This is a genomic window from Avibacterium paragallinarum, from assembly GCF_900450705.1.
Lineage (GTDB): Bacteria > Pseudomonadota > Gammaproteobacteria > Enterobacterales > Pasteurellaceae > Avibacterium > Avibacterium paragallinarum.
This window is the reverse complement of the sequence record NZ_UGHK01000002.1, coordinates 793,795-907,937: the sequence shown is the minus strand read 5'-3', so window position 1 is coordinate 907,937 and position 114,143 is coordinate 793,795. Positions and strand designations below refer to the sequence as shown.

At 40.7% G+C, this 114,143-nt stretch carries 112 protein-coding genes, 7 pseudogenes and 2 riboswitches (2 of these 121 only partly in view); of the genes and pseudogenes, 79 read left to right on the top strand and 40 right to left on the bottom strand.

The features are described from left to right. On the top strand, positions 1-896 hold the 3' portion of the coding sequence (gene pgi / locus DXZ23_RS09195; protein WP_017805759.1) for a glucose-6-phosphate isomerase. 751 nt of this gene lie to the left of the window's left edge; 896 of the gene's 1,647 nt are visible here — the last part of the coding sequence; its start codon lies beyond the left edge, outside the window; it ends in the stop codon at positions 894-896. Between the two features lie 180 nt (positions 897-1,076). Here pgi and DXZ23_RS09190 read toward each other — a convergent pair whose 3' ends face one another. Then, on the bottom strand, positions 1,077-1,331 hold the full coding sequence (locus DXZ23_RS09190) for a DinI-like family protein (protein ID WP_017805758.1): 255 nt from the start codon (positions 1,329-1,331) through the stop codon (positions 1,077-1,079). Positions 1,332-1,477: 146 nt separating this feature from the next. After that, positions 1,478-1,912, bottom strand: a complete 435-nt coding sequence (locus DXZ23_RS09185) for a LexA family protein (protein WP_017805757.1) — start codon at positions 1,910-1,912, stop codon at positions 1,478-1,480. A gap of 326 nt (positions 1,913-2,238) precedes the next feature. Between DXZ23_RS09185 and sstT the strand changes: the two genes are divergently transcribed. Then, positions 2,239-3,483 (top strand): serine/threonine transporter SstT, encoded by a 1,245-nt coding sequence (sstT, locus tag DXZ23_RS09180; RefSeq protein WP_017805756.1) that lies wholly within the window; start codon positions 2,239-2,241, stop codon positions 3,481-3,483. Positions 3,484-3,890: 407 nt separating this feature from the next. Here sstT and tnpA read toward each other — a convergent pair whose 3' ends face one another. Beyond that, the gene (tnpA, locus tag DXZ23_RS09175) at positions 3,891-4,307 is read right to left on the bottom strand and encodes an IS200/IS605 family transposase (protein ID WP_017805755.1); all 417 of its coding nucleotides are present in this window, start codon (positions 4,305-4,307) and stop codon (positions 3,891-3,893) included. 45 nt (positions 4,308-4,352) lie between these two features. Between tnpA and DXZ23_RS09170 the strand changes: the two genes are divergently transcribed. The 3 genes from DXZ23_RS09170 (at position 4,353) to DXZ23_RS09160 (ending at position 8,291) form a co-directional block, all read left to right on the top strand. Beyond that, positions 4,353-5,489: an RNA-guided endonuclease InsQ/TnpB family protein gene (locus DXZ23_RS09170; protein ID WP_114995492.1), complete on the top strand. Its 1,137-nt coding sequence runs from the start codon at positions 4,353-4,355 to the stop codon at positions 5,487-5,489. Between the two features lie 274 nt (positions 5,490-5,763). Further along, positions 5,764-6,954 carry a porin gene (locus DXZ23_RS09165; RefSeq protein WP_021724426.1) on the top strand — a complete coding sequence of 397 codons (1,191 nt, stop codon included), beginning with the start codon at positions 5,764-5,766 and terminating at the stop codon, positions 6,952-6,954. A gap of 272 nt (positions 6,955-7,226) precedes the next feature. Next, positions 7,227-8,291, top strand: coding sequence for a porin (locus tag DXZ23_RS09160; RefSeq protein ID WP_017805752.1), 1,065 nt, complete (start codon positions 7,227-7,229; stop codon positions 8,289-8,291). Positions 8,292-8,411: 120 nt separating this feature from the next. Here DXZ23_RS09160 and cmoA read toward each other — a convergent pair whose 3' ends face one another. After that, on the bottom strand, positions 8,412-9,137 hold the full coding sequence (gene cmoA / locus DXZ23_RS09155; RefSeq protein ID WP_017805751.1) for a carboxy-S-adenosyl-L-methionine synthase CmoA: 726 nt from the start codon (positions 9,135-9,137) through the stop codon (positions 8,412-8,414). Positions 9,138-9,329: 192 nt separating this feature from the next. On the opposite strand from cmoA, the gene DXZ23_RS09150 reads away from it, so the two are divergent. The 3 genes from DXZ23_RS09150 (at position 9,330) to aspS (ending at position 11,774) form a co-directional block, all read left to right on the top strand. Then, complete coding sequence (locus DXZ23_RS09150; protein ID WP_026138487.1) at positions 9,330-9,599, top strand: type II toxin-antitoxin system RelB/DinJ family antitoxin; 270 nt, start codon at positions 9,330-9,332, stop codon at positions 9,597-9,599. A gap of 21 nt (positions 9,600-9,620) precedes the next feature. After that, the gene (locus DXZ23_RS09145; RefSeq protein ID WP_017805749.1) at positions 9,621-9,917 is read left to right on the top strand and encodes a type II toxin-antitoxin system RelE/ParE family toxin; all 297 of its coding nucleotides are present in this window, start codon (positions 9,621-9,623) and stop codon (positions 9,915-9,917) included. Positions 9,918-10,004: 87 nt separating this feature from the next. Next, the gene (gene aspS, locus DXZ23_RS09140; RefSeq protein WP_017805748.1) at positions 10,005-11,774 is read left to right on the top strand and encodes an aspartate--tRNA ligase; all 1,770 of its coding nucleotides are present in this window, start codon (positions 10,005-10,007) and stop codon (positions 11,772-11,774) included. Positions 11,775-11,860: 86 nt separating this feature from the next. Here aspS and DXZ23_RS09135 read toward each other — a convergent pair whose 3' ends face one another. Then, positions 11,861-12,808 carry an IS110 family transposase gene (locus DXZ23_RS09135; RefSeq protein WP_017805811.1) on the bottom strand — a complete coding sequence of 316 codons (948 nt, stop codon included), beginning with the start codon at positions 12,806-12,808 and terminating at the stop codon, positions 11,861-11,863. Positions 12,809-13,010: 202 nt separating this feature from the next. On the opposite strand from DXZ23_RS09135, the gene DXZ23_RS09130 reads away from it, so the two are divergent. The 6 genes from DXZ23_RS09130 (at position 13,011) to ruvB (ending at position 17,680) form a co-directional block, all read left to right on the top strand. Further along, positions 13,011-13,661, top strand: coding sequence for an IS1595-like element ISHpa1 family transposase (locus tag DXZ23_RS09130; RefSeq protein ID WP_017805306.1), 651 nt, complete (start codon positions 13,011-13,013; stop codon positions 13,659-13,661). A 118-nt stretch (positions 13,662-13,779) separates the two neighbouring features. Then, on the top strand, positions 13,780-14,223 hold the full coding sequence (gene nudB, locus DXZ23_RS09125) for a dihydroneopterin triphosphate diphosphatase (RefSeq protein WP_017805745.1): 444 nt from the start codon (positions 13,780-13,782) through the stop codon (positions 14,221-14,223). A gap of 256 nt (positions 14,224-14,479) precedes the next feature. Continuing rightward, entirely contained in the window at positions 14,480-15,220 is a 741-nt protein-coding gene (locus DXZ23_RS09120) for a YebC/PmpR family DNA-binding transcriptional regulator (RefSeq protein WP_017805744.1), read from the top strand. Between the two features lie 72 nt (positions 15,221-15,292). After that, positions 15,293-15,853: a crossover junction endodeoxyribonuclease RuvC gene (gene ruvC, locus DXZ23_RS09115; protein WP_035695911.1), complete on the top strand. Its 561-nt coding sequence runs from the start codon at positions 15,293-15,295 to the stop codon at positions 15,851-15,853. A 191-nt stretch (positions 15,854-16,044) separates the two neighbouring features. Next, on the top strand, positions 16,045-16,659 hold the full coding sequence (ruvA, locus tag DXZ23_RS09110) for a Holliday junction branch migration protein RuvA (RefSeq protein ID WP_017805742.1): 615 nt from the start codon (positions 16,045-16,047) through the stop codon (positions 16,657-16,659). Between the two features lie 13 nt (positions 16,660-16,672). After that, positions 16,673-17,680, top strand: coding sequence for a Holliday junction branch migration DNA helicase RuvB (gene ruvB / locus DXZ23_RS09105; RefSeq protein WP_017805741.1), 1,008 nt, complete (start codon positions 16,673-16,675; stop codon positions 17,678-17,680). 186 nt (positions 17,681-17,866) lie between these two features. On the opposite strand, the gene DXZ23_RS09100 is transcribed toward ruvB, so the two are convergent. From DXZ23_RS09100 to DXZ23_RS09090, 3 genes are all read right to left on the bottom strand, one after another. Beyond that, positions 17,867-19,003, bottom strand: coding sequence for a glycerate kinase (locus tag DXZ23_RS09100; RefSeq protein ID WP_021724430.1), 1,137 nt, complete (start codon positions 19,001-19,003; stop codon positions 17,867-17,869). 12 nt (positions 19,004-19,015) lie between these two features. Then, positions 19,016-20,392, bottom strand: coding sequence for a GntP family permease (locus DXZ23_RS09095; protein WP_017805739.1), 1,377 nt, complete (start codon positions 20,390-20,392; stop codon positions 19,016-19,018). Between the two features lie 123 nt (positions 20,393-20,515). After that, the gene (locus tag DXZ23_RS09090; protein WP_017805738.1) at positions 20,516-21,610 is read right to left on the bottom strand and encodes a sugar diacid recognition domain-containing protein; all 1,095 of its coding nucleotides are present in this window, start codon (positions 21,608-21,610) and stop codon (positions 20,516-20,518) included. 173 nt (positions 21,611-21,783) lie between these two features. Here DXZ23_RS09090 and rpsO point away from each other — a divergent pair, with 173 nt between their 5' ends. Beyond that, positions 21,784-22,053 (top strand): 30S ribosomal protein S15, encoded by a 270-nt coding sequence (gene rpsO, locus DXZ23_RS09085; RefSeq protein WP_017805737.1) that lies wholly within the window; start codon positions 21,784-21,786, stop codon positions 22,051-22,053. Positions 22,054-22,168: 115 nt separating this feature from the next. Here rpsO and DXZ23_RS09080 read toward each other — a convergent pair whose 3' ends face one another. The 5 genes from DXZ23_RS09080 to DXZ23_RS09060 all read right to left on the bottom strand — a co-directional run bounded on the left by DXZ23_RS09080 (position 22,169) and on the right by DXZ23_RS09060 (position 27,422). Next, positions 22,169-23,359, bottom strand: coding sequence for an amino acid aminotransferase (locus DXZ23_RS09080; RefSeq protein ID WP_017805736.1), 1,191 nt, complete (start codon positions 23,357-23,359; stop codon positions 22,169-22,171). Positions 23,360-23,529: 170 nt separating this feature from the next. Further along, positions 23,530-24,627: a 5-(carboxyamino)imidazole ribonucleotide synthase gene (gene purK / locus DXZ23_RS09075; RefSeq protein ID WP_021724432.1), complete on the bottom strand. Its 1,098-nt coding sequence runs from the start codon at positions 24,625-24,627 to the stop codon at positions 23,530-23,532. A gap of 54 nt (positions 24,628-24,681) precedes the next feature. Continuing rightward, on the bottom strand, positions 24,682-25,380 hold the full coding sequence (gene can / locus DXZ23_RS09070; protein ID WP_017805734.1) for a carbonate dehydratase: 699 nt from the start codon (positions 25,378-25,380) through the stop codon (positions 24,682-24,684). 69 nt (positions 25,381-25,449) lie between these two features. Beyond that, complete coding sequence (locus DXZ23_RS09065) at positions 25,450-26,712, bottom strand: inorganic phosphate transporter (RefSeq protein WP_017805733.1); 1,263 nt, start codon at positions 26,710-26,712, stop codon at positions 25,450-25,452. A 29-nt stretch (positions 26,713-26,741) separates the two neighbouring features. Continuing rightward, a complete protein-coding gene (locus tag DXZ23_RS09060; RefSeq protein ID WP_017805732.1) occupies positions 26,742-27,422 on the bottom strand; it encodes a TIGR00153 family protein in 681 nt (226 codons plus the stop codon). A 156-nt stretch (positions 27,423-27,578) separates the two neighbouring features. Between DXZ23_RS09060 and DXZ23_RS09055 the strand changes: the two genes are divergently transcribed. The 4 genes and pseudogenes from DXZ23_RS09055 to DXZ23_RS09040 form a co-directional block, all read left to right on the top strand. Then, positions 27,579-28,670, top strand: a complete 1,092-nt coding sequence (locus DXZ23_RS09055) for a CYTH domain-containing protein (RefSeq protein WP_017805731.1) — start codon at positions 27,579-27,581, stop codon at positions 28,668-28,670. Beyond that, positions 28,663-30,036 carry a DNA repair protein RadA gene (gene radA, locus DXZ23_RS09050; protein ID WP_017805730.1) on the top strand — a complete coding sequence of 458 codons (1,374 nt, stop codon included), beginning with the start codon at positions 28,663-28,665 and terminating at the stop codon, positions 30,034-30,036. Before DXZ23_RS09055 ends, radA begins: the two co-directional genes overlap by 8 nt. Before the next feature lie 80 nt (positions 30,037-30,116). After that, positions 30,117-33,245: a S6 family peptidase gene (locus DXZ23_RS09045; protein ID WP_026138486.1), complete on the top strand. Its 3,129-nt coding sequence runs from the start codon at positions 30,117-30,119 to the stop codon at positions 33,243-33,245. Between the two features lie 44 nt (positions 33,246-33,289). Then, positions 33,290-33,985: pseudogene (locus DXZ23_RS09040) on the top strand (autotransporter outer membrane beta-barrel domain-containing protein); the annotation flags it as partial. Between the two features lie 109 nt (positions 33,986-34,094). On the opposite strand, the gene DXZ23_RS09035 reads toward DXZ23_RS09040, so the two are convergent. The 4 genes from DXZ23_RS09035 to thiM are packed head-to-tail and all read right to left on the bottom strand — an operon-like array spanning position 34,095 to position 37,604. After that, positions 34,095-35,315 carry an NRAMP family divalent metal transporter gene (locus tag DXZ23_RS09035; protein ID WP_017805728.1) on the bottom strand — a complete coding sequence of 407 codons (1,221 nt, stop codon included), beginning with the start codon at positions 35,313-35,315 and terminating at the stop codon, positions 34,095-34,097. Further along, a complete protein-coding gene (gene thiE, locus DXZ23_RS09030; protein WP_035695893.1) occupies positions 35,316-35,978 on the bottom strand; it encodes a thiamine phosphate synthase in 663 nt (220 codons plus the stop codon). Then, positions 35,971-36,789 (bottom strand): bifunctional hydroxymethylpyrimidine kinase/phosphomethylpyrimidine kinase, encoded by an 819-nt coding sequence (gene thiD, locus DXZ23_RS09025; RefSeq protein WP_017805726.1) that lies wholly within the window; start codon positions 36,787-36,789, stop codon positions 35,971-35,973. The genes thiE and thiD overlap by 8 nt, the downstream gene beginning before the upstream one ends. Before the next feature lie 11 nt (positions 36,790-36,800). Beyond that, positions 36,801-37,604: a hydroxyethylthiazole kinase gene (gene thiM, locus DXZ23_RS09020; RefSeq protein ID WP_017805725.1), complete on the bottom strand. Its 804-nt coding sequence runs from the start codon at positions 37,602-37,604 to the stop codon at positions 36,801-36,803. Between the two features lie 208 nt (positions 37,605-37,812). Then, positions 37,813-37,910, bottom strand: a riboswitch (TPP riboswitch). 183 nt (positions 37,911-38,093) lie between these two features. Here thiM and DXZ23_RS09015 point away from each other — a divergent pair. The 5 genes from DXZ23_RS09015 (at position 38,094) to kdsB (ending at position 44,681) form a co-directional block, all read left to right on the top strand. After that, positions 38,094-40,553, top strand: a complete 2,460-nt coding sequence (locus DXZ23_RS09015; RefSeq protein WP_026138485.1) for a DNA internalization-related competence protein ComEC/Rec2 — start codon at positions 38,094-38,096, stop codon at positions 40,551-40,553. Positions 40,554-40,771: 218 nt separating this feature from the next. Further along, positions 40,772-42,520: a lipid A ABC transporter ATP-binding protein/permease MsbA gene (gene msbA / locus DXZ23_RS09010; RefSeq protein WP_017805722.1), complete on the top strand. Its 1,749-nt coding sequence runs from the start codon at positions 40,772-40,774 to the stop codon at positions 42,518-42,520. Between the two features lie 15 nt (positions 42,521-42,535). After that, positions 42,536-43,546: a tetraacyldisaccharide 4'-kinase gene (lpxK, locus tag DXZ23_RS09005; RefSeq protein WP_017805721.1), complete on the top strand. Its 1,011-nt coding sequence runs from the start codon at positions 42,536-42,538 to the stop codon at positions 43,544-43,546. Positions 43,547-43,719: 173 nt separating this feature from the next. Beyond that, entirely contained in the window at positions 43,720-43,902 is a 183-nt protein-coding gene (locus DXZ23_RS09000) for a Trm112 family protein (RefSeq protein WP_017805720.1), read from the top strand. After that, positions 43,899-44,681, top strand: coding sequence for a 3-deoxy-manno-octulosonate cytidylyltransferase (gene kdsB / locus DXZ23_RS08995; RefSeq protein ID WP_017805719.1), 783 nt, complete (start codon positions 43,899-43,901; stop codon positions 44,679-44,681). The genes DXZ23_RS09000 and kdsB overlap by 4 nt, the downstream gene beginning before the upstream one ends. 288 nt (positions 44,682-44,969) lie before the next feature. Here the strand turns inward: kdsB and DXZ23_RS08990 are convergent, their stop codons facing one another. Genes DXZ23_RS08990 through DXZ23_RS08980 form a run of 3 tightly spaced genes read right to left on the bottom strand, consistent with a single transcriptional unit; the run spans position 44,970 to position 47,391 of the window. Then, positions 44,970-45,914, bottom strand: a complete 945-nt coding sequence (locus DXZ23_RS08990) for an ABC transporter substrate-binding protein (RefSeq protein WP_017805718.1) — start codon at positions 45,912-45,914, stop codon at positions 44,970-44,972. Between the two features lie 8 nt (positions 45,915-45,922). Then, the gene (locus DXZ23_RS08985; RefSeq protein WP_017805717.1) at positions 45,923-46,678 is read right to left on the bottom strand and encodes an ABC transporter permease; all 756 of its coding nucleotides are present in this window, start codon (positions 46,676-46,678) and stop codon (positions 45,923-45,925) included. Then, entirely contained in the window at positions 46,678-47,391 is a 714-nt protein-coding gene (locus DXZ23_RS08980) for an ABC transporter ATP-binding protein (protein WP_035695912.1), read from the bottom strand. The genes DXZ23_RS08985 and DXZ23_RS08980 overlap by 1 nt, the downstream gene beginning before the upstream one ends. Before the next feature lie 76 nt (positions 47,392-47,467). Continuing rightward, positions 47,468-47,556: riboswitch (TPP riboswitch) on the bottom strand. 158 nt (positions 47,557-47,714) lie between these two features. On the opposite strand from DXZ23_RS08980, the gene uvrC reads away from it, so the two are divergent. After that, positions 47,715-49,547 (top strand): excinuclease ABC subunit UvrC, encoded by a 1,833-nt coding sequence (uvrC, locus tag DXZ23_RS08975; protein WP_017805715.1) that lies wholly within the window; start codon positions 47,715-47,717, stop codon positions 49,545-49,547. Positions 49,548-49,595: 48 nt separating this feature from the next. On the opposite strand, the gene DXZ23_RS08970 is transcribed toward uvrC, so the two are convergent. Continuing rightward, positions 49,596-50,204, bottom strand: a complete 609-nt coding sequence (locus tag DXZ23_RS08970; protein WP_017805714.1) for a DedA family protein — start codon at positions 50,202-50,204, stop codon at positions 49,596-49,598. A 240-nt stretch (positions 50,205-50,444) separates the two neighbouring features. On the opposite strand from DXZ23_RS08970, the gene rplY reads away from it, so the two are divergent. After that, positions 50,445-50,732 carry a 50S ribosomal protein L25 gene (gene rplY / locus DXZ23_RS08960; protein WP_017805712.1) on the top strand — a complete coding sequence of 96 codons (288 nt, stop codon included), beginning with the start codon at positions 50,445-50,447 and terminating at the stop codon, positions 50,730-50,732. Between the two features lie 171 nt (positions 50,733-50,903). Here rplY and DXZ23_RS15450 read toward each other — a convergent pair whose 3' ends face one another. Further along, positions 50,904-51,053: a hypothetical protein gene (locus tag DXZ23_RS15450; RefSeq protein ID WP_172457187.1), complete on the bottom strand. Its 150-nt coding sequence runs from the start codon at positions 51,051-51,053 to the stop codon at positions 50,904-50,906. A 16-nt stretch (positions 51,054-51,069) separates the two neighbouring features. On the opposite strand from DXZ23_RS15450, the gene DXZ23_RS08955 reads away from it, so the two are divergent. The 11 genes and pseudogenes from DXZ23_RS08955 to DXZ23_RS08905 all read left to right on the top strand — a co-directional run. Next, a complete protein-coding gene (locus tag DXZ23_RS08955) occupies positions 51,070-51,630 on the top strand; it encodes a fimbrial protein (protein WP_017805710.1) in 561 nt (186 codons plus the stop codon). A gap of 77 nt (positions 51,631-51,707) precedes the next feature. Then, a complete protein-coding gene (locus DXZ23_RS08950) occupies positions 51,708-52,403 on the top strand; it encodes a fimbrial biogenesis chaperone (RefSeq protein ID WP_017805709.1) in 696 nt (231 codons plus the stop codon). 39 nt (positions 52,404-52,442) lie between these two features. Next, positions 52,443-54,665 (top strand): annotated as a pseudogene (locus DXZ23_RS08945) (fimbria/pilus outer membrane usher protein); the annotation flags it as partial. 21 nt (positions 54,666-54,686) lie between these two features. Next, positions 54,687-54,938: a FimD/PapC C-terminal domain-containing protein gene (locus DXZ23_RS15915; protein ID WP_256593733.1), complete on the top strand. Its 252-nt coding sequence runs from the start codon at positions 54,687-54,689 to the stop codon at positions 54,936-54,938. 7 nt (positions 54,939-54,945) lie between these two features. Beyond that, positions 54,946-55,881 carry a fimbrial protein gene (locus tag DXZ23_RS08940; protein ID WP_017805935.1) on the top strand — a complete coding sequence of 312 codons (936 nt, stop codon included), beginning with the start codon at positions 54,946-54,948 and terminating at the stop codon, positions 55,879-55,881. 38 nt (positions 55,882-55,919) lie between these two features. Continuing rightward, a pseudogene (locus DXZ23_RS08935) lies at positions 55,920-56,570 on the top strand (IS1595-like element ISHpa1 family transposase). 780 nt (positions 56,571-57,350) lie between these two features. Continuing rightward, the gene (locus tag DXZ23_RS08925; protein ID WP_017805704.1) at positions 57,351-59,069 is read left to right on the top strand and encodes an acetolactate synthase 3 large subunit; all 1,719 of its coding nucleotides are present in this window, start codon (positions 57,351-57,353) and stop codon (positions 59,067-59,069) included. Further along, a complete protein-coding gene (gene ilvN, locus DXZ23_RS08920) occupies positions 59,069-59,560 on the top strand; it encodes an acetolactate synthase small subunit (protein WP_017805703.1) in 492 nt (163 codons plus the stop codon). The genes DXZ23_RS08925 and ilvN overlap by 1 nt, the downstream gene beginning before the upstream one ends. A 97-nt stretch (positions 59,561-59,657) precedes the next feature. Next, positions 59,658-60,796 (top strand): annotated as a pseudogene (locus DXZ23_RS08915) (IS3 family transposase); the annotation flags it as partial. Positions 60,797-60,840: 44 nt separating this feature from the next. Then, a complete protein-coding gene (locus DXZ23_RS08910) occupies positions 60,841-61,491 on the top strand; it encodes an IS1595-like element ISHpa1 family transposase (RefSeq protein WP_017805306.1) in 651 nt (216 codons plus the stop codon). Positions 61,492-61,502: 11 nt separating this feature from the next. Further along, positions 61,503-61,724: pseudogene (locus DXZ23_RS08905) on the top strand (transposase); the annotation flags it as partial. 64 nt (positions 61,725-61,788) lie between these two features. On the opposite strand, the gene DXZ23_RS08900 reads toward DXZ23_RS08905, so the two are convergent. Together DXZ23_RS08900 and DXZ23_RS08895 are read right to left on the bottom strand one after the other, a co-directional pair. After that, positions 61,789-62,739, bottom strand: a complete 951-nt coding sequence (locus DXZ23_RS08900; protein WP_017805699.1) for a lactate/malate family dehydrogenase — start codon at positions 62,737-62,739, stop codon at positions 61,789-61,791. Between the two features lie 101 nt (positions 62,740-62,840). Next, complete coding sequence (locus DXZ23_RS08895; RefSeq protein WP_017805698.1) at positions 62,841-63,722, bottom strand: LysR family transcriptional regulator; 882 nt, start codon at positions 63,720-63,722, stop codon at positions 62,841-62,843. A gap of 98 nt (positions 63,723-63,820) precedes the next feature. Between DXZ23_RS08895 and DXZ23_RS08890 the strand changes: the two genes are divergently transcribed. Next, complete coding sequence (locus DXZ23_RS08890; RefSeq protein ID WP_017805697.1) at positions 63,821-64,060, top strand: DUF896 domain-containing protein; 240 nt, start codon at positions 63,821-63,823, stop codon at positions 64,058-64,060. Between the two features lie 69 nt (positions 64,061-64,129). Next, entirely contained in the window at positions 64,130-64,999 is an 870-nt protein-coding gene (locus DXZ23_RS08885; RefSeq protein WP_017805696.1) for a pirin family protein, read from the top strand. Positions 65,000-65,207: 208 nt separating this feature from the next. Here the strand turns inward: DXZ23_RS08885 and DXZ23_RS08880 are convergent, their stop codons facing one another. After that, positions 65,208-65,765 carry an NAD(P)H nitroreductase gene (locus tag DXZ23_RS08880; protein ID WP_017805695.1) on the bottom strand — a complete coding sequence of 186 codons (558 nt, stop codon included), beginning with the start codon at positions 65,763-65,765 and terminating at the stop codon, positions 65,208-65,210. 144 nt (positions 65,766-65,909) lie between these two features. On the opposite strand from DXZ23_RS08880, the gene sppA reads away from it, so the two are divergent. Continuing rightward, entirely contained in the window at positions 65,910-67,772 is a 1,863-nt protein-coding gene (gene sppA, locus DXZ23_RS08875; RefSeq protein ID WP_017805694.1) for a signal peptide peptidase SppA, read from the top strand. Here the strand turns inward: sppA and DXZ23_RS08870 are convergent. Further along, positions 67,750-68,715, bottom strand: a complete 966-nt coding sequence (locus tag DXZ23_RS08870; RefSeq protein ID WP_017805693.1) for a LysR family transcriptional regulator — start codon at positions 68,713-68,715, stop codon at positions 67,750-67,752. The genes sppA and DXZ23_RS08870 overlap by 23 nt on opposite strands. A 99-nt stretch (positions 68,716-68,814) precedes the next feature. On the opposite strand from DXZ23_RS08870, the gene topA reads away from it, so the two are divergent. Both topA and DXZ23_RS08860 read left to right on the top strand, forming a co-directional pair. Further along, the gene (gene topA, locus DXZ23_RS08865) at positions 68,815-71,421 is read left to right on the top strand and encodes a type I DNA topoisomerase (RefSeq protein ID WP_017805692.1); all 2,607 of its coding nucleotides are present in this window, start codon (positions 68,815-68,817) and stop codon (positions 71,419-71,421) included. A gap of 290 nt (positions 71,422-71,711) precedes the next feature. Next, positions 71,712-72,623 (top strand): alpha/beta hydrolase, encoded by a 912-nt coding sequence (locus DXZ23_RS08860; RefSeq protein ID WP_242510702.1) that lies wholly within the window; start codon positions 71,712-71,714, stop codon positions 72,621-72,623. Positions 72,624-72,785: 162 nt separating this feature from the next. Here the strand turns inward: DXZ23_RS08860 and DXZ23_RS08855 are convergent, their stop codons facing one another. After that, complete coding sequence (locus tag DXZ23_RS08855) at positions 72,786-73,301, bottom strand: single-stranded DNA-binding protein (RefSeq protein ID WP_017805689.1); 516 nt, start codon at positions 73,299-73,301, stop codon at positions 72,786-72,788. Between the two features lie 171 nt (positions 73,302-73,472). Here DXZ23_RS08855 and uvrA point away from each other — a divergent pair, with 171 nt between their 5' ends. From uvrA to mreD, 4 genes are all read left to right on the top strand, one after another. Beyond that, positions 73,473-76,301, top strand: a complete 2,829-nt coding sequence (uvrA, locus tag DXZ23_RS08850) for an excinuclease ABC subunit UvrA (protein ID WP_035695897.1) — start codon at positions 73,473-73,475, stop codon at positions 76,299-76,301. 145 nt (positions 76,302-76,446) lie between these two features. Continuing rightward, positions 76,447-77,493, top strand: coding sequence for a rod shape-determining protein (locus tag DXZ23_RS08845; RefSeq protein ID WP_017805687.1), 1,047 nt, complete (start codon positions 76,447-76,449; stop codon positions 77,491-77,493). 72 nt (positions 77,494-77,565) lie between these two features. Further along, positions 77,566-78,603 carry a rod shape-determining protein MreC gene (gene mreC / locus DXZ23_RS08840; RefSeq protein ID WP_017805686.1) on the top strand — a complete coding sequence of 346 codons (1,038 nt, stop codon included), beginning with the start codon at positions 77,566-77,568 and terminating at the stop codon, positions 78,601-78,603. Beyond that, positions 78,603-79,085 carry a rod shape-determining protein MreD gene (mreD, locus tag DXZ23_RS08835; RefSeq protein ID WP_017805685.1) on the top strand — a complete coding sequence of 161 codons (483 nt, stop codon included), beginning with the start codon at positions 78,603-78,605 and terminating at the stop codon, positions 79,083-79,085. Before mreC ends, mreD begins: the two co-directional genes overlap by 1 nt. Positions 79,086-79,111: 26 nt before the next feature. Here mreD and hutZ read toward each other — a convergent pair whose 3' ends face one another. From hutZ to DXZ23_RS08820, 3 genes are read right to left on the bottom strand one after another with little or no spacing between them, the layout of a single operon-like run. Next, positions 79,112-79,630 (bottom strand): heme utilization protein HutZ, encoded by a 519-nt coding sequence (gene hutZ / locus DXZ23_RS08830; protein ID WP_017805684.1) that lies wholly within the window; start codon positions 79,628-79,630, stop codon positions 79,112-79,114. After that, a complete protein-coding gene (hutX, locus tag DXZ23_RS08825; protein WP_017805683.1) occupies positions 79,624-80,133 on the bottom strand; it encodes a heme utilization cystosolic carrier protein HutX in 510 nt (169 codons plus the stop codon). Before hutX ends, hutZ begins: the two co-directional genes overlap by 7 nt. A 23-nt stretch (positions 80,134-80,156) precedes the next feature. Then, positions 80,157-82,316: a TonB-dependent hemoglobin/transferrin/lactoferrin family receptor gene (locus tag DXZ23_RS08820; RefSeq protein ID WP_017805682.1), complete on the bottom strand. Its 2,160-nt coding sequence runs from the start codon at positions 82,314-82,316 to the stop codon at positions 80,157-80,159. 146 nt (positions 82,317-82,462) lie between these two features. Between DXZ23_RS08820 and DXZ23_RS08815 the strand changes: the two genes are divergently transcribed. Together DXZ23_RS08815 and DXZ23_RS08810 are read left to right on the top strand one after the other, a co-directional pair. Beyond that, positions 82,463-84,166, top strand: a complete 1,704-nt coding sequence (locus DXZ23_RS08815; RefSeq protein WP_017805681.1) for a ShlB/FhaC/HecB family hemolysin secretion/activation protein — start codon at positions 82,463-82,465, stop codon at positions 84,164-84,166. A gap of 44 nt (positions 84,167-84,210) precedes the next feature. Then, complete coding sequence (locus DXZ23_RS08810) at positions 84,211-88,029, top strand: filamentous hemagglutinin N-terminal domain-containing protein (protein WP_017805680.1); 3,819 nt, start codon at positions 84,211-84,213, stop codon at positions 88,027-88,029. A 91-nt stretch (positions 88,030-88,120) separates the two neighbouring features. Here DXZ23_RS08810 and cysS read toward each other — a convergent pair whose 3' ends face one another. After that, a complete protein-coding gene (gene cysS / locus DXZ23_RS08805; protein WP_017805679.1) occupies positions 88,121-89,500 on the bottom strand; it encodes a cysteine--tRNA ligase in 1,380 nt (459 codons plus the stop codon). 104 nt (positions 89,501-89,604) lie between these two features. Here cysS and DXZ23_RS08800 point away from each other — a divergent pair, with 104 nt between their 5' ends. Beyond that, entirely contained in the window at positions 89,605-90,114 is a 510-nt protein-coding gene (locus DXZ23_RS08800) for a peptidylprolyl isomerase (RefSeq protein WP_021724462.1), read from the top strand. An 85-nt stretch (positions 90,115-90,199) separates the two neighbouring features. On the opposite strand, the gene DXZ23_RS08795 is transcribed toward DXZ23_RS08800, so the two are convergent. Continuing rightward, entirely contained in the window at positions 90,200-92,047 is a 1,848-nt protein-coding gene (locus DXZ23_RS08795) for a TRAP transporter large permease subunit (protein WP_017805677.1), read from the bottom strand. 344 nt (positions 92,048-92,391) lie between these two features. Between DXZ23_RS08795 and DXZ23_RS08790 the strand changes: the two genes are divergently transcribed. The 5 genes from DXZ23_RS08790 to nanA are packed head-to-tail and all read left to right on the top strand — an operon-like array spanning position 92,392 to position 96,248. Then, complete coding sequence (locus tag DXZ23_RS08790; protein WP_017805676.1) at positions 92,392-93,078, top strand: N-acetylmannosamine-6-phosphate 2-epimerase; 687 nt, start codon at positions 92,392-92,394, stop codon at positions 93,076-93,078. A 19-nt stretch (positions 93,079-93,097) separates the two neighbouring features. Next, positions 93,098-93,973 (top strand): N-acetylmannosamine kinase, encoded by an 876-nt coding sequence (locus DXZ23_RS08785; RefSeq protein WP_017805675.1) that lies wholly within the window; start codon positions 93,098-93,100, stop codon positions 93,971-93,973. Between the two features lie 18 nt (positions 93,974-93,991). Continuing rightward, positions 93,992-94,462 (top strand): N-acetylneuraminate anomerase, encoded by a 471-nt coding sequence (nanQ, locus tag DXZ23_RS08780; RefSeq protein ID WP_017805674.1) that lies wholly within the window; start codon positions 93,992-93,994, stop codon positions 94,460-94,462. A 22-nt stretch (positions 94,463-94,484) separates the two neighbouring features. Beyond that, positions 94,485-95,351: a MurR/RpiR family transcriptional regulator gene (locus tag DXZ23_RS08775; RefSeq protein ID WP_026138483.1), complete on the top strand. Its 867-nt coding sequence runs from the start codon at positions 94,485-94,487 to the stop codon at positions 95,349-95,351. 18 nt (positions 95,352-95,369) lie between these two features. After that, positions 95,370-96,248 carry an N-acetylneuraminate lyase gene (gene nanA / locus DXZ23_RS08770; protein ID WP_017805672.1) on the top strand — a complete coding sequence of 293 codons (879 nt, stop codon included), beginning with the start codon at positions 95,370-95,372 and terminating at the stop codon, positions 96,246-96,248. 64 nt (positions 96,249-96,312) lie between these two features. On the opposite strand, the gene mutM is transcribed toward nanA, so the two are convergent. The 4 genes from mutM to radC all read right to left on the bottom strand — a co-directional run bounded on the left by mutM (position 96,313) and on the right by radC (position 98,530). Further along, positions 96,313-97,125, bottom strand: coding sequence for a bifunctional DNA-formamidopyrimidine glycosylase/DNA-(apurinic or apyrimidinic site) lyase (gene mutM / locus DXZ23_RS08765; RefSeq protein ID WP_017805671.1), 813 nt, complete (start codon positions 97,123-97,125; stop codon positions 96,313-96,315). A 109-nt stretch (positions 97,126-97,234) separates the two neighbouring features. Further along, entirely contained in the window at positions 97,235-97,405 is a 171-nt protein-coding gene (gene rpmG / locus DXZ23_RS08760) for a 50S ribosomal protein L33 (protein ID WP_005542835.1), read from the bottom strand. 11 nt (positions 97,406-97,416) lie between these two features. Beyond that, positions 97,417-97,653, bottom strand: coding sequence for a 50S ribosomal protein L28 (rpmB, locus tag DXZ23_RS08755; RefSeq protein WP_011608297.1), 237 nt, complete (start codon positions 97,651-97,653; stop codon positions 97,417-97,419). Positions 97,654-97,873: 220 nt separating this feature from the next. Next, positions 97,874-98,530, bottom strand: a complete 657-nt coding sequence (radC, locus tag DXZ23_RS08750) for a RadC family protein (protein WP_017805670.1) — start codon at positions 98,528-98,530, stop codon at positions 97,874-97,876. Positions 98,531-98,696: 166 nt separating this feature from the next. Here radC and coaBC point away from each other — a divergent pair, with 166 nt between their 5' ends. From coaBC to crp, 5 genes are read left to right on the top strand one after another with little or no spacing between them, the layout of a single operon-like run. After that, positions 98,697-99,929: a bifunctional phosphopantothenoylcysteine decarboxylase/phosphopantothenate--cysteine ligase CoaBC gene (gene coaBC, locus DXZ23_RS08745; RefSeq protein ID WP_017805669.1), complete on the top strand. Its 1,233-nt coding sequence runs from the start codon at positions 98,697-98,699 to the stop codon at positions 99,927-99,929. Position 99,930: 1 nt separating this feature from the next. Continuing rightward, positions 99,931-100,386, top strand: a complete 456-nt coding sequence (gene dut, locus DXZ23_RS08740) for a dUTP diphosphatase (protein ID WP_017805668.1) — start codon at positions 99,931-99,933, stop codon at positions 100,384-100,386. Positions 100,387-100,423: 37 nt separating this feature from the next. Next, positions 100,424-101,050: a nucleoid occlusion factor SlmA gene (gene slmA / locus DXZ23_RS08735; RefSeq protein ID WP_238544406.1), complete on the top strand. Its 627-nt coding sequence runs from the start codon at positions 100,424-100,426 to the stop codon at positions 101,048-101,050. 21 nt (positions 101,051-101,071) lie between these two features. Continuing rightward, on the top strand, positions 101,072-101,293 hold the full coding sequence (locus DXZ23_RS08730; protein WP_017805666.1) for a YheU family protein: 222 nt from the start codon (positions 101,072-101,074) through the stop codon (positions 101,291-101,293). Between the two features lie 52 nt (positions 101,294-101,345). After that, positions 101,346-101,957 carry a cAMP-activated global transcriptional regulator CRP gene (crp, locus tag DXZ23_RS08725; RefSeq protein ID WP_103846681.1) on the top strand — a complete coding sequence of 204 codons (612 nt, stop codon included), beginning with the start codon at positions 101,346-101,348 and terminating at the stop codon, positions 101,955-101,957. A 92-nt stretch (positions 101,958-102,049) separates the two neighbouring features. Here the strand turns inward: crp and DXZ23_RS08720 are convergent, their stop codons facing one another. The 3 genes and pseudogenes from DXZ23_RS08720 to DXZ23_RS08705 all read right to left on the bottom strand — a co-directional run bounded on the left by DXZ23_RS08720 (position 102,050) and on the right by DXZ23_RS08705 (position 104,675). Further along, positions 102,050-103,009: an ABC transporter permease gene (locus tag DXZ23_RS08720; protein ID WP_017805664.1), complete on the bottom strand. Its 960-nt coding sequence runs from the start codon at positions 103,007-103,009 to the stop codon at positions 102,050-102,052. Positions 103,010-103,061: 52 nt separating this feature from the next. After that, positions 103,062-103,541, bottom strand: a pseudogene (locus DXZ23_RS08715) (ATP-binding cassette domain-containing protein); the annotation flags it as partial. Between the two features lie 606 nt (positions 103,542-104,147). Further along, positions 104,148-104,675, bottom strand: coding sequence for a helix-turn-helix domain-containing protein (locus DXZ23_RS08705; RefSeq protein ID WP_017806815.1), 528 nt, complete (start codon positions 104,673-104,675; stop codon positions 104,148-104,150). Positions 104,676-104,810: 135 nt separating this feature from the next. On the opposite strand from DXZ23_RS08705, the gene DXZ23_RS08700 reads away from it, so the two are divergent. The 20 genes from DXZ23_RS08700 (at position 104,811) to DXZ23_RS08615 (ending at position 113,794) form a co-directional block, all read left to right on the top strand. Next, positions 104,811-104,999: a helix-turn-helix domain-containing protein gene (locus DXZ23_RS08700; protein WP_017806814.1), complete on the top strand. Its 189-nt coding sequence runs from the start codon at positions 104,811-104,813 to the stop codon at positions 104,997-104,999. A gap of 8 nt (positions 105,000-105,007) precedes the next feature. Further along, positions 105,008-106,990, top strand: coding sequence for a Mu transposase C-terminal domain-containing protein (locus DXZ23_RS08695; protein WP_035695902.1), 1,983 nt, complete (start codon positions 105,008-105,010; stop codon positions 106,988-106,990). 3 nt (positions 106,991-106,993) lie between these two features. Further along, entirely contained in the window at positions 106,994-107,869 is an 876-nt protein-coding gene (locus tag DXZ23_RS08690; protein WP_017805659.1) for an AAA family ATPase, read from the top strand. Positions 107,870-107,876: 7 nt separating this feature from the next. Next, positions 107,877-108,170, top strand: coding sequence for a hypothetical protein (locus DXZ23_RS08685; protein WP_123797017.1), 294 nt, complete (start codon positions 107,877-107,879; stop codon positions 108,168-108,170). Positions 108,171-108,189: 19 nt separating this feature from the next. Then, positions 108,190-108,405, top strand: a complete 216-nt coding sequence (locus tag DXZ23_RS08680) for a Kil protein family (RefSeq protein WP_021724467.1) — start codon at positions 108,190-108,192, stop codon at positions 108,403-108,405. 8 nt (positions 108,406-108,413) lie between these two features. Further along, positions 108,414-108,608 (top strand): helix-turn-helix domain-containing protein, encoded by a 195-nt coding sequence (locus tag DXZ23_RS08675; RefSeq protein WP_017805656.1) that lies wholly within the window; start codon positions 108,414-108,416, stop codon positions 108,606-108,608. Continuing rightward, entirely contained in the window at positions 108,605-108,805 is a 201-nt protein-coding gene (locus DXZ23_RS08670) for a hypothetical protein (protein WP_017805655.1), read from the top strand. The genes DXZ23_RS08675 and DXZ23_RS08670 overlap by 4 nt, the downstream gene beginning before the upstream one ends. 9 nt (positions 108,806-108,814) lie before the next feature. Beyond that, positions 108,815-109,435: a DUF3164 family protein gene (locus DXZ23_RS08665; RefSeq protein ID WP_017805654.1), complete on the top strand. Its 621-nt coding sequence runs from the start codon at positions 108,815-108,817 to the stop codon at positions 109,433-109,435. A 179-nt stretch (positions 109,436-109,614) separates the two neighbouring features. Continuing rightward, the gene (locus tag DXZ23_RS08660) at positions 109,615-109,815 is read left to right on the top strand and encodes an ANR family transcriptional regulator (protein ID WP_017806858.1); all 201 of its coding nucleotides are present in this window, start codon (positions 109,615-109,617) and stop codon (positions 109,813-109,815) included. Beyond that, entirely contained in the window at positions 109,805-109,972 is a 168-nt protein-coding gene (locus DXZ23_RS15445; RefSeq protein WP_172457183.1) for a hypothetical protein, read from the top strand. The genes DXZ23_RS08660 and DXZ23_RS15445 overlap by 11 nt, the downstream gene beginning before the upstream one ends. Next, positions 109,969-110,136 (top strand): hypothetical protein, encoded by a 168-nt coding sequence (locus tag DXZ23_RS15440; RefSeq protein ID WP_165381627.1) that lies wholly within the window; start codon positions 109,969-109,971, stop codon positions 110,134-110,136. The genes DXZ23_RS15445 and DXZ23_RS15440 overlap by 4 nt, the downstream gene beginning before the upstream one ends. A gap of 2 nt (positions 110,137-110,138) precedes the next feature. After that, positions 110,139-110,450 (top strand): hypothetical protein, encoded by a 312-nt coding sequence (locus DXZ23_RS08655; RefSeq protein WP_017806810.1) that lies wholly within the window; start codon positions 110,139-110,141, stop codon positions 110,448-110,450. After that, positions 110,447-110,686 (top strand): hypothetical protein, encoded by a 240-nt coding sequence (locus tag DXZ23_RS08650; RefSeq protein ID WP_017806809.1) that lies wholly within the window; start codon positions 110,447-110,449, stop codon positions 110,684-110,686. Before DXZ23_RS08655 ends, DXZ23_RS08650 begins: the two co-directional genes overlap by 4 nt. 18 nt (positions 110,687-110,704) lie before the next feature. Continuing rightward, positions 110,705-111,025, top strand: a complete 321-nt coding sequence (locus tag DXZ23_RS08645) for a hypothetical protein (RefSeq protein ID WP_017806808.1) — start codon at positions 110,705-110,707, stop codon at positions 111,023-111,025. Between the two features lie 73 nt (positions 111,026-111,098). After that, on the top strand, positions 111,099-111,587 hold the full coding sequence (locus DXZ23_RS08640) for an HI_1489 N-terminal domain-containing protein (protein WP_017806807.1): 489 nt from the start codon (positions 111,099-111,101) through the stop codon (positions 111,585-111,587). After that, on the top strand, positions 111,577-111,948 hold the full coding sequence (locus DXZ23_RS08635; protein WP_017806806.1) for a hypothetical protein: 372 nt from the start codon (positions 111,577-111,579) through the stop codon (positions 111,946-111,948). Before DXZ23_RS08640 ends, DXZ23_RS08635 begins: the two co-directional genes overlap by 11 nt. Next, complete coding sequence (locus DXZ23_RS08630) at positions 111,938-112,345, top strand: gp16 family protein (RefSeq protein ID WP_017806805.1); 408 nt, start codon at positions 111,938-111,940, stop codon at positions 112,343-112,345. The genes DXZ23_RS08635 and DXZ23_RS08630 overlap by 11 nt, the downstream gene beginning before the upstream one ends. 306 nt (positions 112,346-112,651) lie before the next feature. Continuing rightward, complete coding sequence (locus DXZ23_RS08625; RefSeq protein WP_021724228.1) at positions 112,652-113,326, top strand: antA/AntB antirepressor family protein; 675 nt, start codon at positions 112,652-112,654, stop codon at positions 113,324-113,326. Continuing rightward, positions 113,313-113,519, top strand: coding sequence for a hypothetical protein (locus DXZ23_RS08620; protein ID WP_017807587.1), 207 nt, complete (start codon positions 113,313-113,315; stop codon positions 113,517-113,519). Before DXZ23_RS08625 ends, DXZ23_RS08620 begins: the two co-directional genes overlap by 14 nt. Positions 113,520-113,572: 53 nt before the next feature. Next, complete coding sequence (locus DXZ23_RS08615) at positions 113,573-113,794, top strand: hypothetical protein (protein WP_017807588.1); 222 nt, start codon at positions 113,573-113,575, stop codon at positions 113,792-113,794. On the opposite strand, the pseudogene DXZ23_RS08610 reads toward DXZ23_RS08615, so the two are convergent. After that, a pseudogene (locus tag DXZ23_RS08610) lies at positions 113,791-114,143 on the bottom strand (IS1595-like element ISHpa1 family transposase) (it continues 298 nt past the right edge of the window). The gene DXZ23_RS08615 and the pseudogene DXZ23_RS08610 sit on opposite strands and share 4 nt — an antisense overlap.

Genomic DNA, 114,143 nt, shown 5'->3' with positions numbered 1-114,143 from the left:
AAAAATTCGGCATTGATACCGCAAATATGTTTGAATTCTGGGATTGGGTTGGCGGACGCTATTCCTTATGGTCAGCCATTGGCTTATCTATCGCCCTTTCTATTGGCTTTGAAAATTTTGAAGCGTTATTATCGGGTGCACACGAAATGGATAAACATTTCCGCAACACGCCATTATCACAAAATATTCCAGCCACCCTTGCCTTAGTGGGCTTGTGGAATACCAATTTCCTTGGTGCACAAACCGAAGCGATTTTACCATACGACCAATATTTACACCGTTTCGCTGCTTATTTCCAACAAGGCAATATGGAATCAAACGGAAAATATGTGGGACGTGATGGCAAAGTGGTGGATTATCAAACAGGCCCAATTATCTGGGGTGAACCTGGGACAAACGGACAACACGCGTTCTATCAATTAATTCACCAAGGTAAAATTTTAATTCCTTGTGATTTCATTGCTCCAGCGCAAACCCACAACCCACTTTCAGATCATCATCTGAAATTATTATCTAACTTCTTCGCACAAACTGAAGCCCTTGCTTTCGGCAAAAGCAAAGAAGAAGTGGAAGCGGAATTTGTCAAAGCGGGCAAAACCCTTGAAGAAGTGAAAGACATCGTGCCGTTTAAAGTGTTCACGGGTAACAAACCAACCAACTCAATCTTATTGCAAAAAATCACCCCATTTAGCTTGGGCACACTCATTGCAATGTACGAACACAAAATCTTCACCCAAGGTGTAATCTTCAACATTTTCAGCTTTGACCAATGGGGCGTAGAGCTTGGTAAACAGCTCGCCAACCGCATTTTACCAGAGCTTGAAAATAACAACGAAATTACCAGCCACGATAGTTCAACTAATGGGTTGATCAATCAGTATAAGGCGTGGCGTTAAAATGGTGTTACCTAAGGTGTGTGAAAATTAATCACATTTAATCATCATAGAAAACTGCTTTTAATATTGCATTAAAAGCAGTTTTTTCATTACTAAATAGTGATATTGTGATAAATATCATTTTTCTCGTATTTGGGGAAGCGTTTACGAGAGGTATTATGTAGATGAATTTATTAAATGCTAGTCTTCCAATAGGTAATTATCATTCCACAATTCTTCTAAATATTCCATTAGGCGTTCTTTTTCTTCTTTATTTTTAAAGCCAGAAATCTCTACGCCAGCTGCACTAGAAAAGCGAATACGAATTTGAACGTCGTCAAATTTTTCACTAATTTTTTTGGGTAAAATTTCTTGCAATTTAGCAATGATTTTTAGTTGGTATTCTTGGCGTGCTTTGTCATTTTCTTTCATAAAACGAATATCTAATTGTTTCATTGTATCCTCTCTTGTTTTATGGTTATTTAATTTTGAAATGATCTCAGCTTGCTTTACTGTACGATGTTTACTTTTTACGACCTTTTAAATTTAAATGAAAATATTAGTAAAAATGCTAAAAATTTACACCGCACTTTATTTATAAGCTAAGCTGCAAATCTTGTTTTCTTGTTAGATTTTATTTGATGAATAGTATTAGTAATTATCCCAATAATAGGAAGTGTTGCCCATTTATCGCATTTTATGCTATTCATTTTCGCATCAAGAGGGAGGAAAATGAATTCTTTCCCACTATAGGCAACAAACTCATAGATGCAGAATTTATGATCTTGTTCCATTACCACTAAATCTCCTATGCTTAGGTGTTCACTTTTCTCAACAACAAGCATATCACCGATTTCAATTCCCCAAGCGAGCATATGGGGGTTAGTCACTTGGATAAAACAAGTTTTTTGTGGGTGTTTAATACAGTAAAGGTTTAGATCAAGTTTTCTATTTGATGTAGAGGCAAAGGAACCATTGTCTGTTAGGAATGGCATTGGCTGATAAGATAGCTGAACTTGTTGGGTGAAAGAATTCATCGTAGTTCTCCAAAGTTTACTGGTTGTTTATACAGTTCTATGATACTGTTGTTTTGTACAGTTGGTCAATAGGGGAAAGTAAAAATTTTTTCTATATATAAAAGAAACATTTTAGAAGGGAATATGTTTTATTTAATTTTTTAGAAAAAATTTCATTATTTATGTGAATAATAGGGGGAAATTTCCGATTTTATATTTTCTTTCATAAAAATTTAGGCTATCTTTATAACGCTAGGGGGAGCTGAATTAGATCCAAATATTAACAATAATCTGCGATTGCAATATCCGTTAGCATTCTCAGTTTAGACACAACATTGTAAATTATTATGAACACATCTCGTTTATATTCACTATTTTTTCAAGGAAGCTTAGTCAAACGTATTTCTATTGGTTTACTGTTAGGCTTGCTTATCGCATTAATTTCGCCCAGCTTGCAAGGCGTATTAGGTTTCAGTATAGCGGAAAAAGTTGGCTTTTTAGGTAAAGTTTTTGTCCGTTCATTGCGTGCTGTTGCACCGATTTTAGTTTTCTTATTGGTAATTTCTGCGATTGCCAACAAACGTATTGGGGCACAAAGTAATATGAAATCTGTGGTGATTTTATATTTATTAGGTACATTTCTTGCTGCATTAACTGCGGTGTTATTTAGCTTCGCATTTCCAACAGAGATTGCTTTGCAAACTCAAGATAATTCGTTAACACCACCAAGTGAGGTTTCGCAAGTTTTAGGCACATTAGTGTTAAATGTGGTGGATAACCCAATTAATGCCTTATTTAATGCTAACTTTATTGGAATTCTCTCTTGGGCGATTGGTTTAGGGGTGGTATTACGTCACGCTTCTGATACGACCAAAAATGTGATGAACGATCTTTCTGAAGGTGTTTCAAAAATTGTTTACTTCATCATTAGCTTTGCACCAATTGGAGTATTTGGCTTGGTGGCTGAAACCCTTGCGGATAAAGGCTTAGGGGCATTATTGAACTATATCCAATTATTGTTTGTATTAATTGGAGCTATGCTTTTTACTGCATTTGTGGTGAACCCAATTTTAGTTTATTGGAAAATCCGACGTAATCCATATCCACTTATCTGGACTTGCGTACGCGAAAGTGGATTAACGGCATTCTTTACGCGTAGTTCAGCTGCTAATATTCCAGTGAATATGGCATTGGCGAAACGTTTGAATTTAAAAGAAGAAACTTATTCTGTTTCGATTCCATTAGGGGCAACTATCAATATGGCTGGTGCTGCGATAACCATTACCGTATTAACGTTAGCAGCAGTGAATACTTTAGGTGTAGAAGTATCTATCCCAACTGCCGTACTATTAAGCGTAGTAGCTAGTGTTTGTGCTTGCGGAGCTTCTGGTGTTGCAGGTGGCTCATTGTTGCTTATTCCGCTTGCTTGTAGTCTTTTCGGTATTTCTAACGACATTGCAGCACAGGTAATGGGCGTGGGCTTTATTATTGGGGTGCTACAAGATTCAGCAGAAACCGCATTAAATTCCTCAACGGATGTTGTATTTACTGCGGCAGCTTGCATCGCAGAAGAAAATGCAAAACAAGGGTAAGTGATTTTTAATTACAAAACAACTTGTCTTTCACTGTTTATGATAAACATTTCAAAGAACCTACGATTTTTATCGTAGGTTTATTTTTATCACCTCTTAAAAAGTAAGCAATGTATAAGGTAGCTTTTTGATACAATTAGAGAAAATTTGCTGTTTTGAATTTGATAAAATGTGATATTTATCACGGAATTAAAAAAAGTACCAGCTTGTGAGCAGATTTTTATGCAACTTTCCTTTTTTAGTTAGAAATAAAGAAAATACTTATAATTCATAAGGTTATAAAATAGTTAAAGCAAAAGTGAGTATTTAAACTGAAAGTATTCTCTTTATCAGATTATGTGCCGTAAAACTCCGTCCTTCAGGGCGGAGATATAAGGCACAAACGGCGTAAGCCGTTTCAAACCTAACTAATCAGGTGTTTGTTGTTGCTCAATGTATTGGCGAATAATGGAAATTGGAGCGCCACCACAACTCCCTGCAAAATAAGACGGAGACCAAAGCTGATTACCCCAAAGTTTTTTGCGGATGTTCGAGTAGTTTTTCTTCCTAATCATTCGGCTTGATACACCTTTTAAACTGTTTACAAGTGTAGATACAGCCACTTTCGGTGGATATTCCACAAGTAAATGAACATGATCGTCTTCACCGTCAAATTCAACTAATTTTGCTTTAAAATCATTGCAGACGCTTTCAAAAATCAATTTGAGTTCGTCTAAAATAGCTTTCGTAAAAACATCACGGCGATATTTTGTTACAAAGACTAAGTGAACATGCATATTAAAAACACAATGTCTACCGTGCCTAATTTCTGTTTCTTTTTGCATAGACCAAGTGTAAAATGTTGAAAACTTACATTCTAAACCTTGTCAATGCAACTACGCAAAGCCTTTAAGTTCGAGATAATGCCGAATGGCGAACAAACCCGTAAAATCAAGCAATTTTGCGGTTGTTCTCGTTTTGTGTTCAATCGGGCATTGGCTTGGCAAAATGAACAATACGGGCAAGATAACAGCTTTAAGTTCAGTTACACTAAAATCGCCAACTTGCTTCCACAATGGAAAAAAGAATTAGTTTGGCTAAAAGAATGCCATTCTCAAGTGCTTCAACAGTCGCTAAAAGATCTTGAGAGTGCGTTCAAAAATTTCTTTCAGAAACGTGCCGACTTTCCAAAATTCAAGAAAAAAGGCGTGAAAGAGAGCTTTCGTTTTCCGCAAGGTTGCAAATTAGAACAGGAAAATGACCGCTTATTTTTGCCAAAAATCGGCTGGATTCGCTATCGCAACAGCCGAGATATCGTTGGTGAAATCAAAAATGTTACCGTCAGCCAAAAGTGCGGTCACTATTTTGTCAGTATTCAAACTGAATTTGAGTACGAAATCCCGACACATAAAGGCGGTGAAATCGGTATTGATATGGGCGTTGCACGTTTTGCAACATTGTCAAATGGTGAATATTTTGAACCGGTTAACGCCTTTAAAACTTACAAAGGAAAATTGGCTAAACTGCAAAAGAGGCTTAAAAATAAAGTAAAATTTAGCCAAAATTGGCAGAAATTAAAGGCGAAAATCGCCAAACTGCATCATAAAATTGCTAATTGTCGCAAAGACTTCTTGCATCAGACTTCAAGCAAAATCAGCAAAAACCACGCCATGATCTATATTGAAGATTTGCAGGTGTCAAATATGTCAAAATCAGCCAAAGGTACGGCGGAAACACCAGGCAAAAATGTTGCTGCAAAATCAGGGTTGAACCAAGCGATATTAGATCAATCTTGGTTTGAGTTTCGCCGTCAGTTGGACTACAAAACGCAATGGCAAGGTGGATTTTTAGTGGCAGTGCCAGCGCAAAATACCAGTCGAACTTGCCCTTGTTGTGGTCATGTAGCAAAAGAAAATCGCCAAACACAGGCTAATTTTGAGTGTGTAGAATGTGGCTACACAGAAAATGCCGATGTGGTTGGAGCGTTAAATGTATTGGGGCGTGGGCGAGCTATCGTCCACGCGTAATAAAATGTCAGGGCAGGACATGCCCGTAGAGCTTGTGAAGTGAACTTCATTGAGAGGTCAGCAACAAGAACCCACCGAGAGTAGCCCATTGCTTGCCAATTGGCACTAGTAGGAATCCCCATCCTTTAGGGCGGGGAGGATGTCAAATACATCATTAATATTTAATGAAAAATATTATAACTAATTGATTTTTATATTATTATTTGTCTATTTGGGCGGTGGGACATAATTTTGACAGACAGAATGATATCGTTTATATTTCCGAATATCTGATATGTTATTTAGTAAAATATCAGATAAGAAAAATTTATTTTTCTTTATATATAGCTCAATTAAAAGGAAATTTATTATGAAAAAGACACTTATCGCTTTAGCTGTAATAACAATGTTTTCAAGTGCAGCAAATGCTGCGGTCATTTATGAAAAAGAAGGTACGAAAATTGATATTGATGGTCGTATGCATTTTGAATTACGTAATGATTCAGGCAAACGTTCTGATTTACAAGATGCAGGCTCTCGTGTCCGCGTAAGAGCTTTTCAAGAAATTGGCAATGGCTTTTCTACCTATGGGGCTGTTGAGTTTCGTTTTTCTACTAAGAAAGATGGCTCAGAACAAAGTATTGGATCTGACTTAAGAGCTCACCGCTTTTTTGCAGGAATTAAACAAAAAGACATAGGGGAATTAACTTTCGGTAAACAACTCCATTTAGGTGATCTTGTCCCGAAAGCAAATTATTCTTATGATTTAGGGGCGAACTCTTTTTTTGGTGCACATAGTAAAGTAGCACATTTTATTTCTGTACCATTTAATGGTGTGAGGGTGTCTGCAGATTATTATTTTGGGAATGCAGATAGTTCGAAATCAAGTGCAATCTCAGGGGCGAGTGGTGAAACAAAAGCAGATGAAGGAAAAGGCTACGGTTTCGGCGTATTTTATGATGGCAAGTTTAATGGATTAAATGTTCGTGCCGGATCAGCTTATACAGAAGTAACCCATAGTTCAACAGGTAAAAAAGAAGATGAGTTTAAACTTAAACGTGGTGGTTTAGGGATAGATGTGAAATATTCTATTGTCACCTTCGGTATTGACTGGGCATTTGCAAAAGCAGGGAACAAAGGAAATCAAAAAGCAGAAAGTTCTCGGATTGGTTTCCAAAAAATTGGAGATTCTGTAAGCGGTTTAACATTAAATAAAAATGATCGATTCTTGGTTGGCGTGAAAGTTGATGCCACTAAACAAAATGCCGTGTATGGTGAATACTATTTTGGGAAAGGAAAGAAAGCAAACGGCGATGTGGTCAAAATGACAGGCTGGGCTTTAGGGGTTGATCATCGTTTCACTAATAACATTGCTGTTTATCTTGAAGGTGGAAAAGGAAAAGTCACAGATAAAAATGGCAAAATACTTAATAATGGCGGAAAATCAAACCGTCTTGTTGGCTTAGGTGTTCGTATGCTTTTCTAATTTAACGTTATTTATGACCCCGTTCGCAAGATTGTTGTGAATGGGGTTCTTTTGCGTAAAGAAGTAAGTAGAGGAAATTTTTTATTTAAAATTGTGATCTTGATCACTAAATGAAATGAGCTTTTTAGGAATTTTCTTTGACACCTGCACATTTTTTGTTAAGATGTTGCCAACTTCGAAAGAAGTGAAGTTGGACACTTTATTTTCTTTAAAGTTTCAACTTGGTTCTAAATTTGTTATAACAACTTTATAATTCTGAAAAGGATTCAATTATGAAAAAGACATTATTAGCATTAGCAGTTGCCGCAGTTGCAACTTCAGCAAGCGCAGCAACAGTGTACAGCAATGAAGGCACACAAGTTGGTGTGGGTGGTTACTTTGATGTAGTATTAGGTAACTATGGTAAAGGACAACGCACTGACTTACGTAATAACGAATCTCGCATTAACTTCACCGCACAACAAGATTTAGGTGATGGTTTCAAAGCCTTAGGTTATGCTCGTTTACGTTTTGATGATTTTAAAAAGGGTGTATTTGAAGACTCAAATGCAGCGACAAATACTTTTGGTAATCCAGTAACAAACAAATTATGGTTAGCTCTTGAAAAAGAAGGCGTAGGTCGTGTTTCTTTTGGTAGACAAGATACGACTGGTGACGCTGTTCAATTAAATGATAATGCTTATTTCTTAGGTGGAAATAATAATCTCCTTACTAGTGGTAAAAAAGCGGTTTCTTTCCGTTCTGCAGATTTCCAAATTGCTGAAGGGCACACATTAGGCTTTGGTGCAGATTATGTCTTTGGTGAAGCGAAGAAACATCAGCAGGCACCTGCTCTTAAAAATGGTTATGGTGTAAGTGCATTCTATGGGGCGGATTTTGGTGGTGTAACCTTGAATGTGAATGCAGGTTACACTGTTGAAAAATATGATAACGCATATACAAATAATCAGGGTGCTAATCCTAAAAAATCTTGGCGTTTAGCAACTCAACTAGGTTTGGGTGATGCAAAATTTGGTGTTGAATATGGTCAAAGTCACGCTAAAAATTTAGCAGATACTGCAAAATCTCGTCATCTTTTAGTTGCTGCTGAGTATCAAGTGTTACCAGTATCAAAAGTATTTGCACAATGGCAACGTAATGCAACAAACAAAGGACTTACTGGCACATATGCCAAAGAACTACAAAATATATACATTGTTGGTGCAGATTATGAGTTCTCTAAAAACGTTGTATCTTACGTACAATTTGCACAAGAAAGAAAAACAGAAGGCACTACAAACGGCTCAACCAAAACCAAAGACAACCGTTATGGTGTAGGTTTACGCGTTTACTTCTAATTGCGGAATCGATCACTTAACATATAAAAAAGCTACGCTAATGTCTGCACTTCAAAAGTTGGACTAAACAACTAACTGATTAAGGTGCAGATTTTTTTATTCAAAAATAAAATATATTTCTTATTTTATCGCCACCATCGACCCAAAATTAAAGCATTGAAACCACAATTCAATATGAGAAAATCCCACGAATTTTAACCGCACTTTGTGCGTTTCAATATCATCAGTACGCATCACATTTTCAAGTGCGGTGCGTTTTTGGCTCACTTCTAATTCGCTGTATCCATTGGCTCGCTTAAATTCGTGGTGCAAATCAATCAATAATTCATCGATTTTTTCATCATTAAAACGAAATTTTTCCGACAGCACCAACACCCCATTCGGATTTAGCCCTTGATAAATTTTTTCTAACAACGCGGTGCGATCTTGCGGAGGCAAAAATTGTAAAGTGAAATTTAAAATCACCATTGAGGCATTGCTGATTTCAATGTTACGAATATCATCGCACAAAATTTCAACAGGAACATCGCTATGATAAGCCTGAATATGCTGGCGACAACGTTCCACCATCGGCAACGAATTATCCACGCCAATAATTTTCACATTGGGCTGATGAATGTTGCGTCTTGCCGAAAGGGTTGCCGCACCACGAGAACAACCTAAATCATACACATTAGAATTTGGCGTTACAAAACGGCTCGCCAACATTCCGATAGCCGTGATGATATTAGAATAGCCCGGCACGGAACGCTGGATCATATCAGGGAACACTTCCGCCACATTTTCATCAAAAGTAAAATCGCCCAAATTCTTAATCGGGGCAGAAAAAATGGTATCTTTACTCATTATTTATCCTAAATGGGTTAGCAAAGTGCGGTGAAAATTCACAAAATTTCCCCCCGCACTTTATTTTGCCTGCATTTTAGAGCAAGACTGCGGTTCTCACAAATGGAAATATATTAATCTTAATTTGTAATGACGTTGTATATGCAATATAATACAATCAATTTAACCAATGAGAGATTTATTATGACGACAATGACGAACAATAATGCCGTGGTGAATTTTCGTTTACCACAACATTTAAAAACAGAAGCATTTGAAGTGATTGCCCAATATGGTCTTACCCCGTCACAAGTATTTAATATGTTTTTAACTGAAATTGCTGCCACCAAAGCGATTCCTTTGAGTTTGAATTATTTACAACCTAATGCAAAAACTTTAGCGGCAATGAATGAAATTGAAAGTGGAACGGCTGAACGTCTCTCTCTTGATGACAAAACCGATCTTGCCACCTTATTGCAATAAATAGCAGAAGAGAAAAAATAAATGAACCAGCCATTGCCAATTAAGGAAATTGAAATGGCGAAAGAATTTAAGCGCGATTTGGTACAACTAGCCAAAAAAGCACCGCACTTATTTGTTCATCCCCGCTATTTGGAAGTGATGCACTGCTTAACAAATGGACTGACTTTACCCGCTGAATATAAAAATCATCCGCTTAAAAACAATTTGAAAGGTTATATGGATTGCCACATTCTCAATGATCTCGTGTTAATTTATAAAATTGAACAACAATGCCTAAAATTAGTTCGGCTAAATACACATTCAGAAGTTTTTGCATAACTTCTTAATTAACAATTCTATCCCCCCAAGATTTCCGCTATAATCTTGCGGTTATCACTTTTTTAAGATTTCAATAAGGAAAATATTATGATGCGAACTCATTATTGCGGGGCGTTAAACCGTGAAAACATTGGGCAAGAAGTTACTCTGAGCGGTTGGGTGAATAAGCGCCGTGATTTAGGTGGCTTGATTTTTATCGATTTGCGCGATCGTGAAGGCATTGTACAAGTCTGCTTTGACCCGAAATATCAAGAAGCACTCACCGCTGCGGCGGGCTTGCGTAATGAGTTTTGCGTGCAAATTAAAGGCGAAGTCATTGCGCGCCCTGAAAATCAAATCAATAAAAATATGGCAACAGGCGAAGTGGAAGTGTTGGCGAAATCCCTTTCTGTTTACAATGCGTCTGATGTGTTGCCGTTGGATTTCAATCAAAATAACACGGAAGAGCAACGCTTAAAATACCGTTATTTAGATTTACGCCGTCCTGAAATGGCACAACGTTTAAAAACTCGTGCGAAAATCACCAGTTTTGTACGTCGTTTTATTGACGACCACGGTTTCTTAGATATTGAAACTCCAATGCTCACCAAAGCCACCCCTGAAGGCGCACGCGACTATTTAGTGCCAAGCCGTGTGCATAAAGGCAAATTCTATGCTTTACCGCAATCGCCACAATTATTTAAGCAGTTGCTGATGATGTCCGGCTTTGATCGCTATTATCAAATTGTAAAATGTTTCCGTGATGAAGATTTACGCGCTGATCGCCAGCCTGAATTTACTCAAATCGATGTGGAAACTTCTTTCCTAACCGCACCAGAAGTGCGTGAAATTATGGAACAAATGATCCACGGATTATGGTTAGAAATCTTAGGCGTAGATCTCGGTAAATTCCCAATGATGACTTGGGCAGAAGCAATGCAGCGTTTTGGTTCAGACAAACCTGATTTGCGTAACCCATTAGAAATGGTGGACGTGGCTGATTTAGTGAAAGACGTGGATTTCAAAGTATTCAGCGGCCCTGCCAATGATCCAAATGGCCGTGTAACCGTAATCCGCGTACCAAATGGCGCAAGTACTACCCGTAAACAAATTGACGAATACACCCAATTTGTTGGTATCTATGGCGCAAAAGGCTTAGCTTGGTTGAAAGTTAATGAGCTTGAAAAAGGCTTAGAGGGCGTGCAAAGCCCAATCGCAAAATTCCTCTCTGAAGAAGTGTTAAATGCGTTATTAAACCGTGTGCAAGCACAAAATGGCGACATTCTTTTCTTCGGCGCAGACAAATGGAACGTTGCCACTGACGCAATGGGCGCATTACGCTTGAAATTAGGCCGTGATTTAGGTTTAACTCGCTTGGAAGAATGGAAACCACTTTGGGTGGTAGATTTCCCTATGTTTGAACGTGATGAAGAGGGCAACCTTGCCGCAATGCACCACCCATTCACTTCACCGAAAGATTTCAGCCCGAGCCAATTAGAGCAAGATCCAACAGCTGCGGTGGCGAACGCTTATGATATGGTGATTAACGGCTACGAAGTGGGCGGCGGATCGGTGCGTATTTTTGACCCTGTAATGCAGCAAACTGTATTCCGCATTCTTGGCATTAACGAAGCAGAACAACAAGAAAAATTCGGCTTCTTGCTGGACGCACTAAAATTCGGCACACCACCACACGCAGGTTTAGCCTTTGGTTTAGACCGCTTAGTGATGCTTTTAACTGGTACCGACAACATTCGTGATGTTATCGCCTTCCCGAAAACCACCGCCGCCGCGTGCTTAATGACCGAAGCCCCAAGCTATGCTAACCCGCAGGCATTGACGGAGTTGGGGGTTAGCGTGGTGAAAAACGAGAAATAATTTCTGGAACAGAGCCACTGAATTTGTGTGAATGATCTAATGTAGCAACTGTATTCCGCTAAAAAGCAAAAATACAAATTCGTTAATTAAAGTGCGTGAGCGTCCCATTGCGAGTCATCGCGGACAATCGCATTTAAAATGGTGAGAAGCTTACGCATACAGGCGTTAATCGCCACTTTGAACGCCTTACCATTAGCACGTAAGCGTTCGTAAAATTGTTTGAGTTTAGGCTCAAAACGCACACAAACAAATGTTGCCATATACAGTGCATTTCGTACGGCTTTGCGACCACCTGAACAGCGGCTTTTCCATTTGGTGTTGCCACTTTCTTTAGGATGGGGTGCAACACCAACAAGTGAAGCGATTTGTTTATGTGTGTATTGACCTAACTCAGGCAACATTGACATCAAAACGGCTATTGTTTGTGTACCCAACCCTTTGATGTCTTTAAACTTTTTTATTGTATCGTCAAAATGTTTGAGATGCTGTTCGATTTCCCTATCCAGCTCATCAATACGCAGGCTGAGATAGTCGATATGCTGTTCAACACTGAATACTTGTGTGGAATGAACTTGTTCAAGGCGGTTTTTCTCCGCAAAACGCATTTCAACAAGCTGATTACGGCGTGAAACAAGGGCTTCAAGCTGTTCCTGCTCGGGAGTGGGTGGTATGTAAAGCTGCTGTGCTACATTATCACGCATTGCGAGCATTTGGGCGTAAAAAGCCAACATTTTAGCATCTTTATTGTCGGTTTTTGCTAGTGACTGCGACATCGCAAACTGATTGGTTTGTCGCGGGTTGGCAATCACCACACGAAAGCCTGTGCGGTGGAGTGCTTTAGCTAATGGAAGTTCAAGCCCACCGGTGCTTTCAAGGACAATTAAGTCCACACTGAAACGACGTAAATACTCAATGGTATGTGCAATCCCTTTCGGATTGTTGGTTTCGGTTTTTGTTCGTTTTTGGGTAGAAAGCCCAATGACGAAATGACGTTTAGCAACATCAATACCACAATAAGTTTGTTCATTCATCATTAACCTGCCTTGCATTCGGGTTTAAGTCTGGCAACTGTTCGGTTTTTTGGTGAAATGTTATCTGCTCTCATTGCTACAACTCGGTTTGTTGCCTGGGGCGTATGCGAGATGCAGATAACGGGGTTTTGTTGCTATTTTATATTAATTTTAAGGGGCTGTCCTAGATAACAACTAAAAAATCTATTTAGGTTAGAATGAACCAATGAGAAAAAGTCGTCTAAGTCAGCACAAACAAAATAAACTCATTGAGCTATTTGTTGCAGGTGTTACTGCAAGGACAGCAGCAGAGTTAGTCAATGTAAACAAAACGACTGCCGCATATTACTTTCATCGTTTACGCCAACTCATCTATCAAAACAGCCTTCACTTAGAGATGTTTGAAGGTGAAATTGAAGCCGATGAAAGTTATTTTGGCGGTGCTCGCAAAGGCAAACGTGGTCGTGGTGCGGCAGGGAAAATTGCGGTATTCGGGCTTCTCAAGCGCAATGGCAAGGTTTATACCGTTGCGGTTCCAAATACGCAATCTGCCACCTTGTTACCCATTATTCGGGAGCAGGTAAAGCCTGATAGTATTGTTTACACCGATAATTATCGTAGTTATGACGTGCTTGATGTGAGTGAATTTAGTCATTTTCGTATCAATCACAGCACACATTTTGCTGAAAATCATAACCACATTAACGGAATTGAGAATTTTTGGAGCCAAGCAAAACGCCATTTACGCAAATTTAATGGTATCCCAAAAGCGCATTTTGAGCTTTATTTAAAGGAATGTGAATGGCGTTTTAATTACAGCAACATAAAAAGTCAAATTTCTATTTTAAAACAATTGGTTAAAGGGAGTTTAGTCTAGTTATCTAGGACAGCCCCAATTTTAATATACAAGGGGCGTATCGCATACGCCCCAAAAATACGAAACAATTTAGATAGGTATTGAATTAGATAACAGTGTTATGGAGAAATAGGAATAGATGAGCTACAAAAATCCCCATGGCATTCTTGTTGTTATCTATGCTAAAAATACGCATTGCGTACTGATGTTGCAACGCAAAGACGATCCTGAATTTTGGCAATCGGTAACGGGATCAATGGAAAATGGCGAAACGCCGAGGCAAACAGCTATTCGTGAGCTTTGGGAAGAAGTGCGGTTAAAAATTTCTGAAAATTCCACCACACTTTTTGATTGTAATGAATGGGTAGAATTTGAAATTTTTCCCCATTTCCGCTATAAATACGCACCGAATATCACCCACTGTCGCGAACATTGGTTTTTGTGTGCGGTGGAAGAGGAATTTGAACCGCAATTAAGCGAGCATTTGGCTTTTAAATGGGTTTCCCCACAACAGGCCGTGCAAATGACAAAATCGCCGAATAACGCCGCAGCGATTGAGAAATATTTGGTAAATAAGGGCTGATAAATCTCCCCTAGCCCCTCTTTGCTAAAGAGGGGAATTTAGTAGCTATAGAGCAAAGTGTATTAATCATACGCTCATATCCCCCCTCTTTAGTAAATAGGAGACGGGGGAGATTTGATAGTAGCAATAACTACGCACTAGATATGACGCCTATTGCGGTGAACATAAGTCGCCAAGGGCGAAACCCAATTTATAAAAACAAACAAATTTAATTAAACTCAAGATCAAAAAGATCACAAAAACAGAAGGAAAAAAAATGGCAGGACATAGTAAGTGGGCGAATATTAAACACCGTAAAGCCGCCCAAGATGCTCAACGTGGCAAAATCTTTACTAAATTAATCCGTGAATTAGTTACCGCTGCAAAATTAGGTGGTGGCGATACCAGTGCAAACCCACGCTTGCGTGCCGCGGTGGATAAAGCCCTTTCTAATAATATGACGCGTGATACCATCAACCGTGCAATTGATCGCGGTGTGGGCGGTGGCGATGACACCAATATGGAAACCAAAGTTTATGAAGGCTATGGTCCAGGCGGTACAGCGGTAATGGTGGAATGCTTGAGTGATAACGCAAACCGCACCATTTCACAGGTTCGTCCAAGCTTCACTAAATGCGGTGGAAACTTAGGGACAGAGGGTTCGGTCGGTTATTTGTTCAGCAAAAAAGGCTTGATTTTGATCGCAGAAGCTGATGAAGATGCCTTAACTGAAGCGGCGATAGAGGCGGGGGCTGACGATATTCAACCACAAGAAGACGGCAGTTTTGAAATCTACACCGCTTGGGAAGATTTAAGTGCCGTGCGTGAAGCCATTGAAACGGCTGGATTTAAAATTCAAGAAGCGGAAGTTACAATGATCCCATCAACAACCGTGGCACTTGATGCCGAAACCGCACCAAAATTATTACGCTTAATTGATATGCTAGAAGATTGTGATGATGTGCAAAATGTGTATCACAACGGCGAAATCAGTGATGAAGTTGCCGCATTACTTTAATGCGTAATGGAAGAAGGTGCGAAAGCACCTTTTTTGTTTAGGGTATTTGAACCTTTTCAAACAGGAAATCAAATGGCAATTATTTTGGGGATTGACCCCGGTTCTCGTTTAACGGGCTACGGTGTAATCCGTCAAGTGGGGTTAAAGTTGGCCTATTTAGGCAGCGGAGTGATTCGCACTCAAGCAGAAGATATGCCTACACGTCTGAAACGCATTTATGCGGGGGTAAGCGAAATTATCACGCAATTTCAGCCCACAATGTTTGTCATTGAAGAAGTGTTTTTGGCGAAAAATGCCAATTCTGCATTAAAACTTGGACAAGCTCGCGGTGTGGCGATTGTCGCTGCAGTGAACCACGATTTACCTGTGTTTGAATATGCCGCACGTTTGGTTAAGCAAACGGTGGTTGGCACAGGGGCGGCCGATAAAACTCAAGTGCAAGAAATGGTTACGCGTATTTTAAACCTTTCTGCGAAACCGCAAGCCGATGCCGCCGATGCCTTAGCGATTGCGATTACACACGCTCACTCTTTCGCCCATTTATCGCAAATTAATCAGAATGTGCAAAAAACAGTAGGAAAAAACACCGCACTTTTGCGTCCGAGATATAGCCGAGGGCGGTTTCGTTTGTAACAAGCGTTGTTTGATGTTAAAACAACGCGGCGTTATTTTTATGCCACATAAATTTTGATATGGCTGAGGTTTCTAGCTTGTTTTTTGTTGCTTAAAGGATTATAGGGTTAAGTCATAAAATTTTATGTTTAAAACTGGATATTTATCCAGTTTTACTTTATCCTATGACAAATCTTTTTTAAGGGAAAATTATGATAGGCCGTTTAACAGGATTATTAGTCGAAAAGCAACCACCAGAAATTTTGCTTGATGTACAAGGCGTGGGCTATGAGCTTTTATTGCCAATGACCAGCTTTTATAACTTGCCAGAAACAGGGCAACAAACAACTTTATTTACCCATTTAGTCGTGCGAGAAGATGCACATTTGCTGTTTGGATTTTCCCACAAGCAAGACCGCACTTTATTTCGTGAATTAATTAAAACTAACGGCGTTGGACCAAAACTAGCGTTGGCAATTTTATCCGCAATGTCAGTTAATGAATTTGCTTATGCGATTGAGCGAGAGGAACTATCTAAATTAGTTAAAATTCCAGGGGTAGGAAAAAAAACAGCAGAACGTTTATTAGTTGAATTAAAAGGAAAATTTAAAGATTTACCACAAGGCGATTTCTTTATTGAAAGCACGCATTTACCAGTGGCAGAAAAATCATCAAGTAAAGAAAATGTTCATATCGATGATGCAATTGCCGCATTAGTTGCACTAGGTTATAAAGCGAGTGAAGCTGAAAAAATGGTGAAGAAAGTCGCAAACCCAGATCTCAATAGTGAGCAGTTAATTCGTGAAGCACTAAAGGCATCGTTATAAATAAGGCATTGTAATGGTTGAAGTAGATAGAATTGTAAGTGCAACAGAAAAATTCGATGAAGAAGTTATTGACCGTGCTATTCGCCCTAAATTACTCACCGATTATGTGGGGCAACCGCAAGTTTGCGAACAAATGGAAATCTTTATCCAAGCCGCCAAACTACGTCAAGATGCACTCGATCACCTATTGATTTTCGGCCCACCGGGGTTAGGGAAAACCACTCTTGCCAATATTGTGGCCAATGAGATGGGGGTAAATATCCGCACTACTTCAGGGCCAGTGCTTGAAAAAGCGGGTGATTTAGCGGCAATGCTCACCAATCTTGAACCGCACGATGTGCTATTTATTGATGAAATTCACCGCCTTTCCCCAGCCATTGAAGAAGTGTTGTATCCTGCAATGGAAGATTATCAACTGGATATTATGATCGGGGAAGGACCGGCTGCACGTTCGATTAAACTTGATCTTCCACCTTTTACGTTGATTGGGGCGACAACGAAAGCCGGTTCATTGACATCTCCACTACGAGATCGTTTTGGTATTGTTCAACGTTTAGAGTTTTATTCTGTAGAAGATCTGACATCTATTGTCGCTCGTAGTGCATATTGTTTAAATTTAGCCATTGAACAAGATGCTGCGCAAGAAATAGCCTGTCGTTCCCGTGGGACACCGCGTATTGCTAACCGTTTATTACGTCGTGTGAGAGATTACGCCGATGTTAAAAATGCAGGACAAATTTCCGCACAAATTGCCAAATCCGCCCTTTCAATGTTAGACGTTGATCCCGCAGGCTTCGATTTTATGGATCGCAAATTATTGAGTGCCATTATTGAACGTTTTGACGGCGGCCCTGTGGGGTTAGACAACCTTGCCGCCGCCATTGGTGAAGAACGCGAAACCATTGAAGATGTGCTTGAGCCTTATTTAATCCAACAAGGCTTTTTACAACGCACCCCAAGAGGCCGTATCGCCACATTGCGAACTTATCGTCATTTGGGGATTGATAAGCTGACTGATTAGGGAGAAAAAAAGACGATGGAGTAGGGAAGTGCTCCGTTTTTTCGCAAGCTTTATCGAGCTAATAAAGCAGTAAGCGACAGGAAGTTAATGTAGAAAAGTTGGTAGAAAAACGTGTCTTATGCCCAAAAATAAAGTGCGGTGAAAAATCTGAAAATTTTCCACCGCACTTGTCTTTTCACTATTCTGTTATTTCATCGCTAACTGAGAAAATCTGGCGATATTTTGCGCTGTTGAAATCAGATTCTCTTTCCCTGAACGCAAGGTGTTTTCCAAACTATCAAGCTGACGAATGATCGGAAAGACCGCATCAATGCCCTGCTCATACACCACTTCATAATCTTCCCGCAGGCAGCCTACGATAGCAATCACGGGTTTGCCAAATTGCTTGGCGATTTTGGCGACACCAATCGGCGTTTTTCCGTAAGCACTTTGCCCGTCCATTCGGCCTTCGCCGGTAATCACCAAATCGGCATCTTGCACTTGGGTGCTAAAATGTAAGGTTTCTAACACAATATTTACGCCTTTTTTCAACCGCACTTTTGGTAATAACAACAAACCGCCGCCCATTCCACCAGCCGCTCCAGCACCTGCTTGATGAGCAATGGCAATCCCTAATTGCTGTTGAACTTGCTGTGCAAAATGCAACAGTGCTTTATCCAATTGTTGCACCATTTGCACGGTTGCCCCTTTTTGCGGCCCGAACACGGCAGATGCCCCAGTTTCACCACATAATGGATTATTTACATCACAAGCCACTTCAATTTGTACTTGTGCTAAACGTGAATCAAGCTGGCTTAAATCAATATGAGCGGTGTGAATTAACTGTTCGCCACCATCGCCCAAAGATTGATTTTTAGCATTGAGAAAGCGTGCACCCAAGGCTTGCAACATTCCCACGCCAGCATCATTGGTTGCACTCCCACCAATGCCGAGAATAATTTTTTTCACCCCATAATTTAAGGCGTTCAAAATCAATTCTCCCGTGCCAAAACTGGTGGTTTTCAATGGATTACGCACCTCCATTGGCACAAGATGCAACCCTGAAGCCGCTGCCATTTCAATGAATGCAGTTTCACCATCACCAGAAAGCCCCCAAAATGCGTCAATTTTATTGCCCAAAGGGGCGGTAACCGTGCATTGGATAAGCTTGCCTTGCGTCGCGTCCACCAAAGATTGCACTGTGCCTTCGCCACCGTCAGCCATTGGGATTTTGCAATATTGTGCGTGCGGAAAAATCTTGCGAAACCCAATTTCAATCGCCTCCGCCACTTCAAGTGCGGTCAAACTTTCTTTGAATGAATCCGGTGCGATGAGTATTTTCATTGTTAATTCCTATTAAAGTAAAACTAAGGAAAGGATATAAACTGTGCTAATCCCCACAATTCCCATAATAAAAGTGAGTGTGGTTTGTGTGCGATAGCCTTGTTGTGGTGTCATTTTACTAAAGTTTGTGACCACCCAGTAATAACTATCATTGGCGTGTGAAACACACATAGCCCCTGCAGCAATCGCCATTACGGTCAGCGCGGCAGCAATTTCACTGGTTAAGCCTAATGCACTCATTAGAGAATCATCAACATTGAACATTCCCATAATTGCCGCGGTGGTAATCATTGCCACGGTAGAGCTGCCTTGTGCGGTTTTCAAAATCGCTGAGATAATAAATGGAAAGAAAATACCCGCACTACTAATAATATGCGCATTTTCTTTAATATATTCTACGAACCCTGCTTCAACAATCACTTTGCCTAATACGCCACCAGCCGCAGTAATAAACAGAATTGGGCCAACGAGTTTTAGCGTGTCGTTGGTTAAGGTTTCAAACTCACTCATTTTGCCACATTGAAAAATAAGAATGATGGCAAAAATTAACCCAACACCTAAGGCAATAATCGGATTGCCTAAGAATAAAATGAAATTGGCAATATCGCCTGTTGCACCTGAAATTTTAGTGATTGAACCTAATGCCATTAAAATGATAGGAACAAAAATCGGCACAAGGCTTAAAAAGCCATTAGGTAAAGTGCCATATTTTTTCAATAAGGCTTCATAACCTTGAGCAATCAGTTCATCATTAGCATCATCTTGCAAAATAACTCGCTTGCCAATAAATTTGGCAAAAAGATAACTTGCGATCAAAACAGGAATAGATACTACAATCCCCATAAGAATGACCAATAACAAATTATGCTCTAAACCTAGCCCACCTGCCACGGCAATTGGCCCTGGTGTTGGCGGAATAAAAACGTGAGCGGCATAAAGCCCTGCACTCAGTGCAACCGCAGTACCAACGGGGTTAGCGGCAATTTTTTTCTGAATCGCTTCACGAATTGGGTTTAATACAACAAAACCACTATCACAGAATACAGGAATACCAACAACCCAGCCCATAATAAGCATAGCTAGCTCTGGTCGCTTTTGTCCAACCAGTTTAACAACCATATCTGCTAATTTTAAGGCTGCACCTGTTTTTTCTAGTACCATACCAATAATTGCACCGAAAATAATCACAATACCGATGCTCTTAAATGTGCCACTAAAGCCAGCTCCAACCATTGCTGGAATTTTAGTGAGAGGAATGCCCGCAAGAAGTGCTAAAGCAAGGGAAATGCTCATTAATGCGAGGAAAGGGTGAACTTTTAATTTCGCTATCATAAAAATCATAATCAGGATAGCAAGGATAAAGCTAATAATGAGTGCGATGCCCGTCATATTATTTCTCCTTTTATATGATTAATCAGCAATCACATTATTGTTTTCTCTAAGAGAAAATGCTTTATCTAAAAATACAAAAAATAAGAGGGTAATTCACAATAATTTGTAGAAATAAACAAATTACTTTTTTAATAATATACTTAAATAGAATATAAATAAATCATCTATCTTATTGAAAGACAAAGAAGTTATTTGCTCAATTTTGTTAAGTCGATAACGCAGCGTATTACTATGAATGAATAAATTTTGTGCAGTGAGAGTGAGATCACAATTTGATAAAAAATATTGTTGCAGGGTTTTGCGTAATTGTTGATGGGTATCTTGTGCATAAAGTTTATTAATGGGTTTTAACAATTCCTTTGCTTGCCAAGAATCGGTTAAATCATCTAATAAAACCGGCAACTGGTATTGTTCAAAAAAATAAATTGATTTTTTAGGGAAAAATTTTAACCCGTAACTTAGCGTACTTAATGCCGTTTTATAAGAAAGAGATAACCTTTCATTTCCACCTAAAAAACCGCCTACCACAATCTTATATTGGCGAGAATTCCAATGTGCTGGCACAAAAGTTTTCAACAACGTTTTATTTTGACGTTCACTTGCTGGTAATAATATCAAGATGGAATCCAAAGAATGAATGGCAAAAAGCACATTTTGCTGTTGCAAGTAGCTGACTAATTCCTGTAATTGATTTTGATTGGAATGGCACAAATTGATCAGCGTTGCCACATAATTATTGGATAAATCAATACCGAAAAAATGTGCTTGTTGAACAAGCTGGGGATATTGCTGTGAATGATTAACTAACTGTAAAATAAATTCCTCTTTATAGCGATGCGACCAACGTTCTTGCTCAATTAAAATGTGCTGTTCAACAATTAATTCCGCCGTCATTTTTACTAATTCAGCATAAGGACGTACTTCCTCTGGCTTGCCTGATACCCCCACAACGCCAAAAATATTACCGAGATAATTAATCGGAATATTGATACCAGGCTTGGCTTCTTGATTCCATTTTTGCGAAAGAAATTCATCAACTTCCACAACCCGATTTTCTCGAATTGCAATCACCGCTCCCGTATGTTTTTGCTTTAAGCGAGAAGTATCGCCAGAAGCAATAATCACCCCATTTTTATCCATTACATTGACGCTGTTTGGAATAATATGCATTGCTCGTTGCACTATTTTCTGTGCAACTTGGCTATCAAGTTCCATAACCCACCTGAAAATGAAATCAAACTTGGTTAAATCATATAATTAAAATGCTTATTTGCCTAAGATATTTATTGCATTTTTTCTCTTAATCGCTACAATTGTTGCTCCTTGTCGGCGCTGAATTAGAGATCGGCGTTTGATGTATGACTAACCCTACTATTGAGGATTTTAATATGTCTCTAAGTACAGAAAAAAAAGCAGCTATCGTTGCTGAATTTGGTCGTGATGCAAAAGATACTGGTTCATCAGAAGTTCAAATTGCATTATTAACTGCACAAATCAACCACTTACAAGCACACTTCGCAGTGCATAAAAAAGACCATCACGGTCGCCGTGGTTTATTACGTATGGTTTCTCGTCGTCGTAAATTATTAGACTACTTAAAACGTACTGATTTAGCTAAATACAGCGAAACAATCGCTCGTTTAGGTTTACGTCGCTAATTTCCAAATTAGAACAAGAAAACGCTCAATTTATTGAGCGTTTTTTATGTAGGCTGAGAATAAATTAAACCCTGTATAATACAGGGTTTAATTTATTTATAAAGTGCGGTATTTTTTAAAGCACTTTTACAATACTTTCACATAAGGTACGAATGTTTTCTTCAGTAATTCCCGCAACATTAATCCGCCCTGAACGAACCGCATAAATCGCAAATTCTTCTTTTAGACGATCTACTTGCTCAGGCGTTAAGCCACTGAATGAGAACATTCCATTTTGCTCCTCAATGAAGCTGAAATCTTGTTTTGCACCATACTCTTTTAGCAATTCAACGAATTGATGACGCATTGCTTTAATGCGATCACGCATTTCGGTTAATTCGTTTGTCCATTCTTCTCGTAATGCGGGATCTGCCAAGACTAATGCAACAGTTGAAGCACCGTGCGAAGCTGGATTAGAGTAGAGGGTACGAATGATGGATTTTACTTGGGTTAAGGCAGTAGCGGCGATCTCTTTATTTTCTGCAACTAAGGTAAATGCTCCAACGCGTTCATTATAAAGCCCGAAATTTTTCGAATAAGAACTTGCTACCAGTAATTCTTTATGGTTTGCCGCAAAAGTACGCAAGCCGAAAGCATCTTCTTCTAAGCCATTGGCAAAGCCTTGATAAGCAAAATCAAAGAGCGGTAGCCAGCCGTTTTTAGCCGACATTTCAGCCAGTTGCTGCCATTGCTCTGGGGTTGGGTCAATGCCCGTTGGATTATGGCAGCAACCGTGTAATAACACCACATCGCCTTCGCCTGCATTACTTAAATCTGCGATGAGATTGTCCCAATCTAAGGCTTTGCGTTCAGCGTCATAATAGCGATATTCGCGAATGGTAATGCCAACAGCATTAAAAATCGCATTGTGATTTGGCCAAGTTGGCGTGCTAATCCACACATTTTGTGCTTTGGTTTGGCGTTTAATAAATTCGGCGGCGATGCGTAATGCCCCCGTGCCACCTAGGCTTTGTACGGTTTTAGCACGTTGATTTTTAATGATAGGCGAGCTTTCACCGAAAAGTAGAACTTGAGTGCGAGCATTAAAATCAGCCACGCCATCAATCGCGAGGTAATTTTTACTGGTTTCTACATCAAGCAAACGTTGCTCTGCCGCTTTAACAGCTTTCATAATTGGCGTGTTGCCCTTAGCATCTTTATAAACGCCAATGCCTAAATTAATTTTATTTGAACGGTTATCAGCTTTGAATGCTTCGCCCAATCCTAGAATAGGATCGGCTGGTGCTGCATTTATATTTTCAAACATCGTGAATATCCTTCTTGAAGTTGTGTTGTACATAATTAGACGTTTTTTGAGAAACAAAAAAACAGCTATTGCAATGTTATACTTGAGAATATGAGTAGTTCGCAAGTATTTATTAAAATGAATCTTCTTTTAACCTGATAAAGCCGATTATTTTTCAAAAATTCCTCAAATTAATTAGAGGATGTCAATTTTTTCTTTGTCCAATGTAAGCCAGATTGATAATCCTCAGGTAAGGTTTGAGCAAAGCGATCTAACAATTCACAAAGCTGATTTTTATCACAATGAGCTACATTGATATGCCCCACCTTACGCCCCGCTCGCACTTCTTTGCCATACCAATGAAGCTGACTAAATGGTTGATTTAGCCATTGTGGATTATGTGCCGTGCCGATTAGATTAATCATCACCGCTGGCATTGTGCTAACCAATTCTGGCGTTGGCAAATTCAACAACGCTCGTAAATGTAGCTCAAATTGGCTAATGGAACAGCCAAGTTGCGTCCAATGTCCACTATTATGCACGCGAGGGGCAAGTTCATTAATCAATAATTTTTCGCCGATAACAAAACATTCCATCGCCATCACGCCGATATAATTCAGCTTGTGCATAATTTTTGCCAACATTGCTTCTGCCTGCTGTTGAAAAAGGGATTGTTGCGGAAGCGAAGGATCGGCAACGCTATAACGTAAAATGCCGTTTTGTTGCAAATTATGGGTTACGGGATAAAAACGGGTTTCTCCGTTTTTAAATCTTGCACCGACTAAGGAAATTTCACCGTCAAAGGGAATAAATTTTTCTGCGATCACTTGCCCGAATAAGTCTTCGGTGATGATGTTTTTGTTTTCAGGCGTGATAATCCACTGCCCACGCCCATCATAGCCCCCCGTACGGCGTTTGACGACCACCTTCTCACCAATATGCTGAAAAATGTCCTCCCATTGCACCGCACTTTCTACGACGCACCAAGGTGAAGTGGGTAGGTTTAATTCATCAAGTAAGGATTTTTGCGAAAGGCGATCGGCTGTTAAACCAAAAACAGCACGATTAATAAATTGCGAATGGGTGGCGAGTTTTTCAGTCAGTGGCGTGGTTTCCCAACGTTCAATTTCAGAGGTAATCAGGCTATTTTCTTCTGGTTCAAACAAGGGGGTATCGAACGCAAGAGGTTTAACCTCAATATCTAAAGGTGCACCTGCATAGCGGAGCATTCGCCCAAGTTGCCCATTGCCTAAAACATAAACCGTTGGATATAAAGCACTTTTTTGCATTGTGAAATCCTTGATGATGTTGTGTAAAAATCAAAGTGCGGTGTGTTTTTTCACCTATTTTTCTGTATTGTCTTCGGACTTTTCTGAATGTGCAACGTCATTGTCATTTTCTTTTAACAAACGTGAAATTGCACTCAAATAAGAAATTTCAAGGGTTTCACGGCTGGTTGCCATCACCCCTTGATCAATCAAATAACCATCGTTTACGTCATAAACCCAGCCGTGTAGCGACAATTTTTTGCCACGCTTCCACGCCGATTGTACAATTGAACAACGCCCAAGATTATAAACTTGTTCCGCCACATTCAATTTCGTAAGCATATCCGCACGCTTTTCAGGCGGCAATTTACCCAGCAAATGGCTGTGTTTGAACCAAATATCGCGAATATGCAACAGCCAATTATTAATCAGCCCCAAATCTTGTTCAGCCATTGCTGCTCTAATCCCACCGCAGTTGGTGTGTCCGCAAATAATAATGTGTTCAATATCGAGTACATCAACGGCATATTGCACTACAGAAAGACAATTTAAATCCGTGTGAATCACTTGGTTACCCACATTGCGATGTACAAAAAGCTCACCTGGTCCAAGATTCGTGAGCTTCTCAGCTGGAACACGGCTATCCGAACAGCCTATCCACAAATAGCTTGGGGTTTGGTGATCGGCAAGTTCACGAAAATAATCGGAATTCTCCTCTTTCATTCGTGTTGCCCAGCTATAGTTATTGGCAAAAAGTTGTTCAATTTTTTTCATTAATTGGGATTCAGTCTTTTTTATAATGTGTTAAGAAAGTGCGGTATTATTTTACCGCACTTAATTTTGTTAGATGAAAATACTTTGAAGTATGTAGTAAATAATAATGGCAAAGAATGCCCCAGCAGGTAATGTAATTACCCAAGATGCGACAATGTTGCGGATTACCGTGAGGTTTAACGCTGCGATACCGCGTGCAAAGCCGATTCCTAAAATCGCACCCACAAGGGTTTGTGTGGTGGAAATCGGTAAGCCCGTGCCTGAAGCTAATACCACAGTAGTTGCGGTTGCAAATTGTGCAGCAAAGCCACGACTAGGAGTGAGATCGGTGATCCCTGTACCAATAGTCGCCATAACTTTATAGCCCATTACCACAAGCCCTAAGGCGATTCCGCCAGCACCAAGTGGAAGCACCCACCAAGCCAATGGCGATTTCGCTAAGATCTGCCCGTGATTATCGACAATCGACACCACGGCAGAAAGTGGCCCGATAGCATTGGCAACATCATTTGAACCGTGAGCAAATGCCATTGCACAAGCGGTGAGTAGCATTAAAATGCTGAATACTTTTTCCACAGTGCCGAAAGAGCCAGTGCTTACGGTTTGACTAAACCGTTCGCTACGGAAGTAAAAATGGCTGATTATCACCGCGACACCGCTGATAGCAAGAGAAATAACCGTGGTCTCAAAGGTTGAAAGGTGTAGCCCAACGTGTTTTAACCCTTTAATCATTGTTACGATAACAAGGATAAAAATTGTTACGCCGATATAATAAGGACCATATTTTTTTGCATTGTTGAGCGGATTTTTTGTATCAAAAATAAGTTTTTGAATACTAAAGAAAATGCCATAAGCGATAACGCCTGCGATCGCTGGGGTAATAAACCAGCTACCAACAATTTTTTTGACTTCACCCCAATCAACTGCTTGTGGTCCGATTGTAATACAGCCAAAGCCAATAATTGCTCCGATAATTGTGTGAGTTGTGGATACTGGCCACCCCATTCTTGATGCGAGTAATAACCAAAGTCCAGCCGAAAATAAGGATGCCATCATCCCAAGTGCTAATATTTCAGGACTTGAAACGAATTCAACGGTATTAATTACACCACTTTTAATGGTTTCGGCTACTTCACCACCAGCAAGGTAAGCTCCAGCTGATTCAAAGATCATTGCAATAATAATTGCTTGTTTGGCGGTGATTGTGCCTGAACCCACAGAGGTTCCCATTGCATTTGAAACGTCATTCGCACCAACGCCAAATGCCATAAAGAAGCCAAAAACCGCCGTGATAATCACTAATAAAGAGCCATATTGTTGAATAATTTCCATAGTTTTTTTCCTATGTTTATTAGTAGCAATTATGAATGAGCCAACATTAATTCAATGCGTGAACCCACACGTTGCGCTTGATCTGCAAGCACGCCAATCCACTCAAGGATTTTGTATAAAAACATTGCATCAATTGGGTTAAATTCATTTTCCATTGAGCGTAACATTAGGCGTAATTTAATTTGCATTTGATCTGTATCATCTTCAATTTCATCTAAGGTTTGGATCATTCGATTCACAAATTGGACTTCACGACCTTTAAACCCTGTTTCAAGCAAGCCATCCATTTCATCGATCACCAAATGGGCTTGCTCTGCCGCGTCAATACTGCGAGCGACATATTTCATAAAATCTTCTTGCATTTTGCTTGGGAAAGAGCATTGACGCCCTACCATTCTACCCGCAATATCTTTGGCATAATTTGCTAACTTATCTTGTTGGGTAACCAATTCTAATAAATCCGTGCGTTCAATTGGCATAAACAGCCCACGAGGTAATTTTAAACGAATTTCTCGTTTTAAGCTGTCGGCTTGACGTTCTGTTTCAGAAATTTTTTGGCGTAATTTCTCTGCATTTTCCCAATCACCTTGAAAGGTGTATTCAAAGAAAGGAATGAGATATTTACAACAATCAGTAACTTTTGCTGAATGACGAGCCAATGGTTTTAAAGGGGAATGAGCAAATAATCCTAAGATATTATTTACTGCCATAGATAACTCCTTCTAGGGGTTAGGTTGATAATTTTTTGTGCATATGGCTAGGCTTAACCTATGCGGCGTAAAAATACACTATATTTGATCGAAAAAACAAGAAAATTATTAGATAATATGAAAAAAATTTGCTGATGTTTAGAAGGAATACTCAAAATGAGTACAGAAATTGAATTAAAACTATTAATCGCCCATTCCGCGATGGCGTCTGTGGAAAAAGCATTATTATCACAAAGCAATGTGCAAGAGCAAAACACGCTTTTTCTCGGCAATACTTATTATGATACTGCGGATAGATTTTTTGCTCAGAACAAAATGGGATTGCGAGTTCGTAAAGAAAATCAACAATTTACCCTCACTTTAAAAACGGAAGGACGCACAATGGGGGGCTTGCATATTCGCCCTGAATATAATGTGTCATTAGCCAATGAAACGCCTGATTTGGCATTGTTAGTGGAAAAATATCACCTCGATCCTGCGTGGAAAGCCTTGCAATTACAGCCCATTTTTGCGACGGATTTCGCACGAAAAACTCTGCAAATTCATACCGCACTTTCCCCTGTTTCCACTCTAATTGAAGTGGCGATTGATCAAGGCAGAATCCTCGCTGGGGAGAAACAAGCGGAAATCCACGAGGTAGAGTTTGAATTAAAGCAAGGCGAGGTGACTGATTTGCTTGCTTTTGTGCGAGCTTTGCCGTTAGATAATGGAATACGCCTGAGTGCGGTGAGTAAAGCCCAACGTGGTTATCAGCTTGCAGAAAACCGCCTTGTTAAAGCACAAAATTGGCTGGACAAATGGCGGGATTTTCTGGATTTTGCCCAAGGCACAGAAAAATTCACGCAAAAACTGACCGCACTTTTTCATCTTGAGCAAGCCTTAATTGAGGAAACCTTCGCCTTAGGGCAAGCCTATTTCACTGAGGATTTTTTACGCACGGTGGAACGTATCGGGGCGTTTTTCAATCTTTATCATTTTTATACTGAAAACGCCCAAGCCCTAGAAAATGCCTTTAATCAACAAGGGCTGAGCGAGGAATTAAAGGGGCATTGGCTGAATTTGGTGGCAAGCAGTCAGCAATGTTTAGCGGAATGTAAAGCCTTGATCACCTTGCACAGTGAAAGCAAAAATAACGCCCAAGTAATCGCAGAATTATTCACTTTATTGCAATCGGTTTTTTATCTGTACCGAATGCTCGATTTGCTTTCACTGACTTATTTCAATAATGAGGAGGAACAAAATGGCTAAAGCGAAAACCGCCTATGTATGTAGTGATTGCGGTGCGGAATATGTCCGCTGGCAAGGGCAGTGTAACGCCTGTAAATCTTGGAATACGATTACGGAAGTACGTCTTGCCCCTGCTAAATCAAGCCGCGCTGATCGTTTTAGCGGTTATGCGGGGGAAACGCAGGCGAAAATTCAAACCCTCGCCGACATCAGTTTGCAAGACGTGCCACGTTTTCACAGTGGGTTTTATGAGCTTGATCGTGTACTAGGCGGGGGGATCGTGCCGGGCAGTGCGATTTTGATCGGCGGACACCCTGGGGCGGGGAAAAGTACCCTGTTATTGCAAGTGATGTGTGGTTTGGCTCAAAATATGACCGCACTTTATGTTACGGGGGAAGAGTCCTTACAACAGGTGGCAATGCGTGCCAATCGTCTTGGCTTGCCAACTGATCGTTTAAATATGCTTTCAGAAACCTCCGTAGAGCAAATTTGCCATTTGGCCGATCAGCTTAAACCGCAAATCATCGTGGTGGATTCCATTCAAGTGATGCACCTTGCGGATATTCAATCTTCACCAGGGAGCGTTTCCCAAGTGCGGGAATGTGCCTCTTTTCTGACCCGTTATGCGAAAACTCGCCAAGTCGCCATTATTATGGTGGGACACGTGACCAAAGACGGCACGCTGGCAGGACCTAAGGTGTTGGAACACGCCATTGACTGCTCGCTATTATTAGAAGGGGAGGCGGATAGCCGTTTTCGCACCTTACGTAGCCACAAAAATCGCTTTGGCGCGGTCAATGAACTTGGCGTATTTGCGATGACAGAGCAAGGCTTGCGCGAAGTGAAAAATCCTTCCGCCATATTCTTAAGCCGTGGGGAAGAAGACACCGCGGGAAGTTCCGTAATGGTGCTATGGGAGGGAACACGCCCGCTGTTGGTGGAAATTCAAGCCTTGGTAGATCACTCAATGCTCGCCAATCCAAGACGGGTCGCAGTGGGATTGGAACAAAATCGTTTGGCTTTATTATTAGCGGTGCTACATCGTCACGGTGGCTTGCAAATGTCTGATCAAGACGTGTTTGTCAATGTGGTAGGTGGCGTAAAAGTGAGTGAAACCAGTGCAGACTTGGCCTTATTACTGGCATTGATTTCTAGCTTCCGAAATCGTCCATTACCAAAAGATCTGGTGGTGTTTGGCGAAGTGGGGCTAGCGGGGGAAATCCGCCCCGTACCAAGCGGACAAGAACGAATTTCTGAAGCAGCCAAACACGGCTTCACCCGTGCTATCGTCCCGTTTGCCAATAAACCGAAAAGTGCGGTGAAAAATATGCAAGTTTTCACCGTGAAAAAATTGATTGATGCGTTAAATATTTTAGATAACATATAGAATATACCTCTTTCTAGGTGGGGGTGTTTTGCGATTTAATTAGTTATAATACAGGATTGCTTATAACTAATTAAAATTCAATGAACTTTAAGAAATCTAATCTTTTATTTAAATCTTTTTCTAATCCAATTAAATTAGGCATTAGTTTAGCTATTGTGGCGTTGAACGCGGAGGCATCTCGAGTAAGGGGAGATGTTGATTACCAATATTTTCGTGATTTTGGTGAAAATAAAGGTCTCTTTTCAATCGGTGCGACAAACATTCATATTTTTGACAAAAACGGTCAAGATGTAGGCATTATGTTGAAAGATAATATTCCTATGCCTGATCTCAAAACAGCAAATAAGAATGGGGCATTTGCCAATTTAATCGATCCTTCCTTTATAACTAGTGTTCGGCATAATGTCGGATATTCTCAAGTTTTATTTGGTGGAGAAGATACAAACCCAGATTCTCACCATTTTTCTTACCTTTTGGTTAATCGAAACAATTTTCCCGATGAATGGGATGGGGTCACTTATTCAAACCCGCAAGATAAAGATTATCATATCCCTCGTTTACATAAAATGGTAACGGAGGTAGCTCCCGCAGAACTGACCGATGTATTAACGCCAAATGGAAAAGAAAATACAAAAATTTTGACGGATTTAACGCGTTTTCCTCTTTATATACGAGTGGGTTCAGGAAAACAAGAGGTTCAAGAAAGTGCGGAAGATAATAGCAAAACGATCAGTTTGAGTAGTGCATATAGGTATGTTATAGGTGGTGTCACTCACACAATGAGTGAAGCTAATGCGACTAATGTTGTGGCAAATGGAACGATCACGCCAGAAGGGAAACGGATCACGGATAAGCCAATAACCTTATTTGGTTCTATTTATGGGCCAATGGTAAGTTATGGACGAAGTGGTGATAGTGGTTCTGCATTACTGGGGTATGATGCTCAAAAGAAAAAGTGGGTGATTGTAGGTGTTCTAAAATCTGATTATGGTTATGGGAACATTTGGTCATTGTCACGCCCTTCTTATGTTAATGCTATACAAGAAAGAGCCAAGGCGGGGACTATTCAGAATACGCAACAAAATCAAGTTTGGGAATGGAGTGTTGATGCTCTTCACCCTGAAACCAGTAGTATTAAAGCGGGAGAAAGCACCGCATTGGCTGTGCCTTTAAGAAATGAATCTTTAAAATCACAAGATACAGATAAAGAACGTCCATCATTAGATTATGGGAAAAGTGTGATTTTTGATGGTGTAGATGGGGGGGGGTTATTAGTTAAAGACAACATTAATGCGGGAGCTGGAGCACTCTATTTCAATACAAATTTTACTGTGAAGCCTGAAACGAACCAAACGTGGTTAGGTGGTGGCGTTTTGGTTGCTAAGGATAAAACAGTAACTTGGAAAATAGCTAATCCTGAAGGCGATCGTCTTTCAAAGTTAGGGACAGGAACTTTATTGGTTCAAGGTGTGGGAAATAACCTAGGAGATATTAGTATCGGTGATGGAACTGTCATTTTAGATCAGCAGGAAGATGAGCAAGGTCGAAAACAGGCATTTAATCAGGTTGGTGTGGTAAGTGGGCGTCCGACCTTGATTTTACAAAGTGCGGATCAAATTGATCCGAATAAATTGTATTTTGGTTTTCGTGGCGGACGTTTAGATTTAAATGGTAACGATCTCAGCTTTAAACGTATCCAGCATTCTGATGATGGTGCAACAGTTGTTAATCATCGCACGGATAAATCATCGAATTTAACCTTAACAGGTGTGACGGTTTCCGAACAAGATTTAACTTGGGGAAATTGGGGAAAAGCTGGCTCTGACATTTATGAATATGCTATAAGCGGGCGAAAGGATTATTTCGCTTTAAAATCAGGTGACAAAGCAGGAAGTTATTACCCTACAAACCAAGCTAGTTCAGATAGTTGGGAATATTTAGGCAGTGATCGTGCTAGTGCAATAGAAACGATTTTAGAACGCAAAAATCAGCAACTATTGTTTACAGCATTTAGTGGATATTTAGGAGAAAAATCAGCGGATAAACCAAACGGTGTGCTTAATGTGAACTACCAGCCAGCACGAGATGATTCGGTACTCTTATTATCTGGCGGAATGAATCTTAATGGTGACCTTTCTATCAAAGGTGGAAAGGTTATCTTAGAAGGCATACCAACCCCGCACGCTCGTGATGTGTTGAATAATCGTGAGGTGATTTTTGAAGATGATTGGATTAATCGTGATTTCTCAGCGAAAAATATTTCTGTTGCCAATAATTCTACACTCACTGTGGGGCGAAATGTTTCTTCCCTAGATGGAAATATCCAAGCTACGGATAATGCAGTATTGAATTTGGGATATCAATCGGGACAAAAAGTTTGTTTACGTTCTGATTATACAGGAAGTGTCAGTTGTGATTCCCCAAGTTATAATGAAAAGACTTTGGCAACGATTCCAAGAATGGCATTAACAGGGGATATTACTTTAACGCAACAAAGTCAGTTAAACTTAGGGAAAACAGATTTTGTTGGTTCAATTCAAGGAGAACATTCGAGTCGGACATCGCTATCTCCTGAATCGCATTGGACATTAACGGGCGATAGTACAGTAGGAAATTTAAATTTAGACCAGAATTCACAAATCACACTTAGTCAGAATGATAAACAATTAAATACCTTAACAGTTGATGGTGATTTAAGTGGAAATGGTAAATTTTATTACCGCACTCAATTTTCGTCATTAGGTAGTGATAAAGTGATTGTTAATGGAGAGGCATCAGGAGATCATTTACTAATTGTTGATGATATTGGTACTGAACCGCAGCGTAGTAAAGCACGTTTAACATTAATGACGACCAATTCATCTGCTGATAATTTTGCTGTAACATTGCAAAATAATTATGCGGATATTGGTACTTACCGTTATAGCTTGATTCAGGATGGGGGGACATTTCGTCTATATAACCCTATTGTAGAAAAAGAAATTGAGGAAGAAGAACGTAAAGCAGCGGAAGAGGCGAAACGTCAAGAAGAAGAGCGTAAAAAGGCTGAGGCAGCAAATTTAACGCAATCTGAGTTAATTAGCCGTATATCAAACACAGCATTGTCGGAGCTTTCGGCTCAAGTGAATGTGGCATTAAAAAATGATCAGCGTTTAAATCAACATTATCTTCAAGAAAGGGGGAGCAAGCCCAAGTATGGACGAATTTAGATGTACAGAAAGCGAATTATCAATCGGATAATTACCGTGCTTATGAGCAACGCAGCACTTATACAGAGTTGGGTGCAGAAAGTGCAATGAATGAGCAGGGAATTCGTCTTGGTGGTGTGGTATCACAAACGCGATCAAATATTGAGTATGAAAACGCAAGGGGTAAGACAGTCTATTCACAAGCGACCGTTTATGCAACAGTGCAAAATACACAAGGATTATTTGTAGCCTTAGATCTGGGCTATGGTCGTTCAAATAACACTATTACGTTAGACGACAAAACGGCTAATTTTAAACGTAATATCGTTAGTGTAGGGTCGGTGATAGGTAAAAAATGGGCTTTAGGGTATGTAGATCTCAAAACTATTGCGGGATTACATTATCACCATTTGAGTTCGGTGAATTATGAATTGAAGGGAGCTGAAATTCGCACTAGGTCTTTAAATTTAGTTAATTACCAGATGGGAGCGGAATTATCGAAAACTTGGTTGTGGAATGAATTTTTCATTACACCAAGTATTGCAGTTGATTATTTTGATGCAAACCGTAAAGTATTTAATAATGCAGTGTTGGTGAATAATAACGGATTACAGCAACAATTTAACCGTAGTATTCAATATCAAGCTGGGCTAAATATGAATTTGGGGCTATGGTATGTAAGAACTGCATTGACCTATGAAAGGGGGCGTGAGTCTTCTAGTGCCAAAGAACTTAGCCTAAATGTAGGTTATATTTTTTAATATCCTCAGTCATTTATAACCCCATAATTTGTTATGGGGTTATTTATATGTTTAATTTTAAAATATGATTGAGCATTTACGGTGTGTTCTACATTCATATGACAATATATTATGTAGCCCAAAAATACACTATAATCATCACCAGTAAATAGACCAAACCAAGCCTTGCGAGGAATAATAAGCTAGATTTTGGGACGAGTTGGCGGGCTAAGCTTAGATTGAGCCAAGCAAAAATCGGAGCAGAGATAAAAGAGGCTGTCATCGCAAAGGGGATCATTTTTCCTATGGAGCTACTAAAAAATTGAATAATGATAAAGCTAACCAAGCAAGCAAATAGCATAAAATAGCGTAAGCCTTTTTCATTATTGACATCGGCGTTTGCTCCTGAATAAAGTAATTGAACGCTTTGTAAGTTGCAACGCGAATAGCCATCAACAGCAACAATAGTTGTGCCATAAATACAAATAAAAGCTATTAAGGCGATAAACCAGCGTGTCCATTCACCAATACTAATTGCATACATTTCAACAAATTGATGAATAAATTTTCCCCCACTTAAAGGGGCAAGAGATTGTCCATATTGCACTGATGCTCCTAATGCCATAAACATTAATGCGAGAATAATGGTTGTGATATAACCAGTATTGAAATCAACGCTATGATTTTTCTGATAGTTAGGATCTTGCCGATTTTTTTGTACCACCCATAATGAACTGGCAATACTCAGTTCCATTGGTGCTGGCATCCAGCCCATTAAGGCAATCAAAAAAGGAATGGCTGAGAAACTCCAAGCATTGGGAGCAACAAACTTGCTATCTATAACCGTTGGCGATTTGTTTAAAGCAAGAAATAACGCAACGGTAGTAATCACCGAAAGCAGTAGCATAATGCTTTTCGATACCTTATCTAATCGCTGATATTGGCGATAAAATAAAATGACCAAGAAACTGAGCAGAACAATAATATTGAGCCAGTTAAGATCCATCTTAAAAGGCAGTAACATTGCGAGCAACACAGCGGATAAAAGCGTTCCACCAGCAATATTCACCACTGTGGCAAATAGATTAAAACAGAGAAAAAGCAATAAATAGCTTTTGCCTTTTTCCGCATAGCCTTGCAACACACTTTTATTTTGTGTCGCACTATAATCAAAGGCAAAACGAAAGAATGGATATTTTAGTATATTGACTAACACGATCAGTACCGCTAATTGATAACCATAATATGCCCCCGCTTGTGTGGAGGCGATAATATGAGAGCCGCCCACACAGGAACACGCCATAATCATTCCAGGACCTAAACGGCGTAATGAAGGAAATTTGGCGATCATTTATTCTCCTAAAATTTTTTGTACTGTTGAGATGAGATTTTTTGATTGCATAATTGTCGAAATCACCGCCATACCGTCTGCACCAGCTTGTAATAATGGGGCAACGTGTTCGGTTTTAATGCCGCCAATAGCGACTAATGGCTTGTTTATTCCCTGTTGGCGTAGGTAATGCACGAAATCAATGCCAACATCGGGGGAAGCGTCTGCTTTAGAAAAGGTCGGGAAAATTGGACCGCACCCATAATAATCCACGCCGTTAAAATCATTATGGCGTTGTGCTTGTGCTAAGGTGTTTACCGATAAGCCGATTAACATTTCGCCTTGAAGTCGCTGGGCTAATTGCTCTACAGCGGTGTCTTTTTGCCCAACGTGAATGCCATCGGCGTTTAATTTTTCCGCTAATGCCACATCGTTATTCATAATAAATGGCACGTTATATTGTTGGCACAAGGCTTGGCATTGGCGGGCTAATTGCTCAATTTGTTGCGGATCTTGCAGGGAAAATTGCCCTTTCTCACGAAATTGATAACAGGTAATGCCTGCTTGTAAGGCTTGTTCTAAACGGGTTAATAATGCCTGTTGCGGATTGCTTGCATAAGTGGGAAAATGGCGGCAATCTTGCGTGCCTGCCACTAAATAACAACGTAAAATTGATTTATCCATTTTGTTGCTCCTGTGAATATGCCCAATGGTTGGTTGGGCCGTGGCCCTGTCCGATATGTAATGGGTGCGTAATCGCACTGGTGATAAAGGCTTTCGCCGTTTTGCAGGCTTGCTCTAGCGATTGCCCTTTGGCAAGTTCTGCTGTTAAACAGGCGGAAAAGGTGCAACCCGTGCCGTGCGTGTGTGGCGTGTTGAAGCGAGGGCTTTCCAGCTCAAAAGCGTAAGTTGGGGTAAAAATCACATCTTTACACACCGCACTTTGCGAATTTTGCTGATGGCCGCCTTTAATGATCACGGTTTTTGCCCCCATTTTTTGTAGGGTTTCGGCAATGCGTTGCAGGCTGGCTGAATCCTCCGCTTTCAGCCCTGTTAAGGCTTCCGCTTCAGGCAAATTTGGGGTAAGCACATCAGCGAGTGGCAAGAGTCGCTCTCGCATTGCTTGAATGGCAGATTGTTCCAACAAGCTCGCCCCACCTTTGGCGATCATCACAGGATCGATCACCACATTAGGCAATGAATGCTGTTTTAGAAAGGTCGCTACGGTCGTGATAATTTCTGCCGTGCCAAGCATTCCAATTTTCACCGCATTAGGGGAAAAATCCGCCACGATGGCTTGCAACTGGGCTTGAATACTCTGTGTTGGCACGAGGTGAATATCGGTTACGCCAAGGGTATTTTGTGCGGTAACGGCGGTGATCACGCTCATTCCAAACACCTTTTGCATTTGAAAGGTTTTCAGATCCGCTTGAATGCCCGCTCCGCCACCACTGTCAGACCCCGCAATCGTCAGGGCTTGGGCTATTTTCGTCATTGTGCCTCCTCCTAAATATCCGTGTAATAAACCTTGGCATATTGAGCCACTTGCTGATCTTCAAGCTCACCAAGCTGATCTAAAAGTGCGGTATAAAATTGACCATATTTTTTCGCTCCTAATGGCTCGGCTGCCAATTCTCCCGCCACCGCATAGGCAGTACAAGCTTGCACGGTAGCATTAAATGGTTGATCAGGCTGAACCGCTAAGAACGCCCCAATCACCGCCCCAAGCAAACAGCCTGATCCCGTAATTTTCGGGAACATTGCCGTGCCGTTGTGAATGGTAGCGAGCTGTTTTCCATCGCTAAGATAATCTACTTCACCGCTCACTGCCACAACGCATTGATATTGTTGAGCGGCAACTTTGGCGATCTCTGCCACATCGCTTTCACCTTGCCCCGCATCAACCCCTTTCGCCGACCAATGAATGCCAGCCAGTTGGGCGATTTCCCCCGCGTTGCCACGAATGGCAGTGAATTTAATGTGCGAAAGCAGTTGAGCCACCACCGCTTTACGATAGGTGGTTGCCCCTACGCCAACGGGATCTAACACCACGGGAATGCCTGCTTGGTTCGCCGCTTTCCCCGCAGCTAGCATCGCTTTCACTTTGTAAGAATCCAGCGTGCCAATATTAATGACTAGAACGGAGCTAAATTTAGCCAAGTCTGCCATTTCTTCTTCCGCGTCTGCCATAATCGGCGAAGCCCCCAGTGCGAGCAAGCCATTTGCCACATAATTGGCGACCACAATATTGGTGATGTTATGGATAAGTGGGTTCTGTTTACGAATTTTTGCGATTAAATTAAAGTCCATTTTGTTCTCCTGCGAAGATGATTTGAAATAAAAATAGGGTAGCACGACGCACCGTTGCTTGCACAACAAGGCGACAAGGTGATCGCATTATGTGAAACGTAGTGAAAATAAACACGTCCCCCTTTGCGTTATTGAACAACGGTGAAAGACAAATACGAAATGGCGAAAAATAAAAAAGAGAGAAATAAAGTGCGGTATAAATTTAGGCTTGTTTTCATCATTAGTTTCCTACGTCAGTGCTAACTGGATCAGGTTCAACGGGTATCATCTCAGCCACTTTTTTAAGTAGCACCCCGACTATTAACTCCCTTATTCTACAAAGAAATGGCAATGAATACAATGAATACACACACAATTTCTCGCAAATTTGCCAAGTATTTTTTAATTTTGCGAGCTAGATCGCAAAAATGAAATCGCCACCTTGTCAAAGTGCAGTGCTTTTTTCATAGTGTTTTTATGTCAAAGTGGAAATGGCTGAACGCGATGAACATTGGCTTGAGGCTCGATACCCTGTTATGGCTTGTGATCGCCGCGGGCTTAACCTTGCTTTTTGTGCCGCAATCTTTTTTGCTTGAGCCAAAGCAAAGTGCGTGGCTGGCGGGGATTGCGGTGGTGGGCTGTGGCGTTGCCTATTGGGTTAAGCATCAAGGGATAGCGAAATTTTTCGCCTATGGTGCGATATTTGTGCTATGCCTTGCGGATTTTCATTATCAGGCACAGCAGCTCTTACAGCAGGCTCACGCCGTTGAGGGGCTTGAAAAACGCATTGAGCGGGAAATTCGCATTGTCGAAGTACTACATCAGCAAGATTATCAAACCTTTATCGCCACCGCTCAGCTTGATGAAACCCTGCCTGAACAACGCCTTTATATGCAATGGCAAAGGGCGGAAAAAGTGGCAGTCGGACAGCGTTGGCGAGCGGAATTATCCCTACGTCCATTGTCTAGTCGGCTAAATGAGGGGGGATTTGATCGGCAAAAATGGTATTTTTCAAAGGGGATTACCGCCTATGCAAGGGTGAAAAGTGCGGTCAAAATTTCGGAGGATTTTTCTTGGCGGGAAGCAAGGTTACAAACCGCATTTCAGCACACTCAAGCCCTCTCAATGCAAGGGCTATTGCTGGCGTTAGGGTTTGGTGAACGGGCGTGGTTGCAGCCAACTCATTGGCAAATCTACCAAAAAACCAATACCGCTCATCTTATCGCTATTTCAGGGCTACATATTGGCTTGGCAATGTTGCTTGGCGTTGGCATTGCTCGAGGGATACAATTTTGCTTGCCGACCTATTGGATCACGCCGATGTTTCCGCTTTTTATTGGGGCAATAATCGCGTTGATTTATGCCTATTTAGCGGGATTTTCTATTCCCACCCTGCGGGCGTTGGTGGCATTGGGACTGGTGTGTTTAGTGCGAGGGTTGCGTTTTTATCACACCCCTTGGCAATATTTTCAGCGGGTGGTAGCAGTGCTGATTTTCTGCCAGCCGTTAATGGTGCTATCGGTGAGTTTTTGGCTATCAGTAGGGGCGGTAGCAAGTTTGATTTTATGGTATCAATATGTGCCGTTGGATTTGTTTCAGCCACGAACTGATTTAGTCAGGCAGGATCGCCCGTTCTCTTTAGGGGCAATAATCGGTAAGCTCATACTACGCTGGGGCGTGGCATTGTTGCATTTGCAACTGGGCTTATTGCTAGTGTTTACCCCCGTTCAGCTTTACTTTTTTCACGGTTTTTCTTTAGCGGGAATGATCGCGAATGTTTTTGCTGTACCGTTGTTCAGCTTTTTTTTTGTTCCGCTCGTGCTATTTGCGGTACTCAGTAACGGCACATTTTCTTCTTGGCAAGGAGCAAATGAATTGGCAGAAAAGATCACCGTTTTTCTGTCAAATTGGCAACATCAATGGATCGATCTTTCCCAAACGCAATCGCAATGGATCGGGCTTGGGCTGTGTGCATTGGGGCTGAGCTATGTTTTTGGCTTATGGCAGGTACAGAAAAATCACTCGCTAAATAGGCAAAAATCCATTCCGTTCATTCAGGATCGCACTTTGGCAAAATGGAAATGGAGGTTAAACCCTGACAAAATCCCCTCAGTATTATGCTTAAAAAAGCTAGGTGTTGTACTGGTGCTTATTTTTCTCGTCAATGGCGGAAATTTGTTGGTAACCCATTTTCGGCAACCCGATTGGCGGCTTGAAACCCTTGATGTGGGGCAGGGCTTGGCAACATTATTGGTAAAAAATCAGCGTGGCATTTTATATGATACGGGCGCAGCCTGGCGTGGGGGAAGTATGGCGGAGCTAGAAATTTTGCCTTATTTAAGGCGGCAGGGCATTGTGCTGGATTACCTTATTTTAAGCCACGACGATAATGACCACGCAGGTGGGGCTGAAGCGGTGTTGCGGGCTTATCCCAATGCGATGCTCATTACGTCATCGGAAAAAATCGAGCGAAAAACGCACCGCACTTTTTGTTTCGCGGGAACGCAATGGCAGTGGCAAGGGTTGCAGATTTCAGCCCTCTCGCCGCAAAAGGTGGTGAAACGAGCGGAAAATAATGATTCTTGCGTGCTGTTGATCGATGATGGACGGCATAAAGTGTTGCTCACAGGCGACGCGGAAAGCCAAATTGAACCACAGTTTATTTACAAGGCAGGGAAAATTGACGTGTTACAGGTCGGACATCACGGCAGCAAAACCTCTACCAGCGAGGCATTGGTGAAAACCTTGCAACCTAGCATTGCGTTGATTTCTAGTGGACGGGGAAACCCTTGGCATTTCCCGCATTATGCGGTGTTAGCACGTTTGCAAGCACAGCAAAGTGCGGTGTTAAATACGGCAGATTTTGGACAAATTCGCCTTTCTTTTTCAGCCAAGAAACCACCGCCTGAAAATATCAGCATTGACACCGCACGGGGAACGTTTTCCCCTTGGTATCGGGAATTATTGTAGCCGTGCAAGTGTTACCGTGGTTTGATTTCAAATCACAGGACGTTATTCTGTATCAAAGTACGATTTGGATTGTTGTCTTGCTCTATTTTTCATTGAAATAGGGGAAATGAGGTAACGCGTTGTCGTGCTTCGCAAGGTTAAATCAAATGATGATAATTGGCTTGTAGGAAAAATAAGGGTAGAATGGCGAGGTTTTTTTAATTTAAATAACTTCAATTATGCAAGATAAAGATTTAACTACGCTACAAACCTTCAAACGTTTATGGCCGATTATCGCCCCTTTCAAAGCGGGGTTGATTGCCGCCGCCGCTACATTGGTTTTCAATGCATTGGCGGACGCAGCATTAATTCAAATGCTTAAACCTTTGCTCGATGATGGTTTTGGCAAAGCCGATGTGGGCTTTTTACGAATGATGTCTATTATCGTGGTGTTGCTGATAATGGTGCGTGGCGTAACCAGTTTTGTTTCAACCTATTGCTTAGGCTGGGTTTCAGGCAAAGTGGTGATGACTATTCGCCGCCGTTTATTCCGCCATTTAATGTATATGCCCGTGCCGTTTTTTGATCAAAACTCAGCAGGAAAATTGCTTTCTCGCATCACCTACGATAGCGAACAAGTGGCAAATTCTTCTTCTGGCTCATTGGTTACCATTGTGCGTGAGGGGGCATACATTATTTCTTTGCTTGGGGTGATGATTTATACCAGCTGGCAACTTTCCCTCGTGCTATTTATCATTGGACCAATTATCGCGGTGCTGATTCGTATGGTGTCGAAAAAATTCCGTGAATTAGGCAAAAATATGCAAAATTCAATGGGCGAACTCACCTCCGCCGCAGAACAAATGTTGAAAGGGCATCGTGTTGTGTTGTCTTTTGGCGGGCAAAAATTGGAAGAAGAACGCTTTAATAAAGTGAGTAACGATATGCGTCGCAAGGGAATGAAAGTGATGGTGGCTGATGCCATTTCTGATCCTGTGGTGCAAATTATCGCTTCATTTGCTTTATCGGCGGTGCTGTATTTAGCCACGGTGCCTGAAATTATGAGCCAAAATTTAACCGCAGGCTCGTTCACGGTGGTGTTTTCTTCAATGTTGGCGATGATGCGACCGTTGAAATCGCTCACCAATGTGAATGCACAATTTCAACGCGGAATGGCAGCCTGTCAAACCTTGTTTTCCATTTTAGATATGGAAACAGAAAAGGATAACGGCACGTATGAAGTGGAAAAAGCCAAAGGAAATATTTCTTTCAAAGAGGTTACGTTCAGCTATCAAGGCAGAGAACACCCCGCGTTAAATCATATTTCTTTTGACATTCCGCAAGGCAAAACAGTGGCATTGGTGGGGCGTTCTGGATCTGGGAAATCTACCATTGCTAATCTCGTTACCCGTTTTTATGATATTCAGCAAGGCGAAATTACCTTAGACGGCGTAAATATTCAGGATTATCGCCTAAATAACTTGCGTGAAAATTGTGCGGTGGTGTCGCAACAGGTGCATTTATTTAATGACACCATTGCCAATAATATTGCCTATGCCGCAGCGGATAAATACAGCCGTGAGGACATCATTAAAGCGGCTAAAGCCGCTCACGCAATGGAATTTATTGAAAAATTAGATCAAGGGCTGGATACCGTGATCGGGGAAAACGGGGCGAGTTTATCGGGCGGACAACGCCAGCGTTTAGCCATTGCCCGTGCCTTGTTACGCAATTCCCCTGTGCTAATTTTAGATGAAGCAACCTCGGCGTTGGATACGGAATCAGAGCGAGCCATTCAAGCCGCACTGGAAGAATTGCAAAAAGAACGCACGGTTTTAGTTATTGCTCACCGTTTATCCACCATTGAAAAAGCCGATGAAATTTTGGTGATTGAACACGGTGAAATCAAAGAACGAGGCTCGCACCAAGAATTATTGGCATTGAATGGGGCCTATAAACAGCTATACCAAATGCAGTTTAACCATTAACACAACGAGGCGATAATGAATTTTTGGTATCAATCCGATATAAAAGCGGTGTTGCTCAAAGGGGTATTGTCGCCTTTTGCCTTACTTTTTTGGCTGATCACAAAGCTGAGGAAAGCCCTTTATCAACGGGGAATTTTGCCTTCTTATAAAGCCCCTGTGCCTGTAGTGATCGTGGGGAATTTGTCTGTAGGCGGTAATGGAAAAACGCCCGTGGTGATTTGGCTAGTACAGCAGTTACAGCAACAAGGGGTGAAGGTGGGCGTGATTTCTCGCGGCTACGGCAGTAAAGCCACCCATTACCCGCGTTTAGTTGCCGTGCAAGATAACCCCATTGAAACGGGCGATGAACCCTTGCTGATCGCCAAACGCACCAATGCTCCCGTGTGCATTTCGCCGAACCGTCAGCAGGCGATTGAACATTTACTCAAGCATTTCCCTTGTGATGTCATTATCAGCGATGATGGCTTGCAACATTATAAATTGCAGCGGGATAAAGAAATTGTGGTGATTGACGCACAACGCCAGTTCGGCAACGGTTGCGTTCTGCCCGCAGGCCCATTGCGAGAACCGCCAAGTCGCTTAAATTCAGTGGATTGGATCATCAATAACGGTGGGGCAACGCCTTTTAGCTCAAGTGTAATGACCTTAATCCCTAAATATGCCATTCATTTGCAAACAGGGGAAACGCGTCTTTTGGCAGATTTTGCACAGCAAAGGATCACCGCCGTGGCAGGAATTGGCAATCCACAACGATTTTTTACAATGTTGCAAGGGTTAAATATTGTGGTGGCAGAGAGCCACGCTTTTCAGGATCACCAAGCCTACACATTGGATCTATTTGAAAAATTCGATAAAAACCGACCGCTCTTTATGACGGAAAAAGACGCAGTGAAATGCCAAGTTTTCGCGCAACCTAATTGGTGGTATGTGCCAGTGGACGCGGAGATTGCTTCTGATGAGAGCCAAGGGTTTATCGCAGATTTAATACAGCGAATAAAAGAAAATCAGCAAAATATCGCCCTTTGATCTCAAAATAATATGGCGTTATTTCGCATTAAAGCCTCGCCTTATTTTAAATTTAAACGGCGGTAATGCGTAAAAAACGCAAGAAAAACAGACCGCACTTTCACTTGCCAGCATTTCATTTGATTGCTTCGGTGAAAATTGTGAAAAGGAAAAATAGCGAAAAGGAAAGAATAATGAATGAAAAATTACTTGATATTTTAGCCTGCCCAATTTGTCAAGGACGCTTGAAATATCATAAAGAAAACAACCAGTTAATTTGCACTTTTAAACAAGTGGCATATCCCATCGAAAACGGCATTCCCGTTTTATTAGCCGAGCGAGCCATTCCCTTAAACCCTACGGAGAACGCACAATGACCGCATTTAGTGTAATTATTCCCGCCCGCTTTGCTTCTAGCCGTTTACCTGGCAAGCCATTGGCTGAGATCGCGGGCAAGCCAATGATTGCTCACGTTTGGCAACGAGCAAAACAATCGGGAGCAAATCGTGTGGTGGTGGCGACAGATAATAACGCGGTTGCTGATGCCGTGCGTGCCTTTGGTGGCGAAGTCTGTATGACCTCTGCTAGCCACAACTCAGGGACTGAGCGTTTAGCCGAAGTGGTGGAAAAATTAGCCCTGCCCGATGATGAAATTGTGGTGAATATTCAAGGTGATGAGCCCTTGATCCCACCTGTGATCGTGCAACAAGTGGCAGATAATCTGGCAAATAATGGGGTAAAAATGGCAACCCTTGCTGTGCCATTAAATGAGGCGGAAGAGTTGTTTAACCCGAACGTGGTGAAAGTGGTGGCAGATAAAACGGGCAGCGTGCTGTATTTTTCCCGAGCGGCGATCCCTTGGAATCGCGACCAGTTTGCGGGCTTATCGGACGCACAAAAAACGCAACTAACCTTGCAAACTCCGTATTTACGCCATATTGGGATCTATGCCTACCGAGCAGGGTTTATCAAACAATATACCCAATGGCAGCCTACCGCGTTGGAAAATATCGAATCTTTAGAACAACTTAGAGTGTTGTGGTATGGGGAAAAAATTCATATCGACATCGCCAAAGAAATCCCCACTGTTGGCGTGGATACGCCTGAAGATCTGGAAAAAGTGCGGTCAATTTTTGCGATAGATTTTTCTGCGTAGCGTTATGATACGCTGAATAATCTGTATAGCGTTATGCAATGCCAAATGAGCAGTATGGCGTTTATTTATCAGAGCCACTTTGTAGCTCTTTTTGTTCTCGCAGAGTTTGGGATAAATTCACCTCGCACGGTTTAGTAAAATGAAATAGTCAAAATACGCCATATGGATTATATGGCGTTTATTTCTCTGAGCCTCGTTGCGATTTTCTGCTTTAACTGAATGGGGCTAATAACCCTCGTCCCCCGTGCAAGGCAATAAAAGTGCGGTGGTTTTTTCGCCTGTTTTTGTTTACTCCACTTGAATGGCGTAGTCTGCTAATTTTGGCACTTGTTTGATTAAGCCTTGTTGTTGCATAAATGTTGCCATTTTTTCATAGCGAACATTATCCAACGCACTTGGGCGTAAGACTAAGCGAGGCAGGGTATCTCGCCAAGCTAAGCGGTTGAGTTCGTTATCCAGATCTTTAGGTTTGTAGCTGATAAAGGCTTGCCAGCTTTGCTCTGGGTGATTTAACACATACACCGTTGCCTGTTCAAGTGCGGTCAAAAAAGCACGCAGTTTTTGCGGTGAAAGGCGGTTTTTATTGGCGATGAGAATTAACTCGTCATACAACGGCACGCTGTGTTCTTCGGGGTAAAAAGCACGTCCTGGTTTTTTCTCCATATCCATTTGATTAAGCTCAAAATTGCGGAAAGCCCCGATCACCGCGTCCACTTGACCGCTAAACAAAGCGGGCGATAAAGACCAATTTACATTCACCAATTCCACATCAGACAAAGAAAGTTGCACCGAATTAAGCATTGCTTTCAACAAGGCATCTTCAAAGCCACTGACGGAATAGCCGATTTTTTTGCCTTTCAGATCGCTGAGTTGCTGAATATTGCTACTTTCTAGCACCACAAGGCTATTGAGTGGGGTGGAAATCAGCGTGCCGACACGCACTAAAGGCAACCCTTCGGCGACTTGCACTTGTAATTGCGGTTGATAATCTACGGCTAAATCCGCTTGCCCAGCAGCGATGAGCTTCGGTGGCATTGAGGGATCGGCTGGTTCAACGATTTCCACCTCTAAATCATTGGCAGCAAAAAAGCCTTTTTGCTGTGCCACGATAATGGCAGCGTGATCGGGATTGACAAACCAATCAAGCAATAAGGTCAGTTTTTCTTTGCTCTGTGCGGTTGCACTGAGGGTGAAGGCTAAAATAAAGTTGAGTAAATGGCATAGTTTTTTCATTTTTTCTCCTAACGTAAATGCGATGCCCAAGGGATAGCACGGCGTAAAAACCGATCTACCGCGAAATACAGCAATAATGCGATGGCGATCAGAATAAATAACGCCGCAAACATTAAACTAATTTGAACGTGTGCATTGGCTTGTAACATTAAATAGCCCAAGCCTTGTGATGAGCCGACCCATTCCCCCACAATCGCTCCAATCGGTGCAACGGTAACGGCGATGCGTAAGCCTGAAGCGAGAGCAGGCAGAGCGGCGGGTAAGCGTACGCGGAAGAGCTGTTGCCAAGAGCTGATCCCGAAAGATTGTGCTTGCTCCAGCCATTGTTTCGGCGTGTTGCGTAAGCCGTCGTAACAGGCAGCGGTAACGGGAAAGTAAATAATCAAAATGGTCATTGCGATTTTTGACGCAATGCCATAGCCGAACCATAAAACGAGCAACGGGGCGATGGCGAACACAGGAATAGCTTGTGAGGCGATGAAGATCGGCAATAAAAAGGCGGATAGGGTGGCGGAGGAAGCCAGCAAAAGGGCAGAACTTAACCCAAAGAGAAAGCCCAGCACCAAGCCTAATACTATTTCCCACAGGGTAACTTTGGCGTGCAAAAATAATAATGCCCATTGCGAAGTCAATTCTTGCGTTACTGAAATGGGATCGGGGAGCAAATAATGTGGAATGTGAAAAAGGGTGATTGCCCCTTGCCAACACAGGGCAAAGCAAAGAGTGATCGCGAAAAATCGCACAAGATCTTTGTAACAAAACATTAATCACGCTCCATTAATTGTTCGAATAAAGATTGTTGTAATTGCCAAAGGGCTTGTTGTTCAAAGCGTCTTGGTGGCTGACCTTGCGGGATAATTGGCGGAGAAAGTTGCACGGGTTGCTGATGTAAAATATAAATTTTATCCGCTAAAAACAGGGCTTCTTGCGGATCGTGCGTAATCAGCAGCACGGTTTTATCGCCCAACAGTTGGTGAGAAAGTTGTTGTAATTGCAAGCGAGTTACCGCATCTAGGGCGGAGAATGGCTCGTCCATTAAAATAATGTCCGCCTCTTGCATTAGAGTGCGAGCCAAGGCGACACGTTGGCGTTGCCCGCCAGAAAGTTGGTAGCAAGGTTTGTGTAAATGTGCTTCCATTTTGACCGCACTTAATAAAGTGCGGGCTTTTTTTTCGCTATTTTTTGTTTTGCATTGGGTTAAATGTTGGTAGAGCTGCACATTATCCAAAATGGACAGCCAAGGATAAAGACTATCTTGCTGAGCGAGCCACGCGACTTTACCTTGACACTGAATGCGACCCGCCGAAATGGCTTGGGTTTCTAGCCCTGCAATGGCTCGCAATAAGGTGGATTTCCCGATGCCCGACGCACCCAATAATGCCACCCATTCCCCTTGTTTCACAGAAAAATGGAAATGCTCAAACAGCGGTTGATTATCGAAATGCAAACCGAGATCACGAATTTCAATCGCATTCATCATTTTTAACGCATCAGGTTAAAAAAGGGAACACAATAAGGAAATGGCGAGGGAAGAATGGAGAAAAAAGAATAAGTATTTTGCATTGTTAGTTTCCTACGTCAGTATTAACTGTATCAGGTTCACGGGTATCATCTCAGCTTAACAGCACCCCGACTAATGTTCCTCAGTGTATAAAAAAACCGTTTGCAATGCAAAAATAAAACCGTGATAGCGATCACAGTTTTGAACATTGGTTTTCGCGAATGAAAAAATGAAATTGATGAAAATCCCGCTGAAATGGTGTATGTTAGCCGCCATTATTGAACGCTACGCAAAGAAAAATGACTTTTAACCCTAAACAATTTCTGGCTAATGTGCCGCAATCGCCCGGTGTCTATCGAATGTATGACGCAAAGGATCAGGTGATCTATGTGGGCAAAGCGAAAGATTTAAAAAAACGCCTGTCGAGCTATTTCCGTCGCAATGTATCGAGCAAAAAAACGGAAGCCTTAGTGGCTGCGATTCATCGCATTGAAACCACCATCACTTCAAGCGAAACGGAAGCCTTGCTACTCGAGCATAACTACATCAAAACCTACCAGCCGCGTTATAACGTATTGTTGCGTGATGATAAATCTTACCCCTACATTCTTCTCACCAAAGAACGCCACCCCAGAATTACCGCTTACCGTGGTAGTAAGAAAATTCAGGGGGAATATTTTGGACCTTATCCCAATGTGGGGGCGGTGCGGGAAACTCTGTCATTATTACAAAAATTATTCCCCGTGCGACAATGTGAAAACTCGGTGTATCGCAACCGCTCACGCCCTTGTTTGCAATATCAAATTGAGCGTTGCTCCGCCCCTTGTGTAGCGGGCTATATTTCTGATGAGGATTACCAACAGCAAGTGAATTTCGCTCGTCTTTTTTTGCAAGGCAAGGATCAACAAGTGCTGGATCACCTTGTCGCCAAAATGGAACAAGCGAGCCAAGGGTTAAATTTTGAAGAGGCGGCACACATTCGTGATCAAATTCAAGCTGTGCGAGCGGTGATCGAAAAACAATTCGTCAGCAATGATCGTCTTGATGATATTGATATTATCGCCATTGCCTACCAACTGGGCATCGCTTGCGTACAAGTGCTGTTTATTCGACAAGGCAAGATTTTGGGCAACCGTAGTTATTTTCCAAAAGTGCCAGCCAATACGGATTTATCTGAACTCACCGCCACCTTTGTCGGACAGTTTTATTTACAGGCTCATCAAGGGCGAAGCGTGCCGAACAGCATTATTGTGGATCACAAACTCGCGGAAAAAGCCCAGCTAGAAAGCCTGTTATCAGAGCAAGCGGGGCGAAAAGTGCAGATTCAAGACAGTGCCAAAGGGGAAAAAAGTAAGTATTTGCAATTGGCACAAATGAACGTTCAAGCGGCGTTGGTTACTCAACTGAAACAATCCACGCTGATTAATGAACGTTATCAAGCGTTGCAAGATTTGCTCGGCATTGAAAAAATCCAACGAATGGAATGTTTTGACATCAGCCACACAATGGGTGAACAAACCATCGCTTCTTGCGTGGTGTTTAATCAAGATGGGCCGCTAAAATCCGATTATCGCCGTTTTAATATTACGGGCATCACGGGCGGCGATGATTATGCGGCAATGGAACAAGCTTTGTTAAAGCGTTACGATAAAGATCTTGAGCCAGAAAAAATCCCCGATGTGATTTTCATTGACGGCGGCAAAGGACAGCTTAACCGTGCCTTGCAAGTGTTCCAACAGCTCAAGGTAAAATGGGACAAAAAACGACCGCACTTAATTGGTGTGGCGAAGGGTGTGGATCGCCGTGCAGGCCTAGAAACACTTATCATCAGCAAGCAAGATCGCGAAATTAATTTACCGCCGGATAGCCTTGCCTTGCATTTAATTCAGCATATCCGTGACGAAAGTCATAATCACGCCATTAGCGGACACCGCAAAAAACGGCAAAAAGCCTTCACCCAAAGTGGATTAGAAACCATTGAAGGGGTGGGGGCTAAACGTCGTCAAGCCCTATTGAAATACCTTGGTGGAATGCAAGGCGTGAAAAAAGCGAGCCTTGATGAAATTGCATCTGTTCCTAGCATTTCTCAATCTCTTGCAGAAAAAATTTTTGAAACAATGCGAGGGGATTAAAAAATTTTCATCATAGTATTACCGCTCTATAAAGCGGTAATATTGAGATTATTCTTGCGCTGTCTTTTTGGTTCGACTTTTTTTCCATTTCCAAAAGAGAAATAGTGCAATACTTGCAATGATGAGATAAATAACGAGTTGTCCTTTTTGAATTTGGGCGTGTAACCACTCTAAATTGCTCGCACCAAAATGCCCAAGATAAACCCAAATAGGGACAGAAATAATGGCAGCACAGAAATCAATAAACACAAAGCGGATAAAACTGACACGACGGGTAATGCCTGAAACCATATAAATAGGGGCTCTAAGTCCAGGCAAAAAACGTGCCGTGAATAGAACACGGTTGCCATATTTATCAAACTGGGAACGCACCATTTGCAGACGCTTTAATGTGAGGATTTTGCGGATTGGACGGAAACGTAGAATTTTTACGCCATAAATACGCCCCAACCAATACATAGTGCTATCACCAAGTAATACGCCAAACATACTGACTATCAGCATAATATGTGGATTTGTGTAGCCTAAACCAGAAATTACTCCCCCTGAAACAAGCGTGATATCCTCGGGGATTGGCACACCAAAGCCACAGATAATTAAAACAAATAAAACAGCTAAATAACCATAGTCAGTAAAAAAGTTAATTAAAAATTCCATATCAAATCCGCATTGATTTTGTTAGAGAATTGAAGTTCAACATTCTGATTATTGTAACTTTTTTTGTGAAAATAGCCATTAAAAATATATAAGTATAGAAACAAAGGGATTTCCATTTGCCTTATATTGACATATTTATTATAATTCGCCGTCTTAAAGTTTTCTTTAAGCTTGATTTTGTGGAATTGCTGGGTCGCCTGCAATTTTTTCGATTAACTTTTATATTAAGAGAATACAATTATGTCATTCAAATTTAACGCTGAAGTGCGTACTACGCAAGGTAAGGGTGCGAGCCGCCGCCTGCGTCATAATGGGCAAATCCCTGCGATTGTTTATGGTGGGAAAGAGGAACCTATTTCAATTACCTTAAGACACGATGAGGTGAATAATGCACAAGTTCACGAGACTTTTTATTCTGAGGTAATTACTCTTGTGATCGATGGAAAAGAAGTGGCAGTAAAAGTGCAAGCAATGCAACGCCACCCATTCAAACCAAAATTGGTTCACGTTGATTTCAAACGCGTATAATTTTTGGTATCAGAATTAAATTATATTTAATTTATCTGTATCTTAGGCTGAATTTATTTTCTTAACTAAGATGCAGATTTTTTTTATCTAATTTTCATTAAATTATCAGAAGTAATATGGGGCTATTTTAGCTTTACCAATCACGGCGATTTGGTGAAAATGAAGTTATTTTTAATGAGTTAAGCTATTTTCTTTTGTATAAAAACTGACATTTTTTATAAAAATCCCTTCTTTATCGCAAAAAAACATAAAAATCTCTTGCCCCCCCCCCCCCCCCCGAAATTGGTATAAATAGCATTCCTTTTTACTTATTTCTTTCATTTAAGAGGATTTTTCAATGAAAAAACTTAAACTTGTCACTTTAATCGCCTCGAGCTTGGCTTTTGCTTCAAATATGGCGTTTGCCGAAACGAATAATGGTGGTGCTGTGGGAACGGTAACCATTAATGGTGAAGTAGTTGATGCTACTTGTACTGTGGAAGGTACGAGTGGGGCAGATGTAACTGTAACATTACCAAAAGTGTCTAAATCACTTTTAGCTTCTCAAGGACAAACTGCGGGAGATACTACTTTTACCATTAAACTTAAGGATTGTTCTCCTAATACAGGCACGGTAAGAACTTATTTCTATAACAATGAAACAAATGTGAGTGCTAATGGACGTTTAATTAACCAAGATTCTAGTGGTTCTAAAGCAGGTAATGTAACTATTCAATTAGCAAATTTAGATGGTAGTGCAATTGATATTACCAAAGATGTTAGTGGACAAGGAGTTGCTGAAGATTCAATTTCAGGCGGTAAGGCAACTCTTTCCTATCTCGCTCGTTATTATGCAGAAGGACAATCAACGGCAGGTAAAGTAAAAGGCGTTGTGAAATATATGATTGCCTACCAATAATAAATCACGGTTTATTTTGCTTTTTATTTATCGGGCAATATTGCCCGATTTTTCTCTCATAACTAATGATTAACTCTATGCTTAAAAAATTTCTTTTACTCATCATTGGCTTATTCGCTTTTCCTTGTTTTGCTAATGTTGTGATTACAGGAACGCGAGTGATTTATCCTGCAAATCAAAGTAGTATTACCGTTCAATTAACGAATGTCGGAGAAAATCCTGCATTAGTGCAGGCTTGGATTGACAATGGTGATCCTAATCTTGCTCCTGAAAAAATTAAAACGCCTTTTGTGATAACGCCTCCTTTAGCTCGTATTGATGGAAAAAAAGGGCAAATTTTAAGAGTCAGCTATACGGGAGAACCTTTACCGAATGATAGGGAATCTCTCTTTTATTTTAATTTGCTTGATATTCCACCAAATCCTAAAAACAGCGAACAAAACTATCTGCAAATTGCGTTACGTTCTCGTTTGAAGCTATTTTTCCGTCCAATTGGGTTAAGTTTATCGCCTTTTGATGCTTATGAAAAAGTGCAGTGGACGATTAAAGGAAATCAGTTATTGGTGAATAACCCGACATCCTATTACATTAATTACAGCACGATTGAATTAACGCAAGGTAAAGCTAAACAAAAAATTGAAGCGGTGATGTTAAGTCCGTTTTCTCAAGAGAAGCTTTCGCTTAATCGCAAATTTTCAGGCAAAACAATACTGAATTGGAATGCGATTAATGATTATGGCGGTAAAACCAGTGGCAATCTCACCTTAAATTAAGTTTATTACCTATTTAACTAGAAAATTAAGGAAGTGAGAATGATTAAACCGCACTTACAATCTCGTTTTAAACCGAGTTTACTTTCGCTGTTGCTACTGCAGAGTTTTTCTTTTGCCTATGCTGGCGAATATGCCGAGTTTGAACCATTGCTTTTGTATCAGAATCAAGATACGCAATCTGTTGATCTTTCTCGCTTTAATTATGGTAATCCTGTGCCAGCAGGACGTTATATTGCAGATGTATATCTTAATAATAAATTACGAGGTCGAACAGAACTCCAATTTGTTCAGCTTCAAGGTCAAAATAATGTGGTGCTTTGTGCAGATTCAAACTTACTAAACCTGCTAGATTTGAAAGAAACGGCTTTTTCTACTAAGCGTTTTGAGGGGGATTGTCCCGCATTTGATGAGCGAGTAACCGTTGCTAAAAGTCATTTTGATTTTGGCGAGCTACGTTTAGATGTAGATATTCCACAGGCATTTATTATGCAACGCCCTCGTGGCTATATTTCACCTTTGCAATGGCAACAAGGAACCCCCGTTGCTTTTGTACGTTATGACGCAAATTATTATCGCTACCAGTATGGAGATCAACATTCTCAACAAATCTATTTGGGGTTAAATGCGGGGGTAAATTTGCTTGGGTGGTCAATTCGTCATCGAGGATCAATGAGCTGGGCAGAGCAAAAGAAAGCTCCTTATCAATCTATTTCAACCTATGCTCAACGAGAAATTGCTGCATTACGTGGACAATTCATTATCGGCGATTTTTATACAAATGGTGTATTAATGGATAGTATCGCTATTCGTGGGGTGCAATTGTCTTCAGATGACCGAATGTTAGCAACATCAATTCGAGGTTATGCTCCTACTATTCGAGGGGTGGCAAACAGTAATGCTGTTGTCAAAGTTACACAAAATGGTACGTTATTGCGTGAAGTGAATGTGCCTGCGGGAGCCTTTGAGATTGATGATTTGTTTCCTACTGGTTATGGAGGAGACTTGCAAGTTGAGGTTTTGGAATCTAATGGGAAAAAACAAACCTTTAGTGTACCTTATACGGCTACAGCTCAGCTTCTTCGTCCCGGTTATAGCCGTTATCAATTAGCTGTAGGCCGCTATCGTTATGCAAATCATATTTTTAAAGAGAATGTGGCACAAGGTAGTTGGCAATATGGTTTAAATAATTTTATTACGCTCAATTTGGGAACAACGTTAGCGAAAAATTATCATTCAGAATTGATTGGTGTGGCATTAAATAGTGCTATCGGGGCGTTTGCTGCCAATGCGACCTTTTCAAATGCCTATTTTACCCAGTTGCAACAGCGATATCGAGGTTATAACGTTTCTTTTAGTTATAACACAAAATTTGAACCAACAAACACCAATGTAACGTTGGCAAATTATCGTTACCTTTCACGTAATTATTATGGTTTACAAGATGTGATCTTTTCTAATAGCCCTGATAAATCCTCTGTACGTGTTATGACGGAGAATAATAGTTATCGACCTAAAAATCATCTATAGCTTGCTATTAATCAAATTTTTAATGAGAAATGGGGAAGTGCGTACTTCTCTGTGAGCCGTTATAGCTATTGGGGATCAAATCGTAAGCAAAATGAATTTCAATTTGGTTATGGTAATCGTTTTAAACGACTTAATTACAATTTTTCTATTTCACAAACTCAGAACAGTCTTAATCAACGTGAACGTCGCTTTTATTTAAGTTTATCTATGTCTTTGGGAAATGATAGTGATGTCTATGTGTCGCAAACTTTAAATTTGGGTGAAAATAATGCAATGACAAGTCACACCTCACTATCTGGCACTATAGGGGAAGAACGTAATTATAACTATGGTGTTTCGTTTAGTCGCACTAAGCAAGAGGGCAAAGAAACACAAAGTATTTCTATCAATAATAGCTATTCAACATTCTTTGCGCGTTTAAATGGATCTTATAGCCGTAATAATCAGGGGGGAACGCAGGTTTCACTTGGTATGTCTGGGGCTGTAGTGGCTCATCCTAAAGGCATTACTCTCGCTAACGATCTTGGTGATACCTTTGCAATTATTCACGCTGATGGGGCGAGAGGAGCAAAAATTAGTGGTTCTATAGGTAACCAAATTGATTATTTTGGTAATGGCATTGTGCCTTATGCAACACCTTATAGCATCAACCATATTGGGCTAGAGTCATTGCCAGATAATGTTGAACTTAGTGCAACAGAACAGCAAATTATTCCAAAAGCCAATCAGGCAGTACTCGTTAATTTTGCTACAAAGGTGGGGACAGTGGTTTATTTTGAAATTCAAAATAATGAGAGTTTTCCACCTATGGGAACGGAAGTATTTGATCAAGAAAATAATCCTGTAGGAATTGTGGCTCAGGGGGGCAAGATTTACAGTCGAGGTATCCCTCGCACAGGGAAATTAAATATACATTGGGGAGAAAAACGTTGTATTGCAGATTATCAAGTACCAAAAATGAAAGATGACAAACCGATTGTTGTCCCTATTCAATGCCAATTTTATTGAGGAAAATATGAAAAAAATTATTGTATATGGTTGCTGGTTATTCTTTTTTATGTTGTGGGGAATAAAAAACGTTTTTGCCTCGGGAACGATTTATGTTGATGGTATAGCGATTGGTGTTCCCAGTGATAGATTTAATAGGCCAAATAGTATGGTAGAAAATACCATTTCAGATATTTTTGTTGGGACACCAAACCCACAAGGCAATACGGGAGCAATTTATTTGAGTGGTAGGGTTCCTTTTAAACAGCTTTGTAATAATACGAATGCAGATTATGGAGGATGGCATTATGTGGAGGTTAAATTTCATCCTTATAGCGGTAGTTTAGATTCCTATTTTGATACTACATTATTTGTGGATACACGAGAAATTGAAGGCACAGAACTTGGTCAGCTTGTGAAAGGAAATTGGGGATTTAGTCATATTTATTTTAATGTGAAGCTGACATTAAAAGATGATGTTTATTATAAAATGTCGGAACAAACTATTTCACCTGATAATAAGATAATGATAATGACAATGTTTTGTAGAAATACTAACATACGAGGAAATTTTTCTGATCAAGCTCAGTTTCATAATAAATTTACTGCCTTTCGGGTAAAGGTAAATAAATCAATTGATTTTTCACTTAATCGAACTTGTACGATTGTTGATCAGCAACAAATAGTTAATCTAAGAACAGTCTTGCTCAAAGATCTCGAGCCAACAAATAGTTTAGTTAAGGGAGGAAACTTTAATATTAAGCTAGATTGTAACTTAGCAAAAGCGAATAGTGCCTATATTAGCTTTGCAGATGGATTGGTTCCAACCCAAATAGAAAAGGATTTTCTGGTAACACAGCGTAATAATACAATCATTCGGGATATCGGAATGAAAATAAAAGACAGTGAAGATGGGCAGTTTCTAAAATTTAATAACTTACCTAAAAATAAGGGGCTGTCCTAGATAACAACTAAAAAATCTATTTAGGTTAGAATGAACCAATGAGAAAAAGTCGTCTAAGTCAGCACAAACAAAATAAACTCATTGAGCTATTTGTTGCAGGTGTTACTGCAAGGACAGCAGCAGAGTTAGTCAATGTAAACAAAACGACTGCCGCATATTACTTTCATCGTTTATGCCAACTCATCTATCAAAACAGCCTTCACTTAGAGATGTTTGAAGGTGAAATTGAAGCCGATGAAAGTTATTTTGGCGGTGCTCGCAAAGGCAAACGTGGTCGTGGTGCGGCAGGGAAAATTGCGGTATTCGGGCTTCTCAAGCGCAATGGCAAGGTTTATACCGTTGCGGTTCCAAATACGCAATCTGCCACCTTGTTACCCATTATTCGGGAGCAGGTAAAGCCTGATAGTATTGTTTACACCGATAATTATCGTAGTTATGACGTGCTTGATGTGAGTGAATTTAGTCATTTTCGTATCAATCACAGCACACATTTTGCTGAAAATCATAACCACATTAACGGAATTGAGAATTTTTGAAGCCAAGCAAAACGCCATTTACGCAAATTTAATGGTATCCCAAAAGCGCATTTTGAGCTTTATTTAAAGGAATGTGAATGGCGTTTTAATTACAGCAACATAAAAAGTCAAATTTCTATTTTAAAACAATTGGTTAAAGGGAGTTTAGTCTAGTTATCTAGGACAGCCCCAAAAGAAATCCTGAGAAAAACACATAAAGTTTACAACATATTGATTATATTATCATTTATGTATTCTGTTTACTTTATAAGAAATTGGCACTAACTACACAGTTAAATAAATTTACTGTGTAGTTCTCACAGATGATAAAGTGAGAAAAAACATAGCTAACCTATGATGGAGTAGAGCTAATCAGCGATAACCCAACATACCGCCTATTAAAGCTGGAAGCAGAAGAAGCAAATAGCCTTATCGTTATTGGGCAAGTAGTGCGTGGCTATCGTGATTTTTAGGCATAATCCTCACAAAAATAAGCCAGATTTCACCTAAACGCATCAAAGACCATAAATTTAACCAAAAAATAAAGGCGATTTCACCTGAAATCGCCTTGCCTAGTCTTTATTGTCATTTTTAGATTTTTTAAACTTGTTTTAAACATCTTTCAAAAGCTACCTAAAACCCGATCACTTTTATGCAAAAAATAATCCAATTTTTACCCATTTTCCACCATTTCTGCCCATTTTCTTATTTTGCATAAAACCAACGCCCCAACCGTAACAATCCCAATAACCACAAGCCCTCCCGCAATTTTTTACCCCAAATTTTTTTCCTTTACTTTATGCAAATATTGTTACTACCCCATATATCCTAAAAATTGCCGCTATTTTTACTTAAATCTTGCTAGACAAGCCATTCTGAATCCGTTACAAATACTCATCGTTAATTAAAAAACAAAAGTGCGGCGCAAATTCCGCAAATTTTTACGAGGTAACAATGAAAAAATTATCAGGTGCGGAAATGGTTGTGCAATCTTTGCGTGATCAGGGCGTAAAATTTGTCTTTGGCTACCCCGGTGGCTCGGTATTGGATATTTATGATGCTATCCACACATTAGGCGGCATTGAGCATATTTTGGTACGCCACGAACAAGCGGCAGTGCATATGGCTGACGGCTATGCTCGTGCCACTGGGGAAGTGGGCTGCGTGTTAGTCACATCAGGGCCGGGGGCAACCAATGCGATTACTGGTATTGCCACCGCGTATATGGATTCTGTCCCTCTGGTTGTAATTTCAGGGCAGGTAATGTCTGGCTTAATCGGTAGTGATGCGTTCCAAGAATGCGATATGATGGGGATCTCTCGTCCTGTGGTGAAACACAGCTTTTTAGTAAAGCGAGCAGAAGATTTGCCTGAAATTATCAAAAAAGCCTTTTATATTGCCTCCACAGGTCGCCCAGGGCCTGTGGTGATTGATTTACCGAAAGATGTGGTAAATCCAGCTAATAAATATACTTATACCTATCCGCAAGAAATCAGCTTGCGTTCTTATAACCCGACAGTGCAAGGGCATAAAGGGCAGATCAAAAAAGCGTTGAAAGCCTTATTGGTGGTGAAAAAGCCCGTGCTTTTCATTGGTGGTGGGGCGATCACGGCAAACTGTAGTGAACAAATTCACCAATTTGCGAAACAATTAAATCTACCTGTTACCTCTTCCTTAATGGGGCTAGGTGCATTTCCAAGCACGGATAAACAGTTCTTAGGAATGTTAGGAATGCACGGCACATACGAAGCGAATAATGCAATGCACCACAGTGATTTGATCTTTGCTATTGGCGTGCGTTTTGATGATCGCACCACCAATAATTTGGAAAAATATTGCCCGAATGCCAAGGTGGTGCATATTGATATTGATCCAACGTCCATTTCTAAAAATGTGCCAGCGGCGATCCCGATTGTGGGCAGTGCAGAAAATGTGTTAAATGAAATGTTAGCTTTATTGGAAGAAGATAACTTAGCCAAATCTCAAGCGGATCTGAGTGATTGGTGGAAACAAATTGATGAATGGAAAGCAGTAAAATGCTTGGATTTTGATCGCAATAGTGGCGTGATTAAACCCCAGCAAGTGATCGAAACAGTTTACCGTTTAACCAAAGGTCAGGCTTATGTGGCATCTGATGTGGGACAGCATCAAATGTTTGCAGCGTTGCATTATCCTTTTGATCAGCCTCGCCATTGGATTAACTCAGGCGGGCTTGGCACAATGGGCTTTGGCTTGCCGGCTGCGTTAGGCGTGAAACTGGCTCACCCAGAGGCAACGGTGGTGTGTGTAACGGGGGACGGCAGTATTCAAATGAATATTCAAGAACTTTCCACTGCACAACAATACGGCATTCCTGTAGTGATCATCAGCCTTAATAACCGTTTCTTAGGAATGGTGAAACAATGGCAGGATTTAATTTATTCAGGGCGTCATTCGCACTCATATATGGATTCACTGCCTGATTTTGTGAAATTAGCCGAATCTTATGGACACGTCGGCATTCAAATTGATCACCCTGAAGAATTGGAAGAAAAACTGGCACAGGCTTTTGCTATTAAAGATAAATTAGTGTTTGTTGATATTAAAGTGGATGAAACCGAACACGTTTATCCAATGCAAGTGCGTGGCGGTGCGATGAATGAAATGATTTTAACTAAACCGGAGAAAGCCTAATGCGTAGAATTTTATCAGTGTTATTAGAAAATGAATCGGGGGCGTTATCCCGCGTAGTGGGCTTATTCTCTCAACGTGCCTTTAATATTGAAAGCCTAACGGTTGCTCCCACTGATGATCCTACGCTTTCGCGTATGACTATCGAAGCTTACGGCGATGAGCAAGTGTTAGAGCAAATTGAAAAGCAACTACATAAGCTAGTGGACGTGTTTAAAGTAATAAGCCTAAGCGATTGTGAACACGTTGAACGCGAAGTGATGTTGGTGAAAGTGCGTGCACAAGGCAGTTCCCGTGATGAGTTAAAACGCTTGGCAGAAATCTTCCGTGGGCAAATTGTGGACGTAACCACCAAATCCTACACTATTCAATTAGTGGGAACGAAAGACAAACTTGATGCTTTTGTGAAAGCATTAAAAGAAGAAAGTTCACTGATTGAAATTGTTCGTTCAGGCTTAATCAGCCTTTCACGTGGCGAGAAAAATTGTTTGTAGGAATAGAGTAGCAAAGCAGTAAAAATAAAGTGCGGTGGTTTGATCTGCACCCCAAAAGTTGGACTAAATAACCAACTGATTAAGGTGCAGATTTTTTATGACTAAATATACTCAACGTTTCAAACAACAAGTGCTCGACTTTTATCATCAAAATGGAAAAAACCGTTCGCTTACTCGCCAGTATTTTCAGCTTCCCCAAAGCACGTTAGCACGTTGGATTGCGAAATTTAATCATAATGGAATCAATGGATTAGCTGTGTTAGGTAAAAAACGATGTTATTCTGTTGAGTTTAAATTAAAGGTTATTCAAGCTATCAAAAAAGGCCAGTGCTCCGCTGAAGCCGCCTGCTTTCGCTTTGATATCCCCAGTTCAGGGATAATTAGTCAATGGTTGCAACGCTTTGAAAAACAAGGTATAGATGGGTTATTACTCAAACCTAAAGGTCGTCCAAGTATGAAACTCAACTCACCTAAAATGCCACCAACGCCCAAAACAGAAGAAGAACGCTTGCGTTACCGAATTTTGGAATTAGAAGCGGAGAATGCAATGCTAAAAAAGTTGCAGGAACTCAACCAACAAAAAATGCAGAAAAAGCCGTCATCGTAAATGCCTTACGCTCGCGTTTCCCGTTGGAATTGTTACTCAGGCTAATCGGATTGGCACGCAGTTCGTTCTTTTATCATCTCAAGCCAAAGTCGGATAAAAATGTAGCGATTTCACAGAAAATAGAGGAAATTTATCGCAAAAATGACGAAAATTATGGTTATCGTCGAATTACCTTGGAATTAAGGAAATACTTGATTATCAACCACAAAAGGGGGCAAGCGATAATGCAACGTTTGGGGTTAAAAGGAAAAAGTAAGCAGAAAAAATATCGTTCTTACCAAGGCAAAGTGGGACACATTGCCGATAATCTGTTGCAACGGGATTTTACGGCAACGATGCCGAATGAGAAGTGGGTAACGGATATCACCGAGTTCAAATGTGCGGAAGGCAAAGTGTATTTATCGCCGATTAAAGACTTGTTTAATAACGAAATTATTGCTTATGATGTGGCGAGAAGTCCGAATTTTGAGCAGATAACCAGAATGCTGACCCAGGCGGTGAACCGATTAGCGGGGGAAAAACCGATACTGCATTCCGACCAAGGATGGCAGTATCAAATGATGGGTTATCGGGAGATATTGAAAAAACACGGTATTACGCAAAGTATGTCGAGAAAAGGCAAGGGGCTGTCCTAGATAACAACTAAAAAATCTATTTAGGTTAGAATGAACCAATGAGAAAAAGTCGTCTAAGTCAGCACAAACAAAATAAACTCATTGAGCTATTTGTTGCAGGTGTTACTGCAAGGACAGCAGCAGAGTTAGTCAATGTAAACAAAACGACTGCCGCATATTACTTTCATCGTTTACGCCAACTCATCTATCAAAACAGCCTTCACTTAGAGATGTTTGAAGGTGAAATTGAAGCCGATGAAAGTTATTTTGGCGGTGCTCGCAAAGGCAAACGTGGTCGTGGTGCGGCAGGGAAAATTGCGGTATTCGGGCTTCTCAAGCGCAATGGCAAGGTTTATACCGTTGCGGTTCCAAATACGCAATCTGCCACCTTGTTACCCATTATTCGGGAGCAGGTAAAGCCTGATAGTATTGTTTACACCGATAATTATCGTAGTTATGACGTGCTTGATGTGAGTGAATTTAGTCATTTTCGTATCAATCACAGCACACATTTTGCTGAAAATCATAACCACATTAACGGAATTGAGAATTTTTGGAGCCAAGCAAAACGCCATTTACGCAAATTTAATGGTATCCCAAAAGCGCATTTTGAGCTTTATTTAAAGGAATGTGAATGGCGTTTTAATTACAGCAACATAAAAAGTCAAATTTCTATTTTAAAACAATTGGTTAAAGGGAGTTTAGTCTAGTTATCTAGGACAGCCCCAAAGGCAATTGCCTTGATAATGGTGCGATGGAAAGCTTTTTCGGGCGATTGAAGACGGAATGTTACTTTGGCAAGCGGTTTGAAACCTTTGAACAGCTTGAAAAAGTGATTCACGAGTACATTCATTACTACAACAATGAGTGTATTCAAGTGAAGCTCAAAGGACTAAGCCCTGTGGAATACAGAACTCAGTCCTTGAATGAAATTAGAATATAGTCTAACTTTTTGGGGGCAGATCACTTTTTTCCGCACTTTTTTAATCAATATTATTGATCCATTATTAACACTTCAACCCTGTGCTTTCTGCCACTTGCTCAACCACTTGGCGTAAGGCTTTGGCGCATTGGTGAAGTTGTTCTAGCTCATCGGCTGGCAGTTTGTATTTCAAAATACGTTCTACGCCTTTGCTACTGATGACCATTGGCACGTTCACCACCACATCGTTTAAGCCGTATTCGCCGTTGAGCATTGTGCCAACGGGCAAGACAGAATATTCATTAATGCTAATGGCGCGAATAATGCGGAACACGCTCGCCGCAATGGCGTGGTTGGTGTTGAGTTTTAAGCTGAATACTTCCAAACCAATGGCTTTGGTGGCTTTGAGTAGCTCTTGTGGATCGAGCATCGGCACATCGTTTTGCTGGCAAAAATCATCGATTTTTTGCCCTGCGATATTTACGATACTCCAAGGAATAAAACTATTGGCGCCGTGTTCGCCCATCACATAACCGAACACGTTTTTCGGATCGATTTTTACTTTATCGGCAATAATTTTCATCATTCGCGCCGTATCCACCACACAACCTGCGCTAATTACACGGTGTGCTGGGAAGTTCGTATTACGAATAATGAAGTGGGTGAGAATATCACAAGGATTGGTAACCACAATGATAATCGCATTGGGTGTATAACGTTCTAATTGACGGGCAATCTCCACGGTGATTTTCGCATTGATATGACCAATTTCTAAGCGATCTTGTCCCACTTTAATTTGTGCGCCAGCGGTGATCACCACCGCATCGCTATCACGGGTATCTTCATATTCACCGGAAATAATTTTGGTGTTTTTGGCGAAGGTTAATGCGCTAGTATGGCTGAAATCTAACTGTTCGCCACGAGTGCGTTCTTTGTTGAGATCCACCAAGACTACTTCTTGGCATTCGCCCATTGTCAGAAGATAATTACAAATGCCCACGCCCACAGCACCTGCACCGATAATGGATACTTTCATTGTGTTTTCCTGTATTTGTTATAAGTTAAGTTGTTTTCAAAAGGGCGTTAATCTTACTTTATCTGTTTCCCTTGCTCAACGCCTGAATAGAAAGTGCGGTGTTATTTTGGCGAATTTTTTGCTACTTCGCTCAAAAAATTAACAAATGTTCGCACCGTTGGCGCAAGCCCGCGATTTTTATAATAAATGGCATATAAAGGCACGCTTTCCATTTGCCAATCGGGTAATAATTTTTGCCAATGAGGTTGAATTAAGCCTGAAAGCTCAGGCAACAGGGCAATCCCGTAGCTATCTTCAACAAGTTGCGCCAACACTGAAGCATCATTGGCTTGTAAGGCTTTTTTCCCTTGAATTAATTCCCGTTGATTGCCCTGCTTGAAAAGCCAATTTTTGCCATCACTTTTATGCAGCAAGCGGTGGTTTTTCAGTTCTTGTGGGGTGAGTGGCGTGCCATTTGCCTTTAAATAATGAGGTGAAGCGTAAACCCCAGAATCAATATCTAATAAATGTTTGGCAACCACATCATCAAGATCAAGCTCACCAATGCGTAAGGCAATATCCACGCCTTCTTGCAATAAATTCGCGCGGCGGTTTTCCATTGTAATATTCAGCTCAACGTCAGGGTGTTGCTGTAAATAGTGCGATAAATGGGGCGTGAGCCAATAACGCAAAATTTCACTGGAAACGGAAATACGCAGTAACCCTCGGGGCGTGGCTAAGCAATCTGCCACAGAATTCACCGCACTTTCTGCCGCTTCCACCGCAATTAAAGCGTGTTGATAAAAATGTTCACCCAGATCATTTAAACGTACCCCATTACGATTGCGATCGAGCAGTTTGCTGCCTAGTTGGTTTTCTAATTCTGTCAAACGGCGGCTTAAGCGAGATTTCGGCACGTTTAGCTGTTCAGCCGCGTGGGTTAGGCTACCAGATTGGATCACGGTAACAAAAAAACGCATATCATTGAGATCGATTTGTCGCATAAATAGAACCTTTTGTTTCAAATTTGACTATTGTTCACTATATGGAACAAGTATAAACTACGCCACAAGAAATAAGCAAACAGTTTAGGAGAAAGAAAATGCGTATTTTGGAATTAGATAGAATTAACGAATTAGCACGTAAAGCAAAAGTTACCGCACTTTCTGAAGCTGAATTAAATGAGCGTAGTGCGTTACGTCAGCGTTATTTAGCAGCAATCCATGGACAATTAACCAATATTTTATCCACCGTAAGCGTGGTTGATCCAGATGGCAATGATGTTACCCCAACGAAATTGCGTGAAGCACAACGTAGTGGAATGCAAGTTGCCACTTGTTAATGAACTAACCGCCCTGAATATTCAGGGCATCACAAAAAACAGAATTGATCAAATTTAGGAGAAAAAATTATGCGTACAGTAAATCGAGTATATCAAGCACCACAAAAACATTGGGTGGGCGGTGGCTTTTATGTATCACCTTTATTTTCACATAGCCAACAGGATAAAGTAACTAGCCCGTTTTTAATGCTAGATTACGCAATGCCAATGGAGTTTAAACCTCATAACGGTGCACCACGCGGTGTAGGGGCACATCCACACGCAGGATTTGAAACCGTCACAATTGCATTGCAAGGTGAAGTAGAACACCGTGATAGCGATGGCAACGGCGGCGTAATCGGTGCAGGCGATGTACAATGGATGACCGCAGGAAATGGGATCGTTCACCAAGAGTTCCATAGCGAAAACTTCAGCCGCACAGGCGGAATGTTTGAAATGCTACAACTTTGGGTAAATTTGCCTGCGAAAGACAAAAACGCCCCAGCGGGTTATCAAAGCATTAAAGCGGTAGATATTCCAACTTATCACTTTGCGGATAATGCAGGAACAGCACGCATTATTGCAGGTGAACTGGACGGCGTAAAAGGCCCAGCTCACACCTTTACTGAGTTAAATATGTGGGAAATGGATATTAAAGCCAACCATAGCGTAACCATTAACGTGCCAGAAACCCACCATTTAATGTTGGTAGCATTACGCGGATCTGCCGTGATCAACGACAGCGACCGTGCGAACCCAACAGAATTGGTGATTTTCAACCACGAAAGCGGCGAAGTTAAAATCACCGCAGGTGATGAAAACGTGAAAATGGTGCTACTCAGTGGTGTGCCAATTGATGAGCCAATTGCGGCCTATGGCCCGTTCGTAATGAACACCCGCGAAGAATTAATCGAAAAATTCAACGCGTTTAATAAAGGTGAGTTTGGAGATATTCATTAATTGCGATAAAGTAAAGAGCGGTTTTATTTATAGTCATTTTTATCTTAGAGCTAGCCTCATTTATTTTGAATTTAAATGGCTATAATCTATGGCCGATTGGTCTTTTTTTTATAAGCTCAAAAGTTTATCAAATCTGTCAAAGGAAATATGGCTAGTTCGAAAGAACTAGCCATATTTGTATGCACAACCTAGTTAATTGTTGATTTTTCTATTCTAAGTAATTGATGAATTTATTTATATCGATAGTTTTTGTTTCTCTCAGTAGTTTATTTTTAGCTGTTCCTAATAAAATAAAAGCGATAATTTTATCATCCTGTTTACAGCCTAAAGCTTCGCGTAATGCACTGCCTTCAAGCCAAGGGCCTGTTACCCAAATATTATCAAACTCTTGTGCGTTTGCCGCTAACTGTATGGCATAACAAGCTGCACCTGCGGTTAACATTTGCTCCCAAACTGGGACTTTCGCAATATCTTTTTGGATTTTCGCGACAACGGCAATTATCATTGGTGCTCGTGTGGCAAATTCTTCAGCTTTTTTCAAGCGATCTTCACCTAAATTCAGTTCTGTTACTGCACATTTTAGTAATGAGCTGAGTGTTGTAAGTCCCGTATTTTCAATAACCACAAAGTGATAGGGTTGTAATTTCCCGTGATCGGGGACATGCATTGCAGCTTGAAATATTTGTTTTAGCTGTACTTTATTAGGGGCTGGTGCATAGAGTTTTTTATTAGAACGTCGAGATGTAAGAAGTGTTAAGGCATCCATAAATAAGGTATCCTGTCATCTATAGTAATTAGATGGAATTATAGCGCAGTTAGAGTAAAATTAACGGTAAATGATTAAATAATCATTCGCATTTAATGTGTAATCTGTTATTATATTGCTTTATGATTTATTTTTAGGGGCGTTATGAAATTTTTGTTTAAGTTACTTAAATTTTTTTGGTCGGGACTAAATTTTCTTCGTAATTTAGTGATGAATGCTATCTTTTTGCTCTTTCTTATGGCTGTATTTGTTATTGCTGGTTTAATAATGAACCCCAATAAAGATAGTAAGGTTCAACTTTTTGGTGAACAGGGGGCATTGTTCTTCAAATTAGACGGTTATCTTGCTGATGATAGAGGGGAGTATTCTTTACGTGATATATTAAAAGAAATTGATGCTAAATATGATATACCACGTCAGATTTCGACATTTGATATTGTATATGCCATAAGAAAAGCGGCTAATGATGAGCGTATTCAAGGGTTAGTTTTTGATTTAAATCATTTTGATGGGGCAGATCTGCCAGCAATAAAATATGTTGGTTCTGCTATTTCAGAGTTTAAGGCAAGTGGAAAGCCTGTAATCGCTTATGCAGATAGCTATACACAAAAGCAATATCTTTTAGCAAGTTATGCGGATGAAATTTATCTTAACCCTATTGGGCGTGTGGACATTAAAGGGTTATCTGTACAAAATCTATACTACAAAGACCTACTCGATAAGTTGAAAGTAACACCACATATTTTTCGCGTAGGAACTTATAAGTCAGCAGTAGAACCTTTTTTACGTAATGATATGTCGCTTGAGGCGAAAAGGAATCTACAACGTTGGTTAAGTCTAATGTGGGCAGATTATGAAATGATGATTGCTGAAAATCGTCAAATTCCAAGACAGGATGTTCTACCAAGTGTAGATAAATATTTTGAGCAGTTAAGAGCATTAGATGGAGATCAAGCTATATACGCTAAACAAAGAAAATTTGTTAGTCAAATAGCCGATCGTTTCACACTGAATAAAGCATTAATAGAGCTTTTTGGTCAAAATCATAAGGAACAACCTAAATTATTGCCATTTGATGATTATTTATCATCCCTTCCAGATCGTATGGCAGGGGGGCTTAATAATATTGCAGTTGTTAATATTGAAGGGACAATTATTGATGGGAATAGTGATGAAAATGGTGTTGGTGGAGATAGTATCGCAAAATTATTACGCCGAGCTTATGATAATGATAAAGTAAAAGCGGTAATTATGCGAATAAATAGTCCAGGCGGTAGTGCATTTGCTTCTGAAATAATTCGCCAAGAAATCGTACATTTGCAACAGGCTGGAAAACCCGTGATTGTGTCTATGGGGGCAATGGCAGCTTCTGGAGGATATTGGATTGCGAGTACAGCAGATTATATTTTCGCTGATGCGGATACGATAACAGGCTCAATTGGTATTTTTTCAATTTTTCCAACATTTGAGAAATCAATAGGCGAAATAGGGATAAATTCAGATGGTATTTCGACTTCCGAGTTAGCAAATCAATCGATTTTTGCAGAGTTGTCAAAAGTGAATTCAGATATTCATCAATTAGAAATTGAATACGGCTATGATAAGTTCCTTTCTTTAGTGAGTAAAGGGCGTCATCTTGATAAGAATGATGTAGATAAAATAGCACAAGGGCAAGTATGGCTAGGAAAAGAAGCTTTAGAGCATAAACTTGTGGATGAACTAGGTGATTTTGACCGAGCAGTTGATAAAGCAAGAGAATTAGTATATGCAAAATCACCTCAAGAAAAACAGATAAAGTTAGGGGTTGAATGGATTGTAGAAGAAGATGATTCTATTTTAGGAGGATTCTTTAAAGGGTTTAAAAAAGATGTTCAGTACCAACTATTACAAGGAATAGGTGTGCCGAATTCATTTTTTGAAATAAAGAAGAAATTAAATCAGCTTTCACTATTGAATGATCCTAAAGGACAGTATTTGTATTGTATTAATTGTGGCATTTTGAATTAATATAAAAATCCCCTTTATTTTTAAGGGGATTTTTGTGAATAGGTTTTTTATTGAAAAACCATTCTAAGTGTAATTGACGAATAAAATTAATAAATGCCTTTATTTTCGCGGATAAGTGTCGTCTGTATGGATAGACAATATTTAAATCAATATTTTTTTGTGGATATTCAGTCAATATTTCTATTAACTCTCCTGATTTTAGTTCATTTTCTATTAAAAATTTTGGTGAATTTATGATTCCTAACCCAGATTTTGCGAATTCAGTAAGGGCGAGACCACTGTTACAAATCATATTAGTTTGAAGCTTTAAGCGAGTAATTCGTTTTCCATTAGTAAACTCCCCAAAGTTTTGGTTACTATTTGATTTATAAAGTAAAACTTTGTGTTGATATAACTCTTCAAGAGTTTTTGGGGTACCGTTTTGAGCAAAATAAGTAGGAGACCCAACTATATGCATTGAAAAGGTGGCGATTTTTTGTGCTATTAATGAGCTATCTTGTAAATTTCCTATTCGTAATGCCAAATCAAATCCTTCAGAAATTAAATCAACGGTTCGATCACTGAATTCTACTTCAACTTGTAAATTAGGGTTGTATTTTAGAAATTTCTCTAGGTTAGGAGCGATATAAAGTAAACCAAAATCACGTGGTACAGAGATATTTAATTTTCCTTGTAATGCTGTAGCTAAATTACTAATATTAGCTTCAGCTTCTTGTAATTCTGATAAAATAGGTTGACAGTGTTGATAATAAATTAATCCCGCTTCTGTTGGTACGATGGTGCGGGTAGTGCGTTGCAAAAGGCGGGTTTTGAGCTGTTCTTCAAGTTGCGAAACCAGTTTGCTTGCCATCGCGACAGAGATATTTTGTTGCATCGCGGTTTGGGTGAAACTTTTGGTTTCCACCACTTTACAAAAAACTGAAATTGCATTGAGTTTGTCCATTTATCTTCCTTTTTTTAAAAAATGATTGACCTATGCGTCGATAGTCCGCAATATATCGGCAATTTTACACAAGTTAGCAAGAATTAGGTAAATAAAAAGATGAGTAAATCTTTAGTGATTGTGGAGTCGCCAGCCAAGGCGAAGACCATCAATAAGTATTTAGGTAATGATTATATTGTGAAATCCAGCGTTGGGCATATTCGTGATTTGCCAACGGTGGGCAGTAGTAGCGGTGAAAAGGCCAAGCCGATTTCCACCAAAGGATTAAGCCCCGAAGAAAAGCAAAAAGTGAAGCAGGAAAAAGAGCGAAATGCGTTGGTGAAGCGTATGGGGATCGATCCTTATCACGGCTGGAAAGCGAATTATCAAATTCTTCCCGGTAAAGAAAAAGTAGTAGCTGAGCTGAAATCATTGGCGAAAAAAGCGGATCACATTTATCTCGCGACCGATTTGGATAGAGAGGGAGAGGCGATCGCGTGGCATTTGCGAGAAGTGATCGGCGGTGATGACGATCGTTTTAGTCGCGTGGTGTTCAATGAAATTACCAAAAATGCCATCAAACAAGCCTTTGAACACCCCGAACAGCTTAACCTTGATCGCGTAAATGCTCAGCAAACACGGCGTTTTTTAGATCGCGTAGTGGGTTTTATGGTTTCCCCTTTATTATGGAAAAAAGTGGCTCGCGGGCTGTCTGCAGGGCGTGTGCAATCGGTGGCAGTGAAATTGCTGGTTGAGCGTGAGCGTGAAATTAAAGCCTTCCAACCTGAAGAATACTGGGAAGTGTCTGTGATAACGCAAAATGCACAGAATATGGCGATTCATCTTGATGTTGCGACCTTTAAAGGCAAAAAATTTGAGCCGAAAAACGCACAGCAAGCACAAAGTGCGGTGGATTTTTTACGCAAATCTGCTTATGTGGTTTCCGATTTAGAAACCAAGCCAACCAGCTCAAAACCGAAAGCACCTTTTATTACCTCAACCTTGCAACAGACCGCCAGTACGCGTTTAAATTTTGGCGTGAAGAAAACAATGATGCTCGCTCAGCGTCTTTATGAAGCGGGTTACATCACTTATATGCGTACCGATAGCACGAATTTAAGCCAAGACGCGTTAGCAATGGTGCGTGATTACATCAGTTCGCATTATGGCGACAGTTATTTACCGAGCAAGCCGAATTTTTATTCCAGTAAAGAAAACGCCCAAGAGGCACACGAAGCCATTCGTCCTTCTGATGTTCGCGTATTGGCAGCGGATTTGCAAGGAATGGAAAAAGATGCCGTGCGTTTGTACGATCTCATCTGGCGACAATTTGTCGCTTGCCAAATGCCCGCAGCACAATATGACAGCACAACGCTGACGGTGAGTGCGGGGGATTATGGCTTAAAAGCGAAAGGGCGGATTTTACGTTTTGACGGTTGGACAAAAGTGCTACCGCCAATGGGGAAAAGTGCCGAAGATCAGGTTCTTCCCGCTGTGGCAGTCAATGAACAATTAGCCCTAAATGAAGTGATCCCACAACAACATTTCACCAAACCGCCTGCTCGCTTTACCGAAGCGGCGTTAGTGAAAGAGTTAGAAAAACGGGGGATCGGTCGCCCTTCCACTTATGCGTCGATTATTTCTACCATTCAAGAACGCGGCTATGTGCGTGTGGAAAACCGCCGTTTCTATGCGGAGAAAATGGGTGAAATTGTTACCGATCGGCTCAATCAATCTTTCATTGATTTAATGAATTATGATTTCACTGCCAATATGGAAAATGTGCTTGATCAAATTGCTGATGGCGAAAAAAATTGGAAAACCGAGTTAAATCAATTCTTTAAAGATTTTTCTCAACAATTAAGCCAAGCTGAATTAGATGAGCTTGAGGGCGGAATGAAGCCAAATAGCCTTGTGATGACTGATATTAAATGTCCAACTTGTGGGCGTCCAATGGCGATTCGCACCGCAAGTACAGGTGTTTTCTTAGGCTGTTCAGGCTATGCGTTGCCACCAAAAGAGCGGTGTAAAACCACGATAAATTTAATTCCTGAAGCCGAATTGCTGAATGTGTTAGATGAATCTTCCGAAACCAAAGCCCTGATGGAGCGTAAACGCTGTTCAAAATGTGGCACGGCAATGGATAGTTATATTATTGATCCACAACGTAAACTTTATGTATGTGGGAATAATCCGAATTGCGATGGTTATATGGTGGAACAGGGCGAGTTTAAGATCAAAGGCTATGAGGGGCCGGTGGTGGAATGCGATAAGTGTGGTGCGGATATGCACTTAAAATTGGGGCGTTTTGGCAAATATATGGCTTGTACCCAATGCGATAACACACGAAAAATTCTCAAAAATGGCGAGGTTGCACCACCAAAAGAAGAACCTGTACATTTCCCAGAGCTAAAATGTGAAAAGTCTGATGCGTATTTTGTGTTACGCGATGGGGCAGGTGGCGTGTTTATGTCGGCTCACAACTTTCCGAAATCGCGTGAAACACGTCCCGCAAAAGTGGCAGAACTAGCACAATATCGTGAACGTCTGCCTGAAAAATTGCAGTATTTAGCCGATGCTCCACAAAAAGATCCAGAAGGCAATGAAGCCATTATCCGCTTCAGCCGTAAAGAAAAACGTCAATATATTACTTCTGAAAAAGCAGGAAAAGCCACCAAATGGCGTGCGGACTATATTGATGGAAAATGGATGGAGAATGGGAAATAGTTTTCTTTATTAGTGATATTTTATTTCAATAAACTATGAGTAAAAAATAAACCTACGACGAAAATCGTAGGTTTATTAGTCAGCTAAGTAGAATAAAATGAGTTTAGTATTTAATTTGCTTTTTAAATTATATCGTTACTATGCAAGGGCACACAACCTACGATACCGAATTTGAAGCTATTTTACCCCCCCCCCTTTTTTTAACACTTTTATCAAGAAAAAGTCAAGCCTTTTATACACGTTCTAAACGAAACCTCACCCCCCATTCTTGAATTTCATTCACAACCCTATTGAACATTCACCCCGTGAAATACCGCGTAAACGGCATCACCATCGCGGCCAATGTGTACACCCCAGCCAATTTCGACCCAAATAAAAAATACCCAGCCATCACCGTTGCCCACCCAAATGGCGGCGTGAAAGAGCAAGTGGCAGGGCTTTACGCACAAAAATTGGCAGAGCAAGGCTTTATCACCATTGCCGCCGATGCCGCCTATCAAGGGGCGAGAGGTGGTGAGCCACGCCAAACCGACAAACCGTTCAACCGCATTAACGATGTACACGGAATGGTGGACTTCCTCGAAAGCTTCAAAGGCGTAGACACCAACAACATCGGGGCATTAGGCGGTGGCGGCTACACCTTTGCGGCGGCACAAAGCGACAAACGCATCAAAGCCGTTGCCACCGTTAGCCTATTCAACACGGACTTAGTTCGCCGTAACGGCTTGGGCGACAGCCAAATCAGCACCATTCAAGAGCGTTTACAACAAGCCTCAGAAGCCCGCAGCAAAGAAGCACAAGGCAACGTGGAATACAGTGCCAACGCCGATTTAACCAAAATCACCCAAGCAGACATCGACAAAATGCCCGCAGGCTTGTATCGAGATGGCTTTGAGTATTACGGCAAAACCCACTATCACCCCAACTCAACGCCACGCTACACCACCAGCAGCCTGTTGGATTTGATGACCTTTGACGCCACCGACCACGCCGACCTCTTCAACCAACCGCTCTTAATGATCGCAGGCAGCAACGCCGACACCAAATATATGACGGACGAGGCAATGCAAAAAGCCACTGGCACGGCGGACAAAAAAGAAGTGATTATCGAAGGCACAAGCCACATCGAAACCGACTGGAAACCCGAGTACGTCAGCCAAATCAGCGACCAACTCACCCAGTTTTTCAAAGCCAAACTTTGATTAAGATTCAAAATGGTAAGGATGTCGGAATTATTAAGTCGTCGGCAGTAAAAGCAGACGAAAAAGATCACTTCATTACCCTTATAAAACATAAAAAGTAAAGATGCGAGTTGGGCCGTATTTGGAAGAAAAATACGGCCCATTACTTGTCTATAGCTAAAACTAGAATGGGATATTATCGTCATCAAAATTATCATCAACCATAGGAGTAGGTGGTGATGAAGGGCGGGCTGCTGCCTGTTGTTGAGGGGCTTGATAGCTCGGTTGTGCGGGTTGTGCATATTGGTTGCTGCCTTGTTGAGCATATCCCCCTTGAGCTGAATACCCACCTTGTCCTCTATCTGCACGGCTATCTAACATTTGCAAAACATCGCCTTGAATTTCTGTTGTATAACGATCTTGGCCATTTTGATCTTGCCATTTGCGAGTTCTTAAACGCCCTTCAACATAAACTTTTGAGCCTTTGCGTAAATATTCGCCAGCGACTTCTGCTTGGCGACGATAAAACACAATACGATGCCATTCGGTAATCTCACGGCGTTCTCCCGTATTTTTATCCATCCAGCTTTCACTGGTCGCAACACTAATGTTCGCAACGGCTTCCCCATTTGGCATTGTACGAATTTCCGGATCATTTCCTAAATTTCCAACAATAATAACTTTATTTACTCCAGCCATAAATTCCTCTGTCTAATATTTAAGTGCGGTAAAAATTTTTGCTATTTTGCCTTAAAATAAAATAAAAAGCTATTAGTTCCATCTAAATCAACTGGATATTTGCACAGTTATTTCAGATTATGCGATAATGATCGCAAAATAATTTCAAATTGCTTGAATAGACAAAAAATTATGGAAAAAATAGAAGTAAGAGGGGCGAGAACCCACAATTTAAAAAATATTAATTTAACCATCCCCCGCGATAAATTGATTGTGATCACGGGGCTATCTGGTTCAGGCAAATCCTCTCTAGCCTTTGACACCCTATATGCAGAAGGACAACGCCGTTATGTAGAATCCCTGTCGGCTTATGCACGTCAATTTTTATCGTTGATGGAAAAACCAGACGTGGATCATATTGAAGGTTTATCTCCCGCGATTTCTATTGAGCAAAAATCAACATCTCACAACCCACGTTCTACAGTGGGAACAATCACGGAAATTCATGATTATTTGCGTTTATTATTTGCCCGTGTGGGGGAGCCTCGCTGCCCGAATCACCATATCCCTTTGGCAGCACAAACAATTAGCCAGATGGTGGATAAGGTGCTGGCATTGCCGGAAGAAAGCCGAATGATGTTGCTTGCCCCAGTGGTGAAAGATCGCAAAGGGGAACATATTAAAATTTTAGAACATATTGCCGCGCAAGGTTATATCCGCGCCAGAATTGATGGGGAAATTTGCGATCTATCGGATCCCCCTGCATTAGAATTACAGAAAAAACATACAATCGAAGTAGTGGTAGATCGCTTTAAAATTCGTCCAGATCTTGCCACGCGTTTAGCTGAATCTTTTGAAACAGCATTAGAGCTGTCTGGTGGTACCGCTATAGTGGCAAATATGGATGATCCTCAAGCCGAAGAGCTGCTTTTTTCCGCCAATTTTGCCTGCCCGCATTGTGGTTATTCTGTGCCAGAACTTGAGCCTCGCTTATTCTCTTTTAATAACCCTGCAGGTGCTTGTCCAACTTGTGATGGTTTAGGTGTACAACAATATTTTGATGAAAAACGAGTGGTTCAAAACCCAAGTATTTCTCTAGCTAACGGGGCGATTAAGGGTTGGGATCGACGTAATTTCTATTATTATCAGATGCTCACCTCATTGGCAAAACATTATGGTTTTAATGTGGAAAGCCCATTCGAAGAATTACCAAAAAAAATTCAACACATTATTCTGCACGGCTCAGGCAAAGAAGAGATTGAATTCCAATATATGAATGATCGCGGTGATATCGTGCTACGCCGTCATAGCTTTGAGGGCATTCTCAATAATATGGCTCGCCGTTATAAAGAAACCGAATCTATGGCGGTGCGTGAAGAGTTAGCGAAACATATCAGCACTCGCCCTTGTAAAGATTGCGGGGGTTCTCGCTTACGTCAAGAGGCTCGCAATGTATTTATTGGGGAAACAAATCTTCCCGAAGTTTCTGAAAAAAGTATTGGGGAAGCCTTTAACTTTGTAGATAGCCTAACCTTAAGCGGACAACGTGCTCAAATTGCAGACAAAATTTTGAAAGAAATCAAAGAGCGGTTGCAATTTTTAGTCAATGTTGGTTTAAATTACCTCTCCCTTTCCCGATCCGCCGAAACCCTTTCTGGCGGTGAAGCACAACGTATTCGCCTCGCAAGCCAAATCGGGGCGGGTTTAGTGGGGGTGATGTATGTACTTGATGAGCCTTCTATTGGCTTACATCAACGCGATAATGAGCGTTTACTTAACACGTTGATTCATCTAAGAAACTTAGGGAATACAGTGATTGTGGTAGAACACGATGAAGATGCTATTCTTGCTGCGGATCATATTATTGATATTGGACTAGGTGCGGGCGTACACGGCGGCAATGTTGTTGCTCAAGGCACTGCTCAAGAAATCATGCAAGATCCAAATTCTTTGACGGGTAAATTTTTATCTGGAAAGGAAAAAATAGAAATTCCGCAAAAACGCACCGCACTTGATAAAAAGAAAATCTTAAAACTTAAAGGGGCTTCGGGCAACAACTTAAAAAATGTCAATTTAGAAATCCCCGTTGGATTATTTACTTGCGTCACCGGCGTATCTGGTTCGGGCAAATCCACATTAATTAACGACACTTTATTTCCTTTAGCACAAAGTGCATTAAACCGTGCTGAAAACGCCCAAGCCGCACCATACAAATCGATCGATGGACTCGAATTTTTTGACAAAGTGATTGATATTGACCAAAGCCCGATTGGACGTACACCGCGTTCAAATCCTGCTACTTATACGGGATTATTCACCCCTATCCGCGAATTATTCGCTGGTGTACCAGAAGCTCGAGCAAGAGGCTACAATCCCGGTCGATTTAGCTTTAACGTGCGAGGCGGACGCTGTGAAGCCTGTCAAGGAGATGGGGTAATCAAAGTAGAAATGCACTTTTTACCTGATGTTTATGTCCCTTGTGATCAATGCAAAGGAAAACGTTACAATCGTGAAACCTTAGAAATTCGTTACAAAGGCAAAACGATTAACCAAGTGTTGGATATGACAGTGGAAGAAGCTCGTGAGTTTTTTGATGCTATCCCACAAATTGCTCGCAAATTGCAAACCTTAATGGATGTTGGGCTTTCTTATATCCGTTTAGGGCAATCTTCCACCACGCTTTCTGGTGGTGAAGCACAACGCGTAAAATTAGCCACTGAGCTGTCTAAACGAGATACGGGAAAAACATTGTATATTCTTGACGAGCCAACAACAGGTTTGCATTTTGCCGATATTAAACAACTGCTTGATGTCTTGCACCGCTTGCGTGACCAAGGTAATACGATTGTGGTGATTGAGCATAATTTAGATGTTATCAAAACTGCAGATTGGATTGTAGATCTTGGGCCTGAAGGTGGTAGTGGAGGCGGGCAAATCATTGCGACAGGCACGCCAGAACAAGTTGCGAAGGTTAAAGGTTCGCATACAGCACGCTTCTTAAAGCAAATACTCAAAAAGTAACCACTTAAATAGATGGAAGTGCGGTAACTTTTCTGCAAGTTTGATAAAAAATCGCTGTAATCAATGCTGATTTTTTGATACATTTACCACAATTTTTTACACTTTGGTGTGAGTATTTTTATACAATTACATTAACGGAACACTTATGTTATTCAAAAAAATTCGTGGCTTATTTTCAAATGATCTCTCCATTGATTTAGGGACAGCAAACACATTAATTTATGTCAAAGGTCAAGGCATTGTATTAAACGAACCTTCTGTTGTTGCCATTCGCCAAGGGCGAGGTGGGGCAATGAAGAGTATTGCGGCAGTGGGAAAGGAAGCAAAATTAATGCTTGGGCGTACCCCAAAAAGCATTATGGCAATTCGCCCAATGAAAGATGGGGTCATTGCTGATTTCTCTGTGACAGAGAAGATGCTTCAATATTTTATTAAACAAGTGCATAGTGGGAACTTTATGCGTCCTAGCCCTCGCGTTTTAGTATGTGTTCCAGCGGGAGCAACGCAAGTAGAACGCCGTGCAATCAAAGAATCAGCGTTAGGTGCGGGAGCTCGTGAAGTATATTTAATTGAAGAACCTATGGCAGCTGCGATCGGAGCAAAACTTCCTGTCTCCACTGCAACTGGCTCTATGGTCATTGATATTGGTGGTGGAACGACTGAAATTGCCGTGATTTCACTAAATGGTATCGTATATTCTTCTTCTGTACGTATTGGCGGTGATCGATTCGATGAAGCAATTATTGCTTATGTTCGTCGTACATTTGGCTCAATCATTGGAGAACCAACAGCTGAACGTATCAAAGAAGAAATCGGTACAGCCTATATTCAAGAAGGTGATGAAATAAAAGAAATGGAAGTTCATGGGCATAATCTTGCTGAAGGTGCCCCAAGAACCTTTACTCTTACCTCCAAAGATGTGTTAGAAGCTATTCAGCAACCTCTTAACGGCATTGTTGCAGCAGTGAGAACGGCTTTAGAAGAATGCCAACCCGAACACGCAGCAGATATTTTTGAGCGTGGTATCGTATTAACTGGTGGGGGGGCTTTATTACGCAATATCGACATTTTGTTATCAAAAGAAACTGGCGTTCCAGTCATTGTGGCAGATGATCCTTTAACCTGTGTTGCTCGCGGTGGAGGGGAAGCTCTGGATATGCACGGTGCTGATATTTTTAGTGATGATATCTAAGTATATTATGTTGTTAATGAAGTACGGTCAAAAATAGTAGAAATTTGACCGTACTTTTTCTGAGCAATATCAATGAAACTTATCTTTGGAAAAGGTCCTTATCTTGGCATACGTTTAGTTTTGGCAGTCATTTTTTCTATGATTTTAATCATCTCTGATGGCCAAACAAATACAATGATAAAGGTCAGAAGTTTAATGGAAACAGCCATTAGTAGCGTTTATTATCTTGCGAATACACCAAGAACGATACTTGATGGGGTATCTTATAATCTCGTTGATACCAATAAATTACAGATAGAAAATAAAGTATTAAGAGCACAGTTACGTGAAAAAAATGCTGATTTACTCCTTTTAGATCAACTAAAAGTAGAAAATCAGCGTTTACGCCTATTACTTAATTCCCCACTACGTACCGACGAATACAAAAAAATTGCTGAAGTACTTACTACAGAAACAAATGCTTATCGGCAACAAATTGTCATTAATAAAGGTGAAAATGACGGTGTTTATATAGGCCAAGCAGTGATTGATGAAAAAGGGGTTGTAGGACAAATCATCTCTGTTGGAGCAAATACTAGCCGAGTATTGTTACTTACCGATATTACCCATTCGATTCCTGTTCAAGTTTTACGAAATGATGTCCGCACAATTGCAAGCGGAACAGGTCAAAATGATGAATTAACTTTAGATAATGTTTCACGTTCTGCAGATATTGTGAAAGGCGATATATTAGTCACCTCTGGACTTGGAGGGCGTTTTCTCGAAGGATACCCTGTTGCTATCGTAGAAAACGTTTCTCGAGATAATAAAAATTATTTTGCAACAATTACCGCAAAACCTCTAGCATCCCTTGATCGTTTACGGTATGTACTTCTCTTATGGCCCACTAATGAGGATATCCGAAAAGTATCTTCAAGTACTCCAGCTGATGTGCGTAAAGCAGTACATCAACGTCTTGAATATCAAAAAAAACCTAAAGTTGCCAAAAAACTCCTTTCTCAAGAACCGCTTTCTTCACCATCTCTAGAAGAACAGCACATAGATCAATCATTGGAAATGCCGTACGACTTAATTGAATCTGAATTACCACCTCATAGAGAGGAAGATTAATGAAATATAATCCAATTTCTCACTTTATTTCTCTCGCCATCACCTTCCTTGTGGCGATTATATTTGAAATAATACCTTGGCCAACACACCTTCAGTATTTTAAACCAGCTTGGCTTGTCTTAATTTTATCTTATTGGATTTTAGTTTTCCCCACTAGAATTAATATTGGGACGGCATTCTCAATGGGGATTATATGGGATCTTGTTTTAGGGGCTACATTGGGTACACACGCGTTAGTACTTTCCATTTTTGCTTACTTTTTAGCCAAAAATAATACCCTATTCCGTAATCTATCCTTGTGGATGCAAGGCATACTTATTTTTATCGCTATATTTCTTATCCGATTCAGTATTTTTATTATAGAATTATTTCTACACAGTGCTGAATTTCATTGGCAAGAAGTGCTTGGAGCAATAATAAGTGGGATTTTGTGGCCTTGGATATTCTTATTACTAAAAAAGCTCACACATAAGGCTGAGTAATAAATCCCAGCCTTATTATTCAAAAACTACGACTCCTCAATATGCCCCTGATCTAAATGCACAATATCAATTTCATTATTGGCATCAACTTGGAAAGCTTGTCCAAATCCTTTTACAAATAGCCCCTGTTTAGGAATAAGGTGGAAGAGGGAGAAATCTTGCATTTTCACCAATTCTTTCATTAGATTACCGTGGCGTTGTTGCAACAAGCCTGTGCCAAGTTCCCATTCTGGGGTGTTTCGCGGTACTTCAATCACTTCCGCCTCCGCAGTTAAGCGGTGGCGGGCGAAAATTTGGCGGCTGGATTGCTCGTCTTCAATCAACATTAAAGACACCTTGCCATTTTGTTTCAAATTGCGGGCGTGCTTGGCGATGGTGGAAATAAAAATGTAGTAGCCTTTTTCGCTTTCCGCAAAAGGGGCGTAGCTCGCGTTCGGCATTCCCACTTCATCAACGGTGGCTAGTAACAGGGTCTTACATTGTTGTTTTAATTCTTCAATTTCGGGTTTTAAGCGGTGATTTAAACGCTGTTGGCGATCTAGCATAAAATTTCCTTATTTTTCAGTTGGTTAAATTTTTCTACTTGATGAGGGAAAAGCTGGCGTTGCGTATCTCTGCCGAGATAAATTTTAAATAGCACATTGTCATCTTCAGTAATAAAGGCGATGGCATAGCTTTCTTTGCCACGAAATGGCTTGCTGATAAGGGCAATGTCTTTTACGCGGTCTAATTTGAGATGCCCGTGCAAGGCGATATCTGGCTGTTTATCCATATTCAGATTGAAATAGCCGTAGCCTGTTTTACCCTGTGGGAAAACGCCCGATATTTCAAAGATCGAACCCGCTTTTTCGATAATTGTTACTACCTTGCCCCAAGTGTGGATTTCCGCAAGCAGGGCTTCCACTTGCCCCGTAAAGAAAGACACAAAGTGCGGTGGTAAATTTTTGAGAATTTTTCCTTCGGGAACTTGGAATTTTTCAGCTAAATCAAGGGTGTGTAAATCAGGCTGAGATTCTAACACCTGAGCAATTTGTTGTTGCAATGTCATAACTTTCCTTTTTTATTGAACTGTTAGAATTGATAAGCCACGCTCACTTTCACATTTCGCCCTGCCGATGGCGTGAGGCTGAATGCTTGGGTGTAGGCTTTGTCAAAGAGATTTTCAATCGCAAAATCAACACGTAAGTTTTCCCACTCCCCTTGTTTTGGTGCATAGGTCGCGGTGAGAGCCACAAGGGTGTAAGCGGGATATTCTTGCGTGGTTTTGCTTGGTAAGCGTTTTTGGGCAAAGTAATGGCTTAAGCGACCGCCAACGGAAAATTTATCTGCCACCACGGCATAATTTCCGCCAACAATGATCCTATCTGCATTAATATTTTCCAAGGCTTCACCCGTTTGACGATCTTTTCCTCTGAGCATTCCATAATTGGCATAGAGCGACCAGCTTGGCGTTTGGTATTCTGTGCTGAATTCTACCCCACGCAAACGGGCATTTTGAACATTGCGGTATTGAAATATTTCAGGAATAGCTTTTGCTTCATCATTATATTTAATTACTTCAAGATTAATAAAATCTTTCACGTCATTTTGGAAAAGTGCGGTGCTAATTTTTAACGAATCTTCCGCTTTCCACAGATTTTGCCAATGGAAGTTAAAATTAATTTCTTTATTACGGGCAACTTCGGGCTTGAGATCCGGGTTTGATTGGAAAGAAGTAACCAGCATTCTGTCATAACCAAAATGATTGCCCGAAACATAACGTTCTTGCAGGCTCGGAGCACGGAAAGCCTCGTTATATTTCACATTAATGTCAAACCAGTCTGTTGGCTGATAGCTGAGCGTCAATGCTGGCGATAAATGGCTTTTTTGATAGCTTTGTGAGCTGACTTCTGAGGTTTTGTAATGATCAAATCGCAACGCTGGGGAAAACGTCCATTGCTCTGCAAGTTTCAAATGGCTAAGCAAATAGGTTCCCCACACATTGGCTTTTGCATTGTAAGGATTTGGGCGATATTTTGCAGTACCTAGGAATCTCTCACAGCCTACAGGAATACCTCCATTATTAGCTGCCGAAGTGTTCACTCCTGTACAGGCATCCGCATTATTTTTCTCCCTTAAAGTAATGGCGTGATCTTGATAAAAATCCACCCCATAAATGAAGGCAGCTCGCTCAAATTCTGAGCTATTGCGGAAATTAAAACCCCAAGTGCGATAACGGGTTTCGTCATTAGCGAGGGTGCGTTGGTTTTGCTCCGTTTCTTTAGTGCGGTTAGTGTAGAGGGTCAATTCACTATTTATCCAGTCTGATTCTGGATTAAAGAGATAACGCAAAGAAAGTCCTGTATCGACAATTTTTTGCTGTGCTAAATCTGTTGTTCCGCCCGCTTCGCTGTAATCCACTTTACCACCTGTGTCACGGCTTTTCTTAACATAATCAAAAAAATCAATAGGCGTATAAGGCTCTGCCATTTCATTATTAGCTGGGGCGAGTTGCTTATTGACTGTGTGGCGGAAATTTAGTTCAAGACGGTTAGTTTCGTTAATTTGCCAGCCCGCTTTCAACAAGCCCCCTTGTTGAGTTAAGCCACTGTAAGGCAACTCACCCAAACTTTCACCCAAACGTAAATTATTGCTTTTATTGCGAAAACCCTGAACTAGCACATCAAATTTTTCATTCGCACCATAAGCTGCCACTTGCGTCTCACTAAGGGAACTAGCGGATTGGTAACCCTGTTTGACTAACACCCCCCAATGCTCATTATTTTTAAGTAAGTCAAAGGCATTAAGCGTTCGCATTGCCATTACGCCACCTAATGCACCACTGCCCCACAAGGCACTACTTGGACCTTTCACCACTTCAATTTGTCCCAAGGTGCTTGGCGGAAGAAAATAAGATCCGCGATGTTCCAAATTAAAATTTTGTCGAACGCCATCAATCACTTGCACAACACGGGTTCCGCTAAGCCCTCGTATATTTACTTTTTGAGCAAGTGGACGACTCCCTCCAGAGATTGAAATATTAGGTTTAGATGAAATTGCTTGAGCGACACTCGTTGCTTGTGTTTCCTCTAGTTGATTGCGATCTAAACGTTCAATTTTATTTTGTGTTTGAGCATACTCTGTTGGATCTCGTAAAGCAGAAACTTCTATTTCTTCTAACATTTCTGCCCCGCCTACTGATGGCAGCAATGAACAAAGTGCAAAGTAAATAGGTGATCGCTTTAATTTCATTGGAAAAACCTCTCATTCACTGTTTTGTTAATTGGGTTGATAGTATTTGTTAAAAAATAAAAAGTCAACACTATTGATAATAATTTTCATTTGTGTATAATCATTTTCGAAATAAACTCTTAACCCTTTTTTATTAGGTGAATATTATGCGTTATTCTAATTATCTCCTTAGTTGTATTCTTACTTTACCGTTATATGTTCAAGCTCAAGAAACCTTTCAAGATCAATTGCAACAGGCTGGGGCTATTTCACAGGAACTCAATCAACAACGTAAACGTTTAGAAAAGCCTGGTGGGCAGTTATTCAAACAACCCGTACATATTCATTCGCAAAGCAATAATGCACTGCGTTTTGAGTTAAATCAGATACATATTAAATTGCTCAATGAAACAGGGTTAGAAACGCCAGTAAAACAAGATTTATCGCATTTAATTAAACCTTATCTTAACAAATCAATAACACTTGATGATTTAAACCAACTCACAGAAAAAATTACGCAATATTACCGTGAACATAATTATTTAGTTGCTCGAGCTTTCTTACCACCTCAAGAAATTGAAAATGGTGAGCTTACAATCGGCGTGATGGAAGGGAATATTGGGAAAATTAACATTGATAATCAAAGCAAATTATCCGCTAATTTTGTCAGACGAATGGCAAATACAAGTATTAATAGCCAACGTTATTTATCTCAAACAGAAACGGAAAAATTAGCATTACTATTAAATGATATTCAAGGCATTAAATCTAAATTAAGTGTACAGGCTGGGGAAAAGACAGGCATAACAGATGTTAATGTCCTTTTGCAAGATGCCAAACGTTGGCAAGCTTATGTTTTTTCCGATAACCAAGGATCAACGAGTACAGGACGCTATCGGATAAGTGCAGGTGGAAAATTGTTCAATTTGGCCGGATTAGGTGATGAACTGAGTATCAACGCGTTAAGCTCCCAAAACCGTCGTTTAAAAAATATTCGTATTGAATATTCGGCGTTATTAGATGGATATGGAACAAAAATCGGTACTTACTTCTCATATTTAAACTATAAATTAGGCGGTGATTTCGCTGCATTAAATGCTAAGGGATATAATCAAAATGTAGGGATTTATCTTTTACATCCAACTATCCGCCAACCTGATTTACACGTTAATACCAAACTTACACTTTCACATAATCGTATTGCAGATAGCCAAGTCGCTAGCCAAGAAGTAGAAAACCACACTCGGATTAATCTCGTTAATTTAGAATTAAATGGCGTTTGGAATAGCCTACCAAAGGGAACGACCTATTTTAATATGGCAATGAGTATTGGGCAGGAACATAATCAAACGTCAGAATCCTATCAAAATCGTCCTCTAGATTGGCAAGAAAATAATAAATTTACCTTAACCAATATTGAATTAGGACACGAGCAGATCTTACCTTATGATTTTGCCTTTGATATTAATGTGAAAGGGCAATTAAGTGATCGAAACCTCTCTTCTAATCAAAAAATGTTATTAGGCGGTCAATCTGCTGTGCGAGGATATCGAGCCGGTGCAGTTTCCTTATCTGACGCTATCATTGGACAATTTACGCTCAAACATTATTACCCTCTTTTCAAAGAAAGTTTACTCACGACATCGGCATTTTATGACATTGGTGCGGGTAAAAAATACCACAAGATCAGTACCTATAATCAACGTCCTGAAGAAACGAATAAAATCAAATTACAGAGTATAGGTGCGGGATTCCAGCTTTCTGCTCCGAATAATTATTCAATAAATGCGTACTATAGCCGCCCTATTGGTCACAAATTGGCAAATGAAAAAGATCACCAATTTGTATTGTCATTCTTAAAATTGTTTTAAGTTATTGGAATATCAATGTCTTACAATCGTTTAGGAGCTAAACTATGAAAACTTCTCTTAGCCTTATTTCTTTAGCCATACTGTCTAGTTCAGCTATCGCTAACAATATTGATGTAAATGCGTTACCTAAAAATCACAAACTCACTCAAGGCGAAGCCAGCATTTCACAAAACAACAATGCAATGACTATCGATCAAAAAAGCGATCGCGTTTCCATTGATTGGGAAAGTTTTAATATTGGCAAACAAGCCAGTGTTACATTCAATCAGCCCGCTTCATCTAGTATCGCCTATAACCGTGTAACGGGGGCGGATGTTTCCACCATTCAAGGCAAACTGAATGCCAATGGGCGAGTGTTTTTATCTAACCCTAACGGCGTGATCTTCACCAAAGATGCACAGGTGAACGTGGGGGCGATTCTTGCCACGACGAAAGAGGTGGAAAAACTCGCGGAGAAACCAACACGTAGCTATGCTCGAGATGAAGCCAACTTTAAGCGGAAAACGGATAAAGAGGGCGAAATTCGTAATGAGGGAAAAATTCAAGCGGAAGAAGCCATTTATTTGGTGGGAGATAAGGTCGTGAATAACAGCAAACTTCACCTAACGGGAAATCCTGAAGAGGTGATTAAACTGAATTATTCAGGCAATCTTGATGGCATTGCGGTGAAAAATAAAACCGTGCTACTCGGAGCAGGAGACAGTTTTACCTTTGATTTAGGTAATTTCAGCATTAGCTTAACGGGTAAACAGGTAGCGGGGCTAATTGAAAACAAGGGAGCGATTATTTCTAATGACCGCATTTTGCTTACTGCCAAAGGGGAAGATCAGCTTAAACATTCAGCGGTAAATAATGCGGGCTTACTGGAAGCCAATGACATCGCTATTGAAGGCGGAAAAATCGTTCTCACGGAACAATCGGACATTCGCTATGGTAAAGATAGCCGTAATGGGGCTACCCTTAAAATTATACAAACGGGGAAAGACAAAGATGCAAGCATAAAAATAGGCGGAAAAATTACCGCACTTGCACAAACAGACAAAGTTAAACAAGCCACTTATCACCACAATGATCGTTTCCAATCAGGAAAAATGGTGCGTGATGAACAAGGAAAAATTCTCTATACGGCGGACAAAAAAACGATTGCTAAAGCGGAACAAGCTGAGAATGGTTTAATTGGAGATGATGGGAAACGCTATACCAATCAAAGTGATGTCGTTTTTGTGATTAGTGCTAAAAATGGAGGCTATCAAACAGATAGAAGAGGTTATAAGCCTGAGTTTAACAAGAAATTTGATGCATTACGCTTGCCTTATCGTGATGAACGCATTTTAGAAATTAGTTATAACGAAAAAAATGGTGAATTGAGCGATATCAAAATTATTAAACGTAATAATAAGCTTGATTCCATTAACAGTAAAATTGCTGACATATTAGAAGAGAAGATTAAGGCAAAAGATTTTTCTTTCCTCAAGAAAAATGAATTGGATTCTTTAACCGCAAAAGTTATTGAGGAGCAAAAACAAGAACTTATTAATAAACTGGGCATTAATGAGAAACAGTTATCTCTTTTATCGGGCGATCAAACCGTTACAGTTGGGGAACGCGTTTATACTGCTCCAGCCGTTTATTTGTTAAAATCAAATGTCACTCAGATTTTAGAAGAAGTGAAAAAAAACAAACCCGATGCAAAATTTGAAGATTTGACATTATTAGCGTCAATTTTGAATAATCGTCGCCCTGTTTCTCAAGGTATTGACAACAGTAAAACGAAAACAGGCTTTCTGAATGACGAGAAAAAACAAATTTATCCTTTAATGGTGTCACAGAGCTTAGCAGAAAAGCTCAAACAGAATATCGCCTTACCTTTAACAACAATCAGTACACAAACTCAGCTTGAAATTCAAAATGCAGATTTTAATCATATTGAAGGCGGAAAACATAATGTAATGATTTTAGCCAATAATTCCAAGGATAATGAAGCAACGATTCGTTTACAAAGAAGCCATATTAATCTTGGTGGAGGTGCTTTCGGCATTGGAAGTACAACAGGATTTGTGCCTTTACAAGAAAATATCTTGCAAGTAAAACAAGAAAACGGGCAATTGATTTCCTTATACAATGTAACAGGTACCTCATTAAAACAGAAAACGCTAAATGAATTATTAAAAAACATTAAGTTTTATGATTTTGATTCAAAATTCCAAACTAAAGATAATCAGCAGATTTCTTTACCTGAACTTTGGACGCAATTTGTAGAAAATCCAACGATTCAAAATAAGAATGTTGAAAATGTTAGTTTTTATACTTTTGTGAAAGAGAATTTCAAGGCGTTTGTGCAAGACAAATTAGAAAAACTTCCCTCTCAAGTGGATACCGTTTTATCTCGCTCAACATTTTCTGATGGCAATACCATTAATTCAAATTGGAAAAAAATTGAAGTTGCTAAACAAACCACCAATATTCCTGGCCTTACCGCTCATCAATACGCCCCATTTAACGTTGAACTAAACGAAGTCACTTTCCAAAAAAGTAAAGACTTCATCATTGCGGACGGATTTAAAACAGTGCAGTTAAATAAAGTTACCAGTAAAGATGAAATCGGAATTTATATCAATGCAGGTAATCAACGTTCTTATTTCACTAAAGAAACTAACTTATCTGAAAATGTGAAAAAGCAAGGCTATGAATATCTGATTGCGAATTTAGAAGAACGTATTACACGAGGGAATTTTTCCGTCTTAAACGAACGTTATGATTTTAATCAATATAATTGGGATGTAAATAACAAACCATTTACACGCAAACTTGCTCATAGCGAAAGAGCAAGCCGTGCGGCAAATAGAGAATTAAACAGAGCCTTTGCTGAATGGACTGGCGATGCCACAAGCCAGCGTTCACATATTGATGGCACAAAAATCACCATTCGAGATAGCCAACTAAATAGCAAAGATGGATTTATGCATTTACTTGCCAAAGATGTCGATATTCAAAATAGCCATTTAACGGTCAATTATGCTCGACCGCTTTATGATGATTTTATGCCTAAAGCCAGCAAGATAGGGATAAATGCGAAGAATATTCGATTAGATCATAGCCACCTATTCGTCAGCGGAGAGGATAGGTTGAATACATCCGCAATGCCGGGGGCAGCTGGTATTTTCTTAATTGGTGATGTTGTTGGTAAAAATAGCAGTATTTATGCCAAAACATATCAGGGGTATAGCATCCGAACCAGTGGAAAAACAACGTTAAGTGGAGAGTCTTCGGCAAAAGATTTACGCATTACCGTTATTCATACAGGGCCTTATCCAAAAGACAGTGGTTCCGTATTTGGTGCAAATAGTGCGGACTACTTTATTGAAGGAATAGGTTTTGATGTGGGAGATATTATCCAAAGAGATGAAAAAGGGAATGTTATATCGGGCACCACATTAAGTAATCTAGAATTTAATATTTTTGCCCCTAATGGTGCAAGAGCCTTTAAATCTTACGATAATTCTAGCAAAGATTATGTTCCGAATATCAAAGTAATGAAAAGTGCCATATTTAATTATTTTGAGCGACCACGCATTGTTTCTCTTGCATCAAATGTTGTTACAGGAAAAAGCCAAGCGATGAGCTTAAGAGATATGCTACGTAATATTGATCAAATTCAAGGTGTCAAAGCAAGCAATTTAGGTTTACAACAAACGAGTAACACGAACCTTCCAACCTCTTTAAATCAAATAGATAACATAATACAAAATGTTTCTTTACCAGAAGAGCGAAGTGAAGTTGAAATTTGTGATGCAAGCAGCCAAGAATGCTCTACACTGCCATCGAAGATGAATGGAAAAGTCAGCGTGGGAGAGATTTTGTAAGAAAAATCGGATAAAAAATACCGCACTTTACCTTGATAAAAATGGCACAGTTTAAACCGTGCCATTTGTGAATTGAAATTGTGGGCTGGGGTTATTGCTTACGCCAAGTTGTGCCGTTTGCGCCGTCTTCTAATACGATCCCCATTGCGTTGAGTTGATTGCGGGCTTCGTCTGCGGCAGCCCAATTTTTCGCGGCACGGGCTTCGTTACGCTGTTTAATTAAGGCTTCGATTTTTGCCACTTCGCTATCATCTGCTCCCGCTTGTAAGAAGGCTTCTGGCGATTGTTGCAATAAGCCTAAAATGTTGCCAAGCTCACGCAGGCGGGCGGCGAGGTGATCCGCTTTGGTTTTATCTTCAGCTTTTAACTTATTGATTTCCCTTGCCATTTCAAATAATACGGAAATGGCATTTGGCGTGTTGAAGTCATCGTCCATCGCCTCTTTAAATTGGGCGACAAATTCTTCACCGCCTTGTGGGGCGACCGTGGCATCGGTGTCGCGTAACGCGGTGTATAACCGCTCCAATGCCCCTTGTGCGAGGTTAAGGTTTTCTTCGCTGTAATTGAGTTGGCTACGATAATGGGCAGTGAGCAAGAAATAACGCACCACTTCGCCATTATAGTGATTTAACACATCGCGAATGGTGAAGAAATTGCCGAGGGATTTCGACATTTTTTCTTTGTCCACCATTATCATTCCCGAGTGAATCCAATAGTTCACATAGTCGCCATTGTGAGCACAGCAAGATTGGGCAATTTCGTTTTCGTGGTGTGGGAACATTAAATCCGAGCCACCGCCGTGAATATCAAAATGATCGCCAAGTTGCTTGCTGTTCATTGCGGAACATTCGATATGCCAACCAGGGCGACCTTTGCCCCAAGGGGAATCCCAGCTTGGCTCGTTGGGTTTAGACATTTTCCATAACACGAAATCCATTGGGCTTTTTTTGATTTCTGAGATTTCAATTCTAGCTCCTGCTTGTAATTGGCTGAGATCTTGGCGGGAGAGTTTGCCGTATTGCGGGAAGCTTTCAATATCAAACATCACATCACCATTTTCTGCCACATAAGCGTGTCCACGCTGAATTAATTTCTCAACAATATCAATGATTTCTGGAATATGGTGGGTGGCGCGCGGTTCAACATTTGGACGTAAAATATTGAGCGCATCAAAATCGCGGTACATTTCAATAACCATTCGATCCACAAGTTGATCGCAGGTTTCTTTATTTTCGATGGCACGTTTGATGATTTTATCGTCCACATCGGTGATGTTACGCACATAGGTTAAATCATAGCCTAAATAGCGTAAATAACGGGCAATTACGTCAAAACAAACAAAAGTGCGTCCGTGTCCGATATGGCAGAGGTCATACACCGTTACGCCGCACACATACATTCCCACTTTATTCGGGTGAATGGGGGTAAAAACTTCTTTTTCTCGACTTAAGGTATTGAAAATTTTTAGCATTTGTTTGTTTCTCTTGAAATTAGACAAAATAATGGGCTGGAATTATACCGCACTTTTATGAAATAATAACCGCCTTTATCAGTTAGAGGAATACAACGATGACAATGGTTACCTTACACACCAATTTTGGCGACATTAAAATCGCATTAAACAGCGAAAAAGCACCGATCACCGCAGAAAACTTTCTAAATTACTGCAAAAACGGCTTTTATGATAACACGATTTTCCACCGCGTAATTAATGGCTTTATGATCCAAGGTGGTGGAATGGAAGCGGGAATGCGTGAAAAAGCCACCAATGCCCCCATCAAAAATGAGGCGAATAACCGCCTAAGCAACAAACGTGGCACCATCGCAATGGCACGCACGAGCGATCCACATTCTGCTACCGCACAATTTTTTATCAATGTGGCAGACAACAACTTCTTGGATTACCGCTCAAAAGAAATGTTCGGTAAAGAAGTCGTGCAAGAATGGGGTTATGCCGTTTTCGGTGAAGTGGTGGAAGGAATGGACGTTGTGGATAAAATCAAAGGCGTAAAAACCGGCAACAAAGGCTTTCACCAAGACGTACCAGTAGAAGATGTGATTATTCAATCGGTTAGCGTAGAATAATTTACCCCAAAAAGGAGGTTCACGGTTCACCTCCTTTATATTGTTAAAAATATTCCTATTTTAAACCGCACTTACACTTTAATGCTTACGGCATTAAAAGATTCGGAATAAAAGTAATAATTTGTGGGAATATAGTAATAAGCACCAAGGTAATAAATACTGGAATTAAAAATGGTAGTACGCCTTTCGTTACAGTACTCACAGACGTATTTCCCACACGAGCGACAACAAATAACGCCATTCCCATTGATGGAGTTAAAATACCAACCATCATATTCAGAGTCGTCATTACACCAAAAAATACCAGATCAATACCAAAATGTACGGCAATAGGGATCAACATTGGTAATACTAAAAATTGCAGAGCAAGAGCATCGATAAACATCCCCAAAAACAATAAGAGTAAATTGATCATAATGAGAACAGTGGTTGGCGTATCAGCCACTGCCATAAAGAGATCGGCAATACGTATCGCTATTTGTTCACGAGCGATCATATCACCAAAAAAAGTTACGGTCATAACCATTAAGGCTGTTACCCCTGTGATTGCCATTGCTTCGATGCAACTTTTAAATACCATTCTTAAGGTAAGTTCTCTGTAAACAAACATCCCAATGATAATAGAATAGGCAGCAGCAATTACGGCGGCTTCCGTTGGAGTAAATAAACCAGAAAAAATTCCTCCTATAATTAAAATTGGCGTCAAAATTGCCCAAATCGCTTTTTTAAACGCATCACAACGTTGCTGTAAAGAGGCTCGAGGAGTTCTAGGATAATGACGTTTTTTGGCAATAGCATAATTCATCATCATTAAAGCGATGGTGAGCAATACGCCAGGAACAAAGCCCGCGACAAAAAGTTTTGCGATAGATTCATTAGCAATCACGCCATAGATGATCATTGCGATACTTGGTGGGACGAGAGGTCCGATAATACAAGAGGCTGCTGTGATTCCACCGCAAATATCATCGTCATAGCCCGCATCACGCATGGCTTTGATTTCAAGTTGCCCTAATCCCCCTGCATCAGCTAAGGCTGAGCCTGACATACCTGAGAAAATCAAACTTGCTCCGATATTTACGTGTCCCATACCGCCTGAATAATGCCCTAATAAAGCTTTAGCGAAATTAAAAATTCGTTCTGTGATCCCACCTGTATTCATTAAAATCCCCGTTAAAATAAAGAATGGTACAGAAAGAAGTGGGAAGCTATTTAAACTATCAATTAATTTTGATGACGCGGAATTGACAATGTTCCAGCGTGTCATCGCAAAGTATAAAATGGTCACGATAAAGAGCGACCAACCCACTGGTGTGCCTAAAAACATAATGACAAGCCAAGCAATTAAGCACACATACACTGCATTACTACCTAATTTGATGTAGTTACTGATCCGCAAAGCTTTGAACCATTCAGGATGAATCATCAAAATCGCAAATAATAATAGGGCAGTAATCACATAAAAAGATACAGGCAAAAAGCTCTGTTGGTTCTTATAATTTTCACTTTGAGCTTGTAGAAATCGAATAAATATGAGTATTGAGATAAAAGGTAAAGGAGCATAAAGCCATTTTTCTGAAATTTGTAAAGATACGATCTCAAAGGTAGAATCTAAGAAAAGCTTAAAACCTAAATAGATAAATAAGAAAATGCAAGTAAAAATAATCAGTTGAACAAAGGAATTTAGCCATTTCTGTATTTTTTCTGGCATTAAATTCGTCAGAAAATCAATATAAATATGCTGTTGCGAGCGTGTTGCCATACTAATGCCAAACATTGCAACATATACAAAGAGTAAACGAGCGAGTTCTTCACTCCAAATAAATGGAGAATTAAAAACCTGACGAGCTAAAATTTGGGCAAGAAGAATAACAAAGATAGCAAGGAATAGCATTCCCCCTATCCATTCTTCTAATTTATTGAAATATTTCATAAGGACTCCAAAAGACATTCAGCCAAATATGCTGGTATTTTTCTATAACAAGCTGTGAAATCGAGTTGCTGCGTAATGTTTTCGTTCTCAAACTTTAATGAAGTAATATTTCAAAAAATTTGTAATTCTTATGTGAACGTGGACGTACATTATTTTTAGCAAAATAATTTTTCCCTTTTAAAATACAAGCCAAACTGTATTTTTTCAAACTATTTTATGAAATTTCACTCCATTTTATGATCAAGATCTCACTTTTAAAGTATTTCTCTTGTATTTTATTTTGAGAGGTCTATCCTAGCCCCAATGAAAATTAACTTCCTTTCTAAAAATATACTGGAGTTTATATGTCAAAATTACAGCTTAAAGACGTACTAAACCAAATTCGCTATGGGCTTATCGCTTCCTGCCAACCTGTTGATGGCGGTCCAATGGATAAACCTGAAATTGTGGCTGCGATGGCACAAGCCTCCGTGCTAGGCGGGGCGGCGGGGCTACGCATTGAGGGGATAAAAAACCTAAAAGCAACGCGTCCTTTGGTGGATAAACCCATTATTGGCATTGTAAAACGCGATTTGCCCGATAGCCCCGTGCGAATCACCCCATTTGTACAAGACATTGAAGAGCTGGCTCGAGCGGGTGCAGATATTATCGCCGTTGATGGAACATTACGCCCTCGCCCAGTGTCTATTGAAAGTGCGGTGCAAAAAATTAAAGAATTAGGTTGTTTGGCAATGGCAGATTGTTCCAATTTAGAAGAGGGGCTGTATTGCCAAAAACTAGGCTTTGATATTGTGGGTAGCACAATGTCGGGCTACACGGGAGGGGAAATTCCCACTGAGCCAGATTATCAGCTGGTGAAAGCTCTCAAAGCTGCAGGCTGTTATGTAATGGCTGAGGGGCGTTATAACTCGCCAGAGTTGGCGAAAAAAGCCATTGAAATTGGGGCTGATGTGGTAACCGTTGGCTCGGCTCTCACCCGTTTAGAACATATCGTAAGCTGGTTTGCAGACGCAGTGAAATCGGCAAAATGATAAAAACAAGGAAGGCGTTATGCGTTGTTTGAGCTTAGACATTGGTGGAACAAAAATTGCAGCGGCATTAATTGAGAATGGCGAAATCACTCAACGCCAGCAAATTCACACACCGCAAGATCAATCCGCACAGGGAATGGAACAAGCATTAGAAAGTTTGGTACGCGGTTATGCAGGACAGTTTGATGCGGTGGCAGTTGCCTCCACAGGGATTATTAATCAAGGTGTGCTAACCGCATTGAACCCAAAAAATTTAGGCGGACTGGCGAATTTTCCGCTGGAAGATTGTATCGCACGCTATACCTCCAAACCCATCGGCTTGTTAAATGATGTGCAAGCGGCAGTGTGTGCGGAATATTACCGGCAAGATAAAAGTGCGGTGCAAAATTTTCTTTTTATTACTGTTTCCACTGGCGTTGGCGGCGGAATAATTTTAAACGGAGAATTAACCACAGGGCCAAATGGCATCGCAGGGCATATCGGGCATATGCTGGCTGATCCTAACGGCCCAATGTGTGGTTGTGGTCGCCGTGGGTGTGTGGAAGCCATCGCGTCAGGACGTGCCATTGAAGCGGTAGCCTCGCAATGGGAAGATCCTTGCAGCCCGAAAGAAGTGTTTGAGCGCTTTAGAAAAAATGATGAAAAAGCCACCGCACTTGTGCAACGTTCCGTGCAAGCCATTGCCAATTTAATTGCTGATATGGTGATTAGCTTAGATATTCAAAAAGTGGTGCTTGGCGGTAGTGTGGGCTTAGCAGAGGGCTATTTGCCCTTAGTGCAGCAATATTTACAGCAAATGCCGACATTTTATCAGTGTCCGATCGAGCCTGCTCAATATGGTGCTGATGCGGGGTTATTAGGGGCGGCATATTGGCTAGAACAACAAAAATTATGATGTAAGCAGGAGTAAAAAATGATTTTAGGTGATTTAACGCGAAATGATTTTGCAAGAGGTTTACCGCGTGTGCTGGCAGAAATTTGTCATCAGCTCAAGCAAATGGATTTGTCTAAATTAAGTACGGGGCGACACGATTTAACCGATGAAATTTATATGAATGTGATGGCGTTTGACACTTCAGCAAGTGAAAGCAAACAGGCGGAGCTTCACTATAAATATATTGATATTCAACTTTTAATCTCAGGGCGAGAGGTGATTGAATACGGTGTGAATGAGCCAGACTTATCAGCCTATACGGAGTATAACGAGGCGGATGATTATCAGCTCACCCCTGATATTCCAAATAAAAGTGCGGTGCGTTTATTGCCAAAAATGTTTGCCATCTTTTTCCCTTACGAACCCCATAAACCGGGTTGCTTATTTAGTCATCATCCTGAGGCAATCAAAAAGTTAGTGGTGAAAGTGCCAGTTGAATTAGTGAGCTAAGTAAGAAGGAATTTAAATTATGGTGGCAACGAGCGGAAATATTTTAGATACCATCGGAGCGTTATATAACAGTCTCACCAAAACAGAGAAGAAAATCGCGACCACGATTTTATCTTCCCCGCATTTATTGAGCCAATTTTCTTTGGCTGAAATCGCAGAGCAATTTGATGTTGGCGAAGCAACATTCATTCGTTTTTGTCGCACGCTAGGCTTTAAAGGATTTACCGATTTTAAATTGCAACTTTCCATTGAATTGGCAACAAAAGATAAACAACCAAATTCATTATTAGAAAGTGATATTACCCAAAATGATGATACGCAAAATATTGCAGAAAAATTACATAATTCCATTAATAATGTCATTAAAGAAACCATTAATTTGCTGGATGTAAAACAGTTAGAACAAGTAGTAGTGGCAATGCGACAAGCCAAACGTGTGTTTCTTTTTGGTGTGGGCTCTTCAGGAATTACCGCAGAAGATACCAAACACAAATTAATGCGTATCGGCTTACAAGTTGATGCCATTAGCAATAACCATTTTATGTATATGCAAGCGGCGTTAATGAACAAAGATGATGTGGTGATTGGGATCAGTCATTCGGGCTATTCAAAAGAAACCACGCAATCCTTAAATATCGCCAAGAAAAACGGGGCAACCACCGTTGCACTCACCCATAATTTACGTTCACCCATCACTCAAGTGGCGGACTATGTGCTGATTAACGGGCATCGACAAGGGCAGTTGCAAGGGGATTCCATTGGCACGAAGATTGCTCAACTTTTTGTGCTAGATTTAATTTATGCTCTGATTGTGCAAGCGGAAGAAGAAAATGCCACTGAAATCAAACAAAAAACGGTGAATGTGATTTTAGAACAACGCATCAAATAGTTAGCTTAGGAGAAACAAATGAAAAACTTAAAAGGGATCTTCAGCGCACTTTTAGTGTCTTACAACGAAGATGGCTCAATCAATGAACAAGGCTTACGTCAAATTATTCGCCATAACATTGATAAAATGAAAGTCGATGGCTTATATGTGGGCGGAAGCACAGGGGAAAACTTTATGCTTTCCACCGCGGAGAAAAAAGAAATTTTCCGCATTGCCAAAGAGGAAGCCAAAGATCAAATTGCCTTAATCGCCCAAGTGGGAAGCGTAAATTTACACGAAGCAGTGGAGCTTGGAAAATATGCCACCGAGCTTGGCTATGATTGCCTCTCTGCGGTAACACCGTTTTACTACAAATTTAGCTTTGCGGAAATCAAACATTACTACGATACCATTATTGCGGAAACGGGCAATAATATGATTGTGTATTCTATCCCATTCTTAACAGGGGTAAATATCGGCGTGGAACAATTCGGCGAACTCTATAAAAATCCAAAAGTGATCGGGGTGAAATTCACCGCGGGGGATTTCTATTTATTAGAACGCTTGAAAAAAGCCTATCCCGATCACCTTGTTTGGGCAGGCTTTGATGAAATGATGTTGCCAGCGGTTGCCCTCGGCGTGGACGGTGCAATCGGCAGCACCTTTAACGTCAATGGACTTCGTGCTCGTCAAATTTTTGAATTAACACAGGCTGGAAAACTCGCCGAAGCTCGTGAAATTCAGCACGTTACCAATGATCTCATCGAAGGCATCTTAGCCAACGGCTTATACCTCACTATCAAAGAGCTACTCAAATTAGAAGGGGTAGACGCTGGTTACTGTCGTGAACCAATGACTGCCAAAGCCACAGACCAACAAATCTCGGTGGCAAAAGAATTAAAAATGAAGTATTTATAAATACCCTGTTTGATCTGTACTTTACAACCTCATTCAGGAAGTAAGGTACAGATTCTCCTTTTCATTATTTTTTCTGACACTTTGGACAGAAAAAACTATTACGTTGTCCGATTACTAGACTTTCAATTTTTGTCCCGCACGTTGGACAAGGTTTATCCTTATTGCCGTAAACCCGTAACTCTTGGGCGAAGTAGCCTGGGCGACCGTCAGGTTGGAGGAAGTCTTTCAGGGTTGTTCCGCCTTGTTGTATGGCGGTGGCTAGCACTTGTTTGATCGTGGCAACCAGCAATTCACACTGTGCTTTATTGAGGGTTTTGGCTAATTTTTGCGGGTGTAATCCGCATAAAAATAGCGTTTCGTTCGCATAAATATTGCCTACCCCAACGACAACGGCGTTATCCATTAAGAAAGTTTTAAGTGCGGTCTGTTTTTTACGCGATTTTTTGAACAGATATTCCCCAGTAAATTCTGCTGAAAGGGGTTCTGGACCCAGTTTAGCAAAAAGATGAAAATCCGCTAAATTATCCGTCCAAAGCCAAGCACCAAAACGACGGGGATCGTTATAGCGTAGCACTTTGCCGTTATTCATTACGATGTCTAAATGATCGTGTTTATCAATTGGGCTGTCTTGTGGCACAACACGCAATGAGCCTGACATTCCCAAATGTCCAATGATCACACCTTTTTCCGTATGAATGAGCAAATATTTTGCTCGTCGGGAAAGATGGCTCACTTTAACCTGCTTAAACTCACTTAATTGCGGGCTAACTTCCCAGCGTAATTTAGGATTGCGTACCACGATTTGTTCAATGGTAAATCCTGTTAAATAAGGGGAAATCCCATTTTTTGTGGTTTCGACTTCAGGTAATTCAGGCATTTTTTCTCCGTGCGAATGGTAGTAAATAGAGACAATCAAGGAAAAGCCAAGAAAAGTAGCTATAAAAAAACCCGAACGAGTCGGGTTTTTCTAATTCATCAAAGCCAAATTATTTAATTTTAGCTTCTTTGTAAATAACGTGTTTACGCACAACAGGATCAAATTTTTTGATCTCCATTTTTTCTGGCATATTACGTTTGTTTTTAGTTGTTGTGTAGAAATGACCGGTTTCAGCTGTTGAAACTAAACGGATTTTTTCACGAGCACCTTTAGCTGCCATTTTTTAGCTCCTTAGATTTTCTCGCCACGAGCACGGATTTCAGCTAACACCGCATCAATGCCCTTTTTATCAATAATACGCATACCTTTCGCTGTTAAGCGTAAAGTTACGAAACGTTTTTCAGACTCAACCCAGAAACGGTGAGTGTGTAAGTTAGGAAGAAAACGACGACGTGTCGCGTTCATTGCGTGTGAGCGGTTGTTACCAACAGCTGGACGCTTGCCTGTTACTTGACAGACTCTAGACATATTAATCTCCAATAAATCAAATATAAGCTCGAGCTTAGGGTTCGGATTACTGCAAACTAAGTTTGCAAGCTACCTCGTCAGGTCGCTGTAACCGACCCGCATACGATATTAAAGGTGGCAAATTATACTCACTTTATCCTTTAGACTCAAGCCTAATTCTGTCATTTCATGAAATAAATGCGAAAAAAAATCCGCAAAGACATTCACTTATCCCCGCCTTTTACAGCCACCCTTTCTCACTAAAGGAAACATAGCAGCCTTTTCCAATAACAAAATGATCCAAAACGCGAACCTCCATCAGCTCCGCCGCTTGCTGAATTTTCTCTGTAATATTACGATCTGCTTGGCTTGGCTCAGCAATTCCTGAGGGATGATTATGAGCCAAAATAATCGCTGCCGCATTGCAAAATAATGCCGTTTTTACGATCTCGCGAGGATACACCGCCGCACTATTGATCGTGCCGAGAAACATTTCTTCTTTTTTTATTAGGCGATGCTGATTATCTAAAAAAAGTACCCAAAAAACTTCCCGCTCTTTGTTTTCCAGCTCCGTTTGCAGATACATTCGCACAATCTCAGGGCTAGTAAAGGCTTGTGCCATTTCTAATTCTTGCAATAAATAGCGTTTCGTCATTTCCGTGCAGGCTTGAAGCTGAATAAATTGTGTGATGCCTAACCCTTTGACTGCACAGAAATGTTGTTGATCCGCACAGATTAACTGGCGAAGCGAGCCAAAATGGGCGATCACCTTGCGGGATAATTCCATTACGGAGCAGTTTTTGATCCCCGTGCGTAAAAAGATCGCTAATAATTCGCTGTCATCAAGGGCTTCCGCCCCCCATTGCAAGAGTTTTTCTCGTGGCATTAATTCAGACATTGCTATTACTGATTTTGCGTTATGAATAGGGGATCTTTTAGCACAGTCAGGGGAAAGAAACGATAACTTGAGATCAGTTTTGCGATCAGGATCGAAAATTTGGATTTTTTATTGCGAAAAATTACAGTAAAATTGACCGCACTTTGAATTAAAATGAAATCGAATAATGCAAGATCTTCAAGGAAAACATCTCGTTGTTGGCATAACTGGCGGGATTGCGGCGTATAAAAGCATTGAGCTTATTCGCTTGCTTCGCAAAAGCCAAGCGGAAGTGCGTGTTGTGCTAACCCCCGCGGCGGCGGAATTCGTTACGCCTTTAACCCTGCAAGCCATTTCGGGCAACGCGGTGGCACAATCCTTACTTGATCCGCAAGCTGAGCTAGCAATGGGGCATATTGAGCTGGCTAAATGGGCGGATTTGATCCTGATCGCCCCAGCCAGTGCGGACTTTATCGCTCGCCTCAATGCAGGAATAGCAAATGATTTGCTTTCTACCCTATGTCTTGCCACAGATGCGCCGATTTTGCTTGCTCCCGCGATGAATCAACAAATGTTTCGGCAAGCAATCACTCAGCAAAATTTAGCTCACTTGCGTCAGCGAGGCATTTTGACCGTTGGCCCGAACAGTGGTGAGCAAGCCTGCGGTGATGTGGGATTTGGGCGAATGTCAGAACCGCAAGAAATTTACACCGCACTTTGCGAAATTTTGTTATCTCCACAAGATCTTAGTCATTTAACCATTGCTATCACGGCTGGTCCAACCCGCGAAGCCATTGATCCTGTGCGTTACATTAGCAATCACAGCTCAGGCAAAATGGGCTTTGCCATTGCTGAAGCCTTTGCTCAACGCGGAGCGAAAGTGAAGTTGATTGCAGGGCCAGTGAATTTGCCTACGCCAGCTCAAGTGGAACGCATTGATGTGATTTCCGCACAAGAAATGACTGAAGCGTCTCTTGCTCTCGCACCAACAAGTGATATTTTCATTGGTTGTGCAGCGGTGGCAGATTATCGCGTTGCGGAAATGGCGAAGGAAAAGATCAAGAAAAAGGAAAATAATGATCGGCTGACGTTAGAATTAGTGAAAAATCCTGATATTATTGCTACGGTTGCTCAGCTAGAAACGGATCGCCCTTTTGTGGTGGGATTCGCGGCGGAAACCCAACATCTGGCACAATATGCACAGGATAAATTAGTGCGGAAAAATTTAGATTTAATTTGTGCCAATGATGTGTCGAATGGGCTGGGTTTCAATGCGGAATATAATCAGCTACACCTCTTTTGGCGTGATGGTAATGTGCAATTACCTCTTACTCATAAAAAAGATCTCGCGGTACAATTAGTGCAACATATTGTTGAACAGCACCAGCGTCATCTACAAACGCGATTACATAAGGAATAAGATGAAAAAAATTGACGTGAAAATTTTAGATCCGCGTATTGGTGCGGATTTCCCCCTCCCAAGTTATGCCACAGAAGGTTCAGCGGGCTTAGATCTGCGTGCGATGATTGATGAAAGCATTGAGCTTCAAGCGGGCGAAACCAAACTGATTCCTACAGGATTATCTATTTATATTGCCGATCCCAACCTTGCGGCGATGATCCTGCCTCGCTCAGGTTTAGGACATAAGCACGGGATCGTATTAGGCAATCTAGTGGGCTTGATCGATTCTGATTATCAAGGCCCTTTAATGGTTTCAATGTGGAATCGTAGTGATCAGCCTTTTAAAGTAGAAGTGGGGGATCGCGTTGCCCAACTCGTCTTTGTACCTGTAGTACAGGCGGAATTTAATGTGGTAACGGATTTTGCCCAAACAGAACGCGGAGAGGGCGGTTTTGGACATTCGGGTAAACAATAGAGGAAACGGCGTGGAACAGCAACTTGAAATTGCGGAAATCGAACCCGCTCCCGTAGAAAATAAAAGTGTCAAAATCGAAAAACGTAGCCTGAAAGAACGCCGTCAGCAAGTGCTAACGGTGCTCACCCATATGCTGCATTCTGAACGTGGAATGGAGCGAATGACAACTGCACGCTTAGCCCAAGAAGTGGGGGTTTCAGAAGCAGCATTGTATCGTTATTTCCCAAGCAAGACCAAAATGTTTGAAGCCTTGATTGATAATTTAGAAAGTAATTTATTTAGCCGTATCAACCATTCCATCAAACACGAAATCAATACGATGAATCGCGTACGCAATATTATGCAAATGATCCTCGATTTTGCACGCAAAAACCCTGGCTTAACCCGCATTTTGACTGGCCACGCCTTAATGTTTGAAGAACCACAACTGCAAGCCCGCGTCGCTCAATTTTTCGATCGCCTAGAGTTCCAATTTATCAATATTTTACAAATGCGGAAATTACGCGAAGGCAGAGGGTTTCAGCTTGATGAACGGATCATCGCTTCTTATCTCGTCAATATTTGTGAAGGGCAGTTTATGCGATATGTACGTTCTAACTTCCGCTATAATTCTTATCAAAGCTTTGAGCAGCAATGGAAACTGATTGAAGTTCACTTTGCATAATAATAATTTTTAGGTAATATAATGATCATTCCTTGGGAAGAACTTGAAGAAGAAACACTGATAAATATTGCGGAAAGTTTTATTTTGCGCGAAGGAACAGATTACGGGGTAGAAGAATTATCTCTACAGCAGAAAACCCAAAATTTACTGGCCAAAATTCGCCAAGGACAGGCGGTAATAGTTTGGTCAGAATTACATGAGTCCATTGATATTAAAGATAAAATGGAATTTTTTAATCACTGATGATGAACAGGGAGACATCGTGCAAGAATTACAAGGACAATATACTCCGCCAATGGATCCAACATTAGAATGGTTTTTATCTCACTGTCATATTCACAAATACCCTACCAAAAGCTCGATCATTCATGCTGGAGAAAAAGCTGAAACATTGTATTACTTAATCCGGGGCTCGGTTGCAGTATTAGTTAAAGATGAAGATGGGAAAGCGATGATCCTGACTTATCTAAATCAAGGAGATTTTTTTGGTGAAGCCGGTCTGTTTGAAGAAGGTCAAGAACGTTCTGCTTGGGTAGAAACAAAAACAACTTGTGAAGTGGCTGAAATCTCTTATAAAAAGTTTCGTCAACTTATTCAAGTAAATCCTGAAATTTTGATGTATTTATCAGGTCAGCTTGCCCGCCGTTTACAAAATACCTCAAAGCAAGTTCGTAATCTTGCTTTCTTAGATGTTGCTGGGCGTATTGCTCAAACATTATTAAATCTTGCTAAAATGCCAGATGCAATGACGCATCCAGAAGGAATGCAAATAAAAATTACCCGTCAAGAAATCGGTCAGATGGTTGGTTGTTCTAGAGAAACAGTGGGACGTATTCTGAAAATGCTAGAGGATCAGCACCTTATTTCTGCTCACGGTAAGACCATTGTTGTCTATAATTCAAGATAACATAAAGGAAAGATAAACCAAAGGCGGCGAGAATTTAGTTAGAATTCATACCGCCTTTTTTATTCTTATATTACCTAAATCATCCTTTAGTTTTATGAACTCGATTTTTTACGGCGTTTTAACGTGTCTAGTAAAACTGCAACCACAATAATTAAACCTTTTACAATTTGTTGCCAATAAGGATCAACCCCTAACATATTTAAACCTTTATTGGTTGTGCCGATGATTAAGGCTCCAATGACACACATTGGAATGCTACCAAACCCGCCACTGAGCGAAACACCTCCTATGACAGCGGCCGCAATCGCATCCAGCTCCCAAGCTAAACCATATGAGGGATTGCCTGCGTAAGTTCTGGCGGCAAGTAATGCACCTGCAAGACCAGATAATGCCCCTGCTAAGGTATAAACGAGGATTAAGGTTTTTGTGGTGTTAATACCACAAATTTTGGCGGCATTTAGGTTTCCTCCCACCGCATAAACATGGCGACCAAAAGTAGATCGGCTAAGTAAAATATGGGAGCCGATAACAATAAGGATATATAAAATCACTAATCCCAGAAGCCCAAAAATATCCACATCCGCAATCCAAGTAAAGGCTTCGGAAGAGGCATCAATCGGGCGGCCATCTGAATATAATTGAGCCGCACCGCGAGCGATAATCATCATTCCTAAGGTGGCGATAAAGGGAGGGATAGCCCCAACAGCTGTTAATGTGCCGTTAATCGCACCGAGCAATGCCCCTAATGCTAGCGAGATGGCAAAAGCAAGGATCGCTGCACTAACAGAATCGCCACCAGTAACAATAGAAGCAGATACTACGGCGGTGAGTGCAACCAGTGAACCCGAAGACAGGTCAATCCCTGTAGTGATAATGGCAAAAGTTACCCCAATAGCAATAATGTCGAACATAGAAACTTGCTCTACGATACTCCAAACTGTACGAGCTGAGAAAAAGCCATCAATAGATACGGAAAGAGCTAAAAATAACCCAATGAGGATAAACACCATTCCATAAGCGTTTATCATTTTTTTTAACGTCGCATTTGACATAATAAATACCTCGCTTGTCTCATAATTTTCTTTTTATCAATTACTTATCTCACTAGCAGGATACACCTGAAGCTAATTCTAAAACGCGTTCTTGCGTTAGTTCCTGATAGGGAATAATGCCAACTTGCTGCCCTTCGTGCATAACCATAACGCGATCACTCATAGAAAGTAATTCCAACATATCTGATGTAATCATAATGATGGTTTTACCCTGTTTAGAAAGCTCAATCATTAATTTGTATAATTCTGCTTTTGCTCCCACATCAATGCCTTTGGTGGGTTCATCAAGAATGAGAATGTCAGGTTCAAGAAGTAGCCAACGAGCCAATAGTACTTTTTGCTGATTTCCCCCTGATAAATTGTTGGTGATGACATCAACATTGGGGGCTTTAATTTTTAATTTGTCTTTTTGCTCATAGGCGGTTTTTTGAGCTTTAGTGACAGAAACCAAAAAGTTTTCTAAATAAGGCGACATTTTGGGCATAATCATATTGTCTGTAATGCTTAAATTTAGGAATAAGCCAGTTAATTTTATGGGGTAGTAACAATATTTGCATAAAGTAAAGGAAAAAAATTTGGGGTAAAAAATTGCGGGAGGGCTTGTGGTTATTGGGATTGTTACGGTTGGGGCGTTGGTTTTATGCAAAATAAGAAAATGGGCAGAAATGGTGGAAAATGGGTAAAAATTGGATTATTTTTTGCATAAAAGTGATCGGGTTTTAGGTAGCTTTTGAAAGATGTTTAAAACAAGTTTAAAAAATCTAAAAATGACAATAAAGACTAGGCAAGGCGATTTCAGGTGAAATCGCCTTTATTTTTTGGTTAAATTTATGGTCTTTGATGCGTTTAGGTGAAATCTGGCTTATTTTTGTGAGGATTATGCCTAAAAATCACGATAGCCACGCACTACTTGCCCAATAACGATAAGGCTATTTGCTTCTTCTGCTTCCAGCTTTAATAGGCGGTATGTTGGGTTATCGCTGATTAGCTCTACTCCATCATAGGTTAGCTATGTTTTTTCTCACTTTATCATCTGTGAGAACTACACAGTAAATTTATTTAACTGTGTAGTTAGTGCCAATTTCTTATAAAGTAAACAGAATACATAAATGATAATATAATCAATATGTTGTAAACTTTATGTGTTTTTCTCAGGATTTCTTTTTGTGTAGTCTAATAACTCTTTTTCTGTGTATTCAGCTAAACGCATATTAGCGATAGAATGCTTGCAGCACATTTTAGCTGTTTCAGAGATTAATTGCCTACCTTGGGTATCGCTTCTTCTAAAATTTGCCAATAACTTTATCTCATCCATATTCAATAAAACTGGATTTATTGCATCAGAAGGCGTGATTAGTGAAGGCGAAATTGTTTTAGAGTAATCATCCATATCTATTTCAGTTGCTTTATCTTTAATAGCATTCACAAGCTCTTCGTTATTGGCGTTATTCGTTTCTCTCACCCCAGATAGTATATAGTTAATATCCACTTTTAAATCTGGGCGTTCAAGTTCTAATAATCTTAAAGCATTTTCAGGAAATACACCTCGACGTTTTCTTTCAGCAAAAGCACTTTTTGACATCTTTAAAAGTTCAGCTACTTCTTTATCCATCGTTAGCGATAGTTCAGTTTTTAATCGATTGGCGATATCTGTGAAATTTTTCATAAAAACCTCTTGAAATTCATAAAAATCACATTTAATATGAACTCAGTAAACAATAATGAGCTTTATGATTTCATATTAATTCGTATTGTTCTTATTTTAGTTCAAAATGTATTTTTAGTCCATAGAGGAGTTTGTATGAGAAAAAGAACAAGAGATGAAGCTAAGAACTGGTTCAGGGAAATGAATGTAACTCAATCAGAATGGGGGCGAAGAAATGGTTATAGCGCTAATGAAATTAGCCGAGTATTGACAGGAAAATCAAAATGTCTTTATGGAAGAGAGCGAGAAATTGCGATTAAGCTCAATATCGCGTTAGAAAGTTAGAGGCTCATATGTGTGAACTAAAGCCATATTACTCTGCACAAGAGTTGATATGTTTACGTCTATCAGTCTTACCAACGACCAAAAAAGCAGTCATAGATAAAGCCAAACGTGAAAACTGGCAGTCTCGTAAACGTGTTGGTCGTGGCGGTGGTCTGGAATATGCCCTTTCTTCTTTGCCACAGGATGTACAGGACGCAATCAGGGATAAATTTGCCACATCGGTGGTGGTAGCTAAGCCAAAAAAATTACCTGTAATGCGATCGGTTGTGCTAACTGAGCTGACCGAAAAACAACGCCAAGCGGCGGAAGCAAGAATGGCGTTGGTGGCGTATGTGCTGAAGTTGGAAGAAGTGCAACCCCGTTATAAAGCAGTGAAGTTTTTTTGCCAACAGGCTAAACAACATTTGTTATCACCTGAATTAATGCAATTAGTGGCTAAGGCGAATAACAAAAAAGGTGAAAGCCGTGTGATTGGTGAACGCACCTTAAATCAATGGGTGTTGGATTATGAAAAAGCGACCACCCCAGAAGAGCGTTTAAAAGCCCTTGCACCGATGCAACGGGTAGCTAAAAAAGCGGAAGAAATTAGCTGGTTGCCTGATTTTTTAGCGGAATATCGCCAAACCAACGGCATTAATGTGGCAGAAGCCTATGGCTATTTTGCTCAACATTGGCGAGAGCGTTTTGCGGATCAGCCATTAATGCTTGAAATGTTGCCAAGCCTTGATCGTGTTAGACGGGCGCTTGCCAAACTGCCCCGCCACATTAAGGAAATTGGGCGTAAAACAGGTGCTGAATTGCGTGCGTTGAAGACTTATGTGAAACGGGATTGGTCGAAATTGTTGGTGAATGATGTGTGGGTGGGTGATGGACACAGTATGAAAATGAAAGTAGCTCACCCTGATCACGGTCGCCCTTTTATCCCTGAAATCACGCTGATTATGGACGCCCCTTGTCGTTACATTGTGGGCTGGTCGGCAAGCCTTTCAGAAAATGCCCTTGCGGTGGCAGATGCGTTACGCAATGGCATTGAACAGCACGGTATCCCCGCGATTTATTATTCGGATAACGGGGGCGGTGAGAAAAACTGGCTACTTGATGGGGATATTACTGGAATGTTGCCCCGCTTAGGTATCAATCACCAAACAGGGATACCGGGCAACCCACAAGGGCGTGGGATTATTGAGCGGGTACACCAAACGATTTTATATCGCATTGCACGCCAATTTGAAACTTATCACGGCAGCGGTGCCGATAGGGAAACGGTGAGAAAGGTTAGCACAGGTGTTATCTCCCTTGAAAAAGCCTTGCGAAAAAACACCGCACTTGAAGATTTAACGCCGAAACAACGTGGTGCTATGGGTAAGTTACCCAGTTGGAATCAGTTTTTAGATGCGGTGCAAGCGGGCATTGATTGGTACAACAATGAGCATAAACACAGTGAAATTGGTTATGTAACGCCTGCAACAAAACGCCGTGAGTTAATGGCAAAAATGGGTGAGGAAAATCTGCTTTACCTCACCCCAGTTGAAGCCAGGGATTTATTCCGCCCTGCGGTAGAACGCACACCAGAGCGTGGTTGGGTACGATTATTTAATAACTACTACTTTAGTCAGAAGTTATTAGATGTTGATGGGCAAAAAGTGCAAGTTGCCTTTGACATCCACGACCCAAGCAAGGTGATAGTGCGTAAATTAGACGGTGTGTTTGTGTGTTATGCAGAACTTGATGGCAATAAACGTGATGCATTCCCAATGAGTTTTGTGGAGAAAACGAGAAAAGAACGTCATCAACGCAGGGCAAAACTCAAACAAGAACAACTTGATGAAATTAATGCTGAACTTAACCCTGTTATCACCATTGAACACAAAGAAAGTGCGGATTGGTTACATCAATTACGCATCAATCAACAAAACGAATGGGAAGAGACAGAAGAAATCGCCGTATTTCCAAGCGAAATGAAACGTCAATTAAAAAGAAAGGTAGGTTAAACAATGAAAGAACAATTACAACGCTATATGCAGACACACGGGCTAACGCAAGGGCAAATTGCAAAAGCCATTGGGAAATCCATTACCACCGTCAGCCAGTATTTAAAAGGCAATTATAACGGGAAAACCGATGAAATTGATGATGCGGTAGCTCGTTTGTTGCAACGTGAAAAAGATAAGGTGGTGGAACGCCGTTTTAACAGTGAATTTGTGGAAACTTATGCGGCTCAACGTTGCTTAGATGCTATTTACACCGCTCACGCTGAAGGAGAAATCGTGGTGATTGTCGGGGCAGCGGGGTTAGGTAAAACGCAAGCCTTAAAGCATTACGTCTCTCAAAACCCTGAAACCTTATTTATTGAGGTAAACCCAAGTTTTAATCCCAAAGTGTTATTAAAAAAATTGTGTCGGCAGGCGGGGTTAAGCGAAAACGGCGTAAATTATGAACTCTTTGATCGCATTACAGAAAAACTCGGAGAAGGACGCTTAATTGTGGTGGATGAGGCAGAGTTATTAAACACAAAATGCTTGGAGTATTTACGCCGCATTCACGATTTAACGGGGTGTGGATTGGTGATGGCAGGAATGCCGAAATTAATTGTTAATTTAAAGGGTGTTTATGGCGATCTTGCTCAACTTTATAGCCGTTCTGGTGTGCTTTGTGATTTACAAAATGCCTTAGAAAAAGAGGACATTGATATGCTTGCCGAACAGGGGTTAGGAACAGGTGAATTTAACGACTTACTTTACAAAGTAAGCAAAGGCAACGCCAGACGTTTAAACAAATTAATGCGAGGGGTGATCCGCGTGGCAGAAATGCACGGCAAACCGATTAGCGAGGCACTGATTAACCGTTATGCGGAAATGTTGATTAATTAAGGGGGCAATGATGAGAGTTGATGTTACATACGAAAAAAAAGTGTATCAACGCTGGAATGATCAGCGACTGGCGGGGTTAAAAGAGTTTAATGTGCGAAAAGGTGTTGTTGCTTTTAAAAGAGGTCGAAAACACTTTGATTTTTCGGTCGCTTTGGCTGTTGTAGGTAATCCAGATTGTAGCAAAGCTGACATAGATAATAGCTCTAGGGTTGTGATGAGTTTTGAAAAGGGATGTTTTAGGGATAGAAGAAGTTGGTATGTAGCTTACTGGTATTTAAGAATGTTTATTAACAATAGGTAGTGATTTAAGGAGAAAGAAAATGGCAAGAGCCGACATTATTGATACCGCGTATTTACTCCGTCGCGAAGGGGTGGAGATTGTGAAATCGAAAGATGGACGTTTTCCGAGTTTTTTAATTTTACGCCCAAGTAAACGCCTAATGGCATCCGCTACACAGATTGTAGAAAAGATCAATGGGCAACGTCGTGAGCGGTTTATCACGAAAGTGGGAAATTGTACGGTGTACTGGTTTTGAGGTGAGTAATGGCAAAGTCTCTTGATATTTACGCCGTCTATGAGGGTGAGGATAACTTAGGAGACGGCACTGCGGAACAGTTAGCAAAGCAATTTAACTTAAGTAAAACCACGATTTATCGCTACGCTAAGTTGGGCGATAAAGCAAGCAAAAAGAAACGTTTGATTGTGATCAAAATTGATAAAGAGGAAAAAACCAAATGAAAAAAATCGCCGTAATTTGTACCGCACTTTTGTTGGCTGGGTGTGATGCACAAACCCAAGCCAAGTTTAACGAAGTGCGAATTGCTGAAATCTGTAAAAGTGGCGTGGTGTATTTGGTTGTTAATAACGGCGGCATCACCCCCAAAATCAACGGCAATTATGACGTTTATACCTGTAATCAATCAGCTAACCCATAGGAGAAAACAATGAGTAAAACCGTAATTGAAGGCAAAACCTACTGGCGAGATGCCAAAGGCAACCTTACCCCCGAAGAGCTGGTAAAAGAGATCGACCAAGCACGCCACGCCTTAGTGTGCGAGTGGGTGGAAAAAGCCAAAGCCTTAAACCTTGAGATGAGCCGCTTTAAAGGTGGGATTTTTGGTGATATTCAGGCTTTCATCGAACTGTCCGCCGAAAAGTACAACGCCAAACTGGGCGGCAACAAAGGCAACGTTACGCTATTTAGCTATGACGGCAAATACAAAATCGTGCGAGCGATTAGCGATCATTTGCAATTTGATGAACGCATTCAGGCGGCTAAGGCGTTAATTGATGAGTGCCTTAGCGAATGGTCGGAAGGCTCTCGCCCAGAGCTAAAAACCTTGATTGAACGTGCTTTTGATGTGGATAAAGAAGGCAATCTCAACACAGGGAGAATTTTAGGCTTACGCCGTGTTGAAATCACCGACCCACGTTGGCTCAATGCAATGCAAGCCATTAGCGAAAGTGTGCAAGTAGTCAGCTCTAAAGCCTATGTGCGAGTTTATGAGCGTGTGGGTGATAGCGATCAATATCAGCCGATTAGTTTGGATATGGCGGGGGTGTAAATGGACGATGTGATTGTAATGCTGGGGTATTTTGTCTTAATGGGGTGGCTAATGTATAAATCAATTTAAAACCCTTTTCAACGCTCTTTTAATCTCCCCCAGCCCCCTCTTTACAAAAGAGGGGGAAGAGAAGGAAGGGCGTTTATAAAGTGTTTTAACCATCAAAACAGGAGCAAAAAATGGCAAAACAAACCTTTAAAGATGCGGCGGAAATTGCCGCAGAAATCGAAAAAGCGGGCGATTACCGCAATGCGGCGAGGTTGTGGGGAGTAGCGGCAACTTTGGCAAATAAAATGGAAAACCAACAATGGTGCGAAAACCGAGCAGATTTTTGTCGCCGAGTAGCAACAAGACCGTTTAAGGGGGCAGATGATGAATAAATATCTTGTCAGAGTTTATGGAATGGTTGAAATCACCGTAGAAGCCGAAAGCATTGAGCAGGCGGCGGAAAAATGTGATTTAAACACCTTAGACCTGAATAAATTGCCTCATCAGATTACGGAAATTGACGAGGTTGTGGAGGTTGAAGAGCTATGACAACGCAAAAGCAAAGTGAACTTGCACTCAAGCTGGATATGATGATCGGACAGCTTCAACAAGCAGTCAGAGCGATTAATACGGGCAACTATATTGCGGCGGGGGTGTATATGGAAATGGTGCAAAACCAACTGCCAAAGGCGAGATGGCAGGTAAGGGGGTAAAGATGATTGACGAAAAAGTCCGAATGACAATCGAAATAGAAATGGAACGCCACCAGCTTGAACAGCTAGAAATATCAAGCAAAACGGACGTTTTAGGTGGCAATATTGTTCGGCTTGATTGGGAAGGTGGAGTATTTGACGAGGTTGATGCCTATCGTACTTTATTTGACACAATAGATCCGAATTTAATGATGCTCCTTTTTGATAACCTAGACAATGAGGATTTTGTTAATGAATTACAACTTGCCATTAAACGAGCCATTACGCCAGTTATCAAAGATAAACGTAAAGCAATTTTGGAGAGTGAAAAATGAACGCGTTAGTAATGTATCGTGGCAAAGAATATAGCGTCCCTAACTGGGTAAATTATATCGCCACTGATCCAACAGGTGAGGTGTATGGGTTTAAAGATAGACCAACCCCTAAATTACCCTCTGATGATCTTGGTTATGTCGGGTGCTTGACTTTTGGGTGGGATTTAAGCAAGTGCCAGTTTATTCGGTTGAGTGCTTGTAAAGATTGGTTGCACTCTTTGTGTGAAGTTAGATGAAAGAAATAAGGGATAAAAATGAAAGAATATGAATACATACTGCTAGATTGCGATGAAGACGCCAGCAAAGAAGATGTACTAAAAAGTCTTGAAGGTAAAACATGGGAGCGTTTTGAGAGCGATTACAGTTGCCTTGATACTATTGCCGAAGAAATTTTAAAAGAAAATCATTTAGAATGGGAGATTTATGACGAAGAAGCTGATGGTGTCTGCCTTGCTGTAAAAAAAGCCAATAGTGAAGACTTTGAGGTTTATTATGTACAACCTAGGTATTCATTTACTCCAAGGAGCAACCTTATGTTTGATACTGATGATTTTAAAGATGAAAGTGTTACTTAAAACCCATTTACCGCCCTTTGTACCCAGAGGGCGGAATAATGTGTTTTAACCCCGTTTTAAAAGGAGTTTAAAAATGAAATGTAAATGCCCTGCGTGCGGGGCGGTGTTGTCGCTAGATGTGTTGTTACAGCACGACCAAGCAAGCCAAGCGGTGATGAACGCGTTATCGCTCAATGGCGAGTTTGGGCGGTTGGCGGTGCAGTATTTAGCTCTATTCCGCCCTGAAAAATCCGCACTCACAATGGATCGCTTAGCGAAACTACTCAGTGAATTGGTTGATGAGGTGCAACGCGGGCAATTTAGCCGTAATGGGCAGGTTTATTCTGCCCCCATTGAATGTTGGATTGATGGCTTAACCATTGTATTAAACAGTCGCCACCATATCAAACGCCCGCTTACCTCACACGGTTATTTGTATGAGGTGATGACTAAGTGGCAAGCCAAAAATAGCCATCACAATATGATGAACGGGCAAAGTAATCCGCCTGCCACTGCCCCACAATTCGGCAGCAAAACAGGCAAAGCCTTACAAAATTTAGCGGAGTTTGCCAATGGCAGATGAAAAATGGCTAAAACGAACCGTAGCTCAAGGGTTGGGAAAATTGGTGGTGTTACGCCTTGCCAACCAACCGCCCGAAGAGATGATCAAAGCCACGGCGGAAGTGTGGGTGCAGGTGATTTTAAGCCAACGCCTTTATGGCGGCTGGCAAGAGAAAGAAGATAAATGGCGAATTGAGCAGGCATTTATGCGGTTATGTGCGGAATGTGAGCGTTTTCCGGCCCCGAAAATGCTGTTAGACCGCTTACCCAATCGCAAAGTGATGGAATTACCCAAGCCCGAACCGCAACCGCTCACACCCGAGCGAAAAGCGAAAATTAAAGCCATACTAAACGAATGGCGAGGAGCGTTAAATGCAAAATGAAAATTACCGCAAAAACCTGATTGCCAAAGTGCATATTGGTAAAAGTCAGTTAAAAATGGACGAAGAAACCTACCGCACTTTTTTAATGAACGCCGTAAATAAAACCAGTTGCAAAGCAATGACCAACGCCGAGCTTAATCAAGTGTTGGATTTAATGGCACAACGTGGGGCAAAAGTGCGGTCGAATTTTTGGGGAAATCGCCCAAGTCCAGCTAAAGCGAAAAAGCCGTACCTTGCCAAAATTACCGCATTACTTGCTAAGCATAACCTTACACCGCAGTATGCTGACACGATTGGCAAAAAAGCCTTTGGTATTGAATTTATTGACTGGCTTGCTGTGTGGCAATTAAAAAAGGTGATCCAAATGTTGTCGGTGTATGACAACAAGAAAAAATAACAAAACATTTTGCATAAAATCGCTTTTGGGGCTTGACGCAAGGGGAAAAAAAAGTTAATTTTGCGATCAAGCTTCCAAAAAAAGCGACAGTACGGCTAGTGCAACCGTTATTTGTGCTATTTTTTTATCTGCAATTTGAGCATCAGAACGCCCAAGTGCGGTGAAAAAATGAAAACTTTTTAATCAATGGTCGAGAGTGCGAGGAATACAATACCGCAAGGGAATAACTCCGCTGTTTACTGTACAGTTTTTGGCTCTCGACCGCCCTACCAAAAATAGGGTTTCCACAAAAAGGAAAAATACAGTATGACAAATTTACCTATCAATGCCTTTACTGGCACTATCAATAATCAACCTACCCTTTTAATTAATGCTCGTGATCTTCATAAAGTATTGCAGGTCAGAACTCGTTTTGATATTTGGATTAATCGCCGTTTAGAAGATAATCTCTTTTTAGAAAATGTTGATTTTTTGAACGTGATCAAATCTGAACGTGTTAAAACTGGGGTATGGGGAAGTCGTGAAATGGAAGTGAAAGACTACCACCTAACCATCGACACCGCCAAACATCTTTGCTTAATGGAACATAGCGAAATCGGCTATCAAATCCGTCAGCAATTTATCGAAGACGATAACAAAATGCGTGCCTTAATTCCGCAATTAAACGCGGAGTTGAACGAAGCGAAACGGCAACTTCTCAGCATTCCTACTTTTTTACGCCAAAACCCGCAAGAATTAGGCGTGCTTTTAACCAATGCCCGCAAAGCCTTATTTGTCGCGCACCCAGAATGTGAAAAAATTGTGCTGTATCGTGAAATGGGACTCAACAACAGCGAAATCGCCAAATTGTTAGACTTAGGCAAAACTGCTCTTGAAAATCGCTTGCGTAAACTCTTTGATTTAGGGCTGCTACAACGCCGTCAAACACAGAACACACAATTAGCGTTATTTAGTCAAGGAGGCAACAATGAACAAGTTTAATCAATTTGACAAAATCGAAGATGTTCGCCGCGTGGCAGAGGGGTTAAAAAGCCTGCAACATCTGCTAGAAATTGTGGATAATACTGCCGATCAAATTAGTTTAGATCAGCTTGCTTGCCTAATTGGGGCGTTAGCGTTTAAATTAAATTGTGATGTAGATCAGATGTTGGCAATTTTACACTCGACAGAGTAAGCAATATTTAATAAATTAAAGGCTCGTTTAGAGCCTTTTTTAATGGAGAAAATATGAAAAAATTAATGCTTGCAATGCTATGTAGCATGCTTTCATTGTCTGTTTTTGCAATGACAGATGAAGCAAAAAATGAATTAACAAAAGCATTGCGAGGGGATTATCAAACCTTAAGAAATGTAGCTTATTCGATGAAAAGTGGTATAAGGGGACATGACAAAAATCCAATAACGGCGTGTGCATTACGCAAAATTATTGGGGCTGTCCTAGATAACTAGACTAAACTCCCTTTAACCAATTGTTTTAAAATAGAAATTTGACTTTTTATGTTGCTGTAATTAAAACGCCATTCACATTCCTTTAAATAAAGCTCAAAATGCGCTTTTGGGATACCATTAAATTTGCGTAAATGGCGTTTTGCTTGGCTTCAAAAATTCTCAATTCCGTTAATGTGGTTATGATTTTCAGCAAAATGTGTGCTGTGATTGATACGAAAATGACTAAATTCACTCACATCAAGCACGTCATAACTACGATAATTATCGGTGTAAACAATACTATCAGGCTTTACCTGCTCCCGAATAATGGGTAACAAGGTGGCAGATTGCGTATTTGGAACCGCAACGG

What these genes read in the sequence shown, in the direction of transcription:
- DXZ23_RS08990 (WP_017805718.1), bottom strand. Translation starts at nt 45,914, where the DNA reads ATGAAAAAACTATGCCATTTACTCAACTTTATTTTAGCCTTCACCCTC.
- rpsO (WP_017805737.1), top strand. Translation starts at nt 21,784, where the DNA reads ATGTCTCTAAGTACAGAAAAAAAAGCAGCTATCGTTGCTGAATTTGGT.
- DXZ23_RS08940 (WP_017805935.1), top strand. Translation starts at nt 54,946, where the DNA reads ATGAAAAAAATTATTGTATATGGTTGCTGGTTATTCTTTTTTATGTTG.
- dut (WP_017805668.1), top strand. Translation starts at nt 99,931, where the DNA reads ATGAAAAAAATTGACGTGAAAATTTTAGATCCGCGTATTGGTGCGGAT.
- DXZ23_RS15440 (WP_165381627.1), top strand. Translation starts at nt 109,969, where the DNA reads ATGACAACGCAAAAGCAAAGTGAACTTGCACTCAAGCTGGATATGATG.
- rplY (WP_017805712.1), top strand. Translation starts at nt 50,445, where the DNA reads ATGTCATTCAAATTTAACGCTGAAGTGCGTACTACGCAAGGTAAGGGT.
- DXZ23_RS09130 (WP_017805306.1), top strand. Translation starts at nt 13,011, where the DNA reads ATGAGAAAAAGTCGTCTAAGTCAGCACAAACAAAATAAACTCATTGAG.
- DXZ23_RS08810 (WP_017805680.1), top strand. Translation starts at nt 84,211, where the DNA reads ATGAAAACTTCTCTTAGCCTTATTTCTTTAGCCATACTGTCTAGTTCA.
- nudB (WP_017805745.1), top strand. Translation starts at nt 13,780, where the DNA reads ATGAGCTACAAAAATCCCCATGGCATTCTTGTTGTTATCTATGCTAAA.
- DXZ23_RS09135 (WP_017805811.1), bottom strand. Translation starts at nt 12,808, where the DNA reads ATGATGAATGAACAAACTTATTGTGGTATTGATGTTGCTAAACGTCAT.
- DXZ23_RS09035 (WP_017805728.1), bottom strand. Translation starts at nt 35,315, where the DNA reads ATGATCGCCAAATTTCCTTCATTACGCCGTTTAGGTCCTGGAATGATT.
- DXZ23_RS08815 (WP_017805681.1), top strand. Translation starts at nt 82,463, where the DNA reads ATGCGTTATTCTAATTATCTCCTTAGTTGTATTCTTACTTTACCGTTA.
- ruvB (WP_017805741.1), top strand. Translation starts at nt 16,673, where the DNA reads ATGGTTGAAGTAGATAGAATTGTAAGTGCAACAGAAAAATTCGATGAA.
- DXZ23_RS08800 (WP_021724462.1), top strand. Translation starts at nt 89,605, where the DNA reads ATGGTTACCTTACACACCAATTTTGGCGACATTAAAATCGCATTAAAC.
- DXZ23_RS09055 (WP_017805731.1), top strand. Translation starts at nt 27,579, where the DNA reads ATGAGTACAGAAATTGAATTAAAACTATTAATCGCCCATTCCGCGATG.
- DXZ23_RS08925 (WP_017805704.1), top strand. Translation starts at nt 57,351, where the DNA reads ATGAAAAAATTATCAGGTGCGGAAATGGTTGTGCAATCTTTGCGTGAT.
- nanA (WP_017805672.1), top strand. Translation starts at nt 95,370, where the DNA reads ATGAAAAACTTAAAAGGGATCTTCAGCGCACTTTTAGTGTCTTACAAC.
- mutM (WP_017805671.1), bottom strand. Translation starts at nt 97,125, where the DNA reads ATGCCTGAATTACCTGAAGTCGAAACCACAAAAAATGGGATTTCCCCT.
- DXZ23_RS08795 (WP_017805677.1), bottom strand. Translation starts at nt 92,047, where the DNA reads ATGAAATATTTCAATAAATTAGAAGAATGGATAGGGGGAATGCTATTC.
- DXZ23_RS09100 (WP_021724430.1), bottom strand. Translation starts at nt 19,003, where the DNA reads ATGAAAATACTCATCGCACCGGATTCATTCAAAGAAAGTTTGACCGCA.
- DXZ23_RS08870 (WP_017805693.1), bottom strand. Translation starts at nt 68,715, where the DNA reads ATGGACAAACTCAATGCAATTTCAGTTTTTTGTAAAGTGGTGGAAACC.
- DXZ23_RS08700 (WP_017806814.1), top strand. Translation starts at nt 104,811, where the DNA reads ATGAGAAAAAGAACAAGAGATGAAGCTAAGAACTGGTTCAGGGAAATG.
- DXZ23_RS08670 (WP_017805655.1), top strand. Translation starts at nt 108,605, where the DNA reads ATGAAAAAAATCGCCGTAATTTGTACCGCACTTTTGTTGGCTGGGTGT.
- DXZ23_RS08820 (WP_017805682.1), bottom strand. Translation starts at nt 82,316, where the DNA reads ATGAAATTAAAGCGATCACCTATTTACTTTGCACTTTGTTCATTGCTG.
- rpmB (WP_011608297.1), bottom strand. Translation starts at nt 97,653, where the DNA reads ATGTCTAGAGTCTGTCAAGTAACAGGCAAGCGTCCAGCTGTTGGTAAC.
- mreC (WP_017805686.1), top strand. Translation starts at nt 77,566, where the DNA reads ATGAAACTTATCTTTGGAAAAGGTCCTTATCTTGGCATACGTTTAGTT.
- coaBC (WP_017805669.1), top strand. Translation starts at nt 98,697, where the DNA reads ATGCAAGATCTTCAAGGAAAACATCTCGTTGTTGGCATAACTGGCGGG.
- DXZ23_RS08880 (WP_017805695.1), bottom strand. Translation starts at nt 65,765, where the DNA reads ATGGATGCCTTAACACTTCTTACATCTCGACGTTCTAATAAAAAACTC.
- DXZ23_RS08680 (WP_021724467.1), top strand. Translation starts at nt 108,190, where the DNA reads ATGGCAAGAGCCGACATTATTGATACCGCGTATTTACTCCGTCGCGAA.
- thiM (WP_017805725.1), bottom strand. Translation starts at nt 37,604, where the DNA reads ATGGACTTTAATTTAATCGCAAAAATTCGTAAACAGAACCCACTTATC.
- DXZ23_RS08665 (WP_017805654.1), top strand. Translation starts at nt 108,815, where the DNA reads ATGAGTAAAACCGTAATTGAAGGCAAAACCTACTGGCGAGATGCCAAA.
- DXZ23_RS08885 (WP_017805696.1), top strand. Translation starts at nt 64,130, where the DNA reads ATGCGTACAGTAAATCGAGTATATCAAGCACCACAAAAACATTGGGTG.
- sstT (WP_017805756.1), top strand. Translation starts at nt 2,239, where the DNA reads ATGAACACATCTCGTTTATATTCACTATTTTTTCAAGGAAGCTTAGTC.
- nanQ (WP_017805674.1), top strand. Translation starts at nt 93,992, where the DNA reads ATGATTTTAGGTGATTTAACGCGAAATGATTTTGCAAGAGGTTTACCG.
- topA (WP_017805692.1), top strand. Translation starts at nt 68,815, where the DNA reads ATGAGTAAATCTTTAGTGATTGTGGAGTCGCCAGCCAAGGCGAAGACC.
- DXZ23_RS15445 (WP_172457183.1), top strand. Translation starts at nt 109,805, where the DNA reads ATGATGAATAAATATCTTGTCAGAGTTTATGGAATGGTTGAAATCACC.
- DXZ23_RS08635 (WP_017806806.1), top strand. Translation starts at nt 111,577, where the DNA reads ATGGCAGATGAAAAATGGCTAAAACGAACCGTAGCTCAAGGGTTGGGA.
- radC (WP_017805670.1), bottom strand. Translation starts at nt 98,530, where the DNA reads ATGTCTGAATTAATGCCACGAGAAAAACTCTTGCAATGGGGGGCGGAA.
- DXZ23_RS09120 (WP_017805744.1), top strand. Translation starts at nt 14,480, where the DNA reads ATGGCAGGACATAGTAAGTGGGCGAATATTAAACACCGTAAAGCCGCC.
- lpxK (WP_017805721.1), top strand. Translation starts at nt 42,536, where the DNA reads ATGAATTTTTGGTATCAATCCGATATAAAAGCGGTGTTGCTCAAAGGG.
- DXZ23_RS08895 (WP_017805698.1), bottom strand. Translation starts at nt 63,722, where the DNA reads ATGCGACAAATCGATCTCAATGATATGCGTTTTTTTGTTACCGTGATC.
- can (WP_017805734.1), bottom strand. Translation starts at nt 25,380, where the DNA reads ATGAAAAAAATTGAACAACTTTTTGCCAATAACTATAGCTGGGCAACA.
- thiE (WP_035695893.1), bottom strand. Translation starts at nt 35,978, where the DNA reads ATGGATAAATCAATTTTACGTTGTTATTTAGTGGCAGGCACGCAAGAT.
- DXZ23_RS09060 (WP_017805732.1), bottom strand. Translation starts at nt 27,422, where the DNA reads ATGGCAGTAAATAATATCTTAGGATTATTTGCTCATTCCCCTTTAAAA.
- DXZ23_RS08630 (WP_017806805.1), top strand. Translation starts at nt 111,938, where the DNA reads ATGCAAAATGAAAATTACCGCAAAAACCTGATTGCCAAAGTGCATATT.
- DXZ23_RS09065 (WP_017805733.1), bottom strand. Translation starts at nt 26,712, where the DNA reads ATGGAAATTATTCAACAATATGGCTCTTTATTAGTGATTATCACGGCG.
- DXZ23_RS08625 (WP_021724228.1), top strand. Translation starts at nt 112,652, where the DNA reads ATGACAAATTTACCTATCAATGCCTTTACTGGCACTATCAATAATCAA.
- DXZ23_RS08790 (WP_017805676.1), top strand. Translation starts at nt 92,392, where the DNA reads ATGTCAAAATTACAGCTTAAAGACGTACTAAACCAAATTCGCTATGGG.
- ruvA (WP_017805742.1), top strand. Translation starts at nt 16,045, where the DNA reads ATGATAGGCCGTTTAACAGGATTATTAGTCGAAAAGCAACCACCAGAA.
- DXZ23_RS08690 (WP_017805659.1), top strand. Translation starts at nt 106,994, where the DNA reads ATGAAAGAACAATTACAACGCTATATGCAGACACACGGGCTAACGCAA.
- hutX (WP_017805683.1), bottom strand. Translation starts at nt 80,133, where the DNA reads ATGACATTGCAACAACAAATTGCTCAGGTGTTAGAATCTCAGCCTGAT.
- DXZ23_RS08910 (WP_017805306.1), top strand. Translation starts at nt 60,841, where the DNA reads ATGAGAAAAAGTCGTCTAAGTCAGCACAAACAAAATAAACTCATTGAG.
- DXZ23_RS08855 (WP_017805689.1), bottom strand. Translation starts at nt 73,301, where the DNA reads ATGGCTGGAGTAAATAAAGTTATTATTGTTGGAAATTTAGGAAATGAT.
- DXZ23_RS09080 (WP_017805736.1), bottom strand. Translation starts at nt 23,359, where the DNA reads ATGTTTGAAAATATAAATGCAGCACCAGCCGATCCTATTCTAGGATTG.
- DXZ23_RS09145 (WP_017805749.1), top strand. Translation starts at nt 9,621, where the DNA reads ATGAACCAGCCATTGCCAATTAAGGAAATTGAAATGGCGAAAGAATTT.
- DXZ23_RS08955 (WP_017805710.1), top strand. Translation starts at nt 51,070, where the DNA reads ATGAAAAAACTTAAACTTGTCACTTTAATCGCCTCGAGCTTGGCTTTT.
- DXZ23_RS08675 (WP_017805656.1), top strand. Translation starts at nt 108,414, where the DNA reads ATGGCAAAGTCTCTTGATATTTACGCCGTCTATGAGGGTGAGGATAAC.
- DXZ23_RS09150 (WP_026138487.1), top strand. Translation starts at nt 9,330, where the DNA reads ATGACGAACAATAATGCCGTGGTGAATTTTCGTTTACCACAACATTTA.
- kdsB (WP_017805719.1), top strand. Translation starts at nt 43,899, where the DNA reads ATGACCGCATTTAGTGTAATTATTCCCGCCCGCTTTGCTTCTAGCCGT.
- DXZ23_RS08705 (WP_017806815.1), bottom strand. Translation starts at nt 104,675, where the DNA reads ATGAAAAATTTCACAGATATCGCCAATCGATTAAAAACTGAACTATCG.
- DXZ23_RS08730 (WP_017805666.1), top strand. Translation starts at nt 101,072, where the DNA reads ATGATCATTCCTTGGGAAGAACTTGAAGAAGAAACACTGATAAATATT.
- DXZ23_RS08620 (WP_017807587.1), top strand. Translation starts at nt 113,313, where the DNA reads ATGAACAAGTTTAATCAATTTGACAAAATCGAAGATGTTCGCCGCGTG.
- radA (WP_017805730.1), top strand. Translation starts at nt 28,663, where the DNA reads ATGGCTAAAGCGAAAACCGCCTATGTATGTAGTGATTGCGGTGCGGAA.
- uvrA (WP_035695897.1), top strand. Translation starts at nt 73,473, where the DNA reads ATGGAAAAAATAGAAGTAAGAGGGGCGAGAACCCACAATTTAAAAAAT.
- DXZ23_RS08980 (WP_035695912.1), bottom strand. Translation starts at nt 47,391, where the DNA reads ATGAATGCGATTGAAATTCGTGATCTCGGTTTGCATTTCGATAATCAA.
- DXZ23_RS09190 (WP_017805758.1), bottom strand. Translation starts at nt 1,331, where the DNA reads ATGAAACAATTAGATATTCGTTTTATGAAAGAAAATGACAAAGCACGC.
- DXZ23_RS09095 (WP_017805739.1), bottom strand. Translation starts at nt 20,392, where the DNA reads ATGACGGGCATCGCACTCATTATTAGCTTTATCCTTGCTATCCTGATT.
- DXZ23_RS15450 (WP_172457187.1), bottom strand. Translation starts at nt 51,053, where the DNA reads ATGAAAGAAATAAGTAAAAAGGAATGCTATTTATACCAATTTCGGGGG.
- cysS (WP_017805679.1), bottom strand. Translation starts at nt 89,500, where the DNA reads ATGCTAAAAATTTTCAATACCTTAAGTCGAGAAAAAGAAGTTTTTACC.
- DXZ23_RS09165 (WP_021724426.1), top strand. Translation starts at nt 5,764, where the DNA reads ATGTTATTTAGTAAAATATCAGATAAGAAAAATTTATTTTTCTTTATA.
- hutZ (WP_017805684.1), bottom strand. Translation starts at nt 79,630, where the DNA reads ATGCTAGATCGCCAACAGCGTTTAAATCACCGCTTAAAACCCGAAATT.
- DXZ23_RS09160 (WP_017805752.1), top strand. Translation starts at nt 7,227, where the DNA reads ATGAAAAAGACATTATTAGCATTAGCAGTTGCCGCAGTTGCAACTTCA.
- aspS (WP_017805748.1), top strand. Translation starts at nt 10,005, where the DNA reads ATGATGCGAACTCATTATTGCGGGGCGTTAAACCGTGAAAACATTGGG.
- mreD (WP_017805685.1), top strand. Translation starts at nt 78,603, where the DNA reads ATGAAATATAATCCAATTTCTCACTTTATTTCTCTCGCCATCACCTTC.
- DXZ23_RS08985 (WP_017805717.1), bottom strand. Translation starts at nt 46,678, where the DNA reads ATGTTTTGTTACAAAGATCTTGTGCGATTTTTCGCGATCACTCTTTGC.
- DXZ23_RS08640 (WP_017806807.1), top strand. Translation starts at nt 111,099, where the DNA reads ATGAAATGTAAATGCCCTGCGTGCGGGGCGGTGTTGTCGCTAGATGTG.
- DXZ23_RS08900 (WP_017805699.1), bottom strand. Translation starts at nt 62,739, where the DNA reads ATGAAAGTATCCATTATCGGTGCAGGTGCTGTGGGCGTGGGCATTTGT.
- sppA (WP_017805694.1), top strand. Translation starts at nt 65,910, where the DNA reads ATGAAATTTTTGTTTAAGTTACTTAAATTTTTTTGGTCGGGACTAAAT.
- DXZ23_RS08685 (WP_123797017.1), top strand. Translation starts at nt 107,877, where the DNA reads ATGATGAGAGTTGATGTTACATACGAAAAAAAAGTGTATCAACGCTGG.
- DXZ23_RS08845 (WP_017805687.1), top strand. Translation starts at nt 76,447, where the DNA reads ATGTTATTCAAAAAAATTCGTGGCTTATTTTCAAATGATCTCTCCATT.
- uvrC (WP_017805715.1), top strand. Translation starts at nt 47,715, where the DNA reads ATGACTTTTAACCCTAAACAATTTCTGGCTAATGTGCCGCAATCGCCC.
- DXZ23_RS08970 (WP_017805714.1), bottom strand. Translation starts at nt 50,204, where the DNA reads ATGGAATTTTTAATTAACTTTTTTACTGACTATGGTTATTTAGCTGTT.
- DXZ23_RS08650 (WP_017806809.1), top strand. Translation starts at nt 110,447, where the DNA reads ATGAACGCGTTAGTAATGTATCGTGGCAAAGAATATAGCGTCCCTAAC.
- DXZ23_RS08785 (WP_017805675.1), top strand. Translation starts at nt 93,098, where the DNA reads ATGCGTTGTTTGAGCTTAGACATTGGTGGAACAAAAATTGCAGCGGCA.
- thiD (WP_017805726.1), bottom strand. Translation starts at nt 36,789, where the DNA reads ATGACGAAAATAGCCCAAGCCCTGACGATTGCGGGGTCTGACAGTGGT.
- tnpA (WP_017805755.1), bottom strand. Translation starts at nt 4,307, where the DNA reads ATGCAAAAAGAAACAGAAATTAGGCACGGTAGACATTGTGTTTTTAAT.
- DXZ23_RS08645 (WP_017806808.1), top strand. Translation starts at nt 110,705, where the DNA reads ATGAAAGAATATGAATACATACTGCTAGATTGCGATGAAGACGCCAGC.
- DXZ23_RS09170 (WP_114995492.1), top strand. Translation starts at nt 4,353, where the DNA reads ATGCAACTACGCAAAGCCTTTAAGTTCGAGATAATGCCGAATGGCGAA.
- ilvN (WP_017805703.1), top strand. Translation starts at nt 59,069, where the DNA reads ATGCGTAGAATTTTATCAGTGTTATTAGAAAATGAATCGGGGGCGTTA.
- DXZ23_RS09000 (WP_017805720.1), top strand. Translation starts at nt 43,720, where the DNA reads ATGAATGAAAAATTACTTGATATTTTAGCCTGCCCAATTTGTCAAGGA.
- DXZ23_RS08950 (WP_017805709.1), top strand. Translation starts at nt 51,708, where the DNA reads ATGCTTAAAAAATTTCTTTTACTCATCATTGGCTTATTCGCTTTTCCT.
- DXZ23_RS08890 (WP_017805697.1), top strand. Translation starts at nt 63,821, where the DNA reads ATGCGTATTTTGGAATTAGATAGAATTAACGAATTAGCACGTAAAGCA.
- DXZ23_RS08615 (WP_017807588.1), top strand. Translation starts at nt 113,573, where the DNA reads ATGAAAAAATTAATGCTTGCAATGCTATGTAGCATGCTTTCATTGTCT.
- DXZ23_RS08720 (WP_017805664.1), bottom strand. Translation starts at nt 103,009, where the DNA reads ATGTCAAATGCGACGTTAAAAAAAATGATAAACGCTTATGGAATGGTG.
- rpmG (WP_005542835.1), bottom strand. Translation starts at nt 97,405, where the DNA reads ATGGCAGCTAAAGGTGCTCGTGAAAAAATCCGTTTAGTTTCAACAGCT.
- DXZ23_RS09090 (WP_017805738.1), bottom strand. Translation starts at nt 21,610, where the DNA reads ATGGAACTTGATAGCCAAGTTGCACAGAAAATAGTGCAACGAGCAATG.
- msbA (WP_017805722.1), top strand. Translation starts at nt 40,772, where the DNA reads ATGCAAGATAAAGATTTAACTACGCTACAAACCTTCAAACGTTTATGG.
- DXZ23_RS08695 (WP_035695902.1), top strand. Translation starts at nt 105,008, where the DNA reads ATGTGTGAACTAAAGCCATATTACTCTGCACAAGAGTTGATATGTTTA.
- purK (WP_021724432.1), bottom strand. Translation starts at nt 24,627, where the DNA reads ATGCAAAAAAGTGCTTTATATCCAACGGTTTATGTTTTAGGCAATGGG.
- ruvC (WP_035695911.1), top strand. Translation starts at nt 15,293, where the DNA reads ATGGCAATTATTTTGGGGATTGACCCCGGTTCTCGTTTAACGGGCTAC.
- DXZ23_RS08655 (WP_017806810.1), top strand. Translation starts at nt 110,139, where the DNA reads ATGATTGACGAAAAAGTCCGAATGACAATCGAAATAGAAATGGAACGC.
- crp (WP_103846681.1), top strand. Translation starts at nt 101,346, where the DNA reads ATGGATCCAACATTAGAATGGTTTTTATCTCACTGTCATATTCACAAA.
- DXZ23_RS09045 (WP_026138486.1), top strand. Translation starts at nt 30,117, where the DNA reads ATGAACTTTAAGAAATCTAATCTTTTATTTAAATCTTTTTCTAATCCA.
- DXZ23_RS08660 (WP_017806858.1), top strand. Translation starts at nt 109,615, where the DNA reads ATGGCAAAACAAACCTTTAAAGATGCGGCGGAAATTGCCGCAGAAATC.
- DXZ23_RS09185 (WP_017805757.1), bottom strand. Translation starts at nt 1,912, where the DNA reads ATGAATTCTTTCACCCAACAAGTTCAGCTATCTTATCAGCCAATGCCA.
- cmoA (WP_017805751.1), bottom strand. Translation starts at nt 9,137, where the DNA reads ATGAGTAAAGATACCATTTTTTCTGCCCCGATTAAGAATTTGGGCGAT.